101 protein-coding genes and 11 tRNA genes (1 of these 112 only partly in view) are annotated in these 114,987 nt (G+C 62.5%); 44 read left to right on the top strand and 68 right to left on the bottom strand.

Annotation, left to right across the window (positions count from 1 at the left end):
- The first annotated feature begins 74 nt into the window (after positions 1-74).
- The gene (locus S4A8_RS11100) at positions 75-833 is read left to right on the top strand and encodes a dienelactone hydrolase family protein (RefSeq protein ID WP_353220190.1); all 759 of its coding nucleotides are present in this window, start codon (positions 75-77) and stop codon (positions 831-833) included.
- A 12-nt stretch (positions 834-845) separates the two neighbouring features.
- On the opposite strand, the gene S4A8_RS11095 is transcribed toward S4A8_RS11100, so the two are convergent.
- Complete coding sequence (locus S4A8_RS11095) at positions 846-2,924, bottom strand: putative bifunctional diguanylate cyclase/phosphodiesterase (protein ID WP_353220189.1); 2,079 nt, start codon at positions 2,922-2,924, stop codon at positions 846-848.
- 238 nt (positions 2,925-3,162) lie between these two features.
- Between S4A8_RS11095 and S4A8_RS11090 the strand changes: the two genes are divergently transcribed.
- Positions 3,163-3,591, top strand: coding sequence for an organic hydroperoxide resistance protein (locus tag S4A8_RS11090; RefSeq protein WP_353220188.1), 429 nt, complete (start codon positions 3,163-3,165; stop codon positions 3,589-3,591).
- 169 nt (positions 3,592-3,760) lie between these two features.
- Positions 3,761-4,420, top strand: a complete 660-nt coding sequence (locus S4A8_RS11085) for a hypothetical protein (protein ID WP_353220187.1) — start codon at positions 3,761-3,763, stop codon at positions 4,418-4,420.
- 53 nt (positions 4,421-4,473) lie between these two features.
- Here the strand turns inward: S4A8_RS11085 and S4A8_RS11080 are convergent, their stop codons facing one another.
- The 8 genes from S4A8_RS11080 to mdcA form a co-directional block, all read right to left on the bottom strand.
- A complete protein-coding gene (locus S4A8_RS11080; RefSeq protein ID WP_353220186.1) occupies positions 4,474-5,691 on the bottom strand; it encodes a Bcr/CflA family multidrug efflux MFS transporter in 1,218 nt (405 codons plus the stop codon).
- A 62-nt stretch (positions 5,692-5,753) separates the two neighbouring features.
- Positions 5,754-6,749, bottom strand: coding sequence for an ACP S-malonyltransferase (locus tag S4A8_RS11075; protein WP_353220185.1), 996 nt, complete (start codon positions 6,747-6,749; stop codon positions 5,754-5,756).
- Positions 6,695-7,396 (bottom strand): malonate decarboxylase holo-ACP synthase, encoded by a 702-nt coding sequence (locus tag S4A8_RS11070; RefSeq protein WP_353220184.1) that lies wholly within the window; start codon positions 7,394-7,396, stop codon positions 6,695-6,697. The genes S4A8_RS11075 and S4A8_RS11070 overlap by 55 nt, the downstream gene beginning before the upstream one ends.
- Entirely contained in the window at positions 7,381-8,196 is an 816-nt protein-coding gene (mdcE, locus tag S4A8_RS11065; RefSeq protein ID WP_353220183.1) for a biotin-independent malonate decarboxylase subunit gamma, read from the bottom strand. Before mdcE ends, S4A8_RS11070 begins: the two co-directional genes overlap by 16 nt.
- A complete protein-coding gene (locus S4A8_RS11060; RefSeq protein WP_502950732.1) occupies positions 8,193-9,062 on the bottom strand; it encodes a biotin-independent malonate decarboxylase subunit beta in 870 nt (289 codons plus the stop codon). The genes mdcE and S4A8_RS11060 overlap by 4 nt, the downstream gene beginning before the upstream one ends.
- Positions 9,059-9,370: a malonate decarboxylase subunit delta gene (locus tag S4A8_RS11055; RefSeq protein ID WP_353220182.1), complete on the bottom strand. Its 312-nt coding sequence runs from the start codon at positions 9,368-9,370 to the stop codon at positions 9,059-9,061. The genes S4A8_RS11060 and S4A8_RS11055 overlap by 4 nt, the downstream gene beginning before the upstream one ends.
- Positions 9,351-10,280, bottom strand: coding sequence for a triphosphoribosyl-dephospho-CoA synthase (locus S4A8_RS11050; RefSeq protein WP_353220181.1), 930 nt, complete (start codon positions 10,278-10,280; stop codon positions 9,351-9,353). The genes S4A8_RS11055 and S4A8_RS11050 overlap by 20 nt, the downstream gene beginning before the upstream one ends.
- Positions 10,280-11,926, bottom strand: a complete 1,647-nt coding sequence (mdcA, locus tag S4A8_RS11045; RefSeq protein ID WP_353220180.1) for a malonate decarboxylase subunit alpha — start codon at positions 11,924-11,926, stop codon at positions 10,280-10,282. The genes S4A8_RS11050 and mdcA overlap by 1 nt, the downstream gene beginning before the upstream one ends.
- 113 nt (positions 11,927-12,039) lie before the next feature.
- Here mdcA and S4A8_RS11040 point away from each other — a divergent pair, with 113 nt between their 5' ends.
- Positions 12,040-12,942 carry a LysR family transcriptional regulator gene (locus tag S4A8_RS11040; protein ID WP_353220179.1) on the top strand — a complete coding sequence of 301 codons (903 nt, stop codon included), beginning with the start codon at positions 12,040-12,042 and terminating at the stop codon, positions 12,940-12,942.
- Between the two features lie 10 nt (positions 12,943-12,952).
- Here S4A8_RS11040 and madM read toward each other — a convergent pair whose 3' ends face one another.
- The 4 genes from madM to S4A8_RS11020 form a co-directional block, all read right to left on the bottom strand.
- Positions 12,953-13,720 carry a malonate transporter subunit MadM gene (gene madM / locus S4A8_RS11035; RefSeq protein ID WP_353175960.1) on the bottom strand — a complete coding sequence of 256 codons (768 nt, stop codon included), beginning with the start codon at positions 13,718-13,720 and terminating at the stop codon, positions 12,953-12,955.
- The gene (gene madL, locus S4A8_RS11030; RefSeq protein WP_353220178.1) at positions 13,713-14,123 is read right to left on the bottom strand and encodes a malonate transporter subunit MadL; all 411 of its coding nucleotides are present in this window, start codon (positions 14,121-14,123) and stop codon (positions 13,713-13,715) included. Before madL ends, madM begins: the two co-directional genes overlap by 8 nt.
- A gap of 201 nt (positions 14,124-14,324) precedes the next feature.
- A complete protein-coding gene (locus S4A8_RS11025) occupies positions 14,325-15,023 on the bottom strand; it encodes a GntR family transcriptional regulator (protein WP_353220177.1) in 699 nt (232 codons plus the stop codon).
- Between the two features lie 159 nt (positions 15,024-15,182).
- Positions 15,183-15,258: transfer RNA gene (locus S4A8_RS11020), tRNA-Ala, on the bottom strand.
- A 108-nt stretch (positions 15,259-15,366) separates the two neighbouring features.
- Here S4A8_RS11020 and S4A8_RS11015 point away from each other — a divergent pair.
- Positions 15,367-16,020 carry a TIGR04282 family arsenosugar biosynthesis glycosyltransferase gene (locus S4A8_RS11015; RefSeq protein ID WP_353220176.1) on the top strand — a complete coding sequence of 218 codons (654 nt, stop codon included), beginning with the start codon at positions 15,367-15,369 and terminating at the stop codon, positions 16,018-16,020.
- An 18-nt stretch (positions 16,021-16,038) separates the two neighbouring features.
- Here the strand turns inward: S4A8_RS11015 and S4A8_RS11010 are convergent, their stop codons facing one another.
- Together S4A8_RS11010 and S4A8_RS11005 are read right to left on the bottom strand one after the other, a co-directional pair.
- Complete coding sequence (locus S4A8_RS11010) at positions 16,039-17,223, bottom strand: M14 family zinc carboxypeptidase (protein ID WP_353220175.1); 1,185 nt, start codon at positions 17,221-17,223, stop codon at positions 16,039-16,041.
- Between the two features lie 5 nt (positions 17,224-17,228).
- Entirely contained in the window at positions 17,229-17,969 is a 741-nt protein-coding gene (locus S4A8_RS11005) for an LOG family protein (protein ID WP_353175969.1), read from the bottom strand.
- 226 nt (positions 17,970-18,195) lie between these two features.
- On the opposite strand from S4A8_RS11005, the gene clpB reads away from it, so the two are divergent.
- Positions 18,196-20,775, top strand: a complete 2,580-nt coding sequence (gene clpB / locus S4A8_RS11000; protein WP_353176191.1) for an ATP-dependent chaperone ClpB — start codon at positions 18,196-18,198, stop codon at positions 20,773-20,775.
- A 643-nt stretch (positions 20,776-21,418) separates the two neighbouring features.
- On the opposite strand, the gene S4A8_RS10995 is transcribed toward clpB, so the two are convergent.
- Positions 21,419-22,048: a hypothetical protein gene (locus S4A8_RS10995; protein ID WP_353220174.1), complete on the bottom strand. Its 630-nt coding sequence runs from the start codon at positions 22,046-22,048 to the stop codon at positions 21,419-21,421.
- A gap of 576 nt (positions 22,049-22,624) precedes the next feature.
- Here S4A8_RS10995 and S4A8_RS10990 point away from each other — a divergent pair.
- Positions 22,625-22,969 (top strand): hypothetical protein, encoded by a 345-nt coding sequence (locus S4A8_RS10990; protein WP_353175973.1) that lies wholly within the window; start codon positions 22,625-22,627, stop codon positions 22,967-22,969.
- A gap of 112 nt (positions 22,970-23,081) precedes the next feature.
- On the opposite strand, the gene S4A8_RS10985 is transcribed toward S4A8_RS10990, so the two are convergent.
- Both S4A8_RS10985 and S4A8_RS10980 read right to left on the bottom strand, forming a co-directional pair.
- Positions 23,082-24,044, bottom strand: a complete 963-nt coding sequence (locus tag S4A8_RS10985) for an aldo/keto reductase (RefSeq protein ID WP_353220173.1) — start codon at positions 24,042-24,044, stop codon at positions 23,082-23,084.
- On the bottom strand, positions 24,041-25,336 hold the full coding sequence (locus S4A8_RS10980; protein WP_353220172.1) for an NTP/NDP exchange transporter: 1,296 nt from the start codon (positions 25,334-25,336) through the stop codon (positions 24,041-24,043). The genes S4A8_RS10985 and S4A8_RS10980 overlap by 4 nt, the downstream gene beginning before the upstream one ends.
- A 103-nt stretch (positions 25,337-25,439) precedes the next feature.
- Between S4A8_RS10980 and S4A8_RS10975 the strand changes: the two genes are divergently transcribed.
- Positions 25,440-26,270 (top strand): aldo/keto reductase, encoded by an 831-nt coding sequence (locus tag S4A8_RS10975; protein WP_353220171.1) that lies wholly within the window; start codon positions 25,440-25,442, stop codon positions 26,268-26,270.
- A 98-nt stretch (positions 26,271-26,368) separates the two neighbouring features.
- Here S4A8_RS10975 and S4A8_RS10970 read toward each other — a convergent pair whose 3' ends face one another.
- Entirely contained in the window at positions 26,369-27,415 is a 1,047-nt protein-coding gene (locus S4A8_RS10970) for a Glu/Leu/Phe/Val dehydrogenase family protein (RefSeq protein ID WP_353175980.1), read from the bottom strand.
- Between the two features lie 236 nt (positions 27,416-27,651).
- Here S4A8_RS10970 and S4A8_RS10965 point away from each other — a divergent pair, with 236 nt between their 5' ends.
- From S4A8_RS10965 to S4A8_RS10945, 5 genes are all read left to right on the top strand, one after another.
- Positions 27,652-28,065, top strand: a complete 414-nt coding sequence (locus S4A8_RS10965; RefSeq protein ID WP_353175981.1) for a Tat pathway signal sequence domain protein — start codon at positions 27,652-27,654, stop codon at positions 28,063-28,065.
- Between the two features lie 62 nt (positions 28,066-28,127).
- Positions 28,128-28,832, top strand: coding sequence for a MotA/TolQ/ExbB proton channel family protein (locus S4A8_RS10960; RefSeq protein ID WP_353220170.1), 705 nt, complete (start codon positions 28,128-28,130; stop codon positions 28,830-28,832).
- The gene (locus S4A8_RS10955; RefSeq protein WP_353175984.1) at positions 28,795-29,244 is read left to right on the top strand and encodes an ExbD/TolR family protein; all 450 of its coding nucleotides are present in this window, start codon (positions 28,795-28,797) and stop codon (positions 29,242-29,244) included. Before S4A8_RS10960 ends, S4A8_RS10955 begins: the two co-directional genes overlap by 38 nt.
- 9 nt (positions 29,245-29,253) lie before the next feature.
- Positions 29,254-29,661: an ExbD/TolR family protein gene (locus S4A8_RS10950; protein WP_353220169.1), complete on the top strand. Its 408-nt coding sequence runs from the start codon at positions 29,254-29,256 to the stop codon at positions 29,659-29,661.
- Positions 29,662-29,669: 8 nt separating this feature from the next.
- Positions 29,670-30,518 (top strand): energy transducer TonB, encoded by an 849-nt coding sequence (locus S4A8_RS10945; RefSeq protein WP_353220168.1) that lies wholly within the window; start codon positions 29,670-29,672, stop codon positions 30,516-30,518.
- A gap of 18 nt (positions 30,519-30,536) precedes the next feature.
- Here the strand turns inward: S4A8_RS10945 and S4A8_RS10940 are convergent, their stop codons facing one another.
- From S4A8_RS10940 to fadB, 3 genes are all read right to left on the bottom strand, one after another.
- Complete coding sequence (locus S4A8_RS10940; RefSeq protein WP_353220167.1) at positions 30,537-31,487, bottom strand: OmpA family protein; 951 nt, start codon at positions 31,485-31,487, stop codon at positions 30,537-30,539.
- Between the two features lie 233 nt (positions 31,488-31,720).
- Positions 31,721-32,899, bottom strand: a complete 1,179-nt coding sequence (fadA, locus tag S4A8_RS10935) for an acetyl-CoA C-acyltransferase FadA (protein ID WP_353175989.1) — start codon at positions 32,897-32,899, stop codon at positions 31,721-31,723.
- Between the two features lie 33 nt (positions 32,900-32,932).
- The gene (gene fadB / locus S4A8_RS10930) at positions 32,933-35,083 is read right to left on the bottom strand and encodes a fatty acid oxidation complex subunit alpha FadB (protein WP_353220166.1); all 2,151 of its coding nucleotides are present in this window, start codon (positions 35,081-35,083) and stop codon (positions 32,933-32,935) included.
- Positions 35,084-35,320: 237 nt separating this feature from the next.
- Between fadB and S4A8_RS10925 the strand changes: the two genes are divergently transcribed.
- The 13 genes from S4A8_RS10925 (at position 35,321) to S4A8_RS10865 (ending at position 45,828) form a co-directional block, all read left to right on the top strand.
- On the top strand, positions 35,321-36,208 hold the full coding sequence (locus tag S4A8_RS10925) for a phasin family protein (protein WP_353220165.1): 888 nt from the start codon (positions 35,321-35,323) through the stop codon (positions 36,206-36,208).
- Positions 36,209-36,295: 87 nt separating this feature from the next.
- On the top strand, positions 36,296-37,270 hold the full coding sequence (locus S4A8_RS10920; protein ID WP_353220164.1) for a metalloregulator ArsR/SmtB family transcription factor: 975 nt from the start codon (positions 36,296-36,298) through the stop codon (positions 37,268-37,270).
- A complete protein-coding gene (locus S4A8_RS10915; protein ID WP_353175997.1) occupies positions 37,267-38,007 on the top strand; it encodes a TVP38/TMEM64 family protein in 741 nt (246 codons plus the stop codon). The genes S4A8_RS10920 and S4A8_RS10915 overlap by 4 nt, the downstream gene beginning before the upstream one ends.
- A gap of 55 nt (positions 38,008-38,062) precedes the next feature.
- The gene (locus tag S4A8_RS10910; protein ID WP_353220163.1) at positions 38,063-38,569 is read left to right on the top strand and encodes a Na+/H+ antiporter subunit E; all 507 of its coding nucleotides are present in this window, start codon (positions 38,063-38,065) and stop codon (positions 38,567-38,569) included.
- Entirely contained in the window at positions 38,566-38,856 is a 291-nt protein-coding gene (locus S4A8_RS10905; protein ID WP_353176000.1) for an MrpF/PhaF family protein, read from the top strand. Before S4A8_RS10910 ends, S4A8_RS10905 begins: the two co-directional genes overlap by 4 nt.
- A 39-nt stretch (positions 38,857-38,895) precedes the next feature.
- A complete protein-coding gene (gene mnhG / locus S4A8_RS10900) occupies positions 38,896-39,210 on the top strand; it encodes a monovalent cation/H(+) antiporter subunit G (protein WP_353176001.1) in 315 nt (104 codons plus the stop codon).
- Between the two features lie 169 nt (positions 39,211-39,379).
- Positions 39,380-39,946, top strand: coding sequence for a DUF4040 domain-containing protein (locus S4A8_RS10895; protein ID WP_353176002.1), 567 nt, complete (start codon positions 39,380-39,382; stop codon positions 39,944-39,946).
- Positions 39,946-40,398, top strand: a complete 453-nt coding sequence (locus S4A8_RS10890; protein ID WP_353176004.1) for a Na(+)/H(+) antiporter subunit B — start codon at positions 39,946-39,948, stop codon at positions 40,396-40,398. The genes S4A8_RS10895 and S4A8_RS10890 overlap by 1 nt, the downstream gene beginning before the upstream one ends.
- Complete coding sequence (locus S4A8_RS10885; protein WP_353176006.1) at positions 40,395-40,907, top strand: cation:proton antiporter subunit C; 513 nt, start codon at positions 40,395-40,397, stop codon at positions 40,905-40,907. The genes S4A8_RS10890 and S4A8_RS10885 overlap by 4 nt, the downstream gene beginning before the upstream one ends.
- 20 nt (positions 40,908-40,927) lie before the next feature.
- A complete protein-coding gene (locus tag S4A8_RS10880) occupies positions 40,928-42,394 on the top strand; it encodes a monovalent cation/H+ antiporter subunit D family protein (RefSeq protein ID WP_502950734.1) in 1,467 nt (488 codons plus the stop codon).
- Positions 42,391-43,848 carry a monovalent cation/H+ antiporter subunit D family protein gene (locus S4A8_RS10875; protein ID WP_353220161.1) on the top strand — a complete coding sequence of 486 codons (1,458 nt, stop codon included), beginning with the start codon at positions 42,391-42,393 and terminating at the stop codon, positions 43,846-43,848. The genes S4A8_RS10880 and S4A8_RS10875 overlap by 4 nt, the downstream gene beginning before the upstream one ends.
- A 20-nt stretch (positions 43,849-43,868) precedes the next feature.
- Entirely contained in the window at positions 43,869-44,132 is a 264-nt protein-coding gene (locus S4A8_RS10870; protein WP_353176012.1) for a hypothetical protein, read from the top strand.
- A 1-nt stretch (position 44,133) separates the two neighbouring features.
- The gene (locus S4A8_RS10865; protein WP_353176014.1) at positions 44,134-45,828 is read left to right on the top strand and encodes a Na(+)/H(+) antiporter subunit D; all 1,695 of its coding nucleotides are present in this window, start codon (positions 44,134-44,136) and stop codon (positions 45,826-45,828) included.
- A gap of 778 nt (positions 45,829-46,606) precedes the next feature.
- Here the strand turns inward: S4A8_RS10865 and dnaQ are convergent.
- Genes dnaQ through S4A8_RS10850 form a run of 3 tightly spaced genes read right to left on the bottom strand, consistent with a single transcriptional unit; the run spans position 46,607 to position 48,553 of the window.
- Positions 46,607-47,332, bottom strand: a complete 726-nt coding sequence (gene dnaQ / locus S4A8_RS10860) for a DNA polymerase III subunit epsilon (protein WP_353220160.1) — start codon at positions 47,330-47,332, stop codon at positions 46,607-46,609.
- A 34-nt stretch (positions 47,333-47,366) separates the two neighbouring features.
- Positions 47,367-47,807 (bottom strand): ribonuclease HI, encoded by a 441-nt coding sequence (rnhA, locus tag S4A8_RS10855; RefSeq protein ID WP_353220159.1) that lies wholly within the window; start codon positions 47,805-47,807, stop codon positions 47,367-47,369.
- Positions 47,804-48,553: a class I SAM-dependent methyltransferase gene (locus S4A8_RS10850; RefSeq protein WP_353220158.1), complete on the bottom strand. Its 750-nt coding sequence runs from the start codon at positions 48,551-48,553 to the stop codon at positions 47,804-47,806. The genes rnhA and S4A8_RS10850 overlap by 4 nt, the downstream gene beginning before the upstream one ends.
- 35 nt (positions 48,554-48,588) lie before the next feature.
- On the opposite strand from S4A8_RS10850, the gene gloB reads away from it, so the two are divergent.
- The 3 genes from gloB to S4A8_RS10835 are packed head-to-tail and all read left to right on the top strand — an operon-like array spanning position 48,589 to position 51,919.
- Entirely contained in the window at positions 48,589-49,365 is a 777-nt protein-coding gene (gene gloB / locus S4A8_RS10845) for a hydroxyacylglutathione hydrolase (protein WP_353220157.1), read from the top strand.
- Entirely contained in the window at positions 49,355-51,100 is a 1,746-nt protein-coding gene (locus S4A8_RS10840; protein WP_353220156.1) for a LysM peptidoglycan-binding domain-containing protein, read from the top strand. The genes gloB and S4A8_RS10840 overlap by 11 nt, the downstream gene beginning before the upstream one ends.
- Positions 51,101-51,136: 36 nt before the next feature.
- Positions 51,137-51,919, top strand: coding sequence for an enoyl-ACP reductase FabI (locus S4A8_RS10835; protein ID WP_353176023.1), 783 nt, complete (start codon positions 51,137-51,139; stop codon positions 51,917-51,919).
- 913 nt (positions 51,920-52,832) lie between these two features.
- Here S4A8_RS10835 and S4A8_RS10830 read toward each other — a convergent pair.
- The 14 genes from S4A8_RS10830 to S4A8_RS10765 all read right to left on the bottom strand — a co-directional run bounded on the left by S4A8_RS10830 (position 52,833) and on the right by S4A8_RS10765 (position 63,987).
- Positions 52,833-54,710, bottom strand: coding sequence for a SurA N-terminal domain-containing protein (locus S4A8_RS10830; protein WP_353220155.1), 1,878 nt, complete (start codon positions 54,708-54,710; stop codon positions 52,833-52,835).
- 222 nt (positions 54,711-54,932) lie between these two features.
- Positions 54,933-55,009: transfer RNA gene (locus tag S4A8_RS10825), tRNA-Asp, on the bottom strand.
- 137 nt (positions 55,010-55,146) lie between these two features.
- Positions 55,147-55,223, bottom strand: a tRNA-Asp gene (locus S4A8_RS10820).
- A 12-nt stretch (positions 55,224-55,235) separates the two neighbouring features.
- Positions 55,236-55,311, bottom strand: a tRNA-Val gene (locus S4A8_RS10815).
- Positions 55,312-55,354: 43 nt separating this feature from the next.
- A complete protein-coding gene (gene hbs, locus S4A8_RS10810) occupies positions 55,355-55,627 on the bottom strand; it encodes a non-specific DNA-binding protein Hbs (RefSeq protein ID WP_006915476.1) in 273 nt (90 codons plus the stop codon).
- Between the two features lie 220 nt (positions 55,628-55,847).
- Entirely contained in the window at positions 55,848-58,235 is a 2,388-nt protein-coding gene (lon, locus tag S4A8_RS10805) for an endopeptidase La (protein ID WP_353176029.1), read from the bottom strand.
- Between the two features lie 145 nt (positions 58,236-58,380).
- Positions 58,381-59,658, bottom strand: coding sequence for an ATP-dependent Clp protease ATP-binding subunit ClpX (clpX, locus tag S4A8_RS10800; protein ID WP_353176030.1), 1,278 nt, complete (start codon positions 59,656-59,658; stop codon positions 58,381-58,383).
- A gap of 98 nt (positions 59,659-59,756) precedes the next feature.
- Positions 59,757-60,410: an ATP-dependent Clp endopeptidase proteolytic subunit ClpP gene (clpP, locus tag S4A8_RS10795; RefSeq protein ID WP_353176032.1), complete on the bottom strand. Its 654-nt coding sequence runs from the start codon at positions 60,408-60,410 to the stop codon at positions 59,757-59,759.
- A gap of 49 nt (positions 60,411-60,459) precedes the next feature.
- Positions 60,460-61,785: a trigger factor gene (tig, locus tag S4A8_RS10790; protein WP_353220154.1), complete on the bottom strand. Its 1,326-nt coding sequence runs from the start codon at positions 61,783-61,785 to the stop codon at positions 60,460-60,462.
- Between the two features lie 121 nt (positions 61,786-61,906).
- Positions 61,907-62,902, bottom strand: coding sequence for an aldo/keto reductase (locus S4A8_RS10785; protein ID WP_353220153.1), 996 nt, complete (start codon positions 62,900-62,902; stop codon positions 61,907-61,909).
- Positions 62,903-63,071: 169 nt separating this feature from the next.
- Positions 63,072-63,146, bottom strand: a tRNA-Lys gene (locus S4A8_RS10780).
- Positions 63,147-63,246: 100 nt separating this feature from the next.
- Positions 63,247-63,322: transfer RNA gene (locus tag S4A8_RS10775), tRNA-His, on the bottom strand.
- 477 nt (positions 63,323-63,799) lie between these two features.
- Positions 63,800-63,875: transfer RNA gene (locus S4A8_RS10770), tRNA-Arg, on the bottom strand.
- A gap of 35 nt (positions 63,876-63,910) precedes the next feature.
- Positions 63,911-63,987: transfer RNA gene (locus S4A8_RS10765), tRNA-Pro, on the bottom strand.
- Positions 63,988-64,472: 485 nt separating this feature from the next.
- Between S4A8_RS10765 and folD the strand changes: the two genes are divergently transcribed.
- Positions 64,473-65,342, top strand: coding sequence for a bifunctional methylenetetrahydrofolate dehydrogenase/methenyltetrahydrofolate cyclohydrolase FolD (gene folD, locus S4A8_RS10760; RefSeq protein ID WP_353220152.1), 870 nt, complete (start codon positions 64,473-64,475; stop codon positions 65,340-65,342).
- Positions 65,343-65,351: 9 nt separating this feature from the next.
- Here folD and cysS read toward each other — a convergent pair whose 3' ends face one another.
- Entirely contained in the window at positions 65,352-66,740 is a 1,389-nt protein-coding gene (gene cysS, locus S4A8_RS10755; protein WP_353220151.1) for a cysteine--tRNA ligase, read from the bottom strand.
- A 320-nt stretch (positions 66,741-67,060) separates the two neighbouring features.
- Between cysS and S4A8_RS10750 the strand changes: the two genes are divergently transcribed.
- The gene (locus S4A8_RS10750; RefSeq protein ID WP_353220150.1) at positions 67,061-68,314 is read left to right on the top strand and encodes an ankyrin repeat domain-containing protein; all 1,254 of its coding nucleotides are present in this window, start codon (positions 67,061-67,063) and stop codon (positions 68,312-68,314) included.
- 69 nt (positions 68,315-68,383) lie between these two features.
- Here the strand turns inward: S4A8_RS10750 and thiL are convergent, their stop codons facing one another.
- The 9 genes from thiL to nadA form a co-directional block, all read right to left on the bottom strand.
- Positions 68,384-69,331, bottom strand: a complete 948-nt coding sequence (thiL, locus tag S4A8_RS10745; RefSeq protein WP_353220149.1) for a thiamine-phosphate kinase — start codon at positions 69,329-69,331, stop codon at positions 68,384-68,386.
- A gap of 7 nt (positions 69,332-69,338) precedes the next feature.
- Positions 69,339-69,854 carry a transcription antitermination factor NusB gene (nusB, locus tag S4A8_RS10740; protein ID WP_353220148.1) on the bottom strand — a complete coding sequence of 172 codons (516 nt, stop codon included), beginning with the start codon at positions 69,852-69,854 and terminating at the stop codon, positions 69,339-69,341.
- 18 nt (positions 69,855-69,872) lie between these two features.
- Positions 69,873-70,343: a 6,7-dimethyl-8-ribityllumazine synthase gene (gene ribH / locus S4A8_RS10735; protein ID WP_353220147.1), complete on the bottom strand. Its 471-nt coding sequence runs from the start codon at positions 70,341-70,343 to the stop codon at positions 69,873-69,875.
- 50 nt (positions 70,344-70,393) lie between these two features.
- Positions 70,394-71,521, bottom strand: coding sequence for a bifunctional 3,4-dihydroxy-2-butanone-4-phosphate synthase/GTP cyclohydrolase II (gene ribBA, locus S4A8_RS10730; protein WP_353220146.1), 1,128 nt, complete (start codon positions 71,519-71,521; stop codon positions 70,394-70,396).
- A 90-nt stretch (positions 71,522-71,611) separates the two neighbouring features.
- Complete coding sequence (locus S4A8_RS10725) at positions 71,612-72,205, bottom strand: riboflavin synthase (RefSeq protein WP_353220145.1); 594 nt, start codon at positions 72,203-72,205, stop codon at positions 71,612-71,614.
- A gap of 2 nt (positions 72,206-72,207) precedes the next feature.
- Entirely contained in the window at positions 72,208-73,335 is a 1,128-nt protein-coding gene (ribD, locus tag S4A8_RS10720) for a bifunctional diaminohydroxyphosphoribosylaminopyrimidine deaminase/5-amino-6-(5-phosphoribosylamino)uracil reductase RibD (protein ID WP_353220144.1), read from the bottom strand.
- Complete coding sequence (gene nrdR / locus S4A8_RS10715) at positions 73,332-73,850, bottom strand: transcriptional regulator NrdR (RefSeq protein ID WP_353220143.1); 519 nt, start codon at positions 73,848-73,850, stop codon at positions 73,332-73,334. Before nrdR ends, ribD begins: the two co-directional genes overlap by 4 nt.
- A gap of 29 nt (positions 73,851-73,879) precedes the next feature.
- Positions 73,880-75,169 carry a serine hydroxymethyltransferase gene (gene glyA, locus S4A8_RS10710; protein WP_353220142.1) on the bottom strand — a complete coding sequence of 430 codons (1,290 nt, stop codon included), beginning with the start codon at positions 75,167-75,169 and terminating at the stop codon, positions 73,880-73,882.
- A gap of 142 nt (positions 75,170-75,311) precedes the next feature.
- Complete coding sequence (gene nadA / locus S4A8_RS10705) at positions 75,312-76,412, bottom strand: quinolinate synthase NadA (protein WP_353176052.1); 1,101 nt, start codon at positions 76,410-76,412, stop codon at positions 75,312-75,314.
- Between the two features lie 89 nt (positions 76,413-76,501).
- Between nadA and S4A8_RS10700 the strand changes: the two genes are divergently transcribed.
- A complete protein-coding gene (locus S4A8_RS10700) occupies positions 76,502-77,341 on the top strand; it encodes a DUF6502 family protein (RefSeq protein ID WP_353176054.1) in 840 nt (279 codons plus the stop codon).
- Positions 77,322-78,797 (top strand): DUF5666 domain-containing protein, encoded by a 1,476-nt coding sequence (locus S4A8_RS10695; RefSeq protein WP_353220141.1) that lies wholly within the window; start codon positions 77,322-77,324, stop codon positions 78,795-78,797. The genes S4A8_RS10700 and S4A8_RS10695 overlap by 20 nt, the downstream gene beginning before the upstream one ends.
- A 141-nt stretch (positions 78,798-78,938) precedes the next feature.
- Here the strand turns inward: S4A8_RS10695 and S4A8_RS10690 are convergent, their stop codons facing one another.
- Positions 78,939-81,476, bottom strand: a complete 2,538-nt coding sequence (locus tag S4A8_RS10690) for a beta strand repeat-containing protein (protein WP_353220140.1) — start codon at positions 81,474-81,476, stop codon at positions 78,939-78,941.
- On the opposite strand from S4A8_RS10690, the gene S4A8_RS10685 reads away from it, so the two are divergent.
- Complete coding sequence (locus S4A8_RS10685; protein ID WP_353220139.1) at positions 81,469-81,867, top strand: hypothetical protein; 399 nt, start codon at positions 81,469-81,471, stop codon at positions 81,865-81,867. The genes S4A8_RS10690 and S4A8_RS10685 overlap by 8 nt on opposite strands.
- 174 nt (positions 81,868-82,041) lie before the next feature.
- Here S4A8_RS10685 and aspS read toward each other — a convergent pair whose 3' ends face one another.
- From aspS to S4A8_RS10665, 4 genes are all read right to left on the bottom strand, one after another.
- On the bottom strand, positions 82,042-83,838 hold the full coding sequence (gene aspS / locus S4A8_RS10680; protein ID WP_353220300.1) for an aspartate--tRNA ligase: 1,797 nt from the start codon (positions 83,836-83,838) through the stop codon (positions 82,042-82,044).
- A 147-nt stretch (positions 83,839-83,985) separates the two neighbouring features.
- Positions 83,986-84,357: an FmdB family zinc ribbon protein gene (locus S4A8_RS10675; RefSeq protein ID WP_353220138.1), complete on the bottom strand. Its 372-nt coding sequence runs from the start codon at positions 84,355-84,357 to the stop codon at positions 83,986-83,988.
- Between the two features lie 37 nt (positions 84,358-84,394).
- Entirely contained in the window at positions 84,395-85,744 is a 1,350-nt protein-coding gene (locus S4A8_RS10670) for a UDP-glucose dehydrogenase family protein (RefSeq protein ID WP_353220137.1), read from the bottom strand.
- A gap of 143 nt (positions 85,745-85,887) precedes the next feature.
- Positions 85,888-85,962 (bottom strand) — tRNA-Val (locus tag S4A8_RS10665).
- Positions 85,963-86,048: 86 nt separating this feature from the next.
- Between S4A8_RS10665 and S4A8_RS10660 the strand changes: the two genes are divergently transcribed.
- The 4 genes from S4A8_RS10660 to putA all read left to right on the top strand — a co-directional run bounded on the left by S4A8_RS10660 (position 86,049) and on the right by putA (position 90,955).
- Positions 86,049-87,182, top strand: coding sequence for a DegT/DnrJ/EryC1/StrS family aminotransferase (locus tag S4A8_RS10660; RefSeq protein WP_353176064.1), 1,134 nt, complete (start codon positions 86,049-86,051; stop codon positions 87,180-87,182).
- Positions 87,183-87,241: 59 nt separating this feature from the next.
- Positions 87,242-87,317: transfer RNA gene (locus tag S4A8_RS10655), tRNA-Ala, on the top strand.
- Between the two features lie 5 nt (positions 87,318-87,322).
- Positions 87,323-87,398: transfer RNA gene (locus tag S4A8_RS10650), tRNA-Glu, on the top strand.
- A gap of 359 nt (positions 87,399-87,757) precedes the next feature.
- A complete protein-coding gene (putA, locus tag S4A8_RS10645; RefSeq protein ID WP_353220136.1) occupies positions 87,758-90,955 on the top strand; it encodes a bifunctional proline dehydrogenase/L-glutamate gamma-semialdehyde dehydrogenase PutA in 3,198 nt (1,065 codons plus the stop codon).
- 429 nt (positions 90,956-91,384) lie between these two features.
- On the opposite strand, the gene putP is transcribed toward putA, so the two are convergent.
- From putP to hldE, 4 genes are all read right to left on the bottom strand, one after another.
- Entirely contained in the window at positions 91,385-92,878 is a 1,494-nt protein-coding gene (gene putP, locus S4A8_RS10640) for a sodium/proline symporter PutP (RefSeq protein ID WP_353220135.1), read from the bottom strand.
- 210 nt (positions 92,879-93,088) lie between these two features.
- The gene (locus S4A8_RS10635; RefSeq protein ID WP_353220134.1) at positions 93,089-95,017 is read right to left on the bottom strand and encodes a CotH kinase family protein; all 1,929 of its coding nucleotides are present in this window, start codon (positions 95,015-95,017) and stop codon (positions 93,089-93,091) included.
- 78 nt (positions 95,018-95,095) lie between these two features.
- Positions 95,096-96,442, bottom strand: a complete 1,347-nt coding sequence (locus S4A8_RS10630) for a 3-deoxy-D-manno-octulosonic acid transferase (RefSeq protein WP_353220133.1) — start codon at positions 96,440-96,442, stop codon at positions 95,096-95,098.
- Positions 96,439-97,881: a bifunctional D-glycero-beta-D-manno-heptose-7-phosphate kinase/D-glycero-beta-D-manno-heptose 1-phosphate adenylyltransferase HldE gene (gene hldE / locus S4A8_RS10625; protein WP_353220132.1), complete on the bottom strand. Its 1,443-nt coding sequence runs from the start codon at positions 97,879-97,881 to the stop codon at positions 96,439-96,441. Before hldE ends, S4A8_RS10630 begins: the two co-directional genes overlap by 4 nt.
- Positions 97,882-98,047: 166 nt before the next feature.
- Here hldE and S4A8_RS10620 point away from each other — a divergent pair, with 166 nt between their 5' ends.
- Entirely contained in the window at positions 98,048-98,968 is a 921-nt protein-coding gene (locus S4A8_RS10620) for a lysophospholipid acyltransferase family protein (RefSeq protein ID WP_353220131.1), read from the top strand.
- On the opposite strand, the gene S4A8_RS10615 is transcribed toward S4A8_RS10620, so the two are convergent.
- The 6 genes from S4A8_RS10615 to S4A8_RS10590 all read right to left on the bottom strand — a co-directional run bounded on the left by S4A8_RS10615 (position 98,938) and on the right by S4A8_RS10590 (position 104,819).
- Positions 98,938-99,672: a 3-deoxy-D-manno-octulosonic acid kinase gene (locus S4A8_RS10615; protein WP_353220130.1), complete on the bottom strand. Its 735-nt coding sequence runs from the start codon at positions 99,670-99,672 to the stop codon at positions 98,938-98,940. The two genes, S4A8_RS10620 and S4A8_RS10615, sit on opposite strands and share 31 nt — an antisense overlap.
- Before the next feature lie 25 nt (positions 99,673-99,697).
- Entirely contained in the window at positions 99,698-100,621 is a 924-nt protein-coding gene (locus tag S4A8_RS10610; protein WP_353220129.1) for a branched-chain amino acid transaminase, read from the bottom strand.
- A gap of 110 nt (positions 100,622-100,731) precedes the next feature.
- Positions 100,732-101,706 carry an ADP-glyceromanno-heptose 6-epimerase gene (gene rfaD, locus S4A8_RS10605; protein WP_353220128.1) on the bottom strand — a complete coding sequence of 325 codons (975 nt, stop codon included), beginning with the start codon at positions 101,704-101,706 and terminating at the stop codon, positions 100,732-100,734.
- Positions 101,703-102,833 (bottom strand): glycosyltransferase, encoded by a 1,131-nt coding sequence (locus tag S4A8_RS10600; RefSeq protein ID WP_353220127.1) that lies wholly within the window; start codon positions 102,831-102,833, stop codon positions 101,703-101,705. Before S4A8_RS10600 ends, rfaD begins: the two co-directional genes overlap by 4 nt.
- 33 nt (positions 102,834-102,866) lie before the next feature.
- Entirely contained in the window at positions 102,867-103,640 is a 774-nt protein-coding gene (locus S4A8_RS10595; RefSeq protein WP_353220126.1) for a lipopolysaccharide kinase InaA family protein, read from the bottom strand.
- Positions 103,641-103,676: 36 nt separating this feature from the next.
- Positions 103,677-104,819 (bottom strand): glycosyltransferase family 4 protein, encoded by a 1,143-nt coding sequence (locus tag S4A8_RS10590; RefSeq protein ID WP_353220125.1) that lies wholly within the window; start codon positions 104,817-104,819, stop codon positions 103,677-103,679.
- A 208-nt stretch (positions 104,820-105,027) separates the two neighbouring features.
- Between S4A8_RS10590 and S4A8_RS10585 the strand changes: the two genes are divergently transcribed.
- Positions 105,028-106,275, top strand: coding sequence for a glycosyltransferase (locus S4A8_RS10585; RefSeq protein ID WP_353220124.1), 1,248 nt, complete (start codon positions 105,028-105,030; stop codon positions 106,273-106,275).
- A gap of 235 nt (positions 106,276-106,510) precedes the next feature.
- On the opposite strand, the gene S4A8_RS10580 is transcribed toward S4A8_RS10585, so the two are convergent.
- Complete coding sequence (locus S4A8_RS10580; RefSeq protein WP_353220123.1) at positions 106,511-107,374, bottom strand: polysaccharide deacetylase family protein; 864 nt, start codon at positions 107,372-107,374, stop codon at positions 106,511-106,513.
- Positions 107,375-107,770: 396 nt separating this feature from the next.
- Between S4A8_RS10580 and S4A8_RS10575 the strand changes: the two genes are divergently transcribed.
- Positions 107,771-108,922, top strand: coding sequence for a glycosyltransferase (locus S4A8_RS10575; protein WP_353220122.1), 1,152 nt, complete (start codon positions 107,771-107,773; stop codon positions 108,920-108,922).
- A 9-nt stretch (positions 108,923-108,931) separates the two neighbouring features.
- Here S4A8_RS10575 and S4A8_RS10570 read toward each other — a convergent pair whose 3' ends face one another.
- Together S4A8_RS10570 and S4A8_RS10565 are read right to left on the bottom strand one after the other, a co-directional pair.
- Positions 108,932-109,513 (bottom strand): class I SAM-dependent methyltransferase, encoded by a 582-nt coding sequence (locus tag S4A8_RS10570; protein WP_353220121.1) that lies wholly within the window; start codon positions 109,511-109,513, stop codon positions 108,932-108,934.
- A gap of 345 nt (positions 109,514-109,858) precedes the next feature.
- Complete coding sequence (locus tag S4A8_RS10565) at positions 109,859-110,896, bottom strand: hypothetical protein (RefSeq protein WP_353220120.1); 1,038 nt, start codon at positions 110,894-110,896, stop codon at positions 109,859-109,861.
- Between the two features lie 204 nt (positions 110,897-111,100).
- Here S4A8_RS10565 and S4A8_RS10560 point away from each other — a divergent pair, with 204 nt between their 5' ends.
- The 3 genes from S4A8_RS10560 (at position 111,101) to S4A8_RS10550 (ending at position 113,913) form a co-directional block, all read left to right on the top strand.
- Complete coding sequence (locus S4A8_RS10560; protein ID WP_353220119.1) at positions 111,101-111,382, top strand: hypothetical protein; 282 nt, start codon at positions 111,101-111,103, stop codon at positions 111,380-111,382.
- Between the two features lie 775 nt (positions 111,383-112,157).
- On the top strand, positions 112,158-112,895 hold the full coding sequence (locus S4A8_RS10555; protein ID WP_353220118.1) for a hypothetical protein: 738 nt from the start codon (positions 112,158-112,160) through the stop codon (positions 112,893-112,895).
- A 100-nt stretch (positions 112,896-112,995) separates the two neighbouring features.
- Positions 112,996-113,913 carry an O-methyltransferase gene (locus S4A8_RS10550; RefSeq protein WP_353220117.1) on the top strand — a complete coding sequence of 306 codons (918 nt, stop codon included), beginning with the start codon at positions 112,996-112,998 and terminating at the stop codon, positions 113,911-113,913.
- Between the two features lie 125 nt (positions 113,914-114,038).
- On the opposite strand, the gene S4A8_RS10545 is transcribed toward S4A8_RS10550, so the two are convergent.
- Positions 114,039-114,987: the 3' portion of a glycosyltransferase gene (locus S4A8_RS10545; RefSeq protein ID WP_353220116.1), read on the bottom strand. 260 nt of this gene lie beyond the right edge of the window; 949 of the gene's 1,209 nt are visible here — the last part of the coding sequence; its start codon lies off the right edge, out of view; the stop codon is at positions 114,039-114,041.

Genomic DNA, 114,987 nt, shown 5'->3' with positions numbered 1-114,987 from the left:
GGCTGCGGCTTGCGAACAGACGGCCAGCGACGTAGAAATAGCCCGCCCACTTGTCAGCGACCCGGTGCCTGTCCATGAGCCGTAATATCGAAATCGACACCGCCGATGGCTGTATCGACGCCCACGTATTTACGCCTGCCCCAGCAGGTCGTCCCTTGCCTGCGGTTATCATGCTCACCGATATCGGCGGGCTGCGCCCCTGCTACCACGAAAAAGCCCAGATCGTGGCCGATGCCGGCTATGCAGTACTCATGCCCAATATCTACTACCGTGACGCGCAGGGCGCGGTCGTGCCCGAGGGCAAGTCCTTTCGCGACGAAGACGTACGCCCGACGCTGTTCGACTATGCCGGGCATCTCACGCCGCACGCCCAACGTCGCGATTTCCAGGCCTGGATCGACACCATCGACGCGCAGCCCGAGTTCGATAGCGCTGCCATCGGCGTAGTCGGTTATTGCATGACCGGCGCATTCGCGCTGCGTATGGCGGCATGGCAGGCGGAACGTATTGCAGCGGCCGCCGGTTTTCATTCGGCAAACCTGGCCAAGGCCGACGACCCGGACAGCCCGGTGCATGAGGTCGAGTCGATACGCGCGCAGGTGTATCTGGGCCATGCCGATGGCGATACGCTGCTGCCGCCCGAGCAAATCGCGCGCGTGGATGAGGCGCTGGCGAAAGCGGGCGTGCATTTTTGCACCGAACTCTACAAGGGCGCGGGCCACGGCTACACCGCCAAGGACGCGCCGGTCTACGATGCCCGGGCCGACGCCCGCCACTACCGGCGGCTGCTCACGCTGTTCGAAGAAGCGCTCCAACCGCGTGCGACGGGGTAGTCGCGATCGGCATCAACGACCGATGCTGGCCGGCATCGTCTTCGCGAACGGATCGGCGCGTACGTAAGCCTCGAAGGGCCCGGCGGCAAGCGCTTCGCTGAACAGGAACCCCTGTTGCTGCACGCAGGCGCCGGCCAGCAGGAAATCGCGGGTGGCCACGCTCTCCACGCCTTCAGCGACGACCTCCATGCCCATGGCCTGCGCCAGCGTGATGATCGTATGCACGATGGCGGCATCGTGCGCATCGGTAAGTGCTTCGCCGACGAAGCGCCGATCGATCTTGAGCTGGTGCAGGGGCAAATTCTTGAGGTAATAAAGCGATGAATAGCCGGTGCCGAAGTCGTCGAGGGCGAAGCGAACGCCCCTTACGGCCAGTTCGGCCATGGTCGCACGTGCGCGCTCGATGCTATCGAGCAATACGCTTTCCGTAAGCTCGATCACCAGCCGCCGCGGGTCAATTGCAAACCGTGCCATGGCGCTTGTGATATCGCGGGCGAAACCCGGGTGGTGAAACTGGCTGGCACTGACGTTGACCGCGATCGAGACCGACGACATCACCGGACTTTCGCTCCATTCGCGAAGGCGGCGACAGGCCTGCTCGATTACCTGGCGGCCGAGCGGCACGATCAACCCGCAGGCCTCGGCCACGGGAATGAAATCGCCCGGATAGACCACACCGCGGCGCGGGTGATGCCAGCGCAGCAAGGCCTCGGCCTTCACCGAGTTGGCCGCCAGGTCCAGCTGCGGCTGGTAATAAAGCACGAATTCGTCGTTCTCGATGCCCTGCTGAATTTCCTGCTCGATCGCCACGCGGTTATCGATTGCGTGCTGCATTTGCGGTTCATACAGGCACAGGCCGTCACCGCCTTTGGCCTTGGCGCGATACATCGCCACGTCGGCCTGCTGGAGCAAGGTGGCCGCCTCAGAGTCGTTATCACCAAAAATCACCCCGCCGATACTGCAGCTCGCACGGCGTTGCTCGATGGTACTGAGCACGAACGGCTCAAGCAGCGCGGTACGCACGATGCCGGCAATCTCGGCCGCCGAAGCCGCGGCCGCGTCGCGATCGGTACCCAGATCCTCCAGCACCACCACGAATTCGTCGCCACCAAAACGGGCGACCGTGTCGTCCTCATGCAAACAATCGCACAGGCGTCGCGCGGCCTCCACGAGCATTTCGTCTCCGACCTGGTGCCCCTGGGTATCGTTGACCGATTTGAAATCGTCGAGGTCAAGAAACAGCACGGCGCCGAACCGGCCCTGACGGCGCGCATGCACCACCGCATGCGCGAGCCGATCGTCGAGCAAGCGGCGATTGGGAAGATGGGTCAACGAATCGTAATACGCCAGAAACTCGACCTGCGCTTCGGTGCGCTTGCGGTCGGTGATATCGGCGATCACACCGAACGCCACCGCCGGATCGCCCTGGATATCGTCTTCGAAACCGCCCTGGATGGATATCCAGCGAATATCGCCGTCGCTACGCTGGATACGACAATCGAACGCCCAGCGTTGGTGGGCTTGTGTGGCCTGTTTGAACGTGCGATGGACCCGCTCGCGATCGGCTGGAATCACATGGGCGAGAAACTTTTCATAGGTCCAACGCGGGCGCGTGTGTTCGTAGCCGAAGATACGGTCGTGAAGGTCGGTACGCCACGCCTCGCCGGTGCGCAGATTCAAACCCCAGGCCCCCAACTGGCCCACATCAAGCGCGATCTCGAGCTGCTCCGAGTAGGCGCTCGTCGCGATGCGATCGCCAAACCCGCGTACGGTAATAACGACCACAGCCCCGGATCGACGGCGATTGCCCGCATCAACGGCCTGCAAAGCAATGAAAACCGGAACCTTGCGGCGTTTGCCGGCCGGCCCGACGCTGTGCAGGTACGTCGCCAACGGCCCGCGCCCGTGTCCGAGACGAGCGCGCACGCCCAATGCGTCGACGCCCGTGTCCAGGAAACGCGACAACGGCTGACCGACGATATCGCGGGCCCGCTGTTTGCCCACGAGCCGTGCGAGCGCCACGTTGGCCTGCACGATGCGCTGGCGGGCATCGATCACACAGATGCCGCGCCGGCTTGAACTTCCTACCATTGCGCCCCGCTCCCTCGTGCCCGTTCCACCTGAATGCCCACACCGCGCGACGCCATGATTTGCCAGCGATGCCTGTAACCGAACATGTCGCGCTCGGGCCACGTCATACGATGTGGCGCGCGACCGACGGCGCATGCCAGCGCTGTTCCATGTTGTTGAATCGGCGGCAGTGCGGCGGACTTGAATGTGATTCATTGTGCACAATGTATAGTCTGGAACTCACAATCAGGAATATCCCATGGCCCTGGATAAAGTTCTCTATCGCGCACAAGCCACGGCGACAGGCGGTCGGGACGGGCACGCGAGCAGTGCCGACGGCCAGATCGACCTGAAACTGGCCACGCCAAAGGCACTGGGTGGCGCCGGTGGCGAAGGCACCAATCCCGAACAGCTGTTCGCGGCGGGCTATTCCGCCTGTTTCATCGGTGCCATGACGGTGGTCGCCGGCAAGCAGAAGATTTCATTGCCGAAGGACACGCAGGTCACCGGTGAGGTGGGCATCGGCCCCTCGGGCGAGGCATTCGGGATCGAAGTCACGCTCAACGTATCGCTGCCGGGTATGGACAAGGTCGAAGCCGACAAGCTCGTCGAAGCCGCCCACCAGGTCTGCCCGTATTCGAATGCCACCCGCGGCAATATCGATGTCACTCTGAACGTGCAGGTATAGCGACATAGGGCCACTGCCCGAGCCCGAGACCATCGTCACGGGTTCGGGCAGAGCCCGCGAAAAATGCGCGTCTATTGTGTGTTGTGTCTATTCGCGCGATCATTACATTCGTATCAGTGAATTCGACAGGTTAGGTCTGCTTCTTTGACGTTGTGTCATGGATGAAGCGATGAAAAAGTCCAACGGTTTTCGACCCCGATTCATCTTCGTGCTGGCGCTGGCGGCAGCCGGCGGGCTGGCCGGCGGCACGTGGTGGTATGCACAATCGCCACAGTTCAACGGCCTCGAAACCTCCACCGAAACCGCACCGCTGGCTAACGCAACGCCAACCGGCAAAGCCAGCGCTGACGAAACCCAGGCGCTGGCCGAGCTGCCGCTTGCTGTCGACGGTGCCACGCAACTGGTCGAGCACACTAAAACGCAGCGCAGCGACAACGCACCGGCGCATGCCCACGATACGCACGGGGTGGATGCCGACACGGCCGGCACCTTCGTCGAAAACGACGCGCCCGCCAAGGCGCTGGATTTGAATGTACCGGCTAGCCCTGCCGACGACAGTGAACAGCTCAATGCAGCGAAAGTGGCCGCGAATACCCACGAGGTCAATCCGCTCGATGTCAGCGAGTTCGAGCAGCACGCGCCCAAGGTGGAAAGCTATAACCTGTTCAAGTCGGAATACGGTCTGCGCGGCTTCATGAAGCAGAACTGGCTCAACCAGCGGGTCGCGCTCCAGGGTGGCCTCGGCCTGAACGACGATCGGCTGATCAAGACCGATAGCGACTTCCGCGACGATATCGCGGTGGGCATGGGGCTAATCGTCGCCTTCTGAGCGGCCGCCTTAACCTCACCGCCCAGCGACAGGTTACCCTTCGAGGCCCGCGATCACGCGCCCTCTGGCGTAGCCTTGGTCGCCATGCGCAACAGGATATAGGCCAGCGTCGAGCCGGCCGAGGCCAGACACATCACGATCGCCATCGCTGCGGCATCGCCGCCGAGCAGGCCGACCAGCCAAGTGGCGACCGCGCCGCAGGAAAACTGCACCACGCCAAACAGGGCCGAGGCCGCCCCGGCCGCATCCGGGGCCATATCCAGCAAACCGGCCACTGTATTCGCGCCGGCCACGCCCACCGTCGACAATAGAAAGAACAACGGCACGGCCACACCCCAGAAACCGCCGGCGCCGCTCAGCGTGGTGGCCAGAAGCACCAGCGAACAGGCCAGCGTATTCACAACCGCCACCCCCAGCAGCGTGCGGTAGCCGAAATACATCACCAGCCGGCCGTTGGTGGCGGTGCCGATGAGCATGGCGAAGACATTGGCGCCGAAATAGAAACCGAACAGCGATTCGTCGACCCCGAACTGGTCGATATAGACAAAGGAGCTGGCGGCGACATACGAAAACAGGGCGCCGAACATGAGCCCGCCGCAGAACAGAAACAATGCGATCGGGCCCCGCTTGAGCAGCGCGAGATACCCCACGTATTGCGCCATGAGGCTGCGATCGCGAATACGCCGTTGCGGCGGATGGGATTCGTGCAGCAAAACGGTCAGCGCCACCAGACAAAGCAGCGCGTACACGCACAGCAGCCAGAAGATACTGGGCCAGGCCGCGAACTTGAGCACCAAGCCACCGACAATCGGTGCCAGCAACGGCGCGGTGGCCATCACCATCACCACGAACGACATCACGCTGGCGGCCTTCGATCCATGAAAACGATCACGCACGATCGCGCGCGACATGACCGGCCCGGCAGCCGCCCCAAAGCCCTGTACGGCCCGTGCTGCGATGAGCATGCCCACCGAATCGGACAAGGCACAGGCAACCGAGGCGAGCAGGTACAGCCCCAGGCCGAAATACAGGATGGGCAGACGCCCGTAGCGATCGGCCAGCGGGCCATAGGTCAGCTGACCGGCGGCCAGCCCAACAAAGAACAGGCTGAGGCTGTACTGCACATAGGCCGGATCGACCGCGAACTGGCGGGCCAGACCCGGCATCGCCGGCAGGTACATGTCGATCGACAACGGCGTTACCGCCGTGAGCATGCCGAGCACGGCAATGAATACGAAATACGCCGCGCGGCTTTCGAGGGACGTGGCCATGCAGGCGGCTCCTTGGGGCGGGTTGGCCGCAGCGCGTCGGCGACGGCGCGCGAGGCGCTGTCTCAGTCGGCCGAATGAAGGGCGCGGCGGATCAGGGCCGCGGCATTATGCCAGCCGGCGTCGATCACGGCCACGGCTTCGCCGGGCGTATCCAGACGTGGATGCAGCCGTGTGAGTACCCGCGCCGGTGGCATTTCCACCGCCAGCGTATAGCCCGACTCGTGCACGATACGCGCGCTGGCTGCCCAGTAGACGGTCCGGGCCATGTTGTAGACGAGATCGTCACGAATCTGTTCGCTGCGCCACAGGCGGCGCTGCCGGTTGGCGCTGAAGTAGGCACAGTCCGGCGCGGCGAACGGCGTATCGGCTGCGACCTGGCCCAGCCGTTCAGCCGGGGCATCAAGCAACGCGCAATGCGACGGGACCGCCATATCCAGGCGCTGGACACGTGATGCGCCCTGCTCGAGGGCGACCGTATCCAGTCGTTGCAAGGCCTCGTCGTGACCGGCGACCACGATCTGGCTATCGCTATTGACGTTGCCGACATACAAGGGCCTGTCATCACGGTAGAGATCGGCCACCAGTTCACGCACGCGCGCCTCGTCCAGGCCGATCACCGCGCTCATGCCATAGCCGGCGGGGTACGCCTGCCCCATGAGCCGGCCGCGTTCGCGCACGAGCGTGAGCGCATCGGCATAGGCGATCGCACCCGCGATCACCGCTGCCGGCCAGGCGCCGATCGACAGCCCCATCACCGCATCCGGCGGCCCCGCTTCGGCCGCCAGATGCCGGGCACTGGCGACGCCGACGATGGTCAGGGCGAGCTGGACGGTTTCGGTGTCGGCCAGTGCTTCGCGACTATCCAGCCGCGCCATATCGCAGCCGAGCACATCGGCACTCTCTGCCAGTGTTTCACGCACCGCCGCGCTATCCGGAAGCGCAGCCAGCATGCCGGCGCGCTGAGCGCCCTGGCCCGCGAATGTCAGCACCACGCCCATGCCGATCAGCCTACCAGCGCCGTGTCTGCTGCCGGTGCGGGCGACCATGGATTCGGACACAGGAACGGGCCTTGATCGCTCTTGACCAAAACCTGTGTGTTGCCGGCTGCCCAGTCCGCCAGTGCCACGCCGCCACGCGGCGTTTCCATCTGAATATCGCAACGCACCGCATGCCCAGCGAGCGCATCGATCACCGCGCGTGCGTCGGCCCGTGCTATCTCGCGCGGCATTCGCAACAACACATCGATATCCGAGGTCGTATGACACGCGGCCTCGCCCGTAGCCAGTTCGTAGCCGACCGCGCCGCCCAGGCCCCAGCACAGGCTGGTTTCGTCGAGCGTATGCGCCACATCAGGCAGCACGTCGAGCGCGGGAATGGCACGCCGTCGATCCGGGGCCACAGCCGTACCCCGCCGCCCCAGCTGTTCGGGCGTGCAGATATCGATCACCTGCGAGCCGTCGATGGTCATCGCAAAGCGCTCGCGTCGACACCCGCCGCGCACGCCTACCGGCAGCCGTGCCGGCATACGGACTGCGCGTCGCACCACGAACGGTCCGCCGCGCGCGAGTATGGGTACCGCCCAATCCGGCGTGTCATCGGCGACGGGTTGGGCCTGTGTCCAGAGCAGGTCGTGCGGACGTGCCGATACCGCCGCTTCGACGCGGCTGTAATCGATACGCTGGCCGACACTCAATCGCCGGCCCATTGGGCACGCAAACGTTCGCGAACCGTGACCGATGCGGCCCGGCCTTTGGCATCCAGGCGCGTGGCCAGACTGTCATCGTCGCCGATATCGGCCAGCGCCTGCATCAGGGTTTCGCGTGCCGCAGCAACGTCTGCCTCGTCCGGCGTATCGGCATTGGCGACCGAAAGACGCGCGAACAACAAGCCGAGACGATCGAAACTGGCGATGTCATAGGCCATCGGCGTAATGGTTTGTGCGAGCTGCTCGACGCCTTCGACGGTCCGCTGGGTAATCCGCGCGGCGGCCTGTTTACCCATGGCATGCACCTGTACGCGGTCGTCGTCGAGCGCGATCAGGCGATTCGCCTGGTAACCATGGGCAAGAAACGCACCCGACATCGCTTTTCCCACGATCAATCCGAGCACCGGATGGCCGGCCGCCCGGGCCGTGGCATAGGCCTCGACCGCCGCGGCCAGGGCCTGATGAATACCCAGGGCTTCTTCGGTACGCCCATAGGCCTGGCTGGGCACATCGATGACGGCGACGATCGCCCGCTTCTCGGCCTGTTCCGCATCCGCATCGAGCACGTCACGCACCGCCTGGGCCAGCGCCCACCCCTCGACCAGACCCACCTCGCCGCCGCGCGTGCGCGGGTAGGCATTGTCGGCATCCGGTACGACCGCGATATAACGGGCTGCGATATCGCCCAGCGGTGCATCCACCACCCGCACGCTGGCCGGGAAATGGTCGACATGGGGCGTGTTGTCGGTCAGCGCGGCCAGCCAGGCGGCGCCGCGCGAGGGATAGTGGTTGGTACTCATCGGCCGTCTCCGGCTGCAGGGTTCATATCGGCGAGCATCTCGCGTGCCCAGTCGGCATCCGCGCGCCGACTCGTATCCAGCCCGCGCAGCCGCGCCAGATGGGCATCGATCGCCTGTGTGCGGGGCAAGTCGGCGACGGGCGCAGCCACGGCCTGGGCGATCGCCGCGCGAATCTGCGCGGTATCGTCGTCGCACAACCTATCGACCAGGTCGGTCGCATGGCGCTGGGCACCGCCGGTCAGGCTCCAGATCATCGGCCGATCCCGCGAATCATATTCATCCACACCGGCTTCCTGTTCGATCACCTGCGGGCCATTGAGCCCCAGACGCGCCTCGCGCGTCGCAATCAACGTCGAACACAGCCCGGCGGCGATAGACATGCCGCCGAAACACCCCACCGGTCCGCTGATCACCCCGATCACCGGGACATATTCACGTAGAGCGACAATCGCGGCATGGATTTCGGCGATCGCCGCCAGACCGCAATTGGCTTCCTGCAGGCGTACGCCGCCGGTTTCGAGCAGCAGCACCGGCACCACGGGCGTGCCCGCACGCGCATCTTCCAGCGCCAATTCGAGTGCACCGGCGATCTTGGCCCCGCCGACCTCGCCCATCGAACCGCCCTGAAAGGCCGGCTCGATCGCGGCGACAACCACGGCCACGCCGTCGATCGTGCCGCGGGCGAGCACCACGCCGTCGTCGGCCTGGGTGACGATATCCTGCAGGCCCAACCAGGGCGAGCTCAGGCGCTCGAACGGGTCGAGCAGTTCGCGCAACGTGCCGGCATCGAGCAGATGCTGCACCCGCTGGCGCGCGTTTTTCTCGACAAAGCTTTCGCGTTGTAACAGTTCGGCGCTTTCCATCACGCACTCTCCGGGCCGCTGGCGGCCTGTTCCAAGGCCTGGGCGATGCGTAGGCGTACCACCGCGGGCGTGGCCCCGAAATCGTTGATTTCGAGGGCGACCGCCGGCTGTTCGCTATTGGCGAAAATACGATCGATCACCGCTGTCCATATGTCGTTGACGCCGTCGACGGATGTCGTAATCGCGACCGTCGAGCGTCCCTGGCCCGCCGGTTCGAGCAGCACTTCCAGATCGCCGGAGCCGACCACACCGGCCAGGGCGCGGCGCGCGGCTGGCGCGCCGGCGGGATATTCAAGCGATAAGCGTTGCATGGCCTTTCTCCTTGAGGCGTGTATCGCCGCACTGCGGCCGGCCCCAAGGCCGTTGCGCGGCGTACTCGAGGGCATCGATCAGCAGAGTCGCCGCGAGCAGATCGGCGCTGCCGCCGGGCGAGGCATTGAGTCCAAGCAGTTCACGTTCGAAACATGCCAGCGCGCGGCCGCCGGCCACCGTGCCGACCCCGCCCATGTCCAGGATGGCGGCGGCATTGGCTTGTACCTGCACAAGCCCCGCGCGCCCGGCCCGGCTGAGTACGCAGGTGTCGTCGAGCACCGCCATGATCGCCAGCAGTGCATTCAGCCGCGCCACGCGTTCGCTACAGCCGCGTGCCCGCGCGCGGCGCAGCATCGGCAGGCCCGCCTGGGCCAGTGCCGGGAAGCCGCGACAGGCTTCGCCGCGGGCGCCGGCGACGTGATAACGCTGTACCGCGCGCTGGCCGTTGGAACAGCGCAGCGGCGATACCGCGGGGTCGTCGATGGCGGCCATGGCGGCCACCCCTTGGAGCAATACCGGCGCCCGCCAGCGCGGACGCTGTGCAGCCACCGCCACGATCAGACCCAGACCCCAGATCGCGCCGCGATGGGTATTCACGCCGTCGGTGGCCAGCATCATCCGGGCTTCGCTTTCGCGACCGAGCAGACCCAGCTCGGCACGCAGCGTGTAGGGGTCACGCTGTTCGATGGCTGCGGCGGCCATATCGTGAAAGCCGATTTCCAGCGCATCGACCGACGCATGCATCAGGCCGTGATCCATATCCCGATGCGCGCCGGTATCGCGCCGATCCACCAACCCCGGTTTGGGGGTGAGATCGATCTCGGCTCGCAGCGCGACGCTGGCCGCACGCGCGAGCATGCCGGGCAAGGTTTCGGCGCGTACCGTCGCGCCTGTGTCGTGTTGTGTCATTACCAGCTCCGAAAACGTGCCGGTGGCTCGTAGAGCCCGCCCGACCAGTCGACCAGATCGGCGATACTGCTGGCCGCCAGCTGCGAGCGTGTCGCCTCGGTACGGCTCACGCCCAGATCCTCGGGGGTGCGGATCTTGTCCTGGGCACGCAGGCGTTGTGTGGTGGCTGCGTCGGCGCTCAGACCCAGCGGCGTGACCCCGGCGACGGCGGCGATCATCGCACGCCGCTCGTCCAGCGATTCGGCCTTGTAGAGATAAGCCAGGCCTTCCTCGGTGAGCAGATGGGTGGTGTCGTCGCCGTAGACCATCACCGGGGCCAGATCCAGCCCGGCCTTCTCGGCGACCGTTACCGCATCGAGGCGATCCACGAAGGTGGGTTTGAGCCCGGCCTGGAAGGTTTCCACCATTTGTACGACGAGCTTGCGCCCGCGTGCCATGGGGTCGTTACTGGGCGCGAGATTCGCCCAGGCCGGCGTGGCATGACGACGCCCGCGGGCATCACAGCCCAGATTGGGGGCGCCGCCGAAACCCGATACACGTGAGGTGGTTACCGTCGACGAATTACCGTCGCCGTCCATTTGCAGCGTCGAGCCGATGAACATATCGGCGGCATAGTGGCCAGCCAGCTGGCAGAACGCGCGATTGGAACGCAGCGAGCCGTCCGCGCCGGTGAAGAACACGTCCGGGCGCGCGGCGACATAGTTTTCCATGCCCAGCTCGGTGCCGAAGCAGTGCACCGTCTCCACCCAGCCGGATTCGATCGCGGGAATAAGCGTGGGATGCGGATTGAGCACCCAGTTCCTGGCGATCTGGCCGCGCAGGCCGAGTTTTTCGCCGTAAGTGGGCAGCAGCAATTCGATGGCGGCGGTATTGAAGCCAATGCCGTGGTTGAGCGATTGCACGCCGTGCTCGGCGTAGATGCCCTTGAGCGCCATCATCGCCATGAATATCTGCACATCGGTGATATGGCGCGGGTCGCGGGTGAACAACGGCTCGATATAGAACGGCTTGTCGGCCTGCACGACCACATCCACCCAGGAGCCCGGAATATCCACGCGATCGAGCTGGGAGACGTCGTCGACGATCTCGTTGGCCTGGGCAATGACGATACCGCCGGAGAACGCCGCGGCCTCGACCAGTGCCGGCGTGTCTTCGGTGGACGGGCCGGTATAGAGATTGCCCTGACGATCGGCCTTGAAGGCGGCGGTGAGCACTACTTTCGGAATCAGGTCCACGAACAGCCGGGCATAGAGCTCGATATAGGTATGGATCGCGCCGACTTCGATGGTGCCGTCCATCATCAGCGCGCCAATACGATGGCTCTGGGTGCCGGAAAAGGCGAAATCCAGCTTGCGGGCAATACCCTTTTCGAACACCGCCAGATGTTCGGGCCGACCGACGCTGGGCTGGATCATGTGCAGATCGTGTACGCGTTCCGGGTCCAGCTCGGCCAGCGCGCGCGACAGATAATCCGCCTGTTTCTGATTGTTGCCCTCGGCGATCACCCGATCACCCGGCGCGATCAGCGCATGCAGGGCATCGTGAATACGATCGGCCGGCAACTGTTTGGCATCGAGCCACGGCGCGACCCGGGCCATGCGGGCCTGTTTGTCGTCGCGGCGCGTGGTCCACTGGCGTTTGGTCATAGGGATTCCTGGCTTGCGCGAAGCGCGCTCACGTTAGAATGCGCGACGCGGCGGTTCAATAAACCTGTCGTTGACTTCGTTAACATCGAATGTCGACGTCCCGGAGAACGTGTGTGAGCAGCGACGAGATCACCCTGCGCAAGCTCGAGATCTTTCTCGTGTTCATGCGCGAATGCAATCTGGCCCGGGCCGCGGAAACCCTGTCGCTGTCGAATGTGTCGGTGCACAAGGCGATTCATTCGCTGGAAGCCGCGGTGGGTTGTCCGTTGTTCGCCCACCGCAGCCGCTCGCTGGAACCGCTGGATTCGGCCTTCGTACTCGAACGCCACGCCAGCGAAATCATCGAACGTATTCAACGCAGCGTCGATGACACCCGCGCCGCGGCCGGCATCTCGCCGAGCATCTTTCGGATCGGCTCGCTGTATTCGCTGACCGTGGCCGTCGTGCCGCGCATCATCAATGCGCTCAAGGCAGATGTGCCGGACTGTGATATCGAACTGGTACTGGGCTCGAATGCCGATCTCGAAGACAAGCTGCAGGCCGGCGATATCGACGCCGCGCTGATCTGCGTGCACGAACTCGGCCGGCGGCGGCATCGTCTGGTCACGCCCCTGTTCGACGACGAAATCCATTTCGTCCAGGCCGCCGGCGCCGCTGTGCAGACAGGCGCACCGGTCGATCTGCGGCGTTTTGACGGCGAACCCTTCGTGATGCTGTCGCAGGAATTTTCCACCGGCCGCGACAGCTACCGCATGTTCATGCAAGCCGGCGTCACACCGCGCGTGGCACTGAGGGCCAACGATATCTTCACCCTCGCCAGTCTGGTCAAGGGCGGCGTGGGCCATGCCCTGCTGCCCAAGCGTATCGACGATATCTATCCCGGCGCATTGGCTTTTTTGCCCGTGGCGGACAGTCAGCGTGTCACCCAGACCATCGGCCTGTGCTATCTGAAATCGCGCCAGGCCGATGAACGGATCACGGCCCTGGAAAAGGCCGCGATCGCGGTCACCGGCTAGACACGCCGGCTTAGCCGCCGAGCAGCGCACGGACCACCAGATACAGCAGCGACGGCCCCAGCAGACAACCCAGACCGGTATAGAAGGTCGCGGTCATCGCCCCGTACGGCACTAGGCGGGCATCGGTCGCGGCCAGCCCGCCGGCCACCCCGCTGGTGGTGCCCATCATGCCGCCGAATACGAGCGCTGCCGAGGGATTGTTCAGGGAAATACTGCGCGCGACCATGGGCGTCACGATCATCACCGAAATGGATTTGACCAGACCGATGGCGATGGACAGCGCAATGAGCTCGGAACTGGCGCCGATCGCGCTGCCGGTCACCGGGCCCACGATATAGGTCGCCGCACCCGCGCCGATCGTGGTCACCGATACGGCATCGGTATAGCCAAAGGCATAGGCAATGGCACCGCCGAGCACGAATGGCACGATGATGCCCACGAACAGGGCGATCACGCCGTTGAGGCCGGCCTTGCGCAATTCTTCGACATCCACGCCGAAGGCCGTGGCGACGATCGCGAAATCGCGCAACATCGAGCCGCCCATCAAGCCGAGCCCGGAAAACAGGGCCACATCGGCCAGCCCGTCCTCACCGCCGGTGGCCACACCGCCGATATAGGACAACACCAGCCCCGCGGCGATCGCGATCGCCGAGCCGTGAATACGTCCGCGTGTGAGGTGCCTGGATACCAGATTGCACACCAGCATCAGCAGCCCGACCGTGGCAAACGCCGTGATCAGCCCGTTGCTGGTGAATACGTCGACGAGGCGTTCATGCATCACGATCACCCCGCTCGGCTTCGATATCGTCGAGGGCCACTGCGTACTTGCCCTTGCCCAGGCGCGCGATCACCGGCACCAGCGCAAAGCTCACCGCTACCACGATCAGCCCGCCCACCAGGGCGACCGGGCCACCGGTGACCGCGCCGAGCACGTTCTGGCTGGCCGCCATGGCGACCACGATCGGGATATACAGCGAACTCCAGAATTCCACGCCGCGCCGCGACGAGGTATCCAGACAGCCGGCTTTTTGTAGCCGATAGACCACGAATACCAACAGCAACATGGCCAGACCGACGCCGCCCACATTCGAGCTCACGCCAATGGCCATGCCGATCAGCTCGCCAATGATGTTGCCGGCGAGCATGCAGGCCGCCAGTAACGCCACACCATAGATGATCATGGCTTCTCCTCCGTTATGTCGTTTTTTCGTTGTGGCGAAAGTGAACGACACCGGCGCGTAGCCGATCAACGAAGATGGCGTTAAGCGTCTTAGCCTGAATCTAAGCGCGCAGATAAATCAGGCATTTGGCTAACCCGGTCTACGACGATGGTCCCATGCTGGGTGTGGTCCGCGTTACGAATTCGTCGCCGTGGCCGGGGCCTAACCGCGCGAGCGTGCGCGGATGCGCTTCTGGGCCAGTTGCGTGAGGGTGAGCGTCTTGGTGAATTCCTCGCTGCGCTTGATATGGCCAATCATGAGATTTTTGGCAGCCGTCACATCACGCGCGAGCAGGTGCTCGCAGATCTTGTGGTGCTCGACATACGTCAGGTCGATGCGTTGGTTTTCGGTGAAATCGAGTCGGCGCACCACCCGTATATGGTTGTTCACATCAGCCAGGTATTCGGCGATCGCGGTATTGCCACCGCCTTCGGCCAGGCGAATATGAAACGACTCGTCGCGCGCTTCCATGACTTCCGAATCATCCGAGCGGCCCGGCTGCGTGGCCGGGTCCCAGTCCGCGGCCAGTGTTTCCAGCTGTGCCGTGGGCATGAACAGCGCTGCCTTGTCCAGCGATAGCAGCTCCAGCGCAATGCGTACGTCGTAGTACTGCATCAGCCGGGGAATATCCAGATCGCGGATGAAACAGCCCTGCTTCGGGCGCACCGACAGATAACCTTCGGACTCGAGCCTCTGCACGGCCTCGCGGATGGGCGTACGGCTGACCTGAAACATCTCGGCGAGTTCGGTTTCGGTGACCCGGCTGCCGGGGTACAACTCGAATTCGAGAATCTTCTCGCGCAGCTGCTGATAGACGCGCTTGGCCGAGGCCATTCTGGGTTCCAGCGCGTTTTTGCCCATCCGATCCGCCTGTCTCGTTTGATTCCCGTGCGCCATTGCGCGCCACACTCGAATCATACGGCGCCCAGCGGCGACCGCAAACGCGTGCCCGGCCCGAAGCACGTCCCCTGATCGCGCCCACGAAAAAGGCCGCTTGAAAAAGCGGCCTCTATCGATATCTGGTGGAGCCGGGCGGAATCGAACCGCCGACCTTCGCATTGCGAACGCGACGCTCTCCCAACTGAGCTACGGCCCCAGATTTTGTTGCCCGCATCGCGGCGAGCGAGCGGCGTATGATAGCAGGCTTATGTCTGTTGCCAACCCCCCGTCCCGCCTAAATTCCCAAACCGCGGCACAAGCGCGATTGTCGATCTGGATATTCGCCAAGGCGCCGATCGTTGGCCGGTGCAAAACACGACTGGCCCGGCGTATGGGCGCGGTGCGCGCAACCCGTATCTACCGGGCCATGCTCGAACATGCCGTGGCCGAGGCGTCGGCACGCGCGCCCGGGCGCGTCACCCTGGCCTGTGCGCCAACACCGGCGCATCCGCTGTTCGTGCAGCTGGCGCGCCGCTACGGCGTTTCGCGCTGCCGCCAGGCCGGCGGGTCGCTGGGTTATCGCATGGCCACGGGCATACGTCAGGCGCTACGCAACAGCCCATGCGTGATCCTCATGGGCGCGGATCAACCAATGCTCGACGGCCCCTGGCTTGAACAGGCGCAGGGACATTTATGTCACAGACATCGGCTCTGGCTGGCGCCGACGCTGGATGGCGGCTATTGGGCAATCGGCCTGCGCCGGGCGAATGCACGGCTATTTCGCGGGCCGGTATGGAGCACAGCACGCGTAGCCCGCGCAACGCGCACGCGCGCGACTACGCTCGATCTGGAAATGGCTAGCCTGTCGCCAAGGCGGGATATCGACGACTATCGCGACTGGCAGGCGCTGGCCATGCCGTTACGGTCGGCCCTCGCCCGAGCGGCCGTCATGCCCGCGCTCGCGCGGCGCGCCGACTGAATCGAATCCGACTCGCGGTCAGCCGGCTTCCGAGCCGGTGCGGCTGGCGCTGGCCTGGCGTACGCTACGGAAGTACCGATCCAGCCATTCGTTCAGATCGGTGAACATCTGCGCCATCTCGCGATCAGTGGGCGGCTCGTCGGCATCGTCGAGTTCGACCGTAATCACCGGAATGCCCTGCATGCGCGAGGCGAAATTACCCAGCGAGCCGGGATACACACCCAGCCGGTGCAGGTTCAGGCTGCCCATCTTGCGCGGGGCGGGGAAATCGCCGTCGTAGTCGAGCACGCCATAAGGCGCATGCATCGAAATAATGACATCCGGCTTGAACTGCTTGATCTGCTCGGCGAGCCACTTGTTCTCGGGCTCGCTGCCGGCGCTTTCACCCGGGAAACGGCGTTTTTCGAAGCCGACACGACGCCAGTAATCGCGCGATTCCTTGGCCCAGCCCGCAGTCGGCAGATTGCGGTTGAGATCCACGCCATTGGCATTTACACGGGTCGGCGGCTCGTGGAACAGACCATCCGGGTTGAGCACGGGCGCGACCTGCCATTCGTAGGGTGTGCCCTTGTCGGCGATGATGTTCATCCAGTCGAACACCGTACCCACGGAACTGAGTTCGTCGCCATGGGTCGCGGCAATCAGCAGCACACGGCCCGAGCCGGCGGCGTTACGCGAAGGCTCGATACGGCGCACGATCAGCGGCCGGCCATTGACCGACTTGTGGCCGGAATCGGCGAATGCGCCGGACATGCAGTCCGACGGCTCGACTCCGCTGACGCGCTGCGCCAGATCGCGACACCAGCTGGCCACTGTCTCGCTGGGCGGCAGGTTTACGCCGGCAAGTTGCACGATTCCGCGCGGGCCGACGAGCTTGAGCCCGGGCATGAACGGCGGCTCGGCGGGTTCCGGCGCCGGTTCGGATTCGTTCGCGGCGACCTGGGAATCGGGCGCGGCGCCTTCGTTTTCGATCTGCGTATCCGGCGAGGATTTCTCGACCGTGCGCTCGTCGCCGCTGCTCGCGACCTGGCTGCTATCGCCCGGCTGCGACTGATCGCCCTCTTCGGAGAACTGGTAGGTCACGAACACGGTGATGAGCGCGACCAGCACCATGCTGCCGATCCAGCCGGCGACCAGCACCTTGGGATTCGGATTGGCGCCACCCTGGGCGCTGCCCTTCTTCTTGAACGATCCGTTAGCCATGACAGTCAGCCGTGCCGGCTTTGTGCGGTCACCGTGTCCTGCGCAAGCGCACCGGTGAGAAAATCAAATGCGTCATCGACCGAGTCTGCCCGATGGAACAGGTCGATGTCGCGCTCTCCTATCAGCCCCATTTCGACGAACACGTCGAAATTGATGAGTCGGTCCCAGAAGTTCTTACCATAAAGTACGACCGGAATGGGCGGCTGTTTGCCCGTTTGTATCAGCGTAAGCATCTCGAACAGTTCGTCCATCGTGCCAAAGCCGCCCGGGAAGATGATCAGCGCCTTCGCCACGTTCATGAACCAGAACTTGCGCATGAAGAAATACTTGAACTCGAAATTCAGCGCGTCGCTGATATACGCGTTCGCCCCCTGCTCATGCGGCAGTTCGATATTGTAGCCCATCGACAATTCGCGGTTGACGTCCGCAGCCCCTCGATTGGCGGCCTCCATAATGCCCGGACCGCCGCCCGTACACACATGGTAATGCGTATCGGCGTCGTGTGTCTCCATAGTCCAGCGCGTCATGCGGGCAGCCAGTTCCCGCGCCTCGGCATAGAAATCCACTGCATCATCGACCGGATCGGGGCCGATCGGACGCAGACGCGCCGACCCCCAGAAAATCAAGGCACGATGCACGTTGAGTTTCTTCAACCGTTCTCTGGGTTCGAGATATTCGGACAACAGGCGCAGCGAACGCGCCTCGTCGCTGAGCATGAACTCAGCGTCTTCATAGGCCTTGGTCATTCAAACCCCGGTGAGATCAAATCGTCGTGTGCCTGATTCGGCGCTCGCGCGAGTATATCAGCGTCAAAACGGCTTACGGCGATACGCGCTGATACAGATCAAGTCGATATGTTTCAAACAATGGTTGAATTGTTTACCAACGCACCTATTAACAGGTCATAGCCAAGGCGCAGGCGCCCGTAAGGCCGCGCCGCACCAGACGAAAGAGGGATATCGCAACATGCGGATGGACAAACTGACCAGCAAACTCCAGAGCGCGCTCGGCGAGGCCCAGAGCCTGGCCGTGGGCCGAGACCACAACGAAATCCAGCCGGTGCACGTGCTGCTGGCGCTACTCGATACCGAAGGCGGCACGGTACGCCCGTTGCTCGATGGCGCGGGCCTGGACGTGCGCGATCTGCGCAACCGCCTGCTCAAGGCGCTCGACAATCTGCCGACCGTCGGCCAGGCCACCGGCGACGTGGGGGCCAGCCAGGCGCTCGTGCGCGTACTCAACCTGTCCGACAAGCTCGCCCAGAAACGCGGCGACTCGTTCATCTCCAGCGAGCTGTTCGTACTCGCCGCGCTGGAAGACAAGTCCGAGGCCGGCACCATTCTAAAGAATGCCGGCGCAACCCGGGACAAACTCACGGCCCAGATCGACAAGATCCGGGGCGGCGAGAACGTCGACGATGCCAATGCCGAAGAACAGCGCGGCGCGCTCGACAAGTACACCATCGATCTGACCGAACGGGCCGAGCAAGGCAAGCTCGACCCGGTGATCGGTCGTGACGAAGAGATTCGTCGCGTGGTGCAGGTACTTTCGCGCCGAACCAAGAACAACCCCACCCTGGTGGGCGACCCGGGCGTGGGCAAGACCGCAATCGTGGAAGGTCTGGCCCAGCGCATCATCAACGGCGAGGTGCCGGAATCGCTGCGTGACAAGCGCGTACTGGTACTCGATCTCGGCGGCATGATCGCCGGCGCCAAATACCGCGGTGAGTTCGAAGATCGCCTCAAGGGTGTGCTCTCCGACCTGTCCAAGCAGGAAGGCCGCGTGATTCTGTTCATCGACGAGATTCATACGCTCGTCGGCGCCGGCAAGGCCGAAGGCTCGATGGACGCCGGCAACATGCTCAAGCCCGCCCTGGCGCGCGGCGAGCTGCACTGCATTGGCGCGACCACGCTCAACGAATACCGCGAGAACATCGAAAAGGATGCCGCGCTCGAGCGCCGGTTCCAGAAGGTGCTGGTCGACGAGCCGGACCTGGAAGACACCATCGCGATCCTGCGTGGCCTGAAAGAGCGCTACGAGGTCCACCACGGTGTGGATATCACCGACGGCGCTATCATCGCGGCCGCCAAGCTGTCCCAGCGCTATATCACCGACCGCAAGCTGCCGGACAAGGCTATCGACCTCATCGACGAGGCCGCCTCCAAGATCCGTATCGAGATCGATTCCAAGCCGGAAGAGCTCGATCGCCTGGACCGGCGCCTGATTCAGCTCAAGATCGAGAAACAGGCGCTGTCCAAGGAATCCGACGAAGGCTCGAAGGCGCGTCTGGACAAGCTCGACGAGGAAATCGCCGAACTCGAACGCGAGTATTCCGACCTGGAGGAAATCTGGAAGTCGGAGAAGGCGTCGGTGGCGGGTGCCGCCAACAAGCGCGAAGAGCTCGAACAGGCCAAAAAGGAACTGGAAGCCGCCCAGCGTGCCCGCGATTTCGACCGCATGTCGGAACTACAGTACGGGCGTATTCCCCAGCTCGAGCGCGAACTCACCGAGGCCCAGGCGGCCGAGCAGAAACCGGCGGCCCTGAAGCTGCTGCGCAATAACGTCACCGACGAGGAAGTCGCCGAAATCGTATCGCGCTGGACCGGTATCCCGGTCTCGCGCATGCTTGAAGCCGAACGCGACAAGCTGCTGCGCATGGAGGATTCACTCCACGAGCGCGTCATCGGCCAGGACGAAGCGGTTTCGGCGGTATCCGACGCCATCCGGCGTTCCCGCTCGGGCCTGTCGGACCCGAACCGGCCGATCGGCTCGTTCTTGTTCCTCGGCCCCACCGGTGTGGGCAAGACCGAGTTGTGCAAGTCGATTGCCACCTTCCTGTTCGACAGCGAATCGGCGATGGTGCGTATCGACATGTCCGAGTTCATGGAAAAACACTCGGTCGCACGTCTGATCGGCGCGCCGCCCGGCTATGTCGGCTATGAACAGGGCGGCTATCTGACCGAGGCGGTGCGCCGTAAGCCCTATTCCGTGATCCTGCTCGACGAAGTCGAAAAAGCCCATAACGATGTGTTCAACATCCTGTTGCAGGTGCTCGACGACGGACGGCTTACCGACGGTCAGGGCCGTACGGTGGACTTTCGCAACACCGTGATCGTGATGACCTCGAATCTGGGCAGTCAGCTCATCCAGGAGCTGTCCGATACCAGCTACGAGACCATGCGCGAATCGGTAATGGAAGTCGTCGCCCAGCATTTCCGGCCCGAGTTCATCAACCGTATCGACGAATCGGTGGTCTTCCATCCGCTGGGCCAGTCCCAGATCCGCGAGATCGCCCGGATTCAGATGCGCGAACTGCATCAGCGTCTGGCTGAACGCGAGCTTACGCTGGATATCAGCGATGCGGCGCTCGACAAGCTCGCCGAAGCCGGTTTCGATCCGGTCTATGGCGCGCGCCCGCTCAAGCGCTCGATCCAGACGCTGGTGGAAAACCCGCTCGCCAAACGGATCCTGTCCGGCGAGTTCGTGGCTGGCGATACGGTCAAGGTCGATCTCGGCGCGGATACCGAGCTGCATTTCGACAAGGCCGCCTAAGGCCTGCCCAGGGCGGCGCCACCCGGCGCCGCCTGCGGTTTCGTTGCAGAAATTCGCCGATTTCAGGCCGTCCGGCCCTCACCCACCCTCGTTTGTTAAAGCCTTCGCAACCGGCCACCGGCGTCTTGACCACGTATGAAGCGCGGTTGGCTGCCCGAGCTAGGTAGCTTGTCCGCGAAAAACGCAAAGACACGGTAATAAGGCGAAAGATAGATCGCGTAGCCCAGGTGGTCTGCTGGCGTGGTTGTGGGCATGTCGGCGAGCGCGTTTCGAAAACGCCACGTCTAGGCGATACCCAACCCGCGGCGGGCAGTCACCGTTCGCACGATATGTCGCTCATGCGAGCCGCGTAACCGCCGCAGCGGGGCAGTAAGGTCTTCAATCCGCGAATGAACGCAAACGGCGCGAATGGCGAAACGCATTCGACAACTCGGCGACTACGGGCGACCACGGGCGACGGCCGGGCGGGTCGCGCAAGGCGCTGAACACGCACGCTTGCACCGATCTGTATGGCGGACAAAATGCGTGCTTACGCACAGCTGACAGAGTGCCGACCTACTAGGGTCAGTGTTTTGCAACAGCAGCGAAGGCTACGCGGTATCGCCCTGCTGACGGCGTGGTGATAACGCCGGCGCATTCTGCGCTAGCGTTCGCAGGCACGTGGCAGCTGCTGCTCACAGCGCGCGAGCATCTGCTCGTTGAATGCTGTTTTATAGTCGAAATATGCGTCGATAAAGTCGCGCCAGGCCTGTCCGCTGTAGTGCGACTCGGCTTGCTCATCCTGCACGGCGTCCGGCGCCATCAATTGGATCAGCTCCACAGCCAACGGATCGGCCGCGATCTTGTCGGCGTTGCGCTCATGATCCACATCCGCCCAGCGATCGTGTGCCAGTCCCGGATAAACAACGCCACCCGGCGTCGACGGCAGAAGCACATGCACGCCGCGGTCTGCCAATTCATTAGCGTCCGCTTTCGGCGACCGGGCGCGGATGCGGCGCGTGCGCTCAGCGTAAATCGGGGCGAAATGCGCGGCGATTGCGCGTGCTTTCACACGCCGTTTCTCATCGGTGTTGTTCAGCCAATCGTAGGCTTCGACAAACGGAATGAGCGGCAGTGCCACCAGCAATGCAGAGACGGTAGACAGGCCCGCCAGGGCACCGCCACCGCCATGCTCGACGTCTCTACTTTCGCGTGGGGCGTTCGAGGCACACGACACATGCCCAAACGTTGCGACCAGCAAACACAGGATTTGGGCTTTCTTCCCGGCGTTCATCCGCCACCTTGCGACTTGGGCGTGATTACGAACGATCCACACGAGGCTTGAACAAAGTTCGCGCGACCGACTTTCGCGCGTAAAGACACGGCCTGATCCGTATTTGCCGCGCCCCACGCCTGATCGCAACTTCGCGTATTCATCTTGGCTGGCGTTCGAGCCAGGCTGACGTAGATTTCATCAATAGCCGGTCATGTATTAACAATTGGGCCAACGCGATGCCTGCACTGAAGGAAATTCTTCCGTGCGATCCGAACGATCTGAATAAGCCTCGATTCATGGACAAATCACACTTTCCAACGTGACCGCGAATATCCAAACGACGCGGCTGCGATGATCTAGCCTATAAAAGACGAACGGCCTAACTATAGGTATTTAAATAACGAAAAAGAAGTAACGGCCATTCGCGATGCGATTGTACGCGCCTGTATAGCGCGCAACCGATTATCGAACCACTTTGAATCTTTGGTTAGCCTTGGCCCACGCGATACAAACAGCCTTGTAACCGGCCATCTGCAAGCCGCATCGCATGGTCGGCAAGGCCATAGCTCATTTCAGCGTCGACAAAGGTATGCCATGAAACGAATCATCTTGCTCTCGGCCGCCGCCGCGGTTTTCTCGACCTCGGCGTGGTCCGCAGGACACGTCAAGCCGGGGGAATATACCGTCACATCGACGGCGTACAACGAGACCGAGCCCACAAAGGAATCAAGCTTTTGCTTTACGGCAGAAGAAGCCGAGGATTTGGAAAAGGCGCTGCGAGAACAACTCGACATCTGGCCCGAGAACGACAACGAAGCGCTGGACGTCAAGATCTACAACGACGAGCATTTTTCGACCGATATCACGTTCGCCGCCAACAGCCAGGAACCACTGACAATGATCTGGGAAGGCCGCTGGGTCGGCGAATGCCCGTCCTAGTATCGCCGCAGGCCCGTACTCGCCCCGTTACGGGATAGAGGCGCCCGCCCGGGCACGGCTGTGCCCATGCCATGCCTGCCGCGGCGGTCGAGCGCGGCACGCCCGCCCCTTTTTACAGACTCTGCATGGTCTGTCGCATCCGTTTGCGCAACTCGGCGTCGGGCAGTTTGCCGTAGCCGGCGTGCATGTTGTCGCGCAAATGCTCCGGGTCGCTGGTTGCGGGAATGACGGCGGTGACGGTTTCGTTGGCCAGCACGTATTTGAGTGCGAACTGAGCCCAGGAGAAACAATCGAATTCGCGCGCATAGTCAGGCAGTTGCTTGCCGCGTGTTTCAGCGAAGATGCGACCGTCGTTAAAGGCGCGATTAACGAGCACGGCGATGCCGTGATCGGCGGCCAGCGGTAGTAGCCGTTTTTCGGCATCCGGGGTCATGATCGAGTAGTTGAACTGCACGAAATCCAGATCCTTGGTGGCCATCTGGTGTTCGAGCTCTTCGAAGGCACGGGTCAGATAATGGGTGATGCCGATATAGCGCACCCGCCCTTCGTCCTTGAGCTGTTTGAGCGTTGCCCACTGATTGTCGAGCCCGATGAAGTTGTGGATCTGAAGCAGATCGATTGGCTCGCCGAGTTCATCGATGGACGCACGAAACTGGTCCAGCGTCTGCTCGCGGCTGCGCTTGCGCACCTTGGTGGCCATGAACAACTGATCGCGCACACCGGTATCGCGTGCAATGGTGCCGATATTGGTCTCGGCGTTACCGTATGACGGCGAGGTATCCACGACCGTGCCGCCCAGCTCGACGAACGTCTTCATGACCGTGCGCAGATCAGCGAGCGTGGCTTCGTTACGGGTGGCAAAGGAGCCGGACGAGCCCATACCAATGACCGGAATCTGCTCGCCCGTGGCGGGAATGGCGCGTTTACGCATCGCCTGTTCGGCCGCTCCCGCATCGATCTGCGCAGCCAGTGACAGCTGCCAGGGCAATGCGGCCAGCGTGGCGCCGGCCGCGCCGTAGCCCAGCACGCGGCGTCGCGTGTACGACTTGTCGAGTATTGAATCGTCTCGGCTCATAAACCACCTCGATGCGTTGGTGATGTGGTGTCGTGATGATCGTGTTGTGCTCGCGCGTTTCGCGCCCGTCCGAGCAGGATGCCGCATACCGCCCAGAGCGTGGCAAGCGGCACCGCCGCAAAGGCCAGCGCCGCAAGCCCGAGCCCGAGCGCCGACAAGCCCGTGAACAACCAGCCGCTGGCGGCATCGCCGCCGCGATAGACCACGGTATCGATAAAGTTCTTGGCCTTGTATTTGTCCTCGGTACTGACCACGGAGAACAGCATCTCACGTGCGGGTTTGGTGATTGCGTAGTTGCCGGCACGCCGGACGACCTGAAATACCACCAGCACCGCAAGCGTGGGTGCGATGCCCAGCGCGCCGAAGCCGGCCGCCACGGCCAGCGGAATCATCGCCAGCGCGACCGGCAACCCGAGCCATGCAACCAGACGCGCGGTCGCAAAAAACTGCAATGCCAGCGTGAGGGTGTTGGTGGCCAGGTCCATGGCGGCGAACACCTGGGTGCGCTGGGCGCTGTCGGAAAACGCGTTTTCGACGATGCGCGCCTGCTCGAAATACAGAAAGGTCGACAGCGCCGAATAGAACACGATGAACACACAGATGCCGAGCAGGTACGGCGAACGTGCGACATGCGTGGCCCCAGCCCAGACACTTTCGCGACGCCCTCGCGCATTAGGCGGCGCGTGGCTCGGGTCATCAGCGCTCGGCATGACCTGCAACGCACACACGATCGCGGCCAATAGCAATACCGCCGATAACGGCAGCAGGTTGACCGGCCGCAGATATTCGACCAGCAGCGTCGTCAGCCCGGGGCCCACGATCGCGCCAAGACTGCCGCCAGCGGCAATCAGCCCGAACAGTCGCAGCGCCTGCGCCTGATTGAACCGGTCGTTCATCACGCTCCAGAACAGCGATATGACGAACAGATTGAACACGCTCACCCAGACGAAAAACGCTCGGGCGGTCCAGGCGGGTGCGATGCCAGCGCGCAGCAACACGAAGAACACGAGCAGGTTGACGACGAAAAAGCCGTAGCTGACCACCACGACACCGCGACGCGAAAAACGCGCCACCGCCCAGCCGAATGCCGGCACGACTGCCAGCATGAGGATGAACGTAGCCGAAAACACCCAGGCCAACGCATCCACGCCGCCCTGGATACCCATTTCGTCGCGCAACGGGCGCAGGATGTAGTAGCCGCACAGCAAACAGAAGAAATACGCGAACGACCATGCCACCGGACCGAACTCGCCCGGTTGCAGCTTGAACAGGCCTGCAAGACGGCCGGTCATGTTTTTTCTCGTAGCGACAAGGTGTTGTGCATGCCGACCGTTTCGATTGAAAGCACGAGTAACAGACCTTACCTAAGGTGGCGACACGAAACAGGAGTCACGTATGCAATACATCAACGCAAACGGCGCAAAAATCCCGGCGATCGGGTTTGGTACGTTCGAACTCGAGCCGGCAGACGCCGAATCGATGGTCGCCCACGCTCTGGAGGTGGGGTACCGGCATATCGATACCGCGCAGATGTACAAAAACGAGGAAGCGGTCGGCCGCGGGCTCAAGCAGTCCGGCCTGGATCGCGAAGACATCTTCCTGACCACCAAGGTATGGACCGACCAGTTCGCCGATGGCGATCTGCAGGCCTCGGTACGCGAAAGCCTGCAAAAGCTGGATACCGAATATGTCGACCTGTTGCTATTGCACTGGCCGAACCCGGATATCTCGCTCAAGGAAACGCTGGGCGCGCTCAACGAGGTGCGTGAACAGGGTCTGGCCCGCAATATCGGGGTCAGCAACTTCACCACTACCCTCATCGAGGAAGCGGTCGGTCAATCCACCGCCCCGCTGGCGACCAATCAGGTCGAATTTCATCCCTACATCAGCCAGAAGCAGGTGCTGGACAAACTCGCCGAGCACGGCATGGCGCTGACCGCCTATTGCCCGCTCGCACAGGGCCGTGTGTTCAAGGAACCCACGCTCGAGCGTATCGGCAAGGCCCACGGCAAGAATGGCGGCCAGGTGGCGCTGCGCTGGCTGATCCAGCATGGCGACGTCGTGGCCATCCCGCGCTCCTCGAACAAGGAACACGTGACCAACAACTTCGAGATCTTCGATTTCGAGCTCACCGAGGAAGAAATGCGTGAAATCGAAGCGCTGCATTCCGAGGACGGCCGTATCATCAATCCTTCCTTCGCCCCGGATTGGGATAACGCTGCCTGAGAATTGGCGCAACATCGCCAATGACGACAAAGGCCGCGTCCGTATTCGGGCGCGGCCTTTGTCGTTCTAAGTGTCTGCGGTCGCGATAGCGGCGAGCGCTAGCGTGCGCCGGCCGCGATCCGGCGCTTGGCCATGTCCAGGGCAACCGCCTCCGGCGGACGCCGCTCGGCACGAGCCTGTTCGAAGATTTCGTCGAGCGTGGTTTCGATCGACGCCACACGAAAACGCACGCGCTCGGCGTTGTAGCCTTCGCTATCGAGCTCGTCGCTGACGTTGATCAGCCCGCCGGCATTGATGACATAGTCCGGCGCATAGACGATACCGCGCTCGGCCAGACGCATGCCGTCTTCCGGCGTGGCCAGCTGGTTGTTGGCGGCGCCGGCCACGATCGCGCACTGCAGCTCGGCGATCCGGGTTTCGTCGAGAATCGCGCCGACCCCGCTGGGCGCAAAGATATCTACGGCTTCGGCATGGATGCGATCGTTATCCACGATCGTCGCGCCGGCCTGGGCGGCACGTTCGCAGGCCTGGTCGTCGATATCGGAGGCGCGCACCTGGGCACCCATGCCAATCAGGCGTTCGATAATCGCCAGGCCCACATGGCCACAGCCCTGAACGGCGACCTGCAGGCCGTCGAATTCGACGGGGCGCTGGCCAGCCCGCAGCGCGGCGCGCATACCGGCGATGACGCCGTCAGCGGTATGCGGTGAGGGATCGCCCGAGCCGCCCGCTTCCAGACTGCGCCCGACTGCATGCGGGGTCACTTCGTTGAGCAGCGCGATATCGGATTCGCTCATGCCCATATCCTCGGTGGCGACATAGCGCCCGGCCAGGCCATCAATCGCGCGGCCCAGCGCATGCATGCCCGCCTCGCGATCCCGCGGGAACGGCGCCATCACCACGGCCTTGGCGCCGCCACAGCGCAGGCCCGCACAGGCCGCCTTGTAACTCATGGCCTCCGACAGACGCAGCACATCGACCAGCGCGGCCTGCTCGTCGTCGTAGGCACGGATACGCACCCCGCCCAGGCCCGGGCCGAGCACACTCGAATGCATGGCCACGATCGCGCGCAGGCCGGTGGCTGCGTCGTGAATATGACAAACCTGTTCGTGACCGGCCGCGTCCATCTGCGAAAAAACGCTCAACACTCGCTCCTGCTCAATGACTGCATCAGCCAGCAGTCTGCCGTGCTGCCCGGCCGCTGTCGATGCGCGCCGGCAACGGTTGCGCCCGCGCAGGCCAACAGCAATACTGGCAAGGGTTTAACAGGCTGCCACGCCAACGGGCGTGACATGCGAGCAACATCGCGGCGCACCCGGACGAGCGCGTGCGCGCAGGGGCCGGGCTTTCGCGCCCGAGATCGTCATTGGGATACAAGGTTATGGTCATACGTGCATTGATCGTCGCGTTTCTTGTCGTAGCGAGCGCGACCGCCTCGGCACAGGCCGGCGGTATCGAAGTCGAGCTCAACAAGCTCGAACCAGTCGACGGGGCCTGTCGGGCCTATCTGGTGACCCAGAACCTCACCGATACCAACTTCCAGGATGTGCAACTGGACGTGGTGATGTTCGACAACGACGGCATCGTCGCCCGCCGGCTAGCCGTTCAGATCGGGCCGATGCCGCAGAACAAGACCAGCATCAAGGTATTCGATATCAAGAACCTGGCTTGTCAGGACATCGGCCAGCTGCTACTCAACGACGTCATCCAGTGCCGCGCCGCCGACGGCGCACGCGATGACTGCCTGTCGCTGCTGTCGGTTTCGCAGCGTGGCAACGTCCCGTTCATCAAGTAATCCGGTAGTGCGATGTCGTCATTCTTGAGCCGAACCCTGTATTCAGCCATGCGAGTGAAACCGTGAACGAGTTCCTGGATACGCTCGGCGGCGCGGTTCAAGTCATCACCCTGGGCGGGCCGGTGGTCGCCCTGCTGTTGTTGATGTCGCTGGTCGCCATCACGATTGTTTTGGCCAAACTGTTTCAGTTTCGGCGCGTACGTATCAACGACCGGCGTAGCGCGCGCAAGGCCCTGGAGCTCTATCGCGACGGTAACGCCAGCGCGGCCATGACCAGCGCGCGGCGCTCGCCCAACCCGGCGGCACGCACGCTGGCCCGGGCCATCGAGCTACGTCAGCGTGCCGATGTGCCCGAAAGCGTACTGCGTGAAGACGTCATGCAATACGGCAGCGATATGCTCGAATCCCTGCGCAGCCATCTGCGCCCGCTCGAAGTGATCGCTGCACTCGCGCCGCTGCTCGGCCTGCTGGGCACGGTGCTGGGCATGATCGAAGCCTTTCGCGATCTCGAACAGGCCGGCAGCCAGGTCGACCCGGCGGTCTTGTCGGGTGGTATCTGGCAGGCGCTGCTGACCACGGCCGTGGGCCTGGCGGTGGCCATGCCGGTGATCGTGGCCCTCAACTGGCTCGAACGGGCCGTCGATCGCTGTGCCCACGAAATGGACAGCGTCGTAACCCGGGTATTCACCGCCAATCTCACGCGTCCCAGCGCGCCAATCGCACACGACGATGACGACGAGCACCGCCGCAACACCCCGTTCGTTTAGCGCCGGGCTGCGTGCGAACCGGCGGCGGCGTTCGCTGATCAGCCTGACGCCGCTGATCGATGTCGTATTCATCCTGCTGCTGTTTTTCATGCTCGCGTCGAGCTTTCTCGATCTGCACTCGATCGTGCTCGACGCGCCGGCGAAAGGCAGCGGCGCGCCGGCGGTCGAAGGTGCGTTGCTGGTGGATGTGCGCCTGGACGGTGTGCGTTTCGCCGGCCAATACGTGGGTATGGACGAGCTTGTCCAGCGCGTGCGTATCGCGCTGGCCGATGCCCCGGACCGGCGCGTTCTGGTACGGCCGGCCGAACGGGTGAAACTGCAGGATACGGTGCGTATCCTCGACGCCCTGTCGGCCGCGGGTGTGACTCGTCTGTCGTTGATGGAAACCGTGCCCGGCGCCAGCCGACGTTAAGCCATGGCCATGCATTTCCCACGCAGCCAACGTTCCCGTGTCAACGGCGATGACTCCATCCTGCCGCTGACCAATGTGGTATTTCTGCTGCTGATCTTTTTCATGCTCGCCGGCCGCCTGGCCTCGCCCGAGGCCTTCGATATCCAGCCGCCGGTCTCCACCAGCGAAGCCCAGGCCCGCCGCGACGGCCTCGAAATCCAGATTGCGGCCAGCGGCGATATCGCTGTCGACGGGCAACCGATCGACCTCGACGCCCTGCAGGAGCGCGTTGCTAACGACCTCAAGGCCGACCCAGCCCTGGCCATCCGCCTGAAGGCCGATGGCGAAGGCGACGCAACCCGTGTGGTGGCCGTGATGCAGGTGCTGCGCGATGCGGGTGCCGAAAAGCTGCGTCTGATCACGCTGGCCCCGGAATAGCCCGCGCGATGGGCATTTCCAACCGCCAATGGTTGCTCGCACTCGCCACCGCCGTGGCTGTACATGGGGTGTTGCTGGCACTGTTGCTGTTCGGCGGCTTCGATCGCAATAATGCGCCCGAATCACCACGCGGCGTCATGGTATCGCTGGATCGTCTCGACCCCGGCCCGCCACCCGAGGCGATGGCCGCCGAGGCACCCGTGGATGCGCCCACGCCGGAACCTGCCGCGGCCAGCGCGCCACCCGCAGCTGAAACCAGCGCGTCCGAAGCCAGTGCCGTAGCGCCCCCCGAAGCCGCCGAGGAAGTCGCCAATATCGGCCCGGTACCGGCCGAAAGCCCGGCCGCGGCGCAGACTGCGTCACCCGATGCCAGCGCCCAGGCGATCGAAGCCGCACCGGCCATCGCCCCAGCCGCGGAACCGGCCAATGCGGTTGCGGTAGCGCCGATCAACGCGATCGAGGCGGTGCAGCCCAGCGAGCAGGTCACGGCTCAGGCACCGCAGGTGGAACAGGCCGAAACCCGCGAACTCGACAGCGATGCCAACGGTGCCTTCGGCAACAGCGACGAATCCACCGACGACTATATCGTGCGCCTGCGTGCGTGGATGTCACGGCACAAAGAATATCCGGCGGCTGCCCGGCAGGCCGAGATCGAAGGTACCGTGCGCCTGTATATCGTCGTCGATCAGAACGGACAGATCGTCAGCCGACGTATTACCCAGAGTTCGGGATCGGCGCTGCTCGATCGCGCGGCCGAACAGATGCTGACCCGTGCCGAGCCATTGCCCCGCATGCCGGCTTCGATGCGCCGCAACCGTCTGGAACTGGTTATTCCGGTCGTCTTTTCGCTGCGCTAGCCGCGAGTCGGTAGCGCGTTACCAGATCACCAGCTCCACACGCCGATTCTGGGCCTTGCCGACATCGCTGTTGTTGCTCGCACGCGGCACCGCATAGCCCACACCCCAGGGCTTGAGCCGGCTGCGCTCCACGCCGTAGCGACTCACCAGGGCGTTCACCACCGCTGCGGCACGCCGCTGCGACAAATCGATGTTGTAATCGAATGTGCCCCGACTATCCGTATGCCCGACCACCAGCAGTTTCAGATTGGGCCGCTCGGCCATGAGCTTGGCGATTTCCGATAGTGTCGGCCGCGACTCGGCCTTGACCTGGGTGCTATCGGTATTGAAGAAGATGCCATAGAGCGCGACACGTCCCTGCGTATCCAGATCGTTGGCCATCTGCGCGGCATTGACCGAAATCGCGCCGATCTCGCGCGGTTTGACCCGTAGCGTATCCACCTGGGCCACCACGCCGGCACTGCTCGCCGCGATCTGTATCCCCACGTAGATATCACCGTCGCTATCGGGCTTGCGGGCAGCCATGTACTGCTGATTGTCGCCGGCACCGCGAAAGCGGGCGGCATCGACCCGGTAGCCCGGCGACGCACGCAGGAAGGTGGGACCGCAATCGCTGCCCTCGCATTCGTAAACGATATCGAAGCCCGCGCGCCCGAGACGCTGCGCATACTCGGCGGCCGCCTCGTCGACCTGTGTGTTATCGGCCAGCTCGTAGGTGATCCGCGTCAGCGCCCCCTCGACCGTGCGCGTGGCCGAAATATTGCCATTGATGCCGCCGCGCTGGGCGATACGATCGACGATCAGGGGATAGGTCGCGAAGTCCTGGCGTTCGCTGGCGACCATACGGGCGGTGCTGGGCGGCGCAACGGCCGGCGTGGGCGGTGATTGCTGGGCATGGGCGGGCGCCGCAGCCACCAGGCTCACGAACACACATACACAGGCAAACAGGCAAGACGCGCATCTGATCATGTCGCGATAGTAACCGCGCCGGCTGATCCTGTCAGGCCTGCAAATGCCGGCGATGTGCGCCCAACCCCGTTAGCCGCCTGGCGCGCCCGCACACAGGCCGGCAATCCGGCCGAAGCCGAGGCAGGCAACGCCCTGCGGATACCGGACTTCGCAGCCGCTGCTCGCCGGGATGGCACGAAAAAAAAGAGCCGGTGGCGACACCGGCTCTTTTATTCACCCGAGAGGGTGGACGACTAGTTCACGCGTTCGATCACCGTCGCGATGCCCTGGCCCATGCCGATACACATCGTGGCCAGGCCCATGGTCGCATCCTTGTCTTCCAGGATATGCGCCAGTGCGCCGGTGATACGTGCGCCCGAGGTGCCCAGCGGGTGGCCGAGCGCGATCGCGCCGCCACGGATGTTGATCACATCCTGACGGTCTTCGATGCCCAGCTCCTTGAGCACCGCCAGACTTTGCGCGGCGAATGCCTCGTTAAGCTCGAAATAGTCGATATCCGAGAGACTTACGCCTGCTCGTTCGAGTGCTTTCTTGCTCGCCGGCACGGGCCCGCGCCCCATCACCGACGGGTCGCAACCGGCCACGGCCATGCCGCGAATCCGGGCCATCGGCTTCAGGCCGAGTTCCTTGGCCTTGCCGGCCGACATCACCAGCACGGCCGCCGCGCCGTCGGAGATCGCCGACGAGTTGCCGGCCGTGACCGTGCCGCCGCGCGGGTTGAACGCCGGACGCAACGAACCCAGGCCTTCCATGCTCGCATCGGCGCGCACGACCTCGTCGTGCTTGGCCATGAACATATGACCATCCGCGTCGTAGCCCTTGACCGGCACGATTTCGTCGTCGAACTCGCCGTCGACGTTCGCCTTGTGGGCACGCTGATGCGAGTTCAGGGCGAACGTATCCTGGGCCTGCCGATCGATGCTGTGGATATTGGCCAGCATTTCCGCGGTCAGGCCCATCATGGCCGCCGGCTTGGCGACATACTTGGATAGCTGCGGGGCGATGTCGACGTTGTAGTCCATGGGTACATGGCCCATGTGCTCGACGCCGCCGCAGATGAAGATGCCGTCGATACCGGCTGCGATCTGGCCGACCGCGGTATGAATCGACTGCATGGACGAACCGCACAGGCGGTTCACGGTCTGGCCGGCCACTGCATGCGGCAATCCGGCCAGCAACGCGGCGTTACGCCCGATGTTGAGGCCCTGCTCCTTGGTCTGCTGCACGCAGCCCCAGATCACATCTTCCACGGTTTCCGGGTCGATCGCGGAATTGCGCTCGAGCAGCGCTTTCATAAGCGCGGCCGAGAGCTCTTCGGCACGGGTGTTACGAAACATGCCGCCCTTCGAGCGGCCCATCGCGGTACGTACCGCGTCGACTATAACAATGTCTTGTTTATCAAGTTCTTGCATGATTTTCTCTCGAAACGGGTTGAGCCTTACGCCTTACTGTCCGTAGTACGTTTCGCCGTTGGCGGCCATTTCACGCATGCGCTCGGTCGGCTCGTAGAGTTTGCCGAGGTGGCTGTACTGATCGGCCTTCTCACAGACCGTGGCCAGGCCCTGCGCATCGGCGTACTTGAGCGCGCCGCCGCGGAACGGCGGGAAACCCAGCCCCATGATCAGGCCCATATCGACCTCGTTCGGGGTTTCGGCGATCCCTTCCTCGAGCGCGCGTGCGGCTTCGATGATCATCGGGATCATCATGCGGTCGACGATCTCGTCGGCGTCGAAATCCTTCTGGCCGTCCTTCTGCACGCTGGCGACCAGCTCGTAGGCCTTGTCGTCCTGCGTCTTCTTGGGACGACCTTTCTTGTCCTTCTCGTACTTGTAGTAGCCGGCGCCACTCTTCTGCCCCAGACGGTCGTTTTCGACCATGACGTCCAGCGACGACGTGCCCTCGCTGGTCATACGATCCGGGTAACCTTCGGCCAGCACTTCCTCGACGTGCTGCGACGTATCCATGCCGACCACGTCGGACAGATAGGCCGGGCCCATGGGCCAGCCGAACTTCTCCATGACCTTGTCGATCTTGGCGAAATCAGCGCCGTCGGTGATCAGCTGCTGGAAGCCGAAGAAGTACGGGAACAGGATGCGGTTGACCAGAAAGCCCGGGCAGTCGTTGACCACGATCGGGGTCTTGCCCAGGCGATGCGCGTAATCGACGATCGTGGCGATCGCCTCTTCCGAGCTCTTCTCGCCCTTGATGACTTCCACCAGCGGCATCTTGTGCACCGGGTTGAAGAAATGCATGCCGAGGAAGTTCTCGGGGCGCTTGAGCGCATCGGCCAGCGTGTCGATGGAAATACTTGAAGTATTGGACGCAAGTATCGTCTTTTCCGATACTTTTTCTTCCGTCTCCGCCAGCACGCTCTTCTTGATCTTCGGATTTTCGACCACCGCTTCGATCACGGCGTCGACGTTGCCGAAATCACCGTAGGTGAGCGTGGGCCGGATACGCGACATGCCTTCGGCCATCTTCGCAGTATCCATCTTGCCGCGTTCGACGCCCTTGGAGAAATGCTTGGCCGCTTCTTCCAGGCCCTGGTCGATAGCCTCTTCCTTGATGTCCTTCATCAGGATCGGCACGCCCTTGTAGGCGCTCTGGTAGGCGATACCGCCGCCCATGATCCCGGCACCGAGTACCGCGGCCTGCTCGATCGAGTGCGCGATCTTGCCGTACTTCTTGCCTTTCTTCTTGATCAGCTGGTCGTTGAGGAACAGCTGGATCAACGCGGCGGCTTCGCTGGTCTTGGCCAGCTTGATGAAACCTTCGGTTTCTTCCTTGATCGCGCCGTCGCGCTCCATGCCGGCCGCCTTGGCCATACGGTCGATGGCCTCGATCGGCGCCGGGTACTGGCCCTTGGTCTGGCCCAGGACATAGCCCTTGGACGTCTGGAACGTCATCGCGGCTTCGGTCTTGTTGAGCTTGAGCGGCGCTTTCTTCTCGGCCTTGCGGGCCTTCCAGTCGAACTCGCCGGCGATGGCGCGATCGAGCAGGTCACGGGCCGCGGCTTCGAGTTCATCCTCGGCGACCACGGCGTCGACCATGCCGGCCTTGAACGCCTTGTCGGCGCGGCGCGGGTTGCCGTCGGCAATCCATTCGATGGCGTTATCGGCGCCGATCAGACGCGGGGTGCGAACCGTGCCGCCGAAACCCGGATAGATACCCAGTTTGGTTTCGGGAAAACCGATCTGGGCCTTTTCGCCCATCACCCGGTAGTCGGTGGACAAACACATTTCCAGGCCGCCGCCGAGCGCCATGCCGTTGATGGCGGTCACACTCGGAAAATCCAGATCCTCGATGGTCGAGAACATGCGATTGGCATCGGCCATCCATTCACGCATCTCGTCGTCGGAGGCCTTGAAGCGCTCGCCGAACTCCATGATGTCGGCGCCCACGATGAACGCCGGCTTGGCCGACTTGACCAGCAGGCCCTTGACGTCATCGGCATGCGCCAAGGCCTTTGCGGCCTCGTTGAGATCGTTGATGGTGGCCTGATCGAACTTGTTGACCGATTCTTCGCGCGCGTCGAAACACAGCACGGCGATCCCATCGGTCACGTCGACCGACAGTTTTGATCCCTCATAAAGCATGGATGCTGACTCCATTGATGATGAACGTTCACCCGTACGCGGGTTGCCTACGGGGCTTGGAACTCGGGCCAATACGGTAGCGTACTGTCGATAGGCTCACAATGCGTTCGCACGCGATGCTCCCAGCGCAGACGCCCCGGCGCCGCAATCTTTTCGTCACATTGCGCAATGTCTTTGACAGACTGTACGGGCCGTGGTTATCTACGTTTTCCCATTACTGCAAGGCGAATTCAGGCCATGGCGAAATCCGACAACCGCATCACCAAACTGCGCAAGGATGTCGACAAACTGCGCAAGAACTACACCGGCGCGTTCACGTCCGCCAATCGCGCGGTCTACGACGGTATCGAACAACTCGCCGAGCATGAGCTGGCCGCCATCAAGACGCATTACGAACAGGCAATCAAGAGCCTGAAGACATTGCGCAAGGGCGGCGCGCCACGCGAACTGGCTGTCGCCCAGCTGCAGCTGATCCAGGACACCATCGACCGGATTCTCAATAACGCCCGCGAGAGCATGGCGATTCTCGACAGCACGCGCGCGAAGATCAACGACGAGATTCGCCGCAATCTGGAAGGCAGCGAACAAATCGCGCACGACGCCGCAGTGCAAACCAAGGCCGAAGCCAAGACCGAGGCCACGCAGGCGAAAAAACGTGCGACGCAGGCCAAGAGTCAGGCCAAGCGCAAGACCCGTCAGGCGGCAAGCACGGCCAAAGCCAAGACGAGTACGGCGGCCGACAAGGCCGAATCCGCAACCGCGGATGCTGCCGCCAAGGCCGAAAGTGCAGCGCCAAGCAAGGCAAAGAGCACGGCCAAGAAACGCAGCAGTTCGACCAAGTCGACGACCAGCGCCAGCAAGAGCCGTTCCAGCACGAGCAAGCGCGCGAGCGCCGGCACCTCGTCGACCGCCAAAAAACGCAGCACGGCGAGCAAGACGGGTAGTACCTCGAAGAGCGGTGCGAAGAAATCCACGACCACGCGCAAGCGCCGTAGTGCCTCGTCATCCACGGGCAGCTCCGGTTCCGGCAGCGCGAACACCAGCAGCTCGAGCGCTTCCAGCGGCACCGATACGTCCACGAGCACGAACAACGACAGCAGCACGAACAGTTCGACCTCGAGCTGAATCGGGTATCCTGTCGCCCGCCGGGCCGCTCTACGGGGCGGCCTTTTTTATTGGCGCTGCGCGAATCGCCCGCTCGACGGCATTCTGGTGAGCGCCGATCCTAGCGTTTTTCTATTCGGTTCGTTGCGCATGCTCGATCTCGCCGACAGTACACAGCTGCTGCGCCTGCTCGCGGAGCCCACGCGGCTGCGGCTGCTGCTGTTGCTGATCGACCAGCCGATGACGGTAGCCGAACTCACCAACGTCACCCAGCTCACCCAGAGCCGGGTGTCCAGCCATCTCGCACGCCTGCGCGAAGCCGAACTGGTTCAGGATCGTGCCGTCGCCAACGCCCGCTTCTATAGCGTGGACGTCAAGCGCTGGCATCACGATATCCGCCCATTGTGGGGCGCATTGCTCGATACGCTCGATGACGCCGTCGTGCATCGTGATCGAGAACATGCCGCGGCGATCGTACGCCAGCGCAGCGCCCGCAGCAGTTGGGTGGAATCGGTCGCCGGCAGCATGGAGCGCCAGTATTCGCCCGGGCGAACCTGGGAAGCGATGAGCCGTGCCCTCATCGAACTGCTCGACCTGGGCGATGTCATCGATATCGCCTCGGGCGACGGCGTACTCGCCGAACTGCTGTGCCGGCGTGCCCGCCATGTCACCTGTATCGACCGCAGCGCAGCGGTCATCGAGGCCGCGCGTTCGCGGCTGAGTCAGCGCGGCAATGTCGGCTTTCGTATCGGCGACATGCATGCCCTGCCTTTCAATGAGGCCAGCTTCGATCAGGCCTTTTTGCTGCACGCGTTAAGCTATAGCGAAGACCCGCCGACCGCTCTGAATGAAGCGGCCCGTGTACTGCGCCGCGGCGGGCGCCTGACGCTGGCGACCATCGGCCGCCACGAACACGCGTCGACGGTCGCAGCGTACGACCATGTCAATCTGGGTTTCGAGGTGGGCCAGCTCAGCGATTGGCTGGAAGACGCAGGCCTTCAGGTGCATGACTGTGCCGAGCGCGCCCGCGAACCGCAGCCGCCTTATTTCCGTGTGATCACCGCGAGTGCGAGCAAGCTATGACCGAACAATCCTCGCGTCGCCTGTCGCGCCTGATCGCTGGCGCCATCTGGGGTTCGCTGCTCGCCGCGGCGCTGATCTGGGTCTATGTTCAGGGCCTGTCGATTCGCGAGATCATGCGCCTGGTCTACGAGTACGTGGTCGACAATCCGCTGGCACCGCTGGTCTATATCATCATCTACGGGCTGCGCTCGCTGACCTTCTTCCCGGCCATGTGGCTGACCATCGCCGCGGGTAGCCTGTTCGGCTTCGGCCCGGGGCTGGTCTATGCCCTGATCGGCGAGAACCTGTCGGCGAATATCGCCTATTTCATGGCACGCTTCTTTCGCAGCGAAGCCCATGCCAATGACGACAAGAACCCGCGTATCGCCGCGTTTCGCCGCTTACTGGTCGAACAGGCGTTTCCGACCACCGTGGTGCTGCGGGCCTCGTTTCTGCCGTTTGATCTGGTCAACTATGCCTGCGGGCTGCTGCGGGTACCGTGGGTGCCGTACGCGCTGGCCAGTGTCGTGGGCATGCTGCCGCCGATGATTACGTTCGTGAGCTTCGGCGCCACCGTGAACCTGCCTGATCTGCTGTCCAAGCAGGAGTTCTCGCCCGAGCAGCTGATCGACGCCGAACAGCTGATGATCTCTGCGGGCCTGCTGGTGGCCAGCGGCATAATCGCCTTTCTTGCCCACCGCCGCCGCAAGACCCTGGCCGCCCGGGCCGAGCGCAACGCGCAAGCCGATTCCGATTGACGCGGGCATACGCGCTTTGTAGCCTCTGGGGTAATCGATCGTTTTCGGGGACCGCGTGCGTTATCTGCTCGGGCTGATCATCGGCGCTGCCACCCTATGGCTGCTCCTGTCGGGCCATTACTCGCCCTTGCTGTTGGGTCTGGGCGCATTTTCCTGTCTGTTCTGTGCCTACGTATGCCATCGCATGGGCATCATCGACAGCGAAAGCGTGCCCTTGCACATGCTCCCCCGCCTGCCGGGCTATGCCCTCTGGCTCGGCAGCGAAATCGCCAAATCGAACTGGGACGTAGCCAAGCGCATCGTGCTGCCCGGCCGGCGCATTTCGCCCACCATCGTACGAATTCGGGCCGCTCAGGCCACAGAACTCGGGCAGGTGGTATTTGCGAACTCGATCACCCTGACGCCGGGCACGGTTACCGTGGCGCTACGCCGCGGCGATGCCATCGTGCATGCGATCACGCGCGAGAATGCCCAGGATATGGAAGGCGGCGACATGGATAAGCGCGTGCGCGCACTGGAACGGCCCTTCGCAAGCCCGAAGAACAAGGCGAAACAGCCATGATGTTTCTTGTTGCCATCATCGCCATCGTGGTGACCATGCTGCTCATTCTGGTACGTGCCCTGCTCGGGCCGACCGTCTACGACCGTATTCTCGCCATCAATCTGTTCGGTACCAAGACCGTGTTGTTCGTGGCCGTGCTGGGCTTTCTCAACGGCCGGCCGGAATTTCTCGATCTCGGGCTGATCTACGCGCTGATCAATTTCATCGGCACCGTGACCGTACTCAAGTTCATGCAATACGGCGATCTGGGCTGGGAAGCGGCGAGCGAGGAGCGCCCCGATGTGTAGCCGCGAGCGGCCCGCCGGCGCGAGCGCGAAGGTTTGGCGATGAACGGACTCATCGATACGGCAAGCTGGATACTGCTCGCCGGCGGGGCCCTGTTCAGCGTGATTGGCGGTATCGGCATGTTGCGCATGCCCGATTTCTATACCCGCATGCATGCCGCCTCGATTACCGATACCGCCGGCATGATCCTGATGCTTGCCGGGCTCATGCTGCAGGCCGGGCTCACGCTGGTGACCGCCAAGCTGGTGTTCGTGATGCTGTTTTTGTTGATCACGAGCCCAACCGCCACGCATGCCCTGGCCCGGGCCGCGCTCGAAGACAATATCGAGCCGCAAGTCGATTACGACGAGCGCTGATGCAGCCTGCGATTCGAACCAGTCGGGCGCGACACGATGCCCGGCCGGGCCTACTACGGCCAGGCACTCTGGCAGCGGGCAGCCGGTCGTGTAGCATTGGGCTGTCATCACGCTGGCAGACCCTGGCCGGACGTGCATTGCCGCGGTTCACCGACGACAGGATTGCCCCGTGACCACGGATATCGCACTCAACATCGTTCTGCTGACTTTCATGGCCATTACCGGCCTGGCGATTGCGCGACTGCGTAATCTGTTTCCGGTGGCGATGCTTACCGGCCTCTACAGCCTGCTTTCGGCGAGCCTGTTCACCCTGCTCGATGCCGTGGATGTCGCGCTTACCGAAGCCGCCGTCGGCGCGGGCGTGACCACGGTATTGTTTCTGGCCACCTTCGGGCTGACCCGGGCTCGGGAAAAACCGGTGCCGCGTTCGCGCACGCTCATCGGTCTGGCCGTGACCGTACTCACCGGCGCGGTACTGGTTTATGCAAGCCTGGATATGCCGCATTTCGGCGCTCGTCATACGCCGGTCCAGGATCACCCGCTACGTGATCGCTATCTGGAAACCGTCAGCGAAGAAATCGACGTGCCCAATACGGTCACCGCGGTCCTAGGTAGCTATCGTGGCTACGATACGCTCGGTGAGGTGGTGGTGGTGTTCACTGCCGGCATCGGCGTACTCATGTTGCTTGGCGTGGCCTGGCGGCGTCCTGCCAAGCCTGAAAAGCGAGATCGCTGATGCGTGAACATACCGTTTTACGGGTCGTCACCAAGGTGTTGATCGCCCCCATCCTGCTGTTCGCCCTGTATGTGCAGTTCCACGGCGACTACAGTCCGGGCGGCGGTTTTCAGGCGGGTGTCGTATTTGCTGCGGCGATCATCCTGTATGCGCTGATCTTCGGTCTGGCCGAGGCACGCCGTGCGGTTTCGCCCAACCTGCTGCGTATTACCGGCGCGCTCGGGGTACTCATCTTTGCGGGCACCGGCGTCTATGCCCTGCTCAAGGGCGGCAACTTTCTCGATTACGACTATCTCGCCCACGACGCGATTCATGGCCAGCACTACGGGCTGATACTGGTCGAATTCGGCGTCGGCCTGACCGTGGTATCGACGATTACTTCGATCTTCTACGTGTTCGCCGGGCGCGGTCGGCGTAACGACAGCGAGTCAACGCAAGGACGCTCGCAATGAATCTGGGCGCTTTCGTCGACAATTTCTTCGGCCTGTTCAACTACTGGGTCGTGATCGTGCTGATGATGATCGGGTTCTATACCGTCATTTCGCACGACAACCTGGTGAAAAAACTCATCGGCCTGAACCTGTTCCAGACGGCGGTGTTCGTGTTCTATATCAGCATGGGCAAGATCAGCGGTTCGACCGCGCCCATCCTCATGCACGGCGAAGGCAGCGAAGAGGTGCTCTATGCCCATCCACTGCCGCATGTACTGATCCTGACCGCGATCGTGGTCGGCGTCTCCACGACCGCCCTCGGTCTGGCGCTGGTGGTGCGCATCAACGAGGCCTACGGCAGTATCGAGGAAGACGACGTGCTCGAGGCCGACTTCGAAACCCAGGAAGAAGAAACCGAGGAAGAGGCCCAGCGTAGCGCGCGCGCCGAGGCCCGCCAGGAACGAGAAAGCGAAAACCTGGACCACGATGACGGCCGCGAAGAAGATGACGACACGGAGGCGCGTTCGTGATCGAAGCCTTTTTCGCGCAAATGCCGGCGCTGGTCATCGTGGTGCCGCTACTGGCGGCGCCGTTGTGCGTATTGCTGCATCGTGCCGGCCCGTCCTGGTTCGTGTATTGCCTGGCCAGTTGGATCTGTTTCGGTCTGGCCTTTCTGTTGTTCGTTCAGGTCAAGATCGGCGGCCCCATCAGCTATGAAATGGGCGGCTGGCCGCCGCCCTTCGGTATCGAGTTGCGTCTGGATGCGCTCAATACCGTCGTACTGCTGCTGGTCACCGGTATCGCGGCGATCAGCAGCCTCTACGCCAAGGCCAGCGTCGCGGCCGAGATCGCCAAGGAGCGCGCCTACCTGTTCTATGCCGCGCTGCTGTTGTGCTTTTGCGGGCTGGCGGGGATTACGGTCACCGGCGATGCCTTCAACCTGTTCGTGTTCCTGGAAATCTCATCGCTGTCTTCCTACGGCCTGATCGCGATGGGCAGCAAGCGCCGTGCACTGTTGTCGGCGTTTCAGTACCTGATCATGGGCACGATCGGCGGGACGTTCCTGCTCATCGGTATCGGCTTGCTGTTCATGATGACCGGCAGCCTGAATATGGCCGATATCGCCGCACGCCTGCCGGCCGTGGCCGATACGCGTACCGTCGAGGCGGGCCTGGCCTTTATCGTGGTCGGCGCCAGCCTGAAGTTCGCGCTTTTTCCGCTGCATGTGTGGCTGCCCAACGCCTACACCTATGCGCCCTCGAGCGTGAGTGCATTCATTGCCGCGACCGCGACCAAGGTGGCGCTCTATGCGCTGATGCGGTTCCTCTTTACCGTCTTCGGTGCGGCCTATGCCTTCGGCCATCTGCCGCTGGGCGAAGTGCTGATCGTGCTGTCGGTAGCGGCGATGCTGTCCGGCTCCATGGCGGCGATATTCCAGACCGACGTCAAACGCCTGCTGGCCTGGTCGAGCATCGCCCAGATCGGCTATATCGTGATGGGCTTTGCCCTGGCGAATCCGCAGGGCGTGACGGCTTCCGTGGTGCATATCGTCAACCATGGCCTGATCAAGGGCGCGCTGTTCATGGCCGCCGGGGCGATGTTCTGGCGTCTGCGCACGATCTCGCTCAACGATATCGCCGGTCTCGGGCGTGAGATGCCGATCACCTCGGCGGCGTTCGTGGTGGCCGGGCTGTCGCTGATCGGCGTGCCGGCGACCGGCGGTTTCATCAGCAAATGGGTGCTGCTGGAAGCGGTCATGGCGCCAGGCCACTACTGGCTGGCGATCGCGATTCTGGTGAGTTCGCTCATGGCGCTGATCTATATCGGTCGCGTTGTGGAAGCGTTGTATTTTCGTGAACGTCCCGAGGGTCAGCCGCCGGTCGGCGAGGCGCCCGTAATGATGCTGGGCGCGACCTGGACGCTGGTGCTGGCCAACATCGTGCTCGGGCTGTATGCGACACCGCTGATCGGCGCTGCCCAGCGTGCAGCCGCCGCGGTACTGGGAGACGGCGCATGAGTGCCCAATGGCTCGCCTGGCTGGTCGCATTTCCCGCGCTCATGAGCCTGCTCGTCGCGGCGACCGGGCGCTGGCCCAACCTGCGCGAAAGCGTCAGTGTCGTCACGGCCATCGCGCTGTTCGCGGGCATCGCGTTGTTTGTTGAACCGGTAACCGCCGGCGCGCGTCCGTCACTGACGCTGTTCGAAATTCTGCCCGGCGTGGGCCTGAGCTTTACGCTCGAACCGCTGGGCCTGCTGTTCGCGCTGGTGGCCTCCGGGCTGTGGTCGGTAACCACCGTTTATGCCGCCGGTTATATGCGCGGCAATGAAGAGCATGCCCAGACCCGGTTCTTCGTGTGCTTCGCCCTGGCCATCTCTGCCGCAATCGGCATCGCCTTTTCCGGCAACCTGCTCACGCTGTTCATCTTCTACGAGATGCTCACGCTGTCGACCTATCCGCTGGTTACGCATCACGGCGATGTCGAATCCCGCAACGGTGGACGTGTGTATCTGGGTATCCTGCTGACGACGTCGATCGGCTTTTTCCTGCCGGCGATCATCATCACCTATTTGCTCACCGGCAGTATCACTTTCGATGAGGCCGGCCTGTTCGGCGATGCCGGGCTCGGCGTGCTCGGCGCCGGCGCGCTTTATGCCCTGTTTCTCTACGGCACCGGCAAGGCCGCGCTCATGCCGTTTCATCGCTGGCTGCCGGCAGCGATGGTGGCGCCCACCCCGGTTTCCGCATTGTTGCACGCGGTGGCCGTGGTCAAGGCCGGCGTTTTCATCGTGCTCAAGCTCACGGTGTATGTCTTTGGCGTTCAGTTTCTTGCCGACACCGGCGCATCCGAACTGATGATGTGGGTCGCCGCGATCACGGTGCTGGGCGCATCGCTGATCGCAATGACGCGCGATAACCTCAAGGCGCGTCTGGCTTATTCCACGGTCAGCCAGCTGTCTTATATCGTGCTGGGTGCGACCATGGCCTCGAGCCTGGGTATTCTCGGCGGCGGCATGCATATCGCCATGCATGCCTTTGCCAAGATCACCCTGTTCTTCTGTGCCGGCGCGATCTATACCGCCACCCATCGCAAGTACGTGAGCGAACTGGACGGGCTCGGCTATGCGATGCCGATTACCTTCTCGGCATTTTTCATCGCCTCCGTTTCGTTGATCGGGATTCCGCCGATGGGCGGCATCTGGAGCAAGTGGTATCTCATGGAGGGCGCAGCGGACTCCGGGCATACCGCAATCATTCTGGTGCTGGCCCTGAGTTCGCTGCTCAATATCGTGTACCTGCTCGAAATCCCGACCCGGGCGTTCTTCCACAATCCACGCCCGGATACACCGCGCAACTGGCATGAGGCGCCCTGGGCCTGCGTGATTCCGCTATCGATTACCGCGGCCGGCTGTATCGTGTGGTTCTTCTACCCGCTGCCGTTTCTCAAACTACTGGCGCCATGGGCGCCGTAGCCCGATGAGGTGTGTCTGACATGTTGATCGAACGCAACCCGCAGCAATACCGCCGACCCAGTACGCCGGCACGCACCCGCTGGGCACGGGTGTTGTATGTCGTGTGTGCCCTCACACTCGTGCCCAGTCTGTTCATGCACCCGCATGCCGAATTCGGTTTCGCGGAGCTGCCGGGCTTTCATGCGCTGCTGGCGTTTGTAACCGGTTGTGTACTGGTGCTGGCCGCGATCGTGCTGCGCAAAATCATCATTCGGCCCGAAGACTACTACGAGCACCGCACCTGACATGTTGCCCGTCTGGCTGAACAACCCGGGGATGCTGCTGATCATCGCCGGCTGCGTGATCCCGATACTGCCCTATCGTTTGCGTATGGCCGTGCTGCTGGGCGCGCCCGCGGCAAGCCTGATCTGGCTGTGGCAGATTCCGCTGGGCACGACCACCTCCATGGCGTTGCTCGACTACACGCTCACCCCGCTACGGGTGGACGGTCTGGCCTTTACCTTCGGCGTGATCTTCAACGTCGCCGCGTTTCTGTCCGGGCTGTACATGGTGCATACGCACAGCCGCCTGGAGCCCGCGGCCGCGCTGGTCTATGCCGGGTCGGCATTGGGCGCGGTACTCGCCGGCGATCTGGTCACGCTGTTCATGTTCTGGGAAGTCACGGCCATCGCCTCGGCGTTGTTGCTGGTCATTCGCGGGCTGCGCGATGCCATGATCGTGGCGCGGCGTTATCTGCTCGTGCAGATCGGCTCGGGGCTGTTCCTGATGGGCGGCGCGGCGATCTATATTCATGCCACCGGCGATCTCGCCTTTGGTCATCTGGGCCTGGATGCACCGGGCAGCTGGCTGATTCTGCTCGCGTTCGGGATCAAGGCTGCATTCCCCTTGCTGCATAACTGGCTGCAGGACGCCTATCCCTCGGCGAGTGCGACCGGCACGGTGGTGCTGTCGGCGTTTACCACCAAAATGGCGATCTATGCGCTGGCCCGCGGCTATGCCGGCACGGATCTGCTGATCCCCATTGGGGCGGTGATGACGATCTTTCCGATCGTCTATGCCATGCTCGCCAACGACCTGCGCCGGGTGCTGTCCTACAGCCTGAACGTACAGCTGGGTTTCATGGTCGTGGCTGTCGGCATCGGCACGGAGCTGGCGATCAATGGCGCGGCAGCCCACGCGGTGACCCATATCCTCTACAAGGCACTGCTGTTCATGGCCATCGGCGCCGTGCTGCGCCAGACCGGCCATGTGCGCGCGACCGAACTCGGCGGGCTGGCGCGTCAGATGCCCTGGACGGCGGCCTTCTGCGTGATCGGTGCGGCATCGATCAGCGCATTCCCGCTGATGGCCGGCTTCGTGAGCAAATCCCTGATTCTGGCTGCGGTCGCACACGAACACTGGGCCGGCACCTGGATCACGCTCACCGCTGCCTCGGCCGGCGCGCTGCTGTATGTCGGCATCAAGATTCCGTATTTCGCCTTCTTCGCGCCCAACGACCAGATCGAGTGCGACGAGGCACCGCGCAACATGCAACTCGCGATGGGGCTGACCGCGCTGGCCTGTATCGCGCTCGGGCTCATGCCCTCGCTGTTGTATTCGATTCTGCCTTATCCGGTCGATTACAACCCGTACACGGCCAGCCATATCGTCAGTCAGCTGCAGCTGTTGGCGTTTTCCGCGCTGGCTTTCTGGCTGGCCTGGCGCGCGGGCCTCTACCCGCGCCCGAAACGCGCCGTACATCTGGATACCGACTGGGTCTATCGCATGCTACTGCCCCGCTTTGGCTACGCGGCCGAACGTGTCTATCACGCGGTGGTAGCCAAATTCGGCGGTGGCATGAACCAGCTGGCCGAACGGGGCATGGGCCGGCTGCGCCTGCGCTATGACGCACGCGGGGTGATGTCGCGTACCTGGAGCACCGGTTGGATGGTGCTCTGGGTCGCGCTGCTGTTGGTGGTCTATCTGATGCTCTATTACTGATCCGGCGTCAAAACAGCGGACCTGATCCGCTGTTTTCAACGCAGCCGCTCAGGCGAGGGAACACGTCCCGCCATGCCCGCTTTCAACCGGAAAACTCGCCGGCAGGAAAGGCGCGCAGATCACCCAAATCGAAGACAGGCTATCGCGGGCGTTCGCTGCCGCCTGGCGCAAGGGCCACGCGCTAGTTCATCTGTGTGATCTGCGGCTCCTGTTAAAGAACGAAGCCATCAAACGCGCGATTATTGATCGGAAAGTTATTTATCCGCAGATTACGCCGATTACGCCGATTTATTGATTCGGCCGGGGCGAGCAATCGACGGTATTGGCGCCTTGGCTTTGGCGGCAGTCGCGGTAAGGCAGCGTCCGCAGATCGACACAGATCACGCAGATCCAAGACAAGCAATCGCTGTCGTGTAACGCATGAGCCACGCGCATGTTCATCGGTGTAATCTGCGAAATCTGCGGTTCTTCTTGAAGAACGAAGCGATCACACGGTTGTTTGCCGAAATCCGCACGCGTGGTGGTGCGTCTGCGGACTGTCTTTAGCATGCGGCGCGAACATCAGAGCAACGGTCCTCGAACAATCTGACGTCCGTCTTATTCGCGTATCTTCGCGTTCATTTGCAGACACCCTGCCTGCTCGAGACGGGCCGCTGCGTTTCATACTTAATCGAGAAGTTATTTATCCGCAGATTACGCGGATCGAACACAGGCAATCGCGGACGCTCGCTGTCGTGTCGTCTGGCGATGGGCTCGGTGCGCAGCTTCGGGCCGGCGCCTACGCTTCGTCCAGGCTACGCCACAGACAGCGATCGCCACTGGCCTTGGCCAGCATCTCCAGATACTGATCGTGGGCGCTGCGTTCGGCATCGCTGGCACGGGTTACGCGCGGACGCCGACCGGCACGGGCAAGATGATCGGCGAGCCCGGCGGTGGCGAGCGCGCCGCTTTCTTCGGTGTCTTCGCCGGCCAGGCCGATATCGATCTGACCACCGGTCATGGCCAGGTAGACATCGCCGAGCAGCTGGGCGTCAAGCAAGGCGCCATGCAGCTCGCGATTGGAGTTGTCGATTTCAAAGCGCTTGCACAGCGCGTCCAGGCTGTTGCGTTGGCCGGGATAGAGCTGGCGCGCCTCGACCAGCGTATCGATCACGGCCTGACGCGATTCCAGCGGCTGATGCGCCGGGTCGACGAGCGCGAACTCGTGATTGAGAAAGCCCAGATCGAACGGCGCGTTGTGAATGATCAGTTCCGCGCCTTCCAGATACTCGGCCAGGGTCTGCGCGATTTCGGCGAAGCGCGGCTTGTCCTCGAGAAACTCCAGGGTGATGCCGTGGACATCGATCGCGCCCTGATCGATCTCGCGATCCGGGTGGATATACAGATGCAGATCGTTGCCGGTCAGACGCCGGTTGGCCAGCTCCACACAGCCGACTTCGATAATACGATGCCCCTGGGCGGGTTCCAGGCCCGTGGTTTCGGTATCCAGAACAATCTGTCGCATGCTTATCTCGTCACTTCCCGTACCGGTTGCGTGGTTAACGACCCATCTCGTCGATACCGCGATTGGCCAGCGCATCCGCTGCTTCGTTGCCCGGATCGCCGCTATGCCCCTTGACCCAGTGCCATTCGATCTCGTGCCGCTGGGTGGCTTCATCCAGCGCGCGCCAGAGGTCGTCGTTCTTGACCGGCTTTTTGGCGGCCGTTTTCCAGCCGTTGCGTTTCCAGTTGTGCATCCAGCTGGTAATGCCCTGGCGCACGTAATTGGAGTCGGTATGCAGCTCGACACGGCAGCTGCGCTTGAGCGCATTCAGCGCCTCGATGGCCGCCGTCAGCTCCATACGATTGTTCGTCGTATTGGATTCGCCGCCGCATAGCTCGCGCGTCTTGTCGCCAAAGCGCAGCAGCGCGCCCCAGCCGCCGGGGCCGGGATTGCCACGGCAGGCACCATCGGTATAGATCACTACGGGTTCGCTCATCGGCGGCATCTTACGCGATGCGATGCCCGGTGCGCCAAACCCACGGCTGCGGGTTTACGCGCGCCCGGCAGGGCTTTGCGAATGGGCGTACGCGGGGCGACCTGACGCCGCGCCGCCAGGCCATACGCCTGCGCGCACCAGGCGATCGTGCGCGCGCTACGACGGTCCTCGCCGACGCGGTGATAGCCGCCGAAGAATGGAAACCCCAGCCCGTAACGAATCAGTCGTTCGGGTTCGAATTCCAGCAGACGCAACCAGTCGTACAGGCGCGACGCGCTTGGCGGCGCCGAACACGGCCGAAAGGCCGGGGTGCGGCGCATGGGCAGGCTCTGGCGCAACGCCCAGAGCGACAGCGGGTTGAACGCCAGAATCACGACCTGGCCGCGCGCATTGAGCACGCGCGCACATTCGCGCAACAGCGCATGGGGCTCGGCGACCTGTTCGAGTGCGTGGGTCAGAATCAGCGCGTCGACGCTGGCTGTCGCCAACGGCAGATGACGCCCATCGAAGCGCACATCGGCCGTGCGCGTCTTGCCATAACCCAGCTGCCACTGGCACAGGGTGCTCGTGCTGCCCAGCAGCGAACGATCGTGCCCCCACTGGCCGATCTGAACGCATCGATAGCCGGTCAACTGTGGCAGCAGCTGGTCGAGCACGCGACGTTCGTACTGTACGAACAACCGTGCCCGCGCCGAACTCAGCCACTCGGCGCAATCGGTGTACTTGCCAGGCAGGAATCGAAACAATTGATTTTGCCTCAGGCGGTTGGCAACATTCGCAGATGCTCGAGATCACAGCACTTCCGGCTCTGTCCGACAATTATATCTGGGTCGTAAAAAACCCGGGCCAGGATACCGTCGCCATCGTCGACCCGGGCGAAGCAGCGCCCGTGCAGCAATACGTGGCGGAACATGGACTTGCCGTGGGCGCCTATCTGATTACCCACCATCACGGCGATCATGTCGGCGGTCTGGATGCGCTGCTCGCTGAACATCCCGCGCCCGTATACGGCCCGCGCGCCGAAGCGGATCGCATTGCGCAGATCACCGATGCACTGGCTGGCGGCGATCGGTTTCATCTGGAATTTCTGGGTGTGGATTTCGACGTAATCGACGTGCCCGGCCATACGCTCGGGCATATTGCCTACGTCAGCCCCGGCGTGCTGCTCGCCGGCGACGCCCTCTTTCGCGGCGGCTGTGGACGCGTGTTCGAAGGCACACACGCACAGATGCAGGCTTCGCTGGCGCGCCTGCGTGACCTGCCGGAGGCGACCGAAGTCTACGGCGGGCATGAATACACGCAGAAGAATCTCGCGTTTGCACAGACTGTGGAACCCGATAGCCAGACGATCGCGACGGTCATTCGCGAAGTCGACCAGCTCCGGGCCAACGGCCAGCCGACACTGCCCGGCACACTGGCCGAGGAACGCGAAATCAATCCGTTTCTGCGTTGGGACCAACCCGAGGTGATCGCGGCCGCCGAGCGCCGCGCCGGTCGATCGTTGGCCGATGCGGGCGAAATTTTTGCCGTCTTGCGTGAATGGAAGAATGCCTCTTAAGGCGAGTGGCGCGCTTGCCGCGCTAATCGCCGCGACCGCCCTGCTCTCGAGCGGCTGTGCGACGCAGGTGCCGGCGCCGCCGACCAAGCCCGCGCCCACGCCGACGGCCAATCCTGCCCCGAGCCCGGCGGATACGGCGCCCGCAGTGAGCTCGGCGGCCGACGATGTGCAGGTCGACGACGACATCGATGAGGACGCCGAAGACGATCTCGAACTGGCCGGCGCGAATGCCGCCGACTGGCCCGACCCGCAAACCGATCTGTGGTCGCAGATTCGCAACGGCTTCGAACTCGACGGTAATGGCAAGCGTCGTCGCGTACGCCGCTGGACCCAGCAGTATGCGACCCATCAGCGTCATCTCCAGGCATCGCTGGATCGCGCGCGGCCGTTTCTCTGGCATATCGTCCAGCGTATCGACGAGCGTGGCATGCCCACCGAGCTCGCGCTGCTGCCGATCGTGGAGAGCGGCTACGATCCGGCGGCGCGCTCGTATATGGGCGCGAGCGGGCTGTGGCAGTTCATGCCCGGCACCGCCGACCATATGGGCCTGTCGCGCGACTGGTGGTACGACGCGCGTAACGACGTAATCGCCTCCACCGACGCGGCACTGTCGTATCTCGACGACCTGCACAAACGCTATGGCGGCGACTGGCTGCTGGCGCTGGCTGCCTACAATGCCGGGCCCGGTCGCGTGGATGCCGCGCTGGCCCGTGCCCAGCGTGAAGACCCGGATGCCACCTACTGGGATCTTGAGCTGCCGCTGGAAACCACGGAATACGTACCCAAGCTGCTCGCACTGCGCCGGATTATGTTCGCGCCCGAGCGGTTCGGCTTCGACTGGCCGCTGTTGGACAATACCCCGCGTACCCGCGCGGTCGAGCTGCCCAGCCAGACCGAAATCGCGGTCGCCGCGCGCATGCTCGACATGTCGGAACCGGATCTGCGCCGGCTCAATCCGGCGTTGCAGCGCTGGGCGAGCGCGCCGGGCAAAGGCTCCCGCCTGCTCGTGCCCGCCGGCAAGGCCGATGCGTTCAAACGGGCGCTGGCCAACGCCACGCCCGGCATGCTCGTGCAGCGCAGTACGAACAGCTATACCGTGCGTCGTGGCGACGTGCTCGGCACGATCGCAGCGAAATATCATATGAGCGTAGCGGCGCTGCGCCAGGCCAATGGGCTACGTAGCGATCGCATTCGTATTGGCCAGAAACTCACCATCCCGCGGACCGGCGCGCCCGGCGAACCTACGCCCGTGGCAGAACCCGCCCAGACCTACGTGGTCCAGAACGGCGACTCGCTCTGGGAGATCGCACAGCGCTACAACGTCGACGTGGCTGCCATGCGCCGTAACAACCCCGGTGTGCGCACCAATCTGCGCCCCGGCCAGACGCTCACGATTCCCGGCTCGGCGAGCCCGCCGGAGCCGAGCACGCACCTCGTGCGCCGTGGCGACTCGCTTTGGGATATCGCCCGTGCCAACGATGTGACCATCGCCGATCTGCGACGCTGGAACCGGCTCGAGCCCAACACGCGGCTACAGCCGGGTCAGTCAATCGCGATTGACGGCCCCGCGCCGCTACCCGATTTCTACGAGGTCGAGACCGGCGATTCGCTGTGGTCGATCGCAGCCCGTTTTTCGATGCAGGTAGCAACCCTGCGCAGCTTGAACGATATGTCGTCCGGGAGCACCATTCGACCAGGACAGCGACTGCGGCTGCAGCCGGTGTCTTCGAGTTGAACCAGCCCGTACGGCGCGACGCTTAGAGGAGCAGACATGGGATTTCTAGAAGGCAAGAAAGCGCTGATTACGGGCCTGGCCAGCGAGCGCTCGATCGCATATGGCATCGCCCAGGCGATGCGCGAACAGGGTGCGGAAATCGCACTCACCTATCAGGGTGAAAAGCTCAAACCGCGGGTGGAAAAGATGGCCGAGGAACTCGGCGCAACGATCACCCTGCCGCTCGACGTCGCCCAGGACGCGCAGATCGAGGCCTTGTTCACCTCGCTTGGCGAACACTGGTCGCAGATCGATATTCTCGTACACGCGATCGGCTTTGCACCGCGCGAGGCACTCAACGGCAGCTATCTCGATACGCTCACGCGTGAAGCCGCCAGTATCAGCCACGATATCAGCGCCTACAGCTTCGGCGCCCTGGCCAAGGCGGGACGGTCGATGCTTTCGGATCGCGCCTCGCTGATCACCCTCACCTATCTCGGCTCGACCCATGTCATGCCCGGCTACAACATCATGGGCCCGGCCAAGGCCAGCCTCGAGTCGAGCATGCGTTTCATGGCAGCAGAACTGGGTGCCGAGGGCATCCGCGTGAACGCGATTTCGGCCGGCCCGATCAAGACCCTGGCCGCAGCCGGCATCCGCGGTTTCCGCGACATGCTTTCGCATGCCCGCGAGGGTGCGCCGCTGCGCCGTAACGTCACCCAGGAAGAAGTCGGCAATGCGGCAGCGTTTCTCGGCTCCGATCTGGCCTCCGGTATTACCGGCGAAGTGCTATATGTCGATGCCGGTTATCACATCATGGGCGCAACTGCCGGCGCCTGAAACCACCGCCTGGAATCGCGGTTACAAAAAGCGGCCTTCGGGCCGCTTTTTCGTTAGCGGCGCCCGCTTAAGCCCGTGCCAGGGCGCCAATGCAGTCAAATGCCTCGACCCGGCCCAATCAATTACGCCGCTGGCAGGTCTCAAGCAGGCGAGTCGTCCGCAAATGAACGCGAATACACGCGAATACACGCGAATAAGACGACAGACAGATCGCTCGAAGGCCAGGTGGTCCGCTGTTCGTGCCGTTGACTAAAGGCTATCCGCACACGGTCCTCGTCGTTATAGACGGATTTCGGTAGTCGACCGTGTGATGGCTTCGCTCTTCGGGAAATCCGCAGATTTCGCAGATTACACAGATCAAGAAGCGGGCCTCTGCGAGTAGAAATCGGACGACCACAACGTTTTGTCTTCGATATGTGGGATCTGTGTCGATCTGCGGACCCTGCCTTACCGCGAGTGCCATCAAAGCCAAGGTGCCAATGCAGTCGATTACCCGCCCCGTTCAAATCAATAAATCTACGTCATCGGCGTAATCTGCGGATCAATAGCTTCTTGATTGGATAAACCTAGCGGGTTGTCCTCAAGCAGGTAGGTTGGCCGTAAGCGAACGCGAAGGCACGGGAATACAGCAACGGGGCCGAGCCCTCTAAATGCGCGTGGTCGAACGTTCACGCCGCCTGCTGAGCTCTGTACGTAACCAAGACCGCCGCTGTCTGCGGCTGCGATGATTTGCGGACGGTATTTCTTCGCGCACAGGCAGCACACACGTTACACGCTGTCTTGTTACGCCCCGCCCATGCCGTCACGTCGCCCCCCCGCCGGTTACGAGTGGCCCGCATGGCGTCTGAAACAGACTATCGGGCACGAAAAAGCCGCGGCGTTATCGCGCCGCGGCTTTCTTTTGCCCGCCCGCCTAGTTGATACGATCTTCGTTGATTTCGATATCGGTCTGCGTGCGCAGATACTCGCCCAGCACGGCATATTCGAGCCCGGCCATGTACTGGCGTTGCTGACTGGCGAAGCGCTCGCGTGGCGTGCCTGCCTCGTCGGCCGGCGCCTCGCGCAACGCGTCGACCGCGACCAGCGCGATACGCCCGTCCCGCGTCGGCGTGACACGAAAACCCGGACTGTCTTCGCTGGGCTGAGAGATATTGAACGCCGCCTCGAGAATACGCGGATCAATCTGGCGATCGGAGCGCTGGACGAAGCCTTTCTGCTCGAGGGTCGCACCGTCGGCGGCCAGCGTTTGCAGCGGCGTACCCGCCTTGGCCTTTTCCAGCGCGGCATCGGCAGCGTCTTGTGCCTTGGCGCTGGCCTGACGCGCAATCACGCGCTCGCGGATATCGTCCTTGACCTCGGCCAGGGGCCGGCGTGTGGCCGGCTCGTGCTCGCTTACACGCACCACGATCTGACGCTCGGCGCCGAGCTGGATGGGCGTGCTGTTGAGCTTGTCCTTGAGTACCGCATCGGAAAACGCGGCCTTGCGAACGGCATCGTACTGGCCAATGCCCGGGCCCTGGTCGCGGGTGATCCAGTCCGTGGTCTGAATCTTGAGCCCCAGTTCGTCGGCCAGGGTTTTCAGGTCGTTGGGTGCCTCGTAGGCCAGCGATTCGACCCGATCGCTTTTGTCGCTGTAAGCCTGTTGTGCCTGCTGCCCCTGGGCAATGGCTTTGAGTTGCGCCTGGACCTCGGGCTCGTCGAAATCGGCCTCGCTGACCGGCGTGATCTTCGACAGATGCACCAGATACCAGGCGTTGCTCCCCTTGACCGGCGACGAGGTCGTGTCCGGCTTGAGTTCGAATAGCGTGTTTGCGACCGCCTCCGGCAGGTCGGCCGCGGTGGCGCTATCGATCGATTCGTAGTCCACGCCCTCGCCCGCTGCGGCACGGGTTTCGAGATCGCCCTCGGCGGAGGCGAGTTGCTGGATCGTATCGCGTGCCGTATCGGCATTTTGACCAATCGGCACACGGATGAAACCGCCGCTGCGACGCTCGGGCTCGCCGAACTGCTGTTTATTCTGTTCGAATAGTGTACGCAGGGTCTGCTCGTCCGCTTCACCGGCGTCCGCTGCGGCATTACCTCGGTCGAGCGAAACATAGCTGAGCTTGACCCGCTCCGGGCGTTTGAAAGCGTCCGGATGCTCGTCGTAATAGGTCTGGATATCGGCATCGCTGACTTCGATACCGTCGCGATAATTCGCCGGGTCGAAGGCCAGATAGCGCAAACGGCGTTGCTGGTTGGCCAGACGATAGGCCTGGTCGACCTCTGCCGGCGCCGCAAACGCGCTGTCGGTGATCTCGTTACGCAACTGGCGGCTGGTCAGATCCTGACGGAGGCTGGCCTCGTATTGCGCTGGCGCGATGCCGGCCTGGGCGAGCAATGCGCGATAGCGCTGCGGCGAGAACTCGCCGTTTTGCTGAAACTGGGGATTGTTGCGGATCGCACCAAGCAGCGCGGCGTCTGTGATCCGATAGCCGGCCTGCTGCGCGTACTGGTCCATGACTTCGCGATTGATCAGGCCCTCGAGCACGGTTGCGCGCAGGCGCTGCGGATCGAGAATACTGGGGTCGAAATTATCCCCCATCATCTTGCGCAGGCGCTGATAACGCTGCTGATAGGCATTCTCGAGCTGGTTACGCGTGATATCGGTGCCACCGACGTTGGCGACCACCGGGTCCGCAGAGGGGGTGAAATAGGAGCCGATCCCCCAGACACCGAACACCAGGGTAATAACGGCAACGACGACATAGGCCAAGGGGCCACTGGCGTTGTCGCGAATTCTTTGCAGCATGGATCGCGCTCCGGCGGAAAAACTCTAGCTAAGACGCTGACCAAAGCAGGCCTTGACCGCGCTTTTTTCGAAGCCGCCATTGTGCCGTATACGCGCCGCCCTTGGGAGGCCCCACGGCCAATATGGCGCGACGGGCGGCCACGGCCTGTATTGCGCACATAAAAAAGGCCCTCCGCAGAGGGCCTTCGATACGTCCGGGGCGATGTACACATCGCCAAAGACTGGCGGAGCGGACGGGACTCGAACCCGCGACCTCCGGCGTGACAGGCCGGCATTCTAACCAGCTGAACTACCGCTCCGTATACAAGACCGTTCGAACGTTGTGAACGAATACATTCTGTATTCGATGCAATGCCCGATACGGCCGGGAACAAAAAAAGACCCTCAAGGCGAGGGCCTTTGATTTGCCCTAACCGATGTCACCATCGATTGAGACTGGCGGAGCGGACGGGACTCGAACCCGCGACCTCCGGCGTGACAGGCCGGCATTCTAACCAGCTGAACTACCGCTCCGAAACTTTCACTTGGTGGGTGCTGACGGATTCGAACCGCCGACATTCGCCGTGTAAAGGCGACGCTCTACCAACTGAGCTAAGCACCCTCTCCGGCGTGTTCGGTGTAACCGTTCACCCAGCGAAGGCGCGCTAGTTTACAGCGTCTTTCAACGCTTTACCAGCCTTGAAACCAGGAGTTTTGCCGGCGGGAATCGTGATCGACTGACCGGTCTTCGGGTTGCGACCCTGGCGGGCGGCGCGCTCGCGCACGGAGAACACGCCAAAGCCGACCAGCGACACTTTATCGCCTTTCTTCAGGGCGTCGGTCACGGCGTCGATCATGGCGTCCACGGCGCGGGAAGCGTCGGCCTTGGACAGATCGGCATCATCAGCCACCGCGTCGACTAGTTCGGTTTTGTTCATAGCAAATATCCCCTGAGGAATGAAACGAGAATTCGATAAGGCGCCGGCTAAACCGACGCCCCGCAAATACGCCCGATGGCGAACGCATCGCCGACCATGCGCGTTCGCGAAGGCGCTTTCAAACGCCCGGCCGCGAACAATAAGCCGCTGTTATACCAAGCGGCTCTTTGTACCGTCAACAAAGGGTTACACCTCGTTGCGATCTGTTGCCCACAGGCGACTAATGGGCCCGCAGACCCGCCGGATCACTCTTGCCCGGATTGTCGGGTGCCGTACCGTCGTCGGCCAGCGGCTGCGGCTTGCGAGTGAGCGCGATCTCGAGGACTTCGTCGATCTTGCGCACCGGGCGAATATCGAGCCGGTTCTTGATGTTGGCCGGTATCTCCGCGAGATCCTTGGTGTTTTCGTGCGGGATGACGACGATCTTGATACCACCGCGATGCGCGGCCAGGAGTTTCTCCTTGAGCCCGCCAATGGGCAGCACATCGCCTCTGAGCGTGATTTCGCCGGTCATCGCCACGTCCGCGCGTACCGGGATCTGTGTGAGCGCAGAGATCATCGATGTACACATGCCGATGCCCGCGCTCGGCCCATCCTTGGGGGTTGCGCCTTCGGGTACGTGCACATGCAGATCCGATTTCTGCATGAAGTCGCGCTCGATCCCCAGCGCCGCTGCGCGCGAACGAATCACGGTCAGCGCGGCCTGGATGGATTCCTGCATCACGTCACCCAGCGAGCCGGTATGCAGCGGCTTGCCCTTGCCGGGCACGGCGGCCGACTCGATGGACAGCAGTTCGCCACCGACTTCGGTCCAGGCAAGACCGGTCACCTGGCCCACGCGGTCGTTTTCCTCCGCGCGGCCGTAACGGAACTTGGGCACGCCCAGATACTTGTCGAGGTTGCGCTTGGATACCTGCACCGAGCCGTCTTTTTCGTGGCTGATGAGTTCCTTGACGACCTTGCGACAGATCTTGCTGATATCGCGTTCGAGATTACGCACGCCGGCTTCACGCGTATAGCGACGAATGACGTCGGTCAGCGCGTTGTCGGAAATGGTCAGTTCCTCGTCCTCGAGGCCATTTTCCTTCATCGCCTTGGGCACCAGATAGCGCTCGGCGATATTGACCTTTTCATCCTCGGTATAGCCCGAAAGACGAATGACCTCCATACGATCGAGCAAGGCCGGCGGGATATTGAGCGTATTCGCGGTACACACGAACATCACCTGCGACAGGTCGTAGTCGACCTCGAGATAGTGGTCGCCAAAGGTGTTGTTCTGTTCCGGGTCGAGCACTTCCAGCAAAGCCGAAGCCGGGTCGCCGCGGAAGTCCTGGGCCATCTTGTCGACTTCGTCGAGCAGAAACAGCGGGTTGCGCACGCCGACCTTGGCCATGTTCTGGATGATCTTGCCCGGCAGCGAGCCGATATAGGTGCGCCGATGACCGCGGATCTCGGCCTCGTCGCGTACCCCGCCCAGACTCATGCGCACGAATTCGCGATTCGTCGCCTTGGCGATCGAACGGCCCAGCGAGGTCTTGCCCACGCCCGGCGGGCCGACCAGGCACAGAATCGGGCCCTTGATCTTCTTTACGCGGCTCTGCACCGCGAGGTTTTCGATGATGCGCTCCTTGACGCGCTCCAGACCGTAGTGGTCCGCGTCGAGCGTTTCCTGCGCGGTCTTGAGGTCGATCTTGGTCTTGGAGCGCTTCTTCCACGGCACATCGACGAGCCAGTCGAGATAGTTGCGCACGACCGTGGCCTCGGCCGACATCGGCGACATGCTCTTGAGTTTGTTGAACTCGGTGGTGGCCTTTTTCTTGACCTCCTTGGGCATGCCGACCTTCTCGATCTTCTCTTCGAGTTCGTCGAGATCGTTCGGCGCGTCGTCGATTTCACCCAGTTCCTTCTGGATGGCCTTCATCTGCTCGTTGAGATAGTACTCGCGCTGGCTGCGCTCCATCTGCTGCTTCACGCGGCCGCGGATCTTCTTTTCGATCTGCAGGACCTCGATCTCGGCATCGGTCTTGGCCACGATGTGCTCGAGACGCGCCTGGGCGTCCGCGATTTCGAGCACGTCCTGGCGCTCCTCGAGTTTGAGGTTGAGATGCGCGGCGATGGTATCGGCCAGCCGCCCGATCGAGTCCATGCTCGACAGCGAGGGCAGCAACTCGGCCGGCACCTTCTTGTTGAGCTTCACATAGGATTCGAACGTAGAAATCGCCGAGCGCATGAGCGCATCGGCTTCGGCGCTGTCGTCGGCATCGTCGTCGATGACGTCCCAGCTGGCCATGAGGCTGCCATCGGCTTCATGCAGATCGTGCAGACGGGCGCGATCCGCGCCTTCGACGAGCACCTTGACCGTGCCGTCGGGCAGTTTGAGCAGCTGCAGGATGGACGCAAGTGTGCCGACTTCGTAAATATCGTCGGCGCCCGGATCGTCGATATCCGCCGAGCGCTGGGCGACCAGCAGGATTTTCTTGTCTTCGGCCATCGCTGCTTCGAGCGCGGTGATCGACTTCTCGCGCCCGACAAACAGCGGAATCGCCATATGAGGAAAGACGACGACGTCCCGTAGCGGCAGAACAGGTACCAGGGTGTTGTCCGTCATTGGACCCTCGCTTAAAAAGCGGCCGGCATGATGCCGGCCACTGTGTATTTAACTATTAAGAATGCGGCTGACCGTACCGTTTTCAATCGGCACGGCGACCAACCGCACAGCCGCCGACGGCGCATTGCACGCCGTGCTCGCAGCTTCAGGCGCCAGCGCGCGTCGCGTCGGCGTTTTCATAGACGATATACGGCTGGGCATCGCCCTTCACCACCGCCTCGTCGACCACGACCTTGGAAACATTCTCCATGGCCGGCAGCTCGTACATGACATCGAGCAGAATCGACTCGAGAATCGTACGCAGACCACGCGCGCCGGTCTTGCGCTCCATGGCGCGGTGGGCGATCGCCCGCAGTGCGTCTTCGCGCAGTTCCAGCTCGCAGTCTTCCATCTCGAAGAGCTTCGCATACTGCTTGGTCAACGCGTTCTTGGGCTCACGCAGAATCGAGATCAACGCCGTTTCATCCAGCTCTTCGAGCGTGGCGATCACCGGCAGACGGCCGACGAATTCCGGAATCAGGCCGTACTTGACCAGATCCTCGGGTTCGACGGTGGCCAGCATCGCTCCCAGCGAGCGCTGGTCGTCCTGGCCCTTGACCTCGGCCGAGAAACCGATCCCGGAACGGCCTTCGCGCGTCTGAATCGTCTTGTCCAGCCCGGCAAACGCGCCGCCGACGATGAACAGAATGCCGCTTGTGTCGACCTGCAGGAATTCCTGCTGCGGGTGTTTGCGCCCGCCCTGCGGCGGCACCGAAGCCGTGGTGCCCTCGATGAGCTTGAGCAGCGCCTGCTGTACGCCCTCACCCGAGACATCACGCGTGATCGAGGGGTTTTCCGACTTACGCGAAATCTTGTCGATTTCGTCGATATAAACAATGCCGCGCTGAGCCTTGTCGACATCGTAATCGCATTTCTGCAGGAGCTTCTGAATGATGTTTTCCACGTCCTCGCCGACATAGCCGGCTTCGGTAAGCGTGGTGGCATCGGCGATTGCGAACGGTACATCCAGCAGACGCGCGAGCGTTTCGGCCAGCAGCGTCTTGCCGCAGCCGGTCGGGCCAATCATCAGAATGTTGGACTTCTGCAGTTCGACTTCGCCCTCGCCGGTTTCGGCATTCAGGCGCTTGTAGTGGTTGTACACCGCTACGGCCAGAATCTTCTTGGCCGACTCCTGGCCAATCACGTAATCGTCGAGCACGCGCTTGATTTCCTGCGGGCTGGGCAGGCCTTTCTTGGCCGGCTTGCTCGCGAGTTCCTCACGCATGATGTCGTTGCACAGATCCACGCACTCGTCGCAGATGAATACCGACGGACCGGCGATCAGCTTGCGGACCTCGTGCTCGCTCTTGCCACAGAACGAGCAATAGAGGGTACGCCCGGAGTTGGAATTCGAGCCGCCGTTGCTGTTGGAGTCTTCCGCCATGTTCTTAGGACCTCTTCAGTCTGGGCCTGCCATACGCCCTGTATGGCACACCGGGTAAACGCTTGTCACGGAATTTACATCCGCGGGCGTGCAAGCGCTTACTTGTTCTTATCGGCAGCCTGGGCCGAAAGTGCTGCACGCGAACTCAGCACATCGTCGATCACACCGTATTCCGTGGCGTCCTTCGCACTCATGAAGAAATCGCGCTCGGTGTCCTGCTTGATCTTGTCCAGCGGCTGACCGGTATGGTGAGCGAGCACCTCATTGAGCCGCTCGCGCGCATGCAGGATCTCGCGGGCATGGATTTCGATATCCGTGGCCTGACCCTGAAAGCCGCCCAGCGGCTGGTGGATCATCACCCGCGAATTCGGCAACGCATAGCGTTTGCCCTGCGCCCCACCGGCGAGCAATACCGCGCCCATGCTGGCTGCCTGGCCCAGGCACATCGTGGCCACGTCAGGCTTGATGAACTGCATGGTGTCGTAAATCGACATCCCGGCCGTAATCACGCCGCCCGGCGAGTTGATATACAGCTGAATATCCTTGTCCGGGTTGTCGGACTCCAGGAACAGCAGCTGGGCGACGATGAGGTTGGCCATATGGTCGTCGACCGGGCCCACGCAGAAAATCACGCGCTCCTTGAGCAAACGCGAGTAGATATCGAACGAGCGCTCGCCGCGGGCGGTCTGTTCGATGACCATCGGAATCAGCCCCAGATTCTGGGGCTGCATGTTGTCGTTATGTTCTGACATAGACTTTGGCTTTCCTTGCCAGGTCAGGGTTGTCGAGGCCCGGCCTCGATCAGCCGTTCTGACGCTGGGCGTTGAGTAGTTCGTCGAGCTCGGTCTCTTTTTCAGTCACAGTCGCGCCTTCGAGCAGCGTATCGACCACCTGCTCTTCCATGACCATCGCCTGCAGGCCCTGCATGAGCTGCGGGTTCTGCTGGTAATAGGCCTTGACCTGTTCGGCCTGATCGCCGTAGCCGGCCGCGACCTCTTCCATCTTCTGGGAGACGCGCTCCTGATCGAGCTCGATCTCTTTTTCGGAGATGATCTCGGCGATCAGCAGACCCAGGGCCACGCGACGTTCGGCGTTTTCACGCAGTACTTCGTCGGGCAGCAGCTTCTTGGCCTGTTCTTCGTCACCCTGCATTTCGCGCGGCATGCGCTGCAAGGCTTCCTTGCGCATGCGATCGATTTCCTGGGCCACCATCGACTCGGGCACTTCGATCGGGTTGGCGGCATGTACGCCGTCCATGACCTGGGTCTTCACACTGGTATCGACCGCGTGCTTGGCTTCCTGCTCCAGCGATTCGCGCACCTTGTCCTTGAGCGCATCGACGCCGCCTTCCTCGATACCCATCTGCTTGAGGAATTCGTCGTCGATCTCGGGCAGCTTGGCTTCCTTGACGGCCTTGACGGTGACATCGAAAGTCGCCGTCTTGCCGGCCAGATCCTTGGCGCCGTAGTCCTCGGGGAAGGACACATCCACGTCGAACTGCTCGTCGGCCTTGCGGCCCACCAGCGCGCGCTCCAGATCGGGCAGGAACTGCTGCTCGCCGATATTGACTTCGATATCGTTGCCGGTGCCGCCTTCAAAGGCTTCGCCGTCGATACGACCGACATAATCGACGACCACCTGGTCGCCGTCCTGCGACTCGCGATCGACCGCTTCGTAGGTCTTGTTCTGTTCGCGAATGCGATCGATGGTCTTGTCGATATCGGCATCGGTGACTTCGACCACCGGCTTTTCCACGGTCAGGCCGTCGAGACCGGTGAGTTCGATTTCCGGATACACATCGAAACTGGCGGTGAACTCGAGCGGGCCGTCTTCGTTGACTTCGCCGAGCTCGATCTGCGGCTGGCCGGCCGGCTTGAGCTCGGCTTTTTCAATCGCTTCCGGATAGACGCTCTGGATCAGTTCACCGGCGGCTTCCTGGCGCGCCTGGGCGCCGTAGCGCTGATACAGCACCTTCAGCGGCACCTTGCCCGGTCGAAAACCCGGAATCTTGGCGTGCTGACCGACGCGCTTGACCTTGGCGTCGACCGCTTCGCTGACCCGCTCGGCCGGGATCTGAACCTTGAGGCGACGGGCCAGCCCACCGGGATTCTCAACAGAAACGTCCATTAACTACCTCTATCCAATCGTCTGGTATGTACAGCGCCGCCGGATTGCGGGCGCTGCTGCGAATATTGACCCACGAGTATATCAAGGCTGGCCAGCCCGCTCGTGAAACCGCGCGTATCCGTTATTTCTCGCGTGCCGGCGGCGCCATGAATTCGGGGCCCACCGGGTCGACCACGTTCCGATCAACGATCTCCTTGATCTGCTGCCGGGCCGCCTCATCCAGCTGCCAGCCCCAGACGTTATCGACCGCCTCGAGCTGCTCGGGCTTGCGAGCGCCCCAGAGTGCGACGCTGTTCGGATACTGATCAAGCACCCAGCGAATAGCCAGATCAAGCACCTGCTTGCCATAGTTATCCTGGGCGAACTGCTCCAGCTCGTTGACCGCCGCCAGATACTGGTCGAAGCGCGGCTGCTGGAACTTGGGATCGTTGTTGCGAAGATCGTCGCCGGGGAATTCGCGGTCGGCATGCATGCGACCGGACAGCAGACCCCGGCAGAGCGCGCCGTAGGCAAGCAGACGCGTGTCGTGCTCACGCGCCCACGGCAGAACGTCTTCGTCGATCTGGCGTTCGAACAGGTTGTAGGGATTCTGTACCACGTCGATCGTGGTCACTTCGCTGAACGCGTCCAGCTGCTCGGGGGTAAAGTTGGACACACCCACGGCCCGAATCTTGCCCTGCTCGCGCAGGGTGGCCATCGCGCTCGCCGTTTCATACATATCGACGTTCGGATCCGGCCAGTGAATCTGCAGCAGATCGATATAGTCGGTATCCAGACGACGCAGCGAATCGTCGGCCTCCTTGAGGATGCGATTCTTGGTGGCGTTGCGCGCCACCCGCTCTTTGGCATCCCATTCGAGCGCGCATTTGGTGGCCAGCGTCACCTTGTCGCGCAGGCCGCCCTGTTTGACCGCCTTGCCGACAATCTCCTCGGAACGGCCAAAACCGTACACCGGCGCGGTATCGATAAGCGTAATGCCGTGGTCGGGCGCGCTCTGGATGGTGCGGATGGATTCGGCTTCATCGGTGCCGCCCCACATCCAGCCACCAATAGCCCAGGTGCCCAGACCAATGCGCGATGCGACAACGCCGTTGCCGTTCAGATCGAGTGTTTCCATGGACGCAGCTCTTGTCCTTTCGGATGTACAGCCATGGAAATGGGTGCGCTGGGCCGGCATTCAACAGCCATCGGCGCTCGATATGTACGCGAAGACGATATCGGGTAAGCGGCTCGAGCCATGCGGCGCAAGACAGTGCGGAAAGCACGGCGAAGCCGTCAGGAAAAATTGGTGGGCCGTGAAAGATTCGAACTTTCAACCAATTGATTAAGAGTCAACTGCTCTACCGTTGAGCTAACGGCCCATCCGTGACCCGGCGCTGCCGGCATCCTTTCGCGATCAGGCGATCGCGCGACGCCATGATAAGCGTCGATACTGCCTTCGCCAACCTGCCATGACAGGAATGGGGTGGACGATGGGACTCGAACCCACGACGACCGGAATCACAATCCGGGGCTCTACCAACTGAGCTACGCCCACCATCGAAAGCAACCTGCGCCACACCCCGCCAAAGCGAAGCCTGCTCGGCGCAGGCGGCGTATTCTAGTCATGTTCGGGCCGCGATGCTACCCCTGCATCGCCAATCAACGCATTTGTTACCCAACCGGCCGTTTTTCCCGACCCGGCGCCGAGGCGTTACGGATCTGGAACCCAGTTATTCGCCGGCTACGCTGCGCGCACCCGTCGAACCATGCTTGTCCATTTGTCGCTGGTTCGAATGACGAGTCGAATAGGCCATTGGTATAGGCCGCGCTGCGGCGGCCTATACCAATGGCGCGCCCGGCTGGATTATTCGCCGGCTGAAGCCGGCTCACCCTTCGGGCCAGTGCGGCTGGCGCCGCCCTGTTCGGATGCGCTGCGCGCATCCGTCGAACCATGCTTGTTTATTTGTCGCTGGTTCGAATGGCGAGTCGAATAGGCCATTGGTATAGGCCGCGCTGCGGCGGCCTATACCAATGGCGCGCCCGGCTGGATTCGAACCAGCGACCGACGGCTTAGAAGGCCGTTGCTCTATCCCCTGAGCTACGGGCGCAAAAAAGTGACCGTTTGCAAGCGGTGGATTAGGAATGGTCGGGGCAGCAGGATTTGAACCTGCGACCACCTGCTCCCAAAGCAGGTGCGCTACCAGACTGCGCCATACCCCGATTGTCTTTCCAAGCTTTCACAAAAGCGGCCGACACAATACCGCATTTTCGCACCTGCTCTGCGAGCAGTCTGTTACTAAGCTCAGCTTGCGCTTCGCTAAGTAACCCGGCCTCGAAACATGCGTTCCTCGGCGTTGGTCGTATACGACCAACCCCAAAGCAGGTGCGCTACCAGACTGCGCCATACCCCGATTGTCTTTCCAAGCTTTCGCAAAAGCGGCCGACACAATACCGCATTTTCGCACCTGCTCTGCGAGCAGTCTGTTACTGAGCTCAGCTTGCGCTTCGCCAAGTACCCCCGCCTCGAAACGTTCGTTTCTCGGCGTTGCAAATGCGATGCGCTTGCGGCCGGCGCGGCGAATTCTATCTGGTCGCCGCCCGGCATGCGAGCATCGCCTGCAGATGGCTGGATTCGCCCAGCCAAATTGTGGCCCTTCGCGGAGCGTGCGAAAATCCGCGCACTTTTCCCAACCGCCTTGATGCCCATGGCCGCCCGCCTTATCGACGGCAAGCAGATCGCCCAGGATTTTCGTCATGCCGTACGCGATGCGGTGCAACAACGCCTTGCGCGCGGACAGCGCGCCCCCGGGCTCGCCGTCATTCTGGTCGGCAGCGATCCCGCCTCGAAGATTTATGTCGGCAAGAAGATCGAAGCCTGCCAGCAGGCGGGACTTGTTTCGCAGGCCGTCTATCCCGACGCCGACATCTCGCAGGCCGAGCTGCTCAAGCTGATCGACCGCTTCAATGACGACGATACGATCGACGGCGTGCTCGTGCAGCTGCCGTTGCCGGCGCATATCGATGCGACCAAGGTCATCGAGCGGGTACGGCCGGACAAGGATGTTGACGGCTTTCACCCCTACAACGTCGGCCGGCTCGCCCAGCGCGTGCCGCAACTGCGTGCCTGCACACCGCTGGGTATCGTACGGCTACTGGAATCCGTCGAGGAGCCCTTTCGCGGCCGCCAGGCCGTGGTCGTGGGCGCGTCCAATATCGTAGGCCGACCGATGGCGCTCGAATTCCTGCTCAAGGGGGCGACCACCACTGTCTGCCATCGTTTTACCCGTGATCTCGAATACGAAGTCGGTCAAGCCGAGATTCTGGTGGTCGGCGTGGGCAAGCCGGGCCTGATCAAGGGCGAATGGATCCGCGAAGGCGCAACCGTGATCGATGTGGGCATGAACCGCCTGGATTCCGGCAAGCTCGTGGGCGATGTCGAATTCGAAGCCGCCGCCGAGCGCGCGGCATGGATTACGCCCGTACCCGGCGGCGTCGGCCCCATGACCGTCGCCATGCTCATGAGCAACACCCTGCGCGCGGCCGAGCTGCGTGAGCAGGCTACGGCCGAGGGTTAACGCGCGGGTTCAACCGCGGCGCCAGAGTGTTCCCTGGGGGCCGTCTTCGAGCACAATGCCCTGACCGGTGAGTTCATCGCGGATTTCATCGGCACGCGCAAAATCCTTATCCGCGCGGGCCTGGCGACGTTGCGCGAGCATGGCCTCGATCGTATCCGCGCTCAACCCGTCGTCGCCGGCCTGGCCCTGCAGGAACGCCTGGGGTAATTGTTCGAGCAGGCCAATACGGGAGGCCAACCCGGCCAACCGCGCGCTGATCGCACCGGCAGCCTGCGCGTCTTCGCCTTTCAGGCGCTGGCACTCACGCGCCATTTCGAACAACACCGCAATCGCCGCCGGCGTATTCAGATCATCGGCCATCGCGTCGGTGAAACGTGTTTCGAACGCATCGGCGGCCGCGTTTGCCCCGTCCACCGGCGCCACATCGCGCAAGGCGGTATAAAGCCGCGACAACGCACTGGTGGCAGCGTCCATGGCATCGGCGTTATAGGCCAGCGGACTCCGATAATGCGTGGCCAGCACGAAATAGCGCACGGTTTCGGCGTCGTACCGGGCGAGCACATCGCGAATGGTCAGGAAGTTGCCGAGCGATTTCGACATCTTTTCGTCGTCGACGGTCACGAAGCCGTTATGCATCCAGGTGGTGACATAGCGCTGGCCGGTCGCCGCCTCGCTCTGGGCAATCTCGTTTTCATGGTGCGGGAACTGAAGATCCAGGCCGCCGCCGTGGATATCGAAACTCGCCCCCAGGCAATGCGTGGACATCGCCGAGCATTCGATATGCCAGCCGGGCCGGCCCTGGCCCCAGGGCGAATCCCAGCTCGGCTCGTCGGGTTTGGCTGCTTTCCAGAGCACGAAATCCAGCGGATCGGTCTTGGCTTCGTTGACTGCGATCCGCGCACCGGCACGCAGGTCGGCCATGCGCCGGCCCGACAGCGCGCCATAGTTTTCGAACGTGCTCACGTCGTAATACACATCGCCGTTATCGCTGGCATAGGCCGCGCCGTTTTCGATCAGGCGCTCGATCATGGCGATGATCTGGGCAACGTGGCCGGTCGCGGTGGGCTCCGCGGTGGGCGCGGTCAGCCCCAGCGCGGCTTCGTCTTCGCGCATGGCCTGGGTGAAGCGTGCGGCGATCGCATCGGGCGTATCCCCGGTTTCATTTGCGCGGTTGATGATCTTGTCGTCGATATCGGTGACATTGCGCACGTAAGTCACCCGCCACCCCATCGCGCGCAGATAGCGCACGAACATATCGAACACGATCATTACCCGCGCGTGGCCAAGATGGCAGTAGTCATAGGCCGTTACGCCGCAAACATAAAGTCGTACATGACCCGGCTCGAGGGTTTCGAGAGGCTGGCGCTGGCCGCTGAGGCTGTCGTGCAGTTCGATCATGGGGCGAAAACGTCGCTGTTGGGACACGAGGCAAGCGCCACAGTCTACCGACTCGCGCAAGTCATGCCGTATATCAACGGCGACCGTCGCGCCGCGATCGCCGATTTCACGATGGGCAAGGCGCGATCGGCGCGCGGGGTGGGAGAACACCATCGGGGCTGGCCGCCCGAAGACCAAAAATGGCGCGAACGTCGCCACTTCGCGACTGGAAATCCGCCTCGTTCTCGGCGTGCCAGGACGTCTGTGTCGCCAAACCACGCGTATTCAACGGCCGGCCGGGCCTGTTTGGTTTATCCGCTGCAGGCTCCTACTATAGACTTATGAAAACGGTAATCGCGATCGTGGTGATTGGCGTAGCCGGCGTGCTTGCCGCGCTCGCGCTCGACCCCTATCGCGATATCGGCTGTCTCGCCACGCGCGCGGTGGATGCGGTGCGCGAACAACACGCAGGTTGGCAGTGCCTGCATTATGCCGCGGCCCGCGATGATGTCAGCGCCATTAACGCGGCACTCGACAACGGGCTGTCGGCGAACCTGCGCACCCCGCGCGGCCAGACCCCACTGAATATCGCCGCCGAATATGGCAGCCTCGCCGCCGTGCGTACGCTTATCCGGCACCACGCCGAGCTGGAAGCGCGCGACGGACGCAATGGCTTTACCGCCCTGCATTGGGCCGCCGAGGCCTATCACCCGGCTATTGCCCGCGCCCTGATCGCCGCGGGCGCGAACGCCGATGCCGCCAACAAATGGGAACAAACACCACTCTGGGTATCCGCCTGGCAACCGGAACAGGGCAACACGGAAATTGCGCATATCCTGGTGGCCGCCGGCGCCGACCCCCGGCGCACGGATCACGAGCACAATACGCCGCTGATCATGGCCGCACGTTCCGGTCATCAACCCATGATCGGCTATCTGCTCGATCTGGGCGCGGATATTGAAGCCCGTAACGATCACGGGCGCACCGCCCTGTTCCAGGCCGTGGTCGGTGGCCATAGCGATGCCGTCCGCCTGTTGCTGGCCCGCGGTGCCGACCCCGAGGCGGCTGCCGCGGGCGTTGCACCACTGGCCTACGCGCTGAATCACGACGAGCCGGCTATCGCCGACCTGCTGGTGGCCAACGGCGCGAATGGCTATCAGCGCTATGCAGCCGACGCGGCGATCAAACGCGGGCGGACGGCATTTTCCGAAGCCCGTTTCGATGACGCCATCGACGAGTTCAGCGCGGCCATCGCGCTGCGACCCAAAGCCGCCCAGGCCTACTATCGCCGCGGCCTGGCCCTGGCCGCGCGCGGCCAGCGTGATCAGGCCGAACTCGACTACCGCCAGGCCCATGCCCTGGCCCCCGAGTCCGCTGCGATACAGGAAGCCCTGGCCCGTCTTTATGTCGACGACGGGCGCTACCAGCGCGCGATCAACGCGCTTGAGCCCTTGCTCGCAAACCAGCCCGACAATCCAAGAGCGCTGTTTCTGCTCGGCGAGAGCCGCAGCGGACTGGGCGAGTCCGACCAGGCCAGCGGCTATTTCGATCGCGCCTGTACACTGGGTTTTCAGCCCGCCTGCGGCCGCTATTGAGCGCGCCCGAAAGCGGCGGCTCTGCGCTGCGCACTTCGACTACTAAGTCAGGCGTCAAGCCCAGGGAAACTAAGCAAAATGGTCCCAGCCGCGGGTATCTTCGACGTCCCACGGACGTCCCTCGCCATCGACGACGCGCAGCCCGGCTTCAGCCTCGACGCGGCCAATTACCGTCAACGGACAATCGAGCGCGGCGCGGGCGCTGTCGAGCGCACTGTCGGCGAGCGTGATGCATAGCTCGTAGTCGTCGCCACCGGCGAATTGCAGCCGGCGCTGGTGATCGCGATCGCATGCACGCGCCAGCGCCGACGAGGCCGGCAATGCGTCGATATTCACGCAGGCGCCGACACCGCTCGCGTTCAGGATATGGCCGAGATCGGCCGCCAGCCCGTCGGAGACATCGATCGCCGCGCTGGCCAGGCCACGCAACGCCCACCCCGTGCGCCAGCTCGGGCGGGTCAGACGCGCGATACATGCCTGCTGATCCTGGCTCGCGCTGGCACGCGCGTCCCAGCACTGCAGACCATAGGCCGCATCGCCGAGCGTACCGGTGACCGCGATCAAATCCCCCACACGCGCACCGCTGCGGCGCAGCGCCGCCGATGGTGGCACGCAGCCGATCGCGGTAATCGTAAGCGCGAGTTCACCGCGGGTGGTGTCCCCGCCGATGATGTCCACCGAAGCACCGCCAATAGCAGCCAGTGCGCCGTCAAGCAATGCATCGCACCAGTCGGCATCGAGTTCGGGCGCGGCGAGCGCGATCGTTACCCATGCGGGCGCTGCACCCATCGCCGCGAGATCCGACAAGTTGACCGCAAGCGCCTTGTAGCCGATATCGAACGCGGTCGTATCGTTTGGAAAATGGCGCCCGGCAATGAGCGTGTCGGTAGTGATGGCCAGTTCCTGGCCTGGCGGTGGCGCGATCAGAGCGGCGTCATCGCCGATGCCCAGCCGCGTATCAGCCCGGTGCGGGTTCAGGCGCTGCGCCAGCCGGTCGACAAGCGCGAATTCGCGCATGAAGGCGTTACTTGCGCGCCTGGATCTCGCTGGCTCGCAGCGAGCGCGCGGTCGCATCCAGCACGCCGTTGATGAAGCGATGCCCATCGGTCGCGCCAAAGGTCTTGGCGAGGTTCGTGGCCTCGTTGATGATAGCCGCAAACGGAATCTCGACACGATCGCGCAATTCGAAGGTGGCCAGCAGCAGAATCGCGTATTCCACCGGGTCCAGCTGCACCGCCGGCCGGCTCAGATACGGGTCGAAGGCCGCTTCCAGCGCACTGACGTCGTAGACCACACCGCGCAGCAGTGTTTCGAAATACTCGCGATCGAGTTCGCGCAGCCGCCCCGCCTGGGCGAATTGCAGGATCAGATCGCCGAGATCGGTACCGCTCATGCGCCATTGGTAGATCGCCTGCACCGCCGCCATGCGCGCGCGAATGCGTGCGCCGCCGGGCACGCGCGCGGGCGTCGGCAGCTCGTCCTGATCCGGGCCGTCGGTTTCCTGGGATTCGTATTGAACCTGGTCGTCGTTGATGATCACGTCGGTGCTCTTTTCGCGCTATTCGCCGATCATGCGCAGCAGTGATGCCATTTCGACCACCGCGCTGGCCGCCTCTGCGCCCTTGTTGTGATCTTCGTCGGGCTGGGCGCGCGCATCGGCCTGTTCGGCATTGTCGGCGGTGATCACGCCAAAACCCACCGGCACACCGTATTCGAGCGCGGTCGCCGACAGACCCTTGGCACACTCGCCCGCAACGAAATCGAAATGCGGGGTTTCGCCGCGAATCACTGCCCCGAGGGCGATAATGCCGTCGTAATCCTCGCCGTCGGCGAGCCGGTCGACCGCCAGCGGCAATTCGAACGCGCCGGGCACGCGCACGAGGGTGATATCGCTGTCGTCCACGCCGCAGTCGTTGAGGACGTCGAGCGCGCCGTCGACCAGTCGATCGACGATATCGTCGTTCCAGCGAGTACACACGATGGCGATACGCAAACCGTCGCCGTCGAATTCTCCTTGAATGCTGCGCATGATGGCCGCCCTTTTGATTCCGATCGATATTATCGCACGACGCCCGCGATTTATTGCGTGTCGTGCTTACCCTGAACGTATTCGACGACTTCGAGGCCGAAGCCGGAAATCCCCTGCAGGCGCATCGGTGCCGATAGTACGCGCATCCGACGCACGCCCAGATCGGTAAGAATCTGGGCGCCCACGCCGTAGGTCCGCAGGATACGGCTTTCGTCGCCCGCACCGTCCGGCGCCTGCGATGGTGCGTTGCCTTCGACGATGCGAATACGCTCAATCAGCTCACGCGCGGTTTCCGGCTTGCGCAGGATCACGACCACGCCACAGCCCTCTTCGGCCACGCGCGCGAGCGTGTCGCGCAGCGGCCAGCCGAAATCGCCGTGGCGCACGCCCAGCATGTCGGCGAGCGTATTGCGTACATGCACCCGCACCAGCGTCGGCGTCTCAGCATCGATTTCGCCGCGCACCATCGCGAAATGCAGCACCTTGTCGACTTCGTCTTCGAAGGAATACAGCGTGAACGGGCCGAATTCGGTCTCGACCTTGGACTCGGTCACCCGTACCACGGTGCGTTCGTTCTCGATGCGATACCGGATCAGATCGGCAATCGTGCCCAGCTTGATATCGTGCTCGGCAGCAAACTGCTCGAGATCCGGCAGGCGCGCCATGGTGCCGTCTTCGTTGAGAATCTCGACGATCACCGATGCCGGCTCCAGGCCGGCCAGCCGGGCGAGATCGCAGCCGGCTTCGGTATGACCGGCGCGCGCGAGCGTGCCGCCCGGCTGCGACATCAACGGAAAGATATGCCCTGGCTGGACCAGATCCGACGGCTGCGCGTCGCGCTTAACTGCCGCACGCACCGTCTGGGCGCGGTCGTGGGCGGAAATACCGGTGGTCACGCCCTCGGCGGCTTCGATCGATAACGTGAAATTGGTCGACTGGGCCTCGTCGCTGGCTGCGACCATCAACGGCAGATGCAGCTGGCGACAACGCTCGCGGGTAAGCGTCAGACAGATCAGTCCACGACCGTAGCGCGCCATGAAGTTGATGTCTTCGGGACGTACGCATTCGGCGGCCATGATCAGGTCGCCTTCATTCTCGCGATTGGCGTCGTCGAGCATGATCACCATGCGCCCGTTGCGCATGTCGTCCACGACCTCTTCGATCGGGCTGATGGCCATAGCGGATTCCTTTGAAAACAGGGGATACGAACGCCGAAGCGGGCATGCATACGCATGCCGCGGCGCAGTCTACCACCGCGGGACAGGGATTCAGTCGGTCGCGATCAGTCGCGCCAGATAGCGCGCGATGACATCGATTTCCAGATTCACACGATCGCCCACGGCACGCTCGCCGAGCGTGGTATGCGACATCGTATGCGGCACGATATTGACGCCGAAACGATCGCCTTCGACCTCGTTGACGGTCAGGCTGATGCCGTCCACGCACACCGAGCCTTTGGGGGCAAAAAAGCGTGCGAGATGCGACGGCACCGAAAACGTCAGTCGCCAGGAGCGGGCATCCTGCTCCCGCGCTTCGAGCACGCCGAAGCCATCCACATGACCGGACACCAGATGCCCGCCCAGCGGCTCGCCCGCGCGCAGCGCGCCTTCCAGGTTGACCGCGCTACCCACGTCCAGCGCGCCGAGCGTGGTCAGCGACAAGGTTTCCTGCGAGACGTCGGCAGCGAAGGTGCTTCCGTCCAGCTCGACCGCGGTCAGGCACACGCCGGATACGGCAATACTGTCGCCGATCGCAACCGTGCCGAGATCGGTATCGCCGGCGTCGATGACGATACGCGTATCGCCACCGCGCGCTTCCAGTGCTGCGACACGGCCGAAACCCTTGATGATGCCGGTAAACATGGTCAGTCCTTTTGCATGGCGGCCGGGCGCGCGGTAATACGCCAGTCCGCGCCGACCGGTTCGACGGTATCGATGGCCAGCTGACGCGCATCGGCGATCGAGCCGATCCGGGGCATGTGCAGCAGGCCGCGCCCGCCATCGCCCAACAGCTTGGGCGCCATATAGATTACATATTCGTCCACCAACCCGGCCTCGGCCAGCGCACCGGCCAGCTGGGGCCCGGATTCGACCAGCACGTCGTTGATCTCGCGTTGACCGAGATTGGCCAGGACCGCGTCCAGATCGACACGATCGTCGTGGGTATCGATGGATACCACCTGCGCCCCGGCCTGTTCCAGCGCATCGATGCGCGCGCGATCGCCGCTGGCGGTATAGACGAGCACCCCGGCCGCCGTTTCGAACAGCCGGGCGCTGGCCGACATCGCCAGATGGGTATCGAGCACCACCGCCAGCGGCTGTGGCCATTCGCCCTTGAGACGAACATTCAGTCCCGGGTCGTCGGCCTGCTGGGTACCGCGCCCGACCATGACCGCGCCGCTTTCCGCGCGTAGCCGATGCACATCGTCGCGGGCGACATCGCCGGTAATCCACTGGCTGCTGCCATCGGCCGCCGCCGTACGTCCATCGAGACTCATTGCCAGCTTTACACGCACGCGTGGCCTGCCTTCGCGCATGCGTTTTTCGAACCCTGGATTGAGCGCGCGGCAACGATCGGCCACCACATCGGCGATCACCTCGATACCGGCATCGCGCAGGCGGGCTATGCCCTGCCCGTTGACCTTAGGGTTCGGATCGGTGGCGCCGACGATCACCTGAGCCGCACCCGCGCCGATCAGCGCATCCACACAGGGCGCGGTACGCCCGGTATGGCTGCAGGGTTCGAGGGTGACATAGACGGTGGCACCCCGGGCGTTATCGCCACGGCGTTCGACATCCGCGAGTGCGGCTTTTTCGGCATGGTCTTCGCCCGCACGTTCATGCCAGCCTTCGCCGATCACGGTTTCGCCGCGCACGATCACACAGCCCACACGCGGATTCGGGCGGGTGGTGTACCAGCCGCGCCGCGCCAGCTCGATCGCGCGCTGCATGAAGTAGGCATGCACCGCTTGTCGCACGGGCGTTGTGCTCATCGCTGGCCGGACTCCTCGCCGGCGGCACTGTCGATCAGCGATAGCTGACCGCTACGCCGGCCGGGCGTGGCTTCCAGGCGCTCGATTTCTTCGCGAAAAGCCTGCACATCCTCGAAACGCCGGTAGACCGAGGCAAAACGCACGAAGGCGACCTGATCGAGTTCGCGCAGCTCTTCCATCACCCATTCGCCGAGCTGGCGCGAAGCGACCTCGCGCTCGGCGTCGGTACGCAGGCGCTGCAAAATATGGCTGATCGCGGTATCGATCGCCTCCGCCGCCACAGGTCGCTTGTAGAGTGCGCGGGTAATGCCCTGACGCAGCTTGGCCTCGTCGAACGGTTCGGGCGTGCCGTCGTTCTTGACGATACGCGGCAACACCAGTTCGGCCGTTTCGAAGGTGGTGAAACGCGCGCCGCAGGCCGGGCATTCACGCCGACGACGCACCTGGCTGCCTTCCGCGGCCAGGCGCGAGTCGACCACGCGCGTTGCGCGCTCATCGCAGAACGGACACTGCATGCACGGCTTCCCTGTTCGCTATTCCCGGCTCAGGCGGCGCCGCGTGCGGCCTGGCGATATACCGGGTAACGCGCACACAGTTCATTGACCTGCTTGCGCACCCGGTCGGCCTCGCTGGCGATATCGCCGTCGTTGGCCAGGGCGTCGAGCACGTCGCAAATCCAGGTCGCAACCTGGCGCACATCATCTTCGTTGAAGCCCCGGGTGGTCGCCGCGGGCGTGCCGATACGCAGCCCGGACGTCACGAACGGCGAGCGCGGATCGTTGGGCACGGCGTTCTTGTTCGCGGTGATATGCGCCTTGCCGAGCCATTCCTCGGCGTCCTTGCCGGTAATATCCTGCTTGACTAGGCTCACCAGCATCAGATGATTGTCGGTGCCGCCGGATACCACGTGATAGCCGCGATCGATAAAGATCTGCGCCATCGCCTGGGCGTTGGCCACGATCTCGCGCGCATAGGTTTCGAAATCGCTTTCCAGTGCTTCCTTGAAGGCCACGGCCTTGGCCGCGATCACATGCATGAGCGGCCCGCCCTGCGTGCCCGGAAAAACCGCGCTGTTGAGCTTCTTGTAGAGTTTTTCGTCGCCGGCGGCCGACAGGATCAGCCCGCCGCGCGGCCCGCGCAACGTCTTGTGCGTGGTCGTGGTCACGACATGGGCATGCGGCAACGGGCTGGGGTATTGGCCGGTCGCCACGAGCCCCGCGACATGGGCCATGTCGACCAGCAGCCAGGCGCCGACCGAGTCGGCGATCTGACGCATGCGCGCCCAGTCGATACGACGCGAGTAGGCCGAAAAGCCGCCGATCAGCATCTTCGGCTTGTGTTCATCGGCCAGACGCTGAATTTCGTCGTAGTCCAGCTCGCCGGTTTCCGGGTCGAGCCCGTACTGCACGGCGTTGTAATTCTTGCCCGAGAAATTAGGCGCCGCGCCATGGGTGAGATGGCCACCCGCATCCAGGCTCATGCCGAGAATGGTGTCGCCCGGTTTGACCAAGGCGAGATAGACCGCCGCGTTCGCCTGCGCGCCGGAGTGCGGCTGCACGTTGGCGAAATCGCAGTCAAAGAGCTTGCAGGCGCGATCGATAGCCAACTGCTCGGCGACATCCACGTATTCGCAGCCGCCATAGAAACGCTTGCCGGGATAGCCTTCCGCGTACTTGTTGGTCAGCAGGCTGCCCTGGGCCTGCATTACGCGCGGGCTGGTGTAGTTCTCGGAGGCGATCAGCTCGATGTGGTCTTCCTGACGCTGATCCTCGTCGGCCATGGCCGCGGCCAGTTCCGGGTCGAATTCGGCGATGCACTGGGCAGAATCAAACATGTTCGAATGCTCGGGTTGAAGTACGAAAAAAGCACAGCGACGGCGGCGCGATTCGCGCTCGCCAACACGTTTTCGAAGCTTGTAGGGGCGCATAGTGTAGCGCACACGCGCGGCCGACCCCACATATGGGGCCCACGCAGCGCTACGCGGTGATTTCGAGCATGAGATCGAGCGCGGCCTTGGCCTCGCGGGCCTCGTCGGCGTCGACCTTGATCTGGTTCACGACATGCCCTTCGGCCAGATTTTCCATCACCCAGGCCAGATGCTGCGGATCAGTCCGGAACATGGTCGAACACATGCACACCACCGGCGACATGAACTGAACCTTCACGTCTTTGGCGGCCATTTCGTGGTGCAGGCGATTGACCAGATTCAGCTCCGTGCCCACCAGCCAGTGGCTGCCCGGCTCGCTGGCCCGCACCGTCTTGAGGATGGTTTCCGTGGAGCCCACTACATCCGAAGCCTGGCAGACCTCGAAGGCGTTTTCGGGATGCGAGATCACCTTGCCGTGCGGGTGTTCTTCCCGAAACTTCTTGATGTGGTTGGGATGAAACATCTGATGAACCGAGCAGAAGCCCTTCCAGAGAATCATCTTCGCCGCGCGGATCTGCTCGACCGTTAGCCCGCCCATGGGCTTGTCGAAATCCCAGACCACCATCTCGTCGAGACCAATGCCCATGTCGTAGGCGGTATTGCGCCCCAGATGCTGATCGGGAAAGAACAGTACCTTTTCGCGGCGCGAAAACGACCAGTCCAGTACGCCGCGCGCATTCGATGATGTACACACGATGCCGCCATGGCGACCGCAGAAGGCCTTGAGATCGGCCGCGGAGTTGATATAGGTCACCGGCGTGATCGCCTCGTCCGGCTCTAGCACCTCGGCGAGTTCGCGCCACGCGCGCTCGACATTGCGCAAGTTGGCCATGTCGGCCATCGAGCAGCCGGCCGCCATATCGGGCAGGATCACAGTCTGATCGTCGCGCGAGAGGATATCGGCGACCTCGGCCATGAAATGCACACCGCAGAATACGATGTACTCGGCATCAGATTGTGCCGCCTGGGCCGATAGCTTGAGCGAATCGCCCGAGAAATCGGCATGGGCGAAGACTTCGTCGCGCTGGTAGTGATGACCCAGAATCGCACAACGTGAACCCAGCGCCGCCTTGGCGGCACGAATACGCGCATCGCAGGCTGCATCGTCGTAACGGGCGAAATCCTGCAAGGCCAAAGCAGTTGCAGACATGCTTATGATCGGTCGGCGAATCGTCAGGAAAATGTACCACAACCGGGCCAGCGCGTCGGTGCCGGGCGCTTGACCTTTATACTCGCGCCATGACCCAACACGATCGTCAATGGCTCGCGCGGGCAGCGCATCGCCTGCTACGCCCGCTGGTGCGCATCATGCTCGGCCAGGGCATCGCCCATCGCGACTTCGACGCGATCGTGCGCGCGGTTTATGCCGAAGTTGCGCGCGAGTCGTTCACGCCCGAAGGCAAGCGGGCGACCGATTCGCATGTCGCAATCGTGACCGGGCTGACCCGCAAGGAAGTCAAACGCCTGCGCGAACAAGCCGATTCACAATACGACACCAGCCGCTGGGGCGGCGCAAACCGCGCCACGCGCGTGCTATCGGGCTGGCATCGGGATCCGGATTTCACCGACGACGAAGGCGCCCCGCGGCCGCTCGTACTGGATGACGAACACACCGGCTTCAGTGCCCTGGTACGGCGCTACAGCGGCGATATCCCGGTGATGGCCATCCTCGACGAGCTCGAACGCGTGCACTCGGTCGAGCGCGACACCGACGGCACGGTGCGCGTGCTCAATCGCGCCTATCTGCCCGGGCTGGGCGATAGCGAACGCCTGCGCATGCTCGGCTCGGCCGGTCACGATCTGCTGTCGACACTGGAACACAATCTGTCGTCTGCGGCGGATAAAAAACCGCGTTTTCAGCGCACGGTATTCAATACGCGCGTCGATAAACGCGCCTTGCCCGTATTCCATCGTCTGGTTTCGGCGCAGGCCCAACAACTGCTGGAAACGCTCGACGACTGGCTTGATCGCCATGAGGTCGACCCGAAGGACGAGCACACGCCGCATACCCGCACCGGCGTGGGTATCTATTATTTCGAAGACAAGGGGGAGAGCCCGGATGATGACCGCTCTGGATAACGCCGGCTTGACCAAGCGCGCGCTGGCCGCGCTGCTGGTCAGCCTGCTCGCGCTACTGACGGTCGCCGGTTGTGGCTCCGATGGCGGCAACGACGGTGACGGCCAACAGGCCGGGATCGAGGGCACCGGCATCGTCTCGGGGTTTGGCAGCGTTTATATCGACGGCGTGGAGTTCGAAACCAACGCCGCCCAGATCGTATTCGTTGGCGAGCCGGTGACCGAATCCCGGCTCAGCCCGGGCGATCTCGTCACCGTGGTCGGCACAGTCGATGCCGCCGGCCAGGCACGGGCCACGCGTATCGTCTACGAGCGCACCCTCGACGGCCCGATCGACCAAATCGAAACCGACGGCGATACCGGCACCCTGGTCGCACTCGGCCAGACCGTGGAATTCGACGGCGATACGGTCTTTGTCAACGCGCCAGCCGAGGAACTCGCGGCAGGCGATCTGATCGCGGTGAGCGGCTTCACCCAGACCGATAACCGCGTCCATGCCCAGTCGATCCGGCGTAGCGAGACCGGATTCGTACCCAACAACTCGACGCTCGAAATCGAAGGCACGGTGGATTCGATCGAGGCCACCCGCCTGCGCGTTGGCGACCAGACCATCGACTTCGCCAATGCACAGATTCGCCCCGAGCGTTCGGCGCTGGTCGTAGGCAGTCGGATCGAGGCCTTCGGCACACGGGCCGAATCGCGGGATGCGCCGATGATCGCCAGCCGCCTCAACGTAAGCGTTTTCAAGCAGGCCCCCGCGGGCCGACAGATGCTCGTGGGTGCCCAGATCCGGGATTATGTCGACCAATCGGATTTCGTGGCCGGCGGCTGGCGTATGGACGCCGACGATGCGCAGCGTCTGGACAACCTGGCGAGCGAGCTCTCCAACGGTATGTATATCAGCGCGCGCGGCGTGTCCGAAAACGGCCGGGTCAAGGCGCGCACCGTGCGTGTCGAACCACCGGCGAACGCGATGCTGAAAGCCGATATCGACACGATCGACACCACGGCCGGGACCATTACGCTGCTCGGCCGGCGTATCGATGTGCGCGACGACACTCGCTATATCGAGCGCCGCGAAAACGGCGACCGCAGCCTGCGCATCGGCACCCTCGTCCGTGGCGACACGATCCGCGTCCAGCTCTATATCGACGCGGACAAGGCGACCGTACGCAGCCTCGAGCGGCTGCCGGCCGGTACGTCCAATGCCGCGGTATCCGGCCAGGTGATGCAATTTGAGCGCAACGACAACACGGCCACGATCGTGGTCGCGGGCGTCACCGCCGAGCTGGCCGACGACACCACCGTGTACCGCAATGCCGAGGGCGACGAGATCGATGCCGATAGCTTCTTCGCCGGTGTCAAAAATGGCAGCCGCGTACGCCTGAGCGGCCCACAGAACGGCGAACGAATCAGCATCGTGCGCAATGCACGGCTTCTACGCGATACGTCAAAGTAAGCGATCGCTTGGCAAACGGGCACGCGTCGGCGGGCACGACACAGCGCGCGGGTTGCTGGCGCCGCGCGCCGCATAGCCCATGCAAAAAAACCGGCCCGGGCAGAACCCGGGCCGGTCGTACACGAATGACCCGCCGTTGATTTAGTTCGAATCGTTGGCCGTGGCCTGTGCCTGGAACGAAACGGTCGGCCCGGTGATTGGCAGCCCGTCGCCGATCAGCAAGTCGGTTCCGGTGCCCTCGATCTGGCGTAGTACAAAGGTGACTTCGCCTTCGCCCATCCGATCGTTGCCCGGCTGATTGATCGTGACCCCGCGATCGCCATCGCTATCGCTACAGGCGGTGAGCATCATCACCAGCGCGCCCGCGATCAGCAGATACTGCGTACGCCGACGCACGCCGCCGACAGGAACCAGACCGAGCAGCGCAAGCAGTCCGCCGCCCGCATAGAGCGAAGTGGACAGCTGTACGGTCGCCACACCGGCAACAACATCGACCTGAGTGACCCGGTCAGCCACGATGAAGTAGCTCGCGCTATCGTTGGCCGACACGCTCTGACCGCCACCGTTGAAAGTCACGGTGAAGTCGTAGCCCTCATCCAGGGTTGCGCTGCCTACCGACATGTCGCTGCCCATGTCATAGCGGCCGTTGTCGTTGCTGTCGGCATAGACCGTAAGACGGATGTCGCTCGGGTCAATACCGGCCGGCAGCCGATCGTCGCGATTTACGTAGCCGGAGAAGCCGCCAATCGTCACCGCGGTGTCGCTGTTGTTGGCCAGCCGCACACCCAGCACCACGGCATCGGCATCGTCGTTGCCGATCACCGCCGAACCCAGGTTCAGGCGGGTTGCCTGTACGACCGGATCATCGGTGAGCTCGAACGCGCCGCTATCGCAGTCGCCGTCCCCGTTATTCGGATCCACGGCATCGAAACCGCGCTCGGCGCCGCGCTGATCGGTGGCGGTGGCCGCACAGTCGGCGTTGGTGTCGAGAGCCGCGCTGTCCGTGGCCAACGGCTGGGTCGCGGTCGGTCCGCCATACAGGCGATACGCGCCGTTGAAGGCCACCTCGCCGGTGACGTTGCCGTTCGCCCCATCGGCGGTCACGCCGCTGCCGAGATCGGGGCTGTTACCGGACACAAGGCTGTTGTTCACCGTAATGGAACCGCCCGCACCGTCGACCGCGAACACGCCGCTGCCCTGATTATTGGTCACGCTGACATAGTCGAGGGTGATGGTGCCGCCGGCCCCGTCGAGATACACGCCGGCCCCGCGGGTCGCGCTGTTCTGCGCCACGGTGCTGTTGTCGACATCGAGCGTACCGCCGCCCGAGTTCCACAGACCGCCGCCTTCCACGGCCTTGTTGTTACCCACGCTGGAGTCGACGATCGTGGTCGTGCCACTGCCGCCGATATGCAGGCCACCACCGTTGCCCGGGCTCGCGCCGGCATCGTTGCCATCAGCGCTTGCCGTGCCACCGAGCGTGACCTCGGTCAGCGTCACGCTGCCACCTGCGTTCTCGATACCGCCGCCGGCACGCTGGGAGGTATTACCCGAGATGCGCGTACCGGTAATGTTCGCGGTGGCATTCGGGCTGACCAGAATACCGCCGCCCGAGCCGGACGTGCCCGATGCACGGTTCATGGCGATACGGCTGGCCGTGATCGTGAGCGTGCCGCTATCGCCCATGTCGTTGCCTTCGGCATAGATGCCGCCGCCGCCCTGGGTCGCATCGGCACCGGTGGCTTCGTTGTTGACGATGGAGACACCGTCGAGGGTCATCGCGCCCTGGTTGTTCCAGAAAGCGCCGCCTTCGACCGCGGTATTACGTGCGAACAAGCCGCCGGTCACATCGACGTCGCCGTCGCCGGTCACGTGCAGAAAGCCACCGTTGCCGGGACTCGCGCCCGCATCGTTGCCGGTGGCCGTGACGTTGTCGAGCGTGGTCGTGCTGCCTGCCAGCACTTCGATGGCGCCACCGGCACGCCGAGCCGTGTTCATGCGAAACACCGAGTCAGAGATCGTCAGCGTCGTGCCGTCGCCGGCCAGAATGGCGCCGCCCGAGGCTGAGCTTTCGTTATCGTCCGAGTTGCCGGCCATGTTCGACACGAACGTGGAATCGGATACGACCACCGTGCCGTTTGCGCCGCCGACCTGGCCGAAGATCGCGCCGCCGCCCATATCGGCTTCGGTGCCGTTGGCCCGATTTTGCGTGAAGCTTGCGCCCGACACGGTCAGGGTGCCGCCGTTGTTCCAGAGCGCGCCGCCTTCCTCGGCGATATTCGCGTTGAACGTACCGCCGTTGACGACAATATCGCCGCTGCCGGTCACGTGCAGCGCACCGCCGTTACCGGGATTCATGCCGGCGTTGTTGCCGCTGAAGTTGACGTTGTTGAGCGTCACGCGGACGTTGTCATTCGCGGGATCGTCATCGAGGTTCGCGGCCGTCGCGCCCGAGGCTTCTTCGATGGCGCCGCCCGCGCGATCGGCGGTGTTGTTGTTCATGGCGCCGCCGTTAACGGTCAGCACGCCGCCTTCGTCGTTGAGAATGGCGCCGCCGGAGCGTGCATCGGCATCGCCGCCGGAGGTAGTCGCCGTACCGTTGACCAGCGTCAGGCCGTTGAGCGTCAGGTTGCCCTGGTTGGTGAAGATTCGGCTCTGGTTGTTGGCATCGATGGTCATCGCCATCGAATTATTGGCGCTGTCGGCATCATCGCCGCTGGACATGCCGATGGTCAGCGTCGAGCCGGCGGCGATCGTTGGCAACGCGCTACCGCCCAGCGTAATCGTCGAACCCGACATGCTGCTGGCGAAAACGATGGTGTCGTTCGCGTCGTCACCCGCCGCGCACGTGCCGACCATTTCATTCTGGTTCGCTGCGGCGATCGCATCGCGCAGCGTGCACTGGCCGGCGCCGCTCATATCAGCGGCCGACTCCACGGTTATCGTTGCCGCCATTGCCCCGGGCACGACGGCGGCGAGCGACGTGCCGATGAGCGCAATATGCACCTGTCGACGCAATCGCCCACCGATTGGCTTGGAAACTGTCATCACGTATTCCCCTTTGCAGTAGCGCGTTGGGCGCGCCGCCCATAATTTAGGATTTCTATCCCAAACTCTGAATCGACAGTTACTGGGTGCGGGTCACACGGTTAAAAGCGAATGCCAGATACAACAAAGCCGGCGACCGCTCTCGGCGGCGCCGGCTTTGAAGCCCAAGGGTTTTGCTGTATTGGCGTCAGGCGCGTTAGCTGTCTTTCGCGGCCTTGCTGTCGCCGGTTGCGCGCAGGCGAATACCCAGTTCACGCAGTTGGGCATTGTCCGCCAGACCGGGCGCGCCGGTAAGCAGGTCGGTCGCGGTCTGCGTCTTGGGAAACGCAATCACTTCGCGAATCGAATCCGCGCCGGCCATGAGCATCACCAAACGATCCAGGCCGAAGGCGATGCCGGCATGCGGCGGCGCGCCGAACTTGAGCGCCTCGAGCAAAAAGCCGAACTTCTCTTCGGCGTCTTCGCGCGAGATACCCAACACATCGAAGGCGGCCTGCTGCATCGCCGGGGTATGAATACGCACCGAGCCACCGCCGATTTCGGTGCCATTGAGCACCATGTCGTAGGCCTGAGAGAGCGCATTCTTGGGATCGTTGCGCAGCGCGTCGGCATCGTTGACCGCGGGTGCGGTGAACGGATGATGCAATGCGTCCCAGCGCTTGGCCTCGGGGTCGTACTCGAACATGGGCCAATCCACGACCCAAAGCGGCGCCCAATCGCCTTCGATACGGCCCAGATCGTGACCCAGGCGTACGCGCAACGCGCCCAGGGCATCGTTGACCACGGTGGCCGTATCCGCGCCGAAGAACAGCAGATCGCCATCGGCGGCGCCGCTACGCGACATGATGCCGTCCACCGCCGCGTCGGACAGGAACTTGAGAATCGGCGAGGCCAGGCCGTCCCGGCCCGCGGAGGTGTCGTTGACCTTCACATAAGCCAGGCCCTTGGCGCCGTAGCGACCGACGAACTCGGTATAGCCATCGATCTGCTTGCGCGTGAGGCTCGCACCACCCGGCACGCGCATGACCGCCACGCGCCCGGTTTCGCTGTTGGCCGGGCCCGAAAACACCTTGAAGTCGGCATCGGCCACCAGATCGGCGATATCGACCAGTTCCAGATCGATACGCAGGTCCGGTTTGTCCGAGCCGAAACGGCGCATCGCCTCTTCATAGGTTATGCGCGGGAACGGATCGGGCAGCTTTACGTCGAGCACATCGGCGAACAGCGAACGGATCATGGTTTCGTTGATCGCCATGATGTCGTCGGCATCGACGAACGAGGCCTCGATATCGATCTGGGTGAACTCGGGCTGACGGTCGGCGCGCAGATCCTCGTCGCGGAAACAGCGCGCGATCTGATAATAGCGATCCATGCCCGACACCATCAGCAGCTGCTTGAACAGCTGCGGCGACTGCGGCAGGGCAAAGAAATGGCCCGGCTGGGTCCGACTGGGCACCAGGTAGTCGCGCGCGCCCTCCGGCGTGGCCCGGGTGAGAATCGGCGTTTCGATATCCAGAAAGCCGAGCTCGTCGAGCGTATTGCGCACCGCACGCGTCACCTGAGCACGCAGCTGCATATGGCGTTGCATGCGCGGCTTGCGCAGTTCCACATAGCGATAGCGCAGTCGTGCGGCGTCGCCCACGTTTTCGGTGTCGTCGAGCTGCAGCGGCGGCGTTTCCGAGGCATTGAGCACGGTCAGCGCGGTGGTATAGACCTCGATCTCGCCCGAGGCCAGGTTCGTGTTCACCGTGCCTTCGGGGCGTGCGCGCACCCGCCCGGTCACCTGAATCACGTACTCGCTGCGCAGTTTTTCCGCTTCCGCGAAGGTGTCGGGTTCGTCCGGGTCGAACACGACCTGGATCAGGCCGCTGCGATCGCGCAGGTCGACAAAGATGACGCCGCCATGGTCGCGGCGGCGATGCACCCAGCCGCAGACGGTGATTTCGCTGTCGATGTCAGCGGCGCTGACATCGCCGCTGTAGTGGGATCGCATCATGGCTATCGTCTTCGAGGTCTGCAAAAGAGCGCGAGTCTAGCAAGATGCGCCGCATCGCCGGTAGCCATGCACTGAATCAATGCCGGCCGGGCGCGCCGGGCCGGCACTGATCTGCCGTGCGCCCAGGCCGGCGCGCGGCTTCATTCAGCTATCGGCCTTGGACGACGAGGCCGTGCTGGTCTTTTTCTCGGGCGTGCTGGCGGTGTCGGTCTTCTTGTCGGCCGCCGCCGGTTTGGCCGGCGATGTGGCGGTATCGGATTTGGTGCTTTCGCCACTGCTCGACGAGGCGCTGGATGTCGAGGTCTTGTCGTCGCCGGCGATATTGCGCTTGCCGTCGGATTTGAAATCGGTTTCGTACCAACCACCGCCTGCGAGTCGAAATCCGGCCGCGGAAATCTTGCGTTTGAGTTCTGGCGTATCGCAGGCGGGACACTGGGTTAGTGGCTCGTCGGACAAGCGCTGGAGCCGTTCCAGCTCATGGCCGCAGTTGCGGCAGACATATTCGTAGATGGGCATGCTCTAAACCCCTGAAAGACCTGTAACGGCGCGTATTTTATACGACGTGACGCGTTGCGCCACTGGCCGCGGAGCGGCCGATGCCGTAGTAGGTGAATCCGGCCTGTGCCACATAAGACGGCTTGTAGATGTTGCGTCCGTCGACCAGCACCGGCGCGCGCATACGCTGAGCGATATCGGCGAAATCCGGGGTCCGGAAAATATGCCACTCGGTCACGAGCACGAGCGCGTCGGCGTCTTCGACCGCCTGCTCGGCGTTGTCGCATAGGGTCAGATCCGCGCGCTCGCCGTAGATCCGCCGTGTTTCCTTCATGGCTTCCGGGTCGTAAGCGCGCACCTTCGCCCCGGCCGCCCAGAGCGCTTCCATGAGCGTACAGCTGGGCGCTTCGCGCATATCGTCGGTGTTGGGTTTGAAGGCGAGCCCCCACAGCGCGATGGTCTTGCCCGCCAGGTCGCCGTAATGCGCCGAGAGCTTGTCGAACAACACCTGCTTCTGGCGATCGTTGACGCGCTCGACCGCGTTGATGATTTCGGTTTCGTAGCCGAGCTTGCCCGCGGTCTGGGCCAGTGCGCGCACGTCCTTGGGAAAGCAGGAGCCGCCAAAGCCGCAGCCGGGATAGATGAAGTGATAGCCGATACGGTGGTCGGCGCCGATGGCCTTGCGCACCTGTTCGATATCCGCGTCCACGCGATCGGCCACCTGCGACAGCTCGTTCATGAGGCTGATCTTGGTCGCCAGCACGATATTGGCGGCGTACTTGGTGAGTTCCGCCGAGCGAATATCCATGACGATGGTGCGATCATGCTGGCGATTGAACGGCGCGTAGAGCGCGCGCAGATGCTCGGCGGCGCGATCGCTGTCCACACCCACCACCACGCGGTCAGGTTTCATGAAGTCCTCGACCGCGGCGCCTTCCTTGAGAAATTCCGGGTTCGAGGCGACATCGAACGCCACGTCCACGCCGCGTTCGTTCAGCGCCTGCGTCAGCGCATCGCGCACCTTGTCGGCCGTTCCCACGGGTACTGTCGACTTGGTGATCACCAGCCGATAATCGTTCATATGCGCGCCGATGGTCGCGGCGACCTTGAGCACATACTGCAGATCGGCACTGCCATCCTCGTCGGGCGGCGTGCCGACGGCGATGAATTGCAGCATGCCGTGTGCAACCGCGGCTTTTGCATCGGTGGTAAAGCGCAATCGGCCCGAGCGCACGTTATCGTGCACGATCTGCTCCAGGCCCGGCTCGTAGATCGGGATTTCGCCGCGCGTCAGGCGCGCGATCTTGTCTTCGTCGATATCCACGCACACCACATGGTTGCCGCTCTGGGCAAGACATGCGCCGGTGACGAGGCCGACATAGCCGGTTCCGAAAATCGTGATATGCACGCTGACCCCTTGATTGTGTCGATGGCTAAGATCGCGTTGAAACGCCGGCGATTATGCGCAACCGCGCCCACGGATGCGAGTTCGATCTGGGCATCCAGACATAAAAAAGGGCCAGGCCGACTGGCCTGACCCTCGATCAATTCTGGTGGGCGGTACTAGGTTCGAACTAGTGACCCCTGCCGTGTGAAGACAGTGCTCTACCGCTGAGCTAACCGCCCGGTTCGCTTTGCGAGCGCGAAATTCTAGTGCGCAAGCGACGGCGGGTCAACGCATAAATCGATCGCGCACCCGTCAGGCGGCGGCGATGCTAGAATTCGGCCGATTTGATACTTCTGACCAGCAAGCGGGAGCCCGGATGCAACTTATCGATCTGCAAGCCCAGTACCAGCGCATCAAGCCGGACGTCGACGCCCGCATTCAGGCGGTTCTCGATCACGGTCGTTACGTGATGGGCCCGGAAGTCGAAGCCCTGGAAACGCGACTGGCTGAATATGTGGGCATCGACCATTGCATCGCCCTGTCCAGCGGCACCGATGCCCTGCTGGTGGCGATGATGGCACTGGAGATTGGCCCGGGCGATGAAGTGATCACCACGCCGTTCACGTTCATCGCGACCGGCGAGATGATCGGCCTGCTCGGCGCTACGCCGGTGTTCGTGGACATAGATGACGAAACCTACAATATCGATGCTGCGCTCATCGAAGAAAAGATCACCGACCGCACCAAGGCGATCGTCCCGGTGAGTCTGTTCGGCCAGACTGCGGATATGGACGCGATCAACGCCATCGGCGAACGCCACGGCGTACCGGTGATCGAAGACGCTGCCCAGAGCTTCGGTGCGACCTACAAGGGCAAGCGTTCCTGCGGTCTGTCATCGATCGCGGCCACCTCCTTCTTCCCGGCCAAGCCGCTGGGCTGCTATGGCGACGGCGGCGCGGCCTTCACGACCGATGCGGCACTCGCCGAGCGCATGCGCGAACTGCGCAACCACGGCCAGAACGCGCCCTATCAGCACCCGCGGCTGGGCATCAACGGGCGTCTCGACACCATTCAGGCCGCGGTACTACTGGCCAAGATGGAAGTCTTCGACGATGAAGTCGAACGTCGCGCGCGGGTGGGCAAACGTTACGCCGAATTGCTCGAGGGCGTGGCGCACGCGCCGGTCATTGCCGAGGGCTGCACCAGCGTCTATGCCCAGTACACCATCGAAGTGGACAATCGCGACCAGGTACGCCAGGCGCTTAACGACGCCGGCATTCCAAGCGCGGTCTACTATCCGGTGCCGCTCAATCGCCAGCCGCCGCTGTACTCGGATGTCGCGATTCCCAAGTCGGAGCGCGCGGCCGAACGCGTGCTGAGTCTGCCCATGCACCCCTATCTGGAAGACGCCGATCAGCGCCGTGTGGTGGACGCGTTGAAAAACGTATTAAAAAAATAGTGCTGTAGAGGTTGGCAAGGGGCCAAGCAATCTCTACAATACGCCCTCGCTGCAGATCAGGGGCCATAGCTCAGCTGGGAGAGCGCAACACTGGCAGTGTTGAGGTCGGCGGTTCGATCCCGCCTGGCTCCACCAAAACTGTCCCCATCGTCTAGAGGCCTAGGACACTGCCCTTTCACGGCAGCGACAGGGGTTCGAATCCCCTTGGGGACGCCATTACGGCAGAAGCCGCCCACCGCAAGGTCGGGCGGCTTTTTTTTGCTTCGAACAAGGGCCACCAGGCCGAGCGCCGGGCACGGCGGTCGAACGCGATGCCACGCCGCCCTCGCGCAGACATCATCAACGCGCGTGGCTGCACCCGCCTGTCGTCGTTCCAGCGCGACCCTTACCCAATCCAGGCGTGCTTGGCTAACACGCTGACTTCAAGCGCTAAAGCCGTAGCTGGCTCGACCCGTACCAGAACCCCGCGCAATGTGCGCGCTGTGCATGTTCCCCATGCGCCTATAGTCGGCTCGACACCTCAACGACCCGCGCGCTAAATTAAAGCCTGTTTTCCCAGTGAATGCGTTGCTGTAATGGATTATTCCCGCCCGAGCCAGATTGACGACGACGCCTACCGCGGTGTTCTCGAAACCTACCGCTGTAACGAGGCCGAGCAAGTCAATCGACTGATCGAAATCGCCCGGCTGTCGCCGCATACCAGCCGGCGCGTGGAAGCCGAGGCGGCCAAGCTGGTACAGGCGGTACGCAAGAAAAACGCGCACGGCAGCGGTATCGACGCGTTCATGCACGAATACGAGCTATCCAGCCAGGAAGGCGTGGTGCTCATGTGTCTGGCCGAAGCACTGCTGCGTATTCCGGATGCGACCACCGTGGATCGTCTGATCGATGACAAGATCGGCGGTTCGAACTGGGAATCGCATCTGGGCGAGTCCAAATCCTGGTTCGTGAATGCCTCGACGTGGGGCCTGATGCTCACCGGCCGTATTCTGCGCTACGAGGATTCACCGCAACGCAACTTCCGCAGCGTGCTGCAACGACTGGTCAAACGCAGCGGCGAGCCGTTCATCCGTCAGGCGGTAAGCCAGGCGATGCGCATCATGGGCAAGCAGTTCGTGATGGGCCGCACCATCGAGGAAGCGATCAGCAACGCCAAATCTCTGGAACGGCGCGGCTACACCTACTCCTACGACATGCTCGGCGAAGCCGCGCGTACCGATGGCGATGCGCAGCGTTACTTCGATGACTACTGGCATGCCATCGAAGAATGCGGCAAGGCCAGCCGCGGCCTGGGCCCGGAAAAATCCCCGGGCGTGTCGGTCAAGCTCTCGGCCCTGCACGCCCGCTACGAGCTCAGCCACCGCGTGCGCGTGCACCGGGAGCTGTTGCCGCGCCTGCTCAAGCTGGCCCGCCTGGCGGCCAAGCATAATATCAACATGACCATCGACGCCGAGGAAGCCGCGCGTCTCGATCTGTCGCTGGAACTGTTCGCCTGTGTTTCCCAGGAAGACGATCTCGCCGATTGGCAGGGCCTCGGTCTGGCCGTTCAGGCCTACCAAAAACGCGCGCTCGACGTGATCGACTGGCTGGCCGACCTGGGCCGCCGCCATAACCGACGCATCATGATTCGTCTGGTCAAGGGCGCCTACTGGGATACCGAAATCAAGCGGGCTCAGGAAGCCGGTGTCGACGGCTATCCGGTATTCACCCGCAAGATGAACACCGATGTGTCCTTTCTGGCCTGTGCACAGCACATCCTCGACGCATCCGACGTGTTCTACGGCCAGTTCGCCACCCATAACGCGCATACGCTGGCCTATATCCGCCAGGCCGTCGGCGAGCGCACCGATTTCGAGTTCCAGCGTCTGCACGGCATGGGCGAGGAGCTGTATGAAGAAATCGTGGAAAAAGGCGAGCGTCGCGCGGCCTGTCGTATCTATGCGCCGGTCGGCGCGCACGAAGACCTGCTGGCCTATCTGGTCCGACGCCTGCTTGAAAACGGCGCTAACAGCTCGTTCGTCAATCGTCTGGTCGACGAAGACGAGCCGGTCGAAGACATCGTGGCCGATCCGGTTTTCGCCGCCGAAAAACAGGACCAGGCCCAGCATCCGCGTATCCCCCTGCCCCATAACTTGTATGGCGAACGCCGCCCGAACGCCAAGGGCGTGGATCTATCCGACATTCGCGAGCTGGATGCGCTGGCCGAGGGCATGCGCGCCGCGGACGCACAAACCTGGCGCGGCGTGCCGTTGCTCGGCGAGAACAAAACCAGTTTCGACGATCGCAGCGCAGTGGCGGTGAAGTCCCCCGCGGACAACGACATCAGCGTAGGTGATGTCGTCTGGGCCAACGAAGACGACATCGAAACAGCACTGGCCGGCGCCGCTGCGGCCGCCGATCGCTGGAGCGCAACCCAGGGCCGCGAGCGCGCGGCCATACTGCGCCGCTATGCCGACCTGCTCGAGAGTCATACCGCCGAGTTGATCGCGCTGTGCGCGCGCGAGGCCGGCAAGAATATCGGCGACGGCGTGGCCGAAGTCCGCGAAGCGGTGGATTTCTGTCGTTATTACGCTTGCCAGATCGAAGACGAATTCGATGGCGAGATGCTGCTGCCCGGGCCGACTGGTGAGCGCAACACCTATCGGCTGGTCGGCCGCGGCGTGTTCGTATGCATCTGCCCTTGGAACTTCCCGCTGGCCATCTTCACCGGGCAGGTCACTGCGGCGCTGGCGGCCGGCAATGCCGTGATCGCCAAACCCGCCGAACAGACCTGTCTGATCGGCTATCGTGCCATTCAGTTGATGCATGAAGCCGGCGTACCGCGCGACGTGCTGTATTTCCTGCCCGGCGACGGCCCCTCGGTGGGCGCCAAGCTGGTCGCCGATCAGCGTGTATCGGGCATTGCCTTTACCGGATCGCTGGCCACAGCCAAGGCCATCAACAAGACCCTGGCCGAGCGCGACGGCCCGCTCATTCCGATGATCGCCGAAACGGGCGGCCAGAACGCGATGATCGTGGACTCCTCCGCGCTCATCGAACAGGTAGTGGCCGATGTCATCCGCTCGGGCTTTCAGAGCGCCGGCCAGCGTTGCTCCGCGCTGCGCGTGCTCTATGTCCAGAATGATATCGCCGATACCCTGCTGACCATGCTCTCCGGCGCAATGGCCGAACTGTCGATCGGCGACCCGTGGAAGCTGTCGACCGATGTCACGCCGGTCATCGATGCCGAAGCCCGGGATGGCCTGGCCGACTATGCCGAAAAAGCCAAGCAGAAGCTCGATACCATCTATGCCTGCACGCCGCCCGAGGGCAACGGCACCTATTTCGCGCCGCGCGCCCTCGAGCTGAAAAGCATCGACGACCTCGGCGACGAGCAGTTCGGCCCGATCGTGCATGTGATCCGCTACGAAGCCGAAGACATAGACAAGGTCGTGGATCAGATCAACAGCCTGGGTTACGGGCTGACGTTTGGTATCCACAGCCGTATCGATACCACGGTCGAACGCGTGGTACGCCGGATCAAGGTCGGCAATGCCTATGTGAACCGCAACATGATCGGCGCGGTCGTGGGCGTGCATCCGTTCGGCGGCGAAGGCCTATCCGGCACCGGCCCGAAAGCCGGCGGCCCGCACTACCTGCACCGCTTCGCCACCGAGCGTGCCATCAGCCGCGATACCACCGCCGCTGGCGGCAATGCCTCGCTGATGTCGCTGGAAGAAGACGAACCGGCCGATCACCAGTTCGTGACGCCGGAGCCGCAGCGCTACGCATAAGCGCCGGCGGCCTACGACAGCCCCGTCGGTCAGTGCGCGCTTCGCGCGTGGGCCGGCGGGGCTTTTTTTTGCGACGAATCGCGCGTTGCGCCGTTCAGCTCGCATGTTTTGAATCGTTGGGACGACAGACTGTCGCGACAACGTCGCGATTGCGTCATAAGCCAGCGCGTCCATGGCACGGCTGTACGCATGTCTGACTAACCCTTCGAGCCGTTACCCCACCAGGCCAACCAAGGCGACGACCTGGCACGGGTCAGCCGGCGCCGAGCGCATAGCCGCCTGTCCGCCAGCTCTCACGCGAGCGCGCTCAGCCGGCTGCGGGCCGCCCATCGAGCCGGGCGGAATTAGTATTCGAGCGCCATGCACGCAGGCATAAAAAAGCCGGGCCATGACTGGCCCGGCGCTTTCAAACCCGCATCCCGGTTGCGATCAGGCTTTTTCGATGGCCCGGTATTCACCGCTGGACTGTGTGGCAAGACTTACTGCATAGATCGCCAACCACGACACGACAAAGCCGGGAATGATCTCGTAGATGCCGGGCCCGCCCAGGAAGCTGCTATTCCAGCCCATCGAGATCCATACCAGCACGGTGACCGCACCGCTGACCAGCCCCGCCACGGCACCGGTCCCGGACATCCGCGACCAGGTCAGCGAAAGAATGATCAGCGGCCCGAAGGCAGCACCGAAACCGGCCCAGGCGTTACTCACCAGCCCTAGCACCTGCGAATTCGGATCACGCGCGATAAAGGCCGCGACCAGGCCCACGATCAGCACGCTGATACGGCCGATCAATACACTTTCGCCTTCGCTGGCATCACGCCGCACGAACAAACGATAGAAGTCCTCGGTCAGCGACGAGGACGCGACCAGCAACTGGCTCGAGATCGTACTCATGATCGCCGCCAGCAGGGCCGCGAACAGAAAGCCCGTTACGAGCGGATGAAACAACAGATCGGCCAACACGATAAAGATGGTTTCCGAATCTTCCACGTCCAGGCCATTGCGTTCGGCATAGGCCCGGCCGAATACGCCCACACAGACCGCGCCGATGAGCGATATACCCATCCAGGTCATGCCGATGTTACGGGCCTTGGGTACGTCGGCCACGCTACGCACGGCCATGAAGCGCACGATGATATGCGGCTGACCAAAATAGCCCAGGCCCCAGGTCACCGCCGAAAGAAAGCCGAAGAACGTCAAACCATTAGTCAAAGACAAAAAGTTGGGATCCACACCGGCCAGGGTTTCCGAGGCCTGGGAGAAACCGCCCCCGCCGCTGCCGAATAGTACGACGGCCGGCATGATGATTAACGCCAGCATCATGATCACGCCCTGGCAGAAGTCGGTGAGGCTCACCGCGAGAAAGCCACCCACTACGGTATAGGCCAGCACCACCGCGAGCGTGCCCCACACGCCGACCTGATAATCGGACAAAGACGCGATATTGACGACTTCGCCAAAGGCGCTCTGAACCAGCTTACCGCCGGCCACCAAACCGGACGCCGTATAGACGGCGAAGAACACCACGATGATGATCGCCGAAACGGTCCGCAGCGCCATCGCCCGGGTGGGGAAACGCTTGGACAAAAACTGGGGAATGGTCAGGCTGTTGTCATAGCGTTCGGTCTGTTCGCGCAGACGCGGCGCCACGATCAGCCAGTTGAAAAACGCCCCCACGAACAGACCGATGCCGATCCAGGCCTCGACCAGCCCGGAGGCATAGAGCGCGCCCGGCAGACCCAGCAACAGCCAGCCGCTCATATCCGAGGCGCCAGCAGAGAGCGCGGCCACCGCCGGACTCAGATTGCGCCCGCCCAGCATGTATTCCTCGGACGATGCCGTGGACTTGCGCCACGCATAAAAACCGATGCCGAGCATCAACGCGAAATACAGGATCAGACTGATCCATACCCCAATAGCCATGCGATTCCCCCTTATAAAAAACAGTCTTACGTCAGTAGCTTTTCATATTCGATTGATACTGGGAAGGTCGACATAGGTCGCGTAGGCCCGGTCGGAAGGCAAAGCGACGTTGTTGCGCAAAACACAATACGTGCCAAATTCGGCACTTAGTGCAAACACCCGCACAAAAAGAAAAGCCGGCGCGAGGCCGGCTTTTCCAGTTCGAAGCGCTCAGTCTTCGAGCGAGGTCACGGTATTACCGTCGAAGTTGAACCCGTAGATACCGTTATAGACGGTATCTGCCGTGTCGTCATAATAGGAGTCGAACGCGCTTTGGCAGTAGCCTTTGTTATCGCGCACGACCACCTGCATGTAGTAGTCGCCGGGACCCGGCACCGTCACGTTTACCGCGTTGCTGGTCAATCCATTCCGTGACGAGACGTCGCCATCGATCACCGGCATCGGGTCATCGTCGGCATCACATTGCACGCTGTTATTGTCCAGATCGGGCGTCGTGCCGAGGCGGACGTCATACACCAGCGAATCGCCCTGAATGTCGTAGGACTCGTCCCAGGTCAGCCGCAGTGTATTGGCCCCGGTGGCTTCGACGCCCATGAATACCGGCATCGGCCGTTCGAGGGTTTCCAGATAAAGATCACGCGCAGCCGTAACCGTGCCCGGTAGCCGATCGATCTCCGCGTTCATCGCAGCCGCAGGATCGGCAGCATCGCCGGTCGGCAGGTACTGCGCGTCTTGGTTAGAGGTCGATATCTGCACGATTTCGTCGATCGGGTAGCTGTCGATCTTAGTCTGGACACTCGCTGGGCTGAGCGGCCCGTTGAACAGAGTATTGACCTTGGTGGTCAACGCCGCTGTATTGCCGTTACGGATATAGCGCTGTACCAGCGGCATGAACCACCAGTTGCTAATTCCTTCCTGCCAACGCGGGCGATCCGCGGCATTCTCGGCAGGCTGGCCGTAGAAATCGAAGGCGCCGTCGTAATCCCAGGGCGTGAAATAGAACTGGTCGATCTGCGAAGGCCGGTAGAGATAGTAGTTCTGGGTATTGGAGTCCGCATTCGCCAGCAGGATGTTGATACTCAGCCAGGTCTCGAAATTGTCGCGGTTGAAATAACGTGTCAGGACATTGTTGAAGTTATTGCCCTCGTCATTCAGAGCGCGAAGCATTTCCCGAAGTTTGGCCGGATCCTCATCGTCACCCTTGGACTCCAGCACGGTTTCGAAGGCATCCGAGTCCACCGGTTCAAGCAGCTCCGGTGTTTCTTCGAGCGACTGGAACGAGAACTCCTCCGTCTTGAAGATATTCGATTCTTCTTCCTGGCCGTGATAGCGCGCCCACTTGTCGTCCATGTACTCGACATTGGTGAACAGACCGGCATCCTGTGTTACGTCACTGTTATCCGGGTCGGATTCGTCGATTAGAAAAACATGCACGAACTGGGTTCGCAGGCTGGGAAAGTTTTCGATGTCCCGAAACAGGTCGAACGCCAGCTTGTTACGAATACGGCTCAGATCGTAGGGGTGCTTGTTGAGCTGTAGCCGCTCCATCTCGAACCAGTCGTTGGCATATTCGTCGTTGTCGTCGTCAACGAACTCGACCTTGTACGACTTCTGCTTGCTTAACCGGCTGGTGGCACCGCGGACTTCGACCTCGTCGGAAAACAGCGTCAAATCGGCACTCGGAATCGTGACAACAGCTCTTAATTCCGGGTCGAACGCATCATCACCATCGGTATCACCCAAGTCATCCGGGTTATCCCCACCGTTTAGATCAGCCAGCGTACAGCCGCTGTAGTCCTCTTCGTCCACGTCGGGCGTGGCCGGATCATCGCCCTGACAAGGCCCGCCGGGATTCGTTGGCGCGAGGATTCGCACATCGATATCCAGGATCTCGCTATCGTCGGGGTTGGCATAAATATTCGGCGTGTCCGGACCCGGGTCGACGATATGACCGTTCGCATCCAGGCCACGTACCGATACCGGGTCTGTGGGCTGGTTCGGCGTGCCGCCGCCACCGTTGCCGCCACCCCCATCGTCGTCGGAGCCCCCACCGCCGCTGCCACAAGCACTCAGTGCGCCGACGAGCGCAACAGCGATCAACGGCCGCGCGTACGGGCCGCGAAGCAAACATTCAAGCATTTTGTTCCCCCTGGGTATGAACGGACAGCACGCCATCGCTTTCTATAGCACGGCGGATCGTTGCCCGATAGTACTGCATCATGAAAGATTACCGGCAAACGACTCGAGCATTTTGACAGTGCGATCGAGCGCGCCGGCACGCTCGCGCACAAGTCGTCGGCCGGCCTCACCGGCCGCGCGTGCCTGTGATGGGTCGGCCAACCACGCCGCCAGCGCCACCGTTAATTGCGCTGGCGTATCGCATACCCGCGCCGCGCCGACGGCGGCCAGTGCGTCCACAATATCGCGCCATTCGCGCACATACGGGCCGACACACAACGGACAGGCCTGGGCCGCGGCTTCGAGCACGTTATGGCCCTCGATACCAGGCACCAGACTACCGCCCACCAGCGCGACGTCGGCTGCGGCATAGAACAACGGCACCTCGCCAAAGGTGTCGGCCAGCACGATCTCGGTATCGGGCGTTACGGGCTGCTGCGAACTTCGCCGGGCGAAACCATGCCCGCGGGCGCTTAGCAACTCGGCAACCGCTTCGAAGCGCTGCGGGTGTCGCGGCGCGATGACGAGCAATAGCGACGGAAATCGCTCACGCAGGCTCGCCCAGGCATCGAGCACCCGGACCTCTTCACCTTCGTGCGTACTGGCCGCCACCCAGATCGGGCGCTGGCCGGCGTGCCATGCGTCGCGCAAGTCCCGGGCACCAACGTCGTCTGCGCCGGCGGCGACTGTGTCATATTTGAGATTGCCAATGGCATGGGTGCGATCCGCACGGGCACCCAGGGCGACGAATCGCTGCGCATGCGCATGGCTGGCCGCGCCAATCGCCGCGAGCGAGGCCAGCATGTTGGCAACCGTTGCCCGCCATAACGCAAAGCGATAACGCGACGCCGAACGCGACGAAATACTCGCATTGACCAGCGCCACCGGTACGGCGTAACGCCGGGCTGCCGCGAGCAGGTTCGGCCAGAGTTCGGTTTCGGCAATCACGGCCAGACCGGGGCGCGTGGCGCGCATGAAGCGTCGTGTTGCGCCGCGCGTATCGAGCGGTACATAACGACAATAAACCGTATCCGCGAATACGCGCTCGATGTGCGCACGTCCGGTCGGCGTCATGGTCGTGACCAGAATCGCACGCTGCGCATGATCGCGCTGCAAGCGCTGAATCAGCGGCGTGACCAGCACGGCCTCGCCGACAGAGGCCGCATGCACCCAGATCGCGCCTGTCGGCACGCCACGTACCTGCCCCAACCGTTCGCGCCAATGTTGGCGATAGGCCGGTTCACGGCGCCCGCGCCAAAAGAAGTAGGCGAGCACCCCGGGCAAGGCGCCCCAGGTGAATAACGTATACAGTCCGCGCACCAGCCGATCAGCGAGCGCCGCCGCCAGGCCATTCGGGCGCGAACCGGCGGCGCGCTGTGTGTTCACCGCGGCTTGGCCGTGTCGCCCTGCATGCGTTCGATGATCGATGTCGTTGAATAGCCATCGACGAATTCGAGCACGCGCACCTCGCCACCGGCCGCGCGTACGCACTCGCCCCCGGCGATCTGATCGGGCGTGTAGTCGCCGCCCTTGACCAGCACATCGGGCAGGATCCGACAAATCACCCGTTCCGGCGTATCCTCGGAAAACGCCACCACCCAATCCACCGCAGCCAGACCACGCAACACCTGCATCCGGTGGTCGAGATCGTTGAGCGGGCGGCTTGGCCCTTTCAGACGGCGTACCGAAGCATCGTCGTTGACGGCCACGATCAACCAGTCGCCGAGCGCGCGGGCGGCTTCGAGATAGGCGATATGCCCCGGATGGAGCAGATCGAAACAGCCATTGGTCATGACCACACGTTCGCCGCGGGCACGCCGCTGGGCCACGATCGCAGCCAGCTCGTCTTCATCCACGACGCCGCGGCGCCCTTGGCGCTGGCTATGGGCGGCCTGCTTGAGTTCACCGGGGGTGACCGTGGCGGTGCCGAGCTTGGCGACCACGATGCCGGCGCCGAGATTGGCGATCGCGGCCGCGTCGGCCAGCGACATGTCGGCGCCCAGCCCGGCGCCCAGCAAGGCGATCACGGTATCCCCGGCGCCGGTCACATCGAAGACTTCCTGTGCCTGGGCGGGCAGATGTAAATGGCCGGCTTCGGCGAACAGACTCATGCCTTTTTCACTGCGGGTGACCAACAGGGCATCGATACCCAGACGCGTACGCAGGGCATCGGCTTCGCGCTCCAAAGACGCGTCGTCGCCGATCGCCCCCACCACCGCTTCGAACTCATGCAGGTTCGGGGTGATCAGATGCGCGCCGGCATAACGCTGCCAGTCGCTGCCCTTGGGGTCCACGAGCACCGGAATACCGCGTTCACGCGCCGTTGCGATAATCGACTGTACGTCGGCGAGTGTGCCCTTGCCATAGTCCGAACAGATCACGACATCGGTGTGTGCCAGCGCGGCTTCATAGCGCGCCACAAGCTGCGCGCGGTTGAAGGCCCCGTCGAGGGCGAACGATTTTTCGAAGTCCAGGCGAATGAGCTGCTGGTTGCGGCTCATCACGCGCAGCTTGGCGATCGTCGGATGGCTATCGCTGGTGATCAGATCGGCGACCACACCCGCCTGCTCGAGCAGCCCGCGGGTCGCACTGCCCGGCTCGTCCTCGCCGATCACGCCAATCAACCGGGTCTGCGCACCCACGCGAGCCAGATTGAGCGCGACATTGGCCGCCCCGCCCAGACGGCGCTCTTCGTCGGCAATACGCACCACGGGCACGGGGGCTTCCGGTGAAATGCGGCCAGTATCACCGTACCAGTAGCGGTCGAGCATGATGTCGCCCACCACGAGGACGCGCGCGTTTTCGAACGAAGGAACCGTGAGCATGCTTTCACCGGACGAACAATTCGCGCATCATACAAACCCTTGTGCGCGCTGTGTAGCGCGCGACCCACGACCTGATTCTCGTTCGTGCCTATGATCGCCGACCGACTGCTGCGGGCTGCTTTGCATGGCTAGCCCCGCCCCGGAGCAAGATCCCCAATCCCCGTCCTTGAGCAGCCCCCGTTACTGGCCGAGCTGGCTGCTGATGGGCCTGGGTTGGCTGCTCGCCCGGCTGCCCTATCGCCTGCAGATGGGCCTGGGCAAGCGATTCGGTGACCTCGCCTATCACCTGATCGGCGAGCGGCGGCGTATCGCCGAGGTCAATCTGCGGCTGTGTTTCCCCGAGCTGGATGCCGACGCGCGCCAGCAATTGTTGCGTCGTCATTTCCAGTCCGTGGGCATGGGCGCGATCGAAACCGCGCTGTGCTGGTGGGGCCCGACCGCCAAGATCGAGGCGCTGGCCCATATCGAAGGCCAGGAAAATCTCGAAGCGGCGTGCGCGCGTGGGCGCGGCATCATCCTGCTGTCGGCACATTTCACCTCGCTGGAGCTGGGTGTACGCATGGCCAAGCGCCCGCTGCGCGAACTCGGCTATATCACCACGGCGATGTACAAGGCCCCGCACGACCCAGTGGTCGATCACGTGATGCGCACGCGCCGCGAAGCGCATATCGGCGGCTCCAGCATTCGTGACGATGACGTCAAGGGTCTGCTCAAGGCACTACGCCGCAAGGATGCGGTCTGGTATGCGGCCGATCAGAAACCGCCGAAGCGCCTGGGCACGGTCGTGGACTTCTTCGGCCAGCCGGCGCGTACGCATATCGCGCTCAGCCGGCTGGCGCGCATGAGCAAAGCCAGCGTGGTGCCCTTTTTCACCCTGCGCTGTAACGATGGCAGCGGCTACCGGCTGATCATCCTGCCGGCCATCGAAGATCAGCTGGGCACGGACGAAGCCGAAGACGCCCGCATTATCAACGACATGATCGAAGCGGTCGCACGCCAGGCACCGGAACAGTATTTCTGGCTTCACCAGCGCTTCAAGCTGTCCGATTACAATCCCTACAAGGCGCCGGCCAAAACTGATACATAGCCGCCGCGCAGCGCGCGCCAGTCGGCATCGAGAAAGTTGAACGCCAGCGATGCGTCGCCGAATTTGGTCAGCGAGCGATGAAAACGATCGAGATTGGCCTGGCGCCAGATGCCCGGCGCGCGCAAACGGGCCTTGTCGAAATCGATCAGATGAAACGCGTCCTGCGTATCGACGAGCACATTGCGCGCATTCAGATCGGCATGCCATAAACCCGCGCTATGAAAACGCGCCAGCACGGCGCCAAGCCGTTGCCAGGCGGTCGAGGGCAATGCCTGATCGGCCAGACGATCGGCCAGCGGTTGCGCGGCCGGAATCCGTTGCGTGATGACATCACCCCGATACAGACCCAGGTGCGTGGTCACCCGCGCCGCGATCGGTCGTGGCACTGGCAGTTCGCGGGCGCATAGCGTGGCGATCAGGCGCAGTTCGCGAATCGGCCGGGCGCGCTCGAGGCCGGTGTAGAGAAACCGGTCGTGGTTAACACGTGCCAACGCGCCCCCGCGCCGGTTGTGGCGCAGCACCCACTCCTCGCCATCCAGACCCTGCAGGAAATACGCTGCACCGCGGCCTTCAGCCTCGCCGAGCAGCGCATTACGGGCGCGCCACCATGCCGGATCGAAGTACTGGGAATCGACGCCGTCGACGACGGCGTCGTTCCAGATCATGCATTCGCCATGCGCGCCGCGGTCGATCTGCAACGTCATATCCGACACGCGCGCGGCACGTGCCTTATACGAACGTCAGCCAGTCCGCGTGATCGTCGCGTTTGCCAGTGACCTGATCGAAGTAGCGCGACTGCATGGCCTCGGTGATCGGGCCACGCTTGCCTTCACCAATGGTGCGATCGTCGAGTTCACGCATGGGCGTGACTTCGGCGGCCGTACCGGTCAGAAATGCTTCGTCGGCGATATAGACTTCATCACGGGTGATGGTCTTTTCCCGATAGGGAATGCCCATTTCTTCGGCATAGGTGAGAATCGTACGCCGTGTGATGCCATCCAGCGCGCTGGTCAGATCGGGCGTATAGAGCACCCCGTCGCGCACGATGAACAGATTCTCGCCGCTGCCTTCGGACACGTAGCCATTGCAATCGAGCATCAGCGCTTCGTCGTAACCAGCCTTGTTGGCTTCGGTGACGGCGAGCATGGAATTGAAGTACGGCCCGTTCGCCTTGGCCTTGGTCATAGCCGAATTGACATGATGGCGCGAAAACGACGAGGTCTTCACCCGAATGCCCTTGGTCATGTTCTCTTCGCCGAGATAGCTGCCCCAGGTCCACGCCGCAATGGCCACATGTGCACTCAGATCATGCGCGTGCAGACCCATGGCCTCCGAGCCATAGAAGATGACCGGCCGGATATAGGCGGACTCGAGCTTGTTTTCGCGCACGACCGCGACCTGGGCGGCGTTGAGCTCGTCCTCGCTGTACGGCATGGGCATGCCGAGAATCTTGGCCGAGCGACACAGCCGACGGGTATGGTCGGCCAGCCGGAAAATCGCCGTACCGCGATCGGTGTTGTAGGCGCGTACGCCCTCGAACGCGCCCATGCCGTAATGCAGGGTATGCGTGAGTACGTGGATCTTGGCATCGCGCCAGTCGACGAGTTCGCCGTCGAACCAGATCAGGCCATCGCGGTCGGCCATGGAAGTCATGCGCTTTTCTCCTGTTACGCGGACAGCGGCGCGCCGCATGAATACGGCGCGGCCGGGTATTTGACCATACCCGCGCCCTTGCAGGCCAGCCTATTCGGTGTATAGCGCAGCTAGCCGGTCGCGTTGAGTGCCCGGTCAGCGTCGCCCCGCTCGGCAAGCCAGTCCAGATAGCGAGCCACGCCCTCGCCGACCGTGGCAAAGGCCGGGCCATAGCCGGCCGCGCGCAGGGCATCGATATTGGCCTGGGTGAAGCTCTGGTAGCGCCCGACCAGCGACTGCGGAAACGCGATATAGCGTTTTTCGCCGCGGCCATACCAGTCGATCACCGCATCGGCGACGTCGTTGAAGGTCTGGCTGCGCCCGGTACCGCAATTGAAGATGCCGGACACGCCCGAGTCGAGCAGCCACAGATTGACATCGACACAGTCGCCGACATAGACGAAGTCGCGGCGCTGTTCGCCGTCGCCATAGCCTTCAGCGCCTTCGAACAGCCGGCAAACGCCCTCGGCTTCGATCTGGCGCGAAAAATGCCAGGCAACGCTCGCCATCTTGCCCTTGTGCTGTTCACGTGGGCCGTAGACATTGAAATAGCGCAGCCCGGCCACCTGCGAGCGGGTTCTGGCCGATTGCGCACGCACGTACTGATCGAAGGCGAACTTCGAAAACGCGTACATATTGAGCGGACGCTCGGCATCGCGTTGTTCGACGAAATCCGGGCCCATGCCGTAGACCGACGCCGACGAGGCATAGATGAACGGAATTTCACGGGCCACGCACCAGTCGTGCAGACTCTTGGAATAGCGATAGTTGCGCGCCATGACGTAGCGTCCGTCCCATTCGGTGGTGTCCGAACAGGCGCCCTGATGGAACACCGCGCGAATGTCGCCGAGCTCGTCGCCGGCTTCCACACGCGCGATCAGATCGTCGTATTCCAGATAATCGCTGAAGTCCAGATCGGCGAGATTCAGGCATTTGTGGCCATCGGACATGTCATCGACGATGAGAATGTCACGCTCGCCGCGGGCATTGAGCCCCGCCACGATATTGCTGCCGATGAAGCCCGCGGCCCCGGTTACGATGATCACTGGCCCGTATCTCCGTTGTGTTCGTTGCTTGGATCGATGCCCGCGATATCGTCGGCCACGCCCAGATCCAGGCCCAGGGCGCGATACCAGCGCACATAGCGATCGGCCATCGCGGCGGCAGTATACGCGAGCGATTTCTGCCCTGCCGCGTTCGCCAGACGCCGCGCCAGCGCCGGGTCGGCGCGCAAACGCTTTAGTGCCTTGGCCAGCGCAGCGGCGTCACGGGGCGCCACCAACAGCCCGTCCACGCCATCGGCCACGATATCGGGAATGCCGTCGACATCGCTGGCCACGATCGGTAGGCCGGCATGCATGGCGTCGAGCAGTGCCGACCCCAGGCCTTCATGGACCGACGGAAAGGCAAAGATATCGAACGCCGCCAGATGATCGCCGACATTATCGACATGGCCGGTAAAACGAATCGCCGGATTGTCGCCCGCCAGCTCGCGCAACATCGCCTCATCACGCCCGCCGCCTACGAACACGAACCGCCAACTGGCGTCGACGGCACTTAGTTCATGGGCCGCCGCGATCAGATCGCGCTGGCCCTTCTGGCTATCGTCGAGCGCGCCGACGTGGCCCACCACGCAATCGCCGCCGAACTCGGCGCGCAACGCCGCCACATCGGGATGCGAGGTATGAAACTCGCCGCAGGCACTGGGAATACGCACGGTGGCAAGCCCCGGAAAGCGCGCTTGCAGAATGCGGTCTATCGCCCGCGATAATACGGCCACGCCGAGCGCCTGTCGGTACATGCGCCGGGTCGTCCAACTGTTCGAGGGCGCATTGTCGACCCGCCGGGTAAACACATAATCGCAGCCCACGAGCGTATGCGCGGCATGCGCAAAATGCGCGCCCTTGCCATCGTGTGCATGCAGAAAATCGCCGCGCACCAAGCGGGCATTCAGGGCAAACGGCTTGGCGATCGGCAAGCGTTCGAGATTGGGCACATCGGCGAGCCGTTCGAACAGCACCTCACCACGACGCACCACCACGCGCTGCGACACACCGCGTGCGGCCAGCTCGCGAATCAACAATTCGGTCTGGCGTTCGCCGCCGCGAAAACCGCGGGCGAGATTGACATGGGTTAACCGCGGTTGCGTCATATCGATAGGGTCACGGGTCATGTTCAAGCGCGGTCGAAACCGTCGCACGCCGCGCTACGCAGCGGCGCGCTCTCGCGCGAATGCGGCCACCGACGTTGCGCAGAGCTTGCGCCCGAGCTGCGTAGAACTCAAATGGCTGGACAATCGCTGCGCGAACACTTGCCACTCTGCTGGCGAGATGAAATCCCGCGAGGTATACGCCAACTGCCGCAACGAGCCATCGAAACGGCGCCGCAAAACCTCCGCGCGTGCGCTATAGCGTAGATCGTTATCGACCCATATCAAGTCTGGATATGACGCATTCGGCCGCGCCGCATCCGTTCTCGGCAGCACCACATTTTCCAGGTGACAGTCCTTGTGATGCCAACCGTTGCGGTAGAGCCTGGCGATATCCTGTGCGATACGATCGATCAGCAGCGCTCGGCCGTGCTCGTCGGTAAGCCGGCGCAGCACCACGCGAAGCGTATCGTGCGCGGGCAGTTCGTCCATGAACAGCAGCGACTCCAGTCGCGACCAGGGCATCAGGCGTATCCCGTAGCCGATCAACGTTGCGGTCCGTATGCCGAGTCGCTGCATGATGCGGTTCGCCGCCATCTCCCGCTTTGCCTGCGCGGCCCAGTACTTGCGTACGTTATCGCGCGGCGCGCTCTTGACCCAGGAAAGTTTGCTTATCAGCGCCGGCTGGCCCGGATGGCGCCTGATACGGGTGTACGATCCCTCGTAAATCGTTTGCGCGTTGGCAAAGTCCGGCTGGCGCAACGCGATGGCTTCGTCCAGCCACCAAACGTCGTTTCGCGCCATGAGCCCGCGGCAGAGCGTCATCGTCATACGCGGCTCAGTCGCCCGCGTCGCCAGGATGCGGTATCAGCGAAATTCGTCATAGAACTCGAGCAATTCGCGGCGCATACGGGCAATCGAATAATCCTGGGCGATCGCTTCGCAGGAGATTCGGCTGCGTTCGCCGGCCGCCCGATTGCGCTCGGCATATTGCTGCATTGCATTGGCGAACCCTTCAATATCGAGGGCGTCCAGCAAGCAGCCAGTTTCCGGGCCCGCGACCATAGCGCGCGCCGCGCCGGTGCGCTCGGAGGCTATAACGGGCAGGCCGGCGGCCATGGCCTCGGCAATGACGATGCCGAATGCTTCATAAAGCGCAGGATGGACCAGCGCATCCGCAGCCCAGAAATATGGACGCACATCGTCTTGCGAGCCCGTGAAATGCGTGCGCGCATCCACGCCGTGTGCGCGCGCCATCCGTTGATAAGCGCCCATACGGCTATCGCGACCGACGACCACAAGATGCGCGCGCGGATCGGTTTTCGCCAACGCGGCGATCGCCGTTTTCACGCCCTTGCGTTCGAAACCGGAACCCACACAAAGAAAAACCGGCGCGTCTTCGGGAATACCGAGCTCTGCACGGGTGCGCCGGCCGATATCGATGGCCGATTCGTCGCGTTTGAAATACGCCACATCAATGCCGTTTTCGATAACCCAGAGCTTCGCTCGACAGTCAGGAAAACGGCGCCTGATGTCATCGCGCACCATATAGGAATTGCAGATCACCGCCTTGAGCTGGTCGCTGGCATACATCTGCTGTTCCATGCGCAGCTTGTCGCGATGATACCCCCCGAAACGCCGCCACCACCGCGCGAGCGGCTCCGCGCCGCGTCGACGCTGATCGAGCCATTCGGCATGGACGCCTCCATCGGCCCGAAAAATATCCACCTGAGGCAAATGAACCTGTGACTGGATGAAATCGACCGACAGCGTGCTGAGCTGGCTTTCGAGCGCACGCACAAATGCCTGTAACCGCCAGCGCCGACCGATAGCGAAGGGCCGACATTCAATCACCTTGACGTTCGCCGGCAGCTCCCCACCCCAGCGCCGGGTCAGCACAACCCATTCCACATCATCCTCGGCCAGTGCATCGAAAACGCTGGACGTAATACGTTCCGTACCCCCGTCGCTACGGTAGCGGTTAAAGATCAGTCCGATGCGAATGCCCATACGGATCAGCTTGCCATGGTCGTGAGGCCCAGCGTCGGGGTAGGAAATCCAGCAGTTGTCCGAAGCGCTTCGATGGCGCGCAATTGTGCCATATACACTGTTCCCAGCGCTGTGCCGGTCGCCCAGCCGTGGCTAAGCGGCTTTTTTATCGTCAAAATATGTTGCTCGGCAACCCCGACTCCAGTCCGTGAGGAGGCCCTTGCGCCCCATGCCAGATCAGACACGCCATATCGCTTTCTTCTTGCCCACATTCCCGGCGGGCGGCCAGGAACATACCACGCTGTTGCTCATGAAAGGCCTCGTCGAGCGCGGGCACCGAGTCGATCTATTGCTCGAGCGTAAAGTGGGTGCCTATCTGCCGCGCGTGCCTGAAACCATCCCGATACATGAGCTCAAACGACGTTCACGCTGGAGTGGTTATCGACGACTGATTCCCGGCTGGCCAAGCGAGGGCTTTCGCCATCTGCGTGGGTCGCTCGGGCTCGGGCAACGCTCCATACCACTGCATCGCTTGATCGCGCTCGTCGACTATATGGAAACGCAGCGGCCCGATGTGGTGATAAGCGCCCACGACCGTGCCCCGCTGCTTGCGATCTGGGCAGCCGGAATCGCCCGACGCCGGGTTGCCACGATAGTTATCGAACACAGCCTGTTCAGCTACAACCGTGCGGCGGCACAACACGACAACCGAACGGCGGCACGCATGCAGCGCCATGAAGTTCTAATGCGCCGACTCTATCCGCTGGTCGATGCGCGTGTCGCAGTGTCGCGCGCCGCTGGCGAAGACCTCGCGGACGTCATCGGCATGCCGCACGAGGCCGTGTCCAGAATTTACAACCCGGTGGTTTCGGCCGAACTCGCCTGTCTCGCTGAGCATCCCATCGACGATGCCTGGTTCGCTCCCGGCGCGCCGCCGGTCATCCTCGCCGCCGCACGTCTCGCACCGGAAAAGAACCTCGACGTGCTGATCGAGGCGTTCGCCGAGCTACGCCACTCGGGAGTCGACGCACGATTGATACTGCTCGGCGACGGCCCGGAACGTGACACGCTGTGCCAGCGCATCGACACGCTGGGTCTGGCCGCCGAGATCCGTTTACCCGGCTGGGTCGACAATCCCTATGCATGGATGCGCCACAGCGCGCTGTTCGTCGTATCGTCTGCGTTCGAAGGCCTGTCCAATACCCTGATCGAAGCGATGGCCTGCGGCTGCCCGGTCGTCTCTACGGACTGTCCCGGCGGGCCTCGCGAAATATTGCAGGACGGCCGCTACGGGGCGCTCGTGCCGGTCGGCGACGTCGGCGCACTGGCGCATGCCATGCGATCGACGCTATCCAGCCCGACCGATCGGAATACACTCATCGCTCGGGCATCGGACTTCGCTGTCGATCGCGCCATCGATGAATACGAGGCCCTGATCGAAGGCGTCTGCGCTGCCCCGGATATACCCGCAGCCTGACTTGTCGTGATAGTGCGTTCTAATCGAATGGCTCGCTCTGACGCGCTATCGCGGACGCGTTTGCCAACCCACGTCGCAGTTCAGCGAGGCCCCGTATCGCGCCTGTCCACCACGGCCGGTGCCCCACCGGGTTGGCCGCGATCAAGCCACGCGCCGGGAAGATCGCCGTGTACGGCGCGCCATACGCAGGTGGGGCTCCCACCAGGAGCCGTCGCGGCCACGATCCCAGCCCGCGTCAATCGCCCGAGCGCGCCGCCTGTTTGCGATCACGCTCACGCATACGAAAGACCTCCCACGCCAGATCTCGACGCGGCCGATCGAGCGGTCGAAGGAACGGCACCTCGCTAAGCCAGTCGTCCCGGGCAGTCGTATAGGCTCGCCGATAACCCGCCGCGGCGGTGGCACGCCGAACCCGAACATCGGTATCGCCGAACGGGTAGGCCAGCGTGTCCACCGTATGACCGAGCCATTGCTCAAGGCGACGCCGGCCAGCCACCAGCTCGTATTCGAGTTCGGCATCCGTAGTTCGGCGTAGATCGGGATGACTGACCGTATGGGCACCAATGGTGATCAAGGGGTGTGCATCGAGTTCGACGAGTTGCTCGACACTCAGATAATCCGCGGTCAGTTCGGCAATACTGATATCGTAGTCGGCCATGAGGGCAGCCTGACGCGAGCGTCGCTCGGCCACCGTCAGCGCCTTGAGCGCATCGTGTAGAAGCTGATAAAAGTCGCGCGGTGCCGACGGCGGCGTCTCCAGCCAGTCGACGACCGATGGCCGGCTCCAATCGTCGCTCCGCGCGACCGCGCCGGCTACGCGCGCGAGCAGCGGTTCGCTACGCTCGACGAAACCGGAGGTCACGAAAACGGTGGCCGGCTTGTCGTACTTCTCGAGAATCGGCAAGGCCACCGTAAGATTGTCCGCATAGCCGTCGTCGAACGTGATGGTCGCTTTCGCCCCGTGACGGCGGAGAAATTCATCGAGATCGTCCGGATGCACGTGCGTAATGCGGTCAGCGCTGATTTCGGGTGCCGACATCGGGTCGGCAATACCGTGACCATAGAACGTGCGCCGATAGCGTGAGCGAATACGGGTCATAACTTAACTATGTAACGGTTATCGATGCCGCCATATTTTTACCGATACGCCGCTGGAATGCATGTATCACAACGTAGCGAATTAGACTTGGGAAAGCATCGAGCCGTACGAAAACCTAACCACTCAGCTGCGATCCGGGCCGCCCGAACGTCGGCACCGGCTTACTGGGACAAACTGCGTTGGGCGACCGACCGTAAGACAGCGATTTCGATTTGTATCGACTGGTATAAACGGCGAGCTAAGACGTGAAAGCTGTTTTCAAGTGGTAGAGAAGGCTCACAACGATCATCAACCATTCGGACCCGTGCGATATCAGCGTTTTGATACTCGGGCCCAAACGTGCCGTAACGAGGGCTAGGTGTGCTTCATTGCTTAAATGCGACGGTTTTTGGCGGCATGGAGCGCCTCCTGCTGCAATACACAACGGAACACGCGACCGACGGTATCATTGCCGTTAATGACTGCGATCTGGGTCCATTTGATCTCACGCTTAAAGATCATAGTGCGCCGTATCGACAACTCTCACACTTCGGGTCAATACGGTTGCCAGAGCGCCCGAAATTGCTACGCCGAAGTCGCATGCAAGCGGCCGTACTCCGATACGGCACGCCAGTCTATTGGAACTGCTTGCCTGATCGTTATTCTCGACGGATTGCCAGGCGATCGAACGCAATTTACTACGATCACTGTCTGGCATGGTATCAACCCGCTGGTTACCACCGGACCAACAAGTATTTCAGCTTTGCTATCGCGTGCTCTTATGCCAGCGCTCGAATGCTGGCCCTGAACTGGGGTTTCGAAAATCACATTTTCGTCTGTGCGAATCCAGTCTTGCGCGAACGCCCCGCTCTCGCAAAGAGCAAACCTGCGCCAATTAATCGCTGTTTAAAGATTGGCGTGGTAGGCCGATTGACCGATGTCAAAGGTGTAGCGCTCGCGTTATCCGCCATCTCGATCGCCAATCGTCGGGGTATTCCGTGCGAACTCCATGTGGCGGGCACCGGCCCCAATCAGGCATACCTTAAGCGACACGCCTTTGAGCTCGGTATCGCGTCCCGAGTCACTTGGCTCGGACACATAGAACAAGTCGACGATTTCTACGATCAAGTAGACTGCATCGTTCACGCCACGCTACATGAGCCAAGCGGGTTGGTTCTTCGAGAAGCCTGCGCGGCCGCGTGCCCTGTGATCTCAACTCGTATCGATGGCATCCCGGAGTGGTTCGGGAACTCGCCGGCCGCCCAATTGATTGCGCCGACTATCCAATCCGAAGATTACGCCAGATACTACACATCCGGTCGACCAGATATGCCCCCCGTTTGCTACGACCCGGATCTCGATTGTGTTCGTATGCCGGCGGCGCCCGACCCTGAAACAATCGCCGACTGTATCGAAAAATGGACGACGGATGCCGAAGCTTACGAGTTGGCCAGCCGATCCGCAATCGAGCTGAGTCGGTCGGAGGGACACTCCGTTGAATCTTTTAACGCTAGATTGTCAAAAATCCTTGATCGCGCCGACAAGAGCGGCCCGCAAAACCGATTTTGAATCATTGCGTCACTTCGGGGACATCAACATCCAACGCATATTGCTCGCACGCCCCTCGCTGAGCGCCAAAAGCCTCTCGTCATCGTCGAAGGCAGCCAGTTCTGAAAACTTGTTCGGGCCATAGCTTTCGCGGATGAAAAATTCAATCTCGAAGTGATCGTGTGCGCGTTCGATCAGGCGCTGCTCGCGAGCGATTCCATTTTCGATCTCAAAAGGGTGCAATTCCACAAGTACATAGCTACTGCGCAGCGCTGCCAACATACCAGATGTTAATAAATCGTACTCGCTGCCCTCGATATCTATCAGTACGAGTGCGCGCTCATCAGCGCCAAGTCGCTCATCCACTTCGAACTGGGTCAATTCGCAAGCGATATCTACCATGCCTTCGCAATCATTGAGCGCAACAGCGCGCGATAGCGCCTGGCGACCCTCAGCGCTTTTTTCGAACGCGATTACTTGCTCAAACTTTTCTAAACGCGCCATCCCGATAGCGAAATAGCCGTCTGCCGCACCTACATCGATGAATGGACCATCGACCTCGCTGGAAAGCGAAATAAGCCGATCTACAACGTGCGCTTCATACTCGCCCAAAATCTTGGATATAACATCGTAACCGCCCTACCAGCTGTCCTCGTTTAGGCCCATGCCTGCAAATGGCCCATACGCCACAACGCCGCCGTATGTGGCGTTTAGGTGATCGAAGACTCTTCGCTTCGCCGCCGCGATGCTGTACTCGAAAACGGGGGACACATTCGGGGCCTTACGCCTGCCGAGCTTTCGCTTGAGGTACTTCGTCAAGGACATCAAGACAAGAGCGTCATCACGCGTCCGCGTCCGAGCAAACTACCCCATTCTCTATAATGCTTGAGAACAACGCCTGTGTCTGCGACCGCAGGCCAACAAACCAGGCTCTTCGCTGAGAAACTTGTACAAGGTTCATATCCCACTCATGTGAAGAGTATCCAGGAAACGTTCAGCCGCCCGCTGAGGATAATGTACATCAGGCGCACACTCGTGTGTGCATGTGTTCAGCCGTTCGAGAAGGTCCTCGTCTTCAAAGAAAACGCTGACCCCGGCCAAATGTTCGTAGCTTCGCGCCGCTGCCGGATTGGCGAGTATCGGCACGCCGGCCAATAGAAAGTCGACCACGCGCGTCAACGCGCCTGTACCATGATGTTGATAAATAATCGCCGCGGTTGTAACGGCCATAAGATCGAACATGGCGGCGTCGCTGACCGCTCCATGGAACCGAATACCCGTCGCATCACAATCCTGTCTCAGCCGCTCGGAGCCGAACCCCATCACATCGATCGTGATACCGCGTGCCAGCACCCCACTATCGATGATCAGGCGCAATAGATAACGCATGCCTTCATAAGTGGGCGGATAATACGCCGACCCCATGATGAGGAATCGTCGGGGGTGGTCACCTGGGTTACGGCGTGCGCGCACCGTTGCGAGCACGCTATGCCGGTATTGGGGTGGATAATAGGGCAATACCGAACTGTCGATACCGAAAAGCGAAAGCAGCCACTGGTCTCGCTCGGAGATCACGAAACGATGGTCGGCCAGCGCGAGCTGCGCACACTCCGCGGCGAAACGATCGTGTAACCCGCCTTTGGCATAGGTAAGTTCTTCGTCGGCAACGAGCGATTCGATATTGTGTGCCACCGCAATAGTGGGAATGCCACGTGCGCGGGCAGCGGCGAAACCGCCATGGCGCTGTGTGCGCTCCCAGATGAAGCCGTCTACGCGAGCCACCGAATCGAACAGGCCGCACGCCTGTTGATAACGCATCGCCGTATTCTTGCGCCGGCTTTCCGACACCGCCGGCGCGTTGTGGGGGCCGTCGGCCAACGAGCGCATTACACGGCGCCGCGCCAGGCGGTCGTGCATACCTCGAGGCTTGGTCACGCCTTGCGAAAGGTCGACTATCTGATGGGATGCGCCCAACACGAGCTCGGCAATCTGCATCGATCGCAGATACCCCCCCGACCCCGGCGTTGTAACGGACGTGTCTCTAACGAAAAACATATACCTTCTCGATTAGCCCCCCAAAACTCCGCAGCTCGCAGTCGCGATTCTGGCCAGCGCTTGCTAGGGCTGTCGTGTTGAATGATTTTACTTAGCGCGCGCCTCAGATCGTAGCGATGATTGAACCGATATTGGAAATCAGCCATGTATCGATGCGCGTATTTAGCGAACTTAGAAGGCGCGGTAAGTGTCAGTAATCGCCTTTTTCAGGCTCCCAAGCAGGACATTGGCCCATTTGAATTCAGGGTTGAACACCGCTGCTTTGCCGGAGCCCGCCACCTGGACAATATGATCGGCAATTTCGCGCGCAGCGCGCGAAACGCCGACAACTCTTCGGAGAGCGCCACGGTATCGGCGGCCAGCGACGTATTGGCCCAGTCGGGAACTACCGCCGATGCGAACGGCATAATGCGCACCACGACGTGATGCAGCTGACGATCGTCAGTTGTCGATACCGCCAGCCCGAATGGGACCTTGTCCGCGGCGTCCCGCCGCGTTTACCGCCTGATCGCTCACCACCCAGATACGCATTGTCGATCTCCACACGCCCGGATAGACAGCGCCCGGGCTCGTGCTCGGCCATAACCTGCATCAGTTTTGCTTGATGCGCCAGGCTGCTTTATAGCTCACGCCAAGCTGGCGGCGTAGTTCAAGGGCCGAGACGTTGTTCTTGGCTTGAGTCATCAAATGCATGGCCAAAAACCTTACGGTCCGCGGGACGCCACGAGCGCTTGTTCGCATTGTGACTGTGCGCCATGAACTCCCGCATGCGTAGACCGCGTTGCATCCGTACTTGATTGATTGCCATAACGTTCCTCCGCTGTCGCTTCACGACCTATTATCAGAATCCGGTGAGTCAGACCCCGCCCCTGCCGAGTTTCGGCGATAATCAAGTAGATTCTTATCGATGTCCGATAGCGGTCGATTCATTTCCGATGCCATTTTCCAATCGTTCGACCATCGCGAAACCGCCGACAAATCCTCGTGGATCCGCCCCGACGCCGGCTATAACTCGCAGCGTCATAGCGATAACGCGCTCACAATACACAGCGAACGATGCACCTGAAGCGCGGCTTCTATATGCCGGAGCATCGCCCGCAACGGTCACGTAGAATAGCTGCAAACACAGCTACTCTATCTAGCACGATGCCGTCACCCGCAATTCAAGCCGTCTTAGGCTGATATTTTTAAAAGTAACGCTATGACATGGTTTAAGAAATCGTCGAAGGCGGAAGCCACGCCCAGAGCAGACGATGAAATCGTTAGGGCCTACGAGAACAATGAAAACATCACGCGAGAAGAGTGCCGCATTCTCTATACGCTGGTGGACGACCCATGGGATCTGGGTTCTTCACTACACTACGACTCATACGCACGTTTGATAGCGCTTGCCAACAAGTACGTCGACTGGCACGAAATCGATTGGGTAGTGGATTACGGCAGCGGCATCGGTACGTTCACGAAAGCGCTGAAGGACGCGCATCCGCATATCAAATCGCTAGGCATCGATTTCGATACCGCCCGCGTCGCCGCCGATCGCCGCTTCGGCGCGGACTTGTTCGATCACTATTACGAAATGGATGGCTCGACGACGGAATACGATCTGCTGCGGCACCGTTTTCCGGATCTTGGCATCCAGCGTTTGTGCACCTGCTTCATCAACAGCACCTACTACGTATTCAAGGAGCAGCGCCGCCGCAGTCGAATCGATCATTTCGCGCGGCTCTGCCGACGCTTCGAACAGCTCGCTCGAACCCCCGAGACACGCTATATGCTCGTAAGTGCTAGCCATACGGACCGCGCCGCAGTTGATGCCATCGACCGGCTCGGGCCCCAGTTGGTACACTTGTCACGTGAGCTTCGCGTTGCGAGCCGGATCGAGCAGTTCAATGCCGAATTGCATACTCGGATCTGGCGTCGTCGATCGAGCAAGCGCTAGAACCGCGCCGACGCACGCACCGGGCGCTCAATGCCGTGTCCTCGGTACACCTCCTCGACGCTGTATCGACGCGATCGCAGTATCGAATGAAATATCGTCTATGAATACGCACCCCTGGAAGAAGCTGCGTCGACGTATTAAGACTCGTCGTACCCGCGCCGAGGACATCGCGGTACTCAGGCCGTTCGTCGATCAGTTGCTGCAAACGATGGCTATAGCGGAACAAAACAACCCCGCACAGCTATCGCATATCGCATTCGAACTGTTCCTGCGCCAGAAACAAGATGTGACGCGCGTGAAAGCCGAGTCGATCGAGCCCCGGCACGAGCGCCGATTCGAGCGTTTTCTAGCCGAGGTGAAGAACGGCCATAGCCCGCTGACCGGCGCCGACGCTATCGACGTGCTGCACGCCTGCAACTATTTCCTGGGGCTCGACGACGCCTTCGACGATCAGGGTCTGGATATCAGCTCGCACTTTCGCATGTCATCAAGCTTTTCGACAAAAGGCCGGATGTTGTATAGCGCCGTCAAGATCCTGCGACCGGGAGCCATTGTGGAAATCGGTACCGCGTACGGCATGTCGGCCGGTTTCTTGCTGTCCGCCGCTCGACGCTTTGCGCCGGATGCCGTACTACATACGATCGAGGCCGGGGAGCCGCAGTTCACGCTTGCCCAGGAATCGCTTCTGAGCCGTCACGGCGACCGGGTTCGATGCTACAAGGGGCTTTCCATGGACGTCCTTCCCGAGGTGGCCGACAACGCTCCCGCAGTCGACCTCGTATTTCACGATGGCGCCCACGACGGGCAGATTTTCCAGAGCGATTTCGCCGCTCTGTTGCCCAGTTTACAGCCGGGCGCCGTCATGGTGTTCGACGATATCCGCTGGTTCGATAAGCACGTGACATCGCAGGACCCCGGCTGCTATTCCGGATGGACAGCGATCACGCAGAGACCGGAAATCGCATTGGCTGCGGAAATCGGCAGCAATGTCGGCGTGGCGATGATCGGTCGGTCATAGGTCGGGGCCGTCCGTCGATCGATTCGCCGGTCCGGCAGTGTATTCCGAGCGAATATCGAATCAGCAACCGGGCTAGCACTAGCTTTTTCAACAACATCGAAAACAATATCCAGCCCACCGGCCGATCAGGCAAAGTCCTTGACCGCATCGATAAACGATTGCACGTGCCGATCGAAAGCGAACAGCGTGCGTGCCCGGGTCGTGGCCGCCCGCGCCATGCGCGCATGGGCGCTCGGGTCGCGTACTACCGTCGCAACCGCTTCAGCCAAGTCGGCCGGATGGGCGAATGCGGCCGGTCGCAACGAATCAGCTTGCGGATCGTAGACCTGGGTGGACTGCATCACCGAACGTGTACCGCCGAATCGTGAATAGTCAGCATACGACTGATCGGCGTTAACCAGCAGGCCGGTCTCGCCTGGGGCGATTGTTTCTGCCATGCCGTCGACACGCGTCGCCACCACCGGCACCCCGAACGCCTGGGCTTCGATGGTGACGTTGCCCAGCGGCTCCTGGAGCGCGGGGTGCAAGAGCACATCGATACTCCGGTAGAAGGCGGGCATATCCGACACGCGGCCGAGAAACCGCAGATGCGGTTGCAGACCAAGCGTTGCCGACAGCGCTTCCAGCGCGGCACGATCAGGGCCCTCACCCGCGATCTGCAACTCGCAATCAATGCCCTGCGCACGCAGATGCTTCAAGGCATGAATGGCCAGACAAACACCTTTCTCCGAGGCCAGACGCGCCGCCACACCGATGCGTGGCCGGTGCGCCGAGAGCGTACGCGTACTCACATCGGTCGCATCCGCGGCACGCATGACCTCGGGGCGAATTCCACCAAGACACACCCGCGCCGGCCCGTCGTAGCCCCACTTGAGCTGCAGCATGCGCATCGACGCCCGGGTATTGCAGATGGCGCCACTGATTTCGCGGATGAACTGTGCAGCCGCTTTGGGTGGATGCTCGAACCAGCAGCCACCGCCCTCGCGGTAAACCAACGGTGTCTGGCTGGCCCGGGCCGCTGCAGCGACCGATGTGCGTGCAAAACCGCTCCAGGAGAACACGATATCCGAGTGC

Source organism: Salinisphaera sp. S4-8, assembly GCF_040361235.1.
Lineage (GTDB): Bacteria > Pseudomonadota > Gammaproteobacteria > Nevskiales > Salinisphaeraceae > Salinisphaera.
Note: the sequence above shows the minus strand (reverse complement) of the source record. Positions and strands in the feature narration are given on the sequence as shown.

What these genes read in the sequence shown, in the direction of transcription:
- S4A8_RS11100 (WP_353220190.1), top strand. Translation starts at nt 75, where the DNA reads ATGAGCCGTAATATCGAAATCGACACCGCCGATGGCTGTATCGACGCC.
- S4A8_RS11095 (WP_353220189.1), bottom strand. Translation starts at nt 2,924, where the DNA reads ATGGTAGGAAGTTCAAGCCGGCGCGGCATCTGTGTGATCGATGCCCGC.
- S4A8_RS11090 (WP_353220188.1), top strand. Translation starts at nt 3,163, where the DNA reads ATGGCCCTGGATAAAGTTCTCTATCGCGCACAAGCCACGGCGACAGGC.
- S4A8_RS11085 (WP_353220187.1), top strand. Translation starts at nt 3,761, where the DNA reads ATGAAAAAGTCCAACGGTTTTCGACCCCGATTCATCTTCGTGCTGGCG.
- S4A8_RS11080 (WP_353220186.1), bottom strand. Translation starts at nt 5,691, where the DNA reads ATGGCCACGTCCCTCGAAAGCCGCGCGGCGTATTTCGTATTCATTGCC.
- S4A8_RS11070 (WP_353220184.1), bottom strand. Translation starts at nt 7,396, where the DNA reads ATGGGCCGGCGATTGAGTGTCGGCCAGCGTATCGATTACAGCCGCGTC.
- mdcE (WP_353220183.1), bottom strand. Translation starts at nt 8,196, where the DNA reads ATGAGTACCAACCACTATCCCTCGCGCGGCGCCGCCTGGCTGGCCGCG.
- S4A8_RS11055 (WP_353220182.1), bottom strand. Translation starts at nt 9,370, where the DNA reads ATGCAACGCTTATCGCTTGAATATCCCGCCGGCGCGCCAGCCGCGCGC.
- S4A8_RS11050 (WP_353220181.1), bottom strand. Translation starts at nt 10,280, where the DNA reads ATGACACAACACGACACAGGCGCGACGGTACGCGCCGAAACCTTGCCC.
- mdcA (WP_353220180.1), bottom strand. Translation starts at nt 11,926, where the DNA reads ATGACCAAACGCCAGTGGACCACGCGCCGCGACGACAAACAGGCCCGC.
- madM (WP_353175960.1), bottom strand. Translation starts at nt 13,720, where the DNA reads ATGCATGAACGCCTCGTCGACGTATTCACCAGCAACGGGCTGATCACG.
- madL (WP_353220178.1), bottom strand. Translation starts at nt 14,123, where the DNA reads ATGATCATCTATGGTGTGGCGTTACTGGCGGCCTGCATGCTCGCCGGC.
- S4A8_RS11025 (WP_353220177.1), bottom strand. Translation starts at nt 15,023, where the DNA reads ATGGGCAAAAACGCGCTGGAACCCAGAATGGCCTCGGCCAAGCGCGTC.
- S4A8_RS11010 (WP_353220175.1), bottom strand. Translation starts at nt 17,223, where the DNA reads ATGGCTAACGGATCGTTCAAGAAGAAGGGCAGCGCCCAGGGTGGCGCC.
- S4A8_RS11005 (WP_353175969.1), bottom strand. Translation starts at nt 17,969, where the DNA reads ATGACCAAGGCCTATGAAGACGCTGAGTTCATGCTCAGCGACGAGGCG.
- clpB (WP_353176191.1), top strand. Translation starts at nt 18,196, where the DNA reads ATGGACAAACTGACCAGCAAACTCCAGAGCGCGCTCGGCGAGGCCCAG.
- S4A8_RS10995 (WP_353220174.1), bottom strand. Translation starts at nt 22,048, where the DNA reads ATGAACGCCGGGAAGAAAGCCCAAATCCTGTGTTTGCTGGTCGCAACG.
- S4A8_RS10990 (WP_353175973.1), top strand. Translation starts at nt 22,625, where the DNA reads ATGAAACGAATCATCTTGCTCTCGGCCGCCGCCGCGGTTTTCTCGACC.
- S4A8_RS10985 (WP_353220173.1), bottom strand. Translation starts at nt 24,044, where the DNA reads ATGAGCCGAGACGATTCAATACTCGACAAGTCGTACACGCGACGCCGC.
- S4A8_RS10980 (WP_353220172.1), bottom strand. Translation starts at nt 25,336, where the DNA reads ATGACCGGCCGTCTTGCAGGCCTGTTCAAGCTGCAACCGGGCGAGTTC.
- S4A8_RS10975 (WP_353220171.1), top strand. Translation starts at nt 25,440, where the DNA reads ATGCAATACATCAACGCAAACGGCGCAAAAATCCCGGCGATCGGGTTT.
- S4A8_RS10965 (WP_353175981.1), top strand. Translation starts at nt 27,652, where the DNA reads ATGGTCATACGTGCATTGATCGTCGCGTTTCTTGTCGTAGCGAGCGCG.
- S4A8_RS10955 (WP_353175984.1), top strand. Translation starts at nt 28,795, where the DNA reads ATGACGACGAGCACCGCCGCAACACCCCGTTCGTTTAGCGCCGGGCTG.
- S4A8_RS10950 (WP_353220169.1), top strand. Translation starts at nt 29,254, where the DNA reads ATGCATTTCCCACGCAGCCAACGTTCCCGTGTCAACGGCGATGACTCC.
- S4A8_RS10945 (WP_353220168.1), top strand. Translation starts at nt 29,670, where the DNA reads ATGGGCATTTCCAACCGCCAATGGTTGCTCGCACTCGCCACCGCCGTG.
- S4A8_RS10940 (WP_353220167.1), bottom strand. Translation starts at nt 31,487, where the DNA reads ATGATCAGATGCGCGTCTTGCCTGTTTGCCTGTGTATGTGTGTTCGTG.
- fadA (WP_353175989.1), bottom strand. Translation starts at nt 32,899, where the DNA reads ATGCAAGAACTTGATAAACAAGACATTGTTATAGTCGACGCGGTACGT.
- fadB (WP_353220166.1), bottom strand. Translation starts at nt 35,083, where the DNA reads ATGCTTTATGAGGGATCAAAACTGTCGGTCGACGTGACCGATGGGATC.
- S4A8_RS10925 (WP_353220165.1), top strand. Translation starts at nt 35,321, where the DNA reads ATGGCGAAATCCGACAACCGCATCACCAAACTGCGCAAGGATGTCGAC.
- S4A8_RS10915 (WP_353175997.1), top strand. Translation starts at nt 37,267, where the DNA reads ATGACCGAACAATCCTCGCGTCGCCTGTCGCGCCTGATCGCTGGCGCC.
- S4A8_RS10905 (WP_353176000.1), top strand. Translation starts at nt 38,566, where the DNA reads ATGATGTTTCTTGTTGCCATCATCGCCATCGTGGTGACCATGCTGCTC.
- mnhG (WP_353176001.1), top strand. Translation starts at nt 38,896, where the DNA reads ATGAACGGACTCATCGATACGGCAAGCTGGATACTGCTCGCCGGCGGG.
- S4A8_RS10890 (WP_353176004.1), top strand. Translation starts at nt 39,946, where the DNA reads ATGCGTGAACATACCGTTTTACGGGTCGTCACCAAGGTGTTGATCGCC.
- S4A8_RS10885 (WP_353176006.1), top strand. Translation starts at nt 40,395, where the DNA reads ATGAATCTGGGCGCTTTCGTCGACAATTTCTTCGGCCTGTTCAACTAC.
- S4A8_RS10880 (WP_502950734.1), top strand. Translation starts at nt 40,928, where the DNA reads ATGCCGGCGCTGGTCATCGTGGTGCCGCTACTGGCGGCGCCGTTGTGC.
- S4A8_RS10875 (WP_353220161.1), top strand. Translation starts at nt 42,391, where the DNA reads ATGAGTGCCCAATGGCTCGCCTGGCTGGTCGCATTTCCCGCGCTCATG.
- S4A8_RS10870 (WP_353176012.1), top strand. Translation starts at nt 43,869, where the DNA reads ATGTTGATCGAACGCAACCCGCAGCAATACCGCCGACCCAGTACGCCG.
- S4A8_RS10865 (WP_353176014.1), top strand. Translation starts at nt 44,134, where the DNA reads ATGTTGCCCGTCTGGCTGAACAACCCGGGGATGCTGCTGATCATCGCC.
- dnaQ (WP_353220160.1), bottom strand. Translation starts at nt 47,332, where the DNA reads ATGCGACAGATTGTTCTGGATACCGAAACCACGGGCCTGGAACCCGCC.
- rnhA (WP_353220159.1), bottom strand. Translation starts at nt 47,807, where the DNA reads ATGAGCGAACCCGTAGTGATCTATACCGATGGTGCCTGCCGTGGCAAT.
- gloB (WP_353220157.1), top strand. Translation starts at nt 48,589, where the DNA reads ATGCTCGAGATCACAGCACTTCCGGCTCTGTCCGACAATTATATCTGG.
- S4A8_RS10840 (WP_353220156.1), top strand. Translation starts at nt 49,355, where the DNA reads ATGCCTCTTAAGGCGAGTGGCGCGCTTGCCGCGCTAATCGCCGCGACC.
- S4A8_RS10835 (WP_353176023.1), top strand. Translation starts at nt 51,137, where the DNA reads ATGGGATTTCTAGAAGGCAAGAAAGCGCTGATTACGGGCCTGGCCAGC.
- S4A8_RS10830 (WP_353220155.1), bottom strand. Translation starts at nt 54,710, where the DNA reads ATGCTGCAAAGAATTCGCGACAACGCCAGTGGCCCCTTGGCCTATGTC.
- hbs (WP_006915476.1), bottom strand. Translation starts at nt 55,627, where the DNA reads ATGAACAAAACCGAACTAGTCGACGCGGTGGCTGATGATGCCGATCTG.
- lon (WP_353176029.1), bottom strand. Translation starts at nt 58,235, where the DNA reads ATGACGGACAACACCCTGGTACCTGTTCTGCCGCTACGGGACGTCGTC.
- clpX (WP_353176030.1), bottom strand. Translation starts at nt 59,658, where the DNA reads ATGGCGGAAGACTCCAACAGCAACGGCGGCTCGAATTCCAACTCCGGG.
- clpP (WP_353176032.1), bottom strand. Translation starts at nt 60,410, where the DNA reads ATGTCAGAACATAACGACAACATGCAGCCCCAGAATCTGGGGCTGATT.
- tig (WP_353220154.1), bottom strand. Translation starts at nt 61,785, where the DNA reads ATGGACGTTTCTGTTGAGAATCCCGGTGGGCTGGCCCGTCGCCTCAAG.
- S4A8_RS10785 (WP_353220153.1), bottom strand. Translation starts at nt 62,902, where the DNA reads ATGGAAACACTCGATCTGAACGGCAACGGCGTTGTCGCATCGCGCATT.
- folD (WP_353220152.1), top strand. Translation starts at nt 64,473, where the DNA reads ATGGCCGCCCGCCTTATCGACGGCAAGCAGATCGCCCAGGATTTTCGT.
- cysS (WP_353220151.1), bottom strand. Translation starts at nt 66,740, where the DNA reads ATGATCGAACTGCACGACAGCCTCAGCGGCCAGCGCCAGCCTCTCGAA.
- S4A8_RS10750 (WP_353220150.1), top strand. Translation starts at nt 67,061, where the DNA reads ATGAAAACGGTAATCGCGATCGTGGTGATTGGCGTAGCCGGCGTGCTT.
- thiL (WP_353220149.1), bottom strand. Translation starts at nt 69,331, where the DNA reads ATGCGCGAATTCGCGCTTGTCGACCGGCTGGCGCAGCGCCTGAACCCG.
- ribH (WP_353220147.1), bottom strand. Translation starts at nt 70,343, where the DNA reads ATGCGCAGCATTCAAGGAGAATTCGACGGCGACGGTTTGCGTATCGCC.
- ribBA (WP_353220146.1), bottom strand. Translation starts at nt 71,521, where the DNA reads ATGGCCATCAGCCCGATCGAAGAGGTCGTGGACGACATGCGCAACGGG.
- S4A8_RS10725 (WP_353220145.1), bottom strand. Translation starts at nt 72,205, where the DNA reads ATGTTTACCGGCATCATCAAGGGTTTCGGCCGTGTCGCAGCACTGGAA.
- ribD (WP_353220144.1), bottom strand. Translation starts at nt 73,335, where the DNA reads ATGAGCACAACGCCCGTGCGACAAGCGGTGCATGCCTACTTCATGCAG.
- nrdR (WP_353220143.1), bottom strand. Translation starts at nt 73,850, where the DNA reads ATGCAGTGTCCGTTCTGCGATGAGCGCGCAACGCGCGTGGTCGACTCG.
- glyA (WP_353220142.1), bottom strand. Translation starts at nt 75,169, where the DNA reads ATGTTTGATTCTGCCCAGTGCATCGCCGAATTCGACCCGGAACTGGCC.
- nadA (WP_353176052.1), bottom strand. Translation starts at nt 76,412, where the DNA reads ATGTCTGCAACTGCTTTGGCCTTGCAGGATTTCGCCCGTTACGACGAT.
- S4A8_RS10700 (WP_353176054.1), top strand. Translation starts at nt 76,502, where the DNA reads ATGACCCAACACGATCGTCAATGGCTCGCGCGGGCAGCGCATCGCCTG.
- S4A8_RS10695 (WP_353220141.1), top strand. Translation starts at nt 77,322, where the DNA reads ATGATGACCGCTCTGGATAACGCCGGCTTGACCAAGCGCGCGCTGGCC.
- S4A8_RS10685 (WP_353220139.1), top strand. Translation starts at nt 81,469, where the DNA reads ATGGTCATCGCCATCGAATTATTGGCGCTGTCGGCATCATCGCCGCTG.
- S4A8_RS10690 (WP_353220140.1), bottom strand. Translation starts at nt 81,476, where the DNA reads ATGACCATCGATGCCAACAACCAGAGCCGAATCTTCACCAACCAGGGC.
- aspS (WP_353220300.1), bottom strand. Translation starts at nt 83,838, where the DNA reads ATGCGATCCCACTACAGCGGCGATGTCAGCGCCGCTGACATCGACAGC.
- S4A8_RS10675 (WP_353220138.1), bottom strand. Translation starts at nt 84,357, where the DNA reads ATGCCCATCTACGAATATGTCTGCCGCAACTGCGGCCATGAGCTGGAA.
- S4A8_RS10660 (WP_353176064.1), top strand. Translation starts at nt 86,049, where the DNA reads ATGCTAGAATTCGGCCGATTTGATACTTCTGACCAGCAAGCGGGAGCC.
- putA (WP_353220136.1), top strand. Translation starts at nt 87,758, where the DNA reads ATGGATTATTCCCGCCCGAGCCAGATTGACGACGACGCCTACCGCGGT.
- putP (WP_353220135.1), bottom strand. Translation starts at nt 92,878, where the DNA reads ATGGCTATTGGGGTATGGATCAGTCTGATCCTGTATTTCGCGTTGATG.
- S4A8_RS10635 (WP_353220134.1), bottom strand. Translation starts at nt 95,017, where the DNA reads ATGCTTGAATGTTTGCTTCGCGGCCCGTACGCGCGGCCGTTGATCGCT.
- hldE (WP_353220132.1), bottom strand. Translation starts at nt 97,881, where the DNA reads ATGCTCACGGTTCCTTCGTTCGAAAACGCGCGCGTCCTCGTGGTGGGC.
- S4A8_RS10615 (WP_353220130.1), bottom strand. Translation starts at nt 99,672, where the DNA reads ATGACGTTGCAGATCGACCGCGGCGCGCATGGCGAATGCATGATCTGG.
- S4A8_RS10610 (WP_353220129.1), bottom strand. Translation starts at nt 100,621, where the DNA reads ATGACTTCCATGGCCGACCGCGATGGCCTGATCTGGTTCGACGGCGAA.
- S4A8_RS10600 (WP_353220127.1), bottom strand. Translation starts at nt 102,833, where the DNA reads ATGACCCGTGACCCTATCGATATGACGCAACCGCGGTTAACCCATGTC.
- S4A8_RS10595 (WP_353220126.1), bottom strand. Translation starts at nt 103,640, where the DNA reads ATGACGATGACGCTCTGCCGCGGGCTCATGGCGCGAAACGACGTTTGG.
- S4A8_RS10590 (WP_353220125.1), bottom strand. Translation starts at nt 104,819, where the DNA reads ATGGGCATTCGCATCGGACTGATCTTTAACCGCTACCGTAGCGACGGG.
- S4A8_RS10585 (WP_353220124.1), top strand. Translation starts at nt 105,028, where the DNA reads ATGCCAGATCAGACACGCCATATCGCTTTCTTCTTGCCCACATTCCCG.
- S4A8_RS10580 (WP_353220123.1), bottom strand. Translation starts at nt 107,374, where the DNA reads ATGACCCGTATTCGCTCACGCTATCGGCGCACGTTCTATGGTCACGGT.
- S4A8_RS10575 (WP_353220122.1), top strand. Translation starts at nt 107,771, where the DNA reads ATGGAGCGCCTCCTGCTGCAATACACAACGGAACACGCGACCGACGGT.
- S4A8_RS10565 (WP_353220120.1), bottom strand. Translation starts at nt 110,896, where the DNA reads ATGCAGATTGCCGAGCTCGTGTTGGGCGCATCCCATCAGATAGTCGAC.
- S4A8_RS10560 (WP_353220119.1), top strand. Translation starts at nt 111,101, where the DNA reads ATGTATCGATGCGCGTATTTAGCGAACTTAGAAGGCGCGGTAAGTGTC.
- S4A8_RS10555 (WP_353220118.1), top strand. Translation starts at nt 112,158, where the DNA reads ATGACATGGTTTAAGAAATCGTCGAAGGCGGAAGCCACGCCCAGAGCA.
- S4A8_RS10550 (WP_353220117.1), top strand. Translation starts at nt 112,996, where the DNA reads ATGAATACGCACCCCTGGAAGAAGCTGCGTCGACGTATTAAGACTCGT.